The sequence below is a fragment of the Kosakonia sp. S42 genome, from assembly GCF_016624785.1.
GTDB classification, from domain to species: domain Bacteria; phylum Pseudomonadota; class Gammaproteobacteria; order Enterobacterales; family Enterobacteriaceae; genus Kosakonia; species Kosakonia cowanii.
In genome coordinates, this window is record NZ_JACVTW010000011.1 from 1 (window position 1) to 113,765 (window position 113,765).

Below are 113,765 nucleotides of genomic sequence, written 5' to 3' on the forward strand. Positions count from 1 at the left end.
TGCGCGAGCAGCACCGCCGTAGGTCTTAGCCAGTACGGTAGTGATTGCAGCGGTCAGAGTAGTTTTACCATGGTCAACGTGGCCGATTGTGCCGACGTTGACGTGCGGTTTTGTACGTTCAAATTTTTCTTTAGACACGGCTTTATTCCTTACTATAGTGCTCTCCCTCAATGGAGAGAGCACGGGACTTTGGTTTTAACCCTGCGGCTTATTTACCACGGGCTTCAATTACGGCCTGAGCAACGTTGTTCGGCGCATCATCATACTTCAGGAATTCCATGGTATATGATGCACGACCTTTGGTCAGAGAACGCAGCTGAGTTGCATATCCGAACATTTCAGACAGCGGAACTTCAGCGTGGATCTTAACGCCAGTAACTTCAGATTCCTGACCGCGCAGCATGCCGCGACGACGGCTCAAGTCACCGATAACGTCACCGGTGTTCTCTTCCGGAGTCTCTACTTCAACCTTCATGATCGGCTCAAGCAGAACTGGTTTCGCTTTCTTAAAGCCATCTTTAAAGGCAATAGACGCAGCCAGTTTAAACGCCAGTTCAGAGGAGTCAACGTCGTGGTAAGAACCGAAGTGCAGACGCACGCCCAGATCAACTACCGGGTAACCAGCCAGCGGACCAGACTTCAGCTGCTCCTGGATGCCTTTATCAACGGCAGGGATGTATTCGCCAGGAATTACACCACCTTTGATGTCGTTGATGAACTCGTAACCTTTCGGGTTAGAGCCCGGCTCCAGCGGGTACATGTCGATAACAACATGACCGTACTGACCGCGACCACCAGACTGCTTAGCGTGTTTACCTTCGATATCGGTAACTTTCGCGCGAATCGCTTCGCGGTAAGCAACCTGAGGTTTACCCACGTTAGCTTCAACGTTGAACTCACGCTTCATACGGTCAACGATGATGTCGAGGTGCAGTTCGCCCATACCAGCGATGATGGTCTGGTTAGATTCTTCGTCAGTCCATACGCGGAAAGACGGGTCTTCTTTAGCCAGACGGCCCAGAGCCAGACCCATTTTTTCCTGGTCAGCTTTGGTTTTCGGTTCTACAGCGATGGAGATTACCGGCTCCGGGAATTCCATACGCTCCAGAATGATCGGGTTGTCCGGATCACACAGGGTGTCACCGGTGATCACGTCTTTCAGACCGATCGCTGCAGCGATATCGCCCGCGCGAACTTCTTTGATCTCTTCACGTTTGTTAGCGTGCATCTGAACGATACGACCGAAACGCTCACGTGCAGATTTCACGGAGTTCAGTACGGTATCACCAGAGTTAACCACACCGGAGTAAACGCGGAAGAAGGTCAGGTTACCTACGAACGGGTCAGTTGCGATTTTGAACGCCAGTGCAGAGAACGGCTCTTCGTCGCTTGCGTGACGCTCGGCCGGGGTATCTTTACCATCGTCCAGCATACCGTTGATCGCAGGAACGTCAGTCGGGGACGGCAGGTAATCAATTACCGCATCCAGCATCGCCTGAACGCCTTTGTTCTTAAACGCAGAACCACAGGTTACCAGGATGATTTCGTTGTTCAGAACACGCTGACGAAGAGCAGTTTTGATCTCTTCTTCAGTCAGGTCTTCACCACCCAGGTATTTCTCCATCAGCTCTTCTGAAGCTTCTGCCGCAGATTCGATCAGGTTCTGGTGCCATTCGTCAGCCAGGTCCTGCATCTCAGCCGGGATATCTTCGTAAACGAAGGTAACGCCCTGGTCAGCATCGTTCCAGTTGATCGCTTTCATTTTCACCAGGTCAACAACACCGGTGAAACCTTCTTCAGCGCCAATTGCCAGCTGCAGCGGAACCGGGTTCGCGCCCAGACGGGTTTTGATCTGATCAACAACTTTCAGGAAGTTAGCGCCCATGCGGTCCATTTTGTTAACGAACGCGATGCGCGGAACTTTATATTTGTTAGCCTGACGCCATACGGTTTCAGACTGTGGCTGAACACCACCAACGGCACAGTAAACCATTACCGCACCATCCAGTACACGCATGGAACGTTCTACTTCGATGGTGAAGTCAACGTGCCCCGGGGTGTCGATGATGTTTACGCGATGCGGTTCATACTGCTTCGCCATACCAGACCAGAATGCAGTAGTCGCTGCAGAGGTAATGGTGATACCACGCTCCTGCTCCTGCTCCATCCAGTCCATGGTTGCGGCGCCGTCGTGAACTTCACCGATTTTGTGGTTTACACCGGTGTAGAACAGAATACGTTCGGTAGTGGTGGTTTTACCGGCGTCGATGTGCGCACTGATACCAATGTTGCGGTAGCGTGCGATGGGTGTTGTACGAGCCATTTGATTCCTCGTTTGTGTCTTTTAGGCGTTCAGAATTAAGTTGCCAAACGGCGGGCGACTTACTTGAAGCGCCCGCCAGTTGACTAGAACTCCGAAGGGATTACCAACGGTAGTGTGCGAACGCCTTGTTGGCTTCGGCCATACGGTGAACGTCTTCACGTTTCTTAACTGCAGTACCTTTGTTGTCTGCAGCATCGGAAAGTTCGTTCGCCAGGCGCAGAGCCATGGATTTATCACCGCGTTTACGAGCAGCTTCAACGATCCAACGCATTGCCAGAGCATTACGACGAACCGGACGAACTTCAACCGGAACCTGATAAGTAGAACCACCAACGCGGCGAGACTTAACTTCGACAGTCGGGCGCACGTTTTCGAGAGCTACTTCGAAAGCTTCCAGTTCATTTTTACCAGAGCGCTGAGCCAGGGTCTCCAGCGCGCTGTATACGATTGCTTCTGCAGTAGATTTTTTACCGTCTACCATCAGGATATTTACAAATTTAGCCAGCAGTTCTGATCCGAACTTAGGATCCGGCAGAATTTTACGCTGACCAATAACACGACGACGTGGCATGGAAATACTCCGTTGTTAATTCAGGATTGTCCAAAACTCTAAGAGTTTAGTGTGACATTAAGTTAAAACAGTTTGGCCTTACTTAACGGAGAACCATTAAGCCTTAGGACGTTTCACGCCGTACTTGGAGCGAGATTGCTTACGGTCTTTAACACCAGAGCAGTCAAGCGCGCCACGAACGGTATGGTAACGAACACCCGGAAGGTCTTTAACACGACCGCCACGGATCAGGATCACGGAGTGCTCCTGCAGGTTGTGACCTTCACCACCAATGTAGGAAGTCACTTCGAAACCGTTGGTTAAACGAACACGGCAAACTTTACGCAGTGCGGAGTTCGGTTTTTTAGGGGTGGTGGTATATACACGAGTACATACGCCACGTTTTTGCGGGCATGCTTCCAGCGCCGGCACGTTGCTTTTCGCAACTTTGCGGGCGCGTGGTTTGCGTACCAGCTGGTTAACTGTTGCCATTAAATAGCTCCTGGTTTTAGCTTTTGCTTCGTAAACACGTAATAAAACGGCCTCATATAATATGAGGACGCAGAATTTTATGGCTGTGCTTAAAAGGTGTCAAGAAATATACAGCGATCCCTGCATTACCAATTCAGCTGAACGGCGTTTTTCACCGCCAGGCTAACGAAATCAGTATAGCTAACGCTGACGGCGCTGCTCGAAATTTGAGCAGAGAGACCACGCGCGTCAACATCGTCTTTCAGCACATGCAGAGTTATGGGGGCAATAAGCAGTAATTCAATGAACGGCGAACCGTTAAGGGCGGCCAGCACACCGTCAGAGAGCAATAACAGATCGTCACCGGGGCGCAGGACGCGCAGCAGCGCCGTCATATCGCAGTGCCAGGGTGAGCGGGATAGAGTCAGCAGCATAAAGGCCTCAAAAATTGAGCACGACGGTGTACTGCTCAAGCTGCTCACGCAGCGCGTCCGGCTCCAGACGCTGAGCAGGTAAGACAAACGCCGCATCCTCGTCCAGACCTCTTTCACGCAGAGAAGCGGCGCAGAGCCAGACCTCTTCAACATCGTACAGCGGCAATACTTTAAAAGTCGCGATATAGTCGCGCGCCAGGATCTTGCCCGGCTGCTGGTTTGCCAACAGTTGCAGCACGCCATCGCCGATAAAAAAGAGGCCAATCTCTTCTGTTAAGGCGGAGGTGGCCAGTACTGCGTCCAGCCCTTCACGCCCGGCAGAGGAGCCGTGCGGTGCGGAGGAGAAAACAAAGGCGATTCGCTTCATCAGAACTGCACCACTCTGTCACAGGTCAGCGCCGCTTCCGCCAGCGCGCCCAGACCGGTAAGTGCAAACCCCGCCTGCAGATTAGCCCCCGTTAACTCCAGCCGTGCGGCCTCGCTCTCATCAACCACGCCACGGCGCAGCGCCGCGGCCACGCAGATGTGCAACTCAACCTGCTGCTCAGCATGCAAACGCTGCCAGGCGCGCACAAGATCAAACTCATCGCTGGCGGGCGCAGTCAACGCGTTCGCGTTACTCACGCCTTCCCGATAAAAAAAGACGCTCGCAAGCGTATGTCCCGCTTCCAGTAGGGCAAGCGCGAACTGATACGCGCTGCTTGCCTGCTGCGTGCCATAGGCCGGGCCGGTCACCATCAACGCAAAACGCATTAATGCCCTTGCCCTGAGAAATCGCCGCTTTTGAACTGGCGAATGTAGAGGTAGACCGTGTGCTTGGAGATATTCAGGCGGTCGGCCACCTGATTAATGGCGTCTTTGATATCAAAGATGCCCTTCTCGTAGAGGTTGAGGACGATCTGGCGATTTTTGGCGTTGTTAGAGACGTTGCGGTCGGCGTTCACCTCTTCAATGGTGAACTCGAGAGTTTGCATCACCAGGTCTTCAACAGACGAGGCGAAGTTAACCGAGGAGCCAACATCCGGTGTTTCCGGTGGAACAAAAGTACTCATGATCTGCGAGAAGGGTACATCCAGATTCATGTTGATGCAGAGCAGACCAATCACCCGGTGATCGCGGTTGCGGATAGCAATCGTCACCGACTTCATCAGTACGCCGCTTTTCGCACGAGTGAAGTAGCACTTCGACACGCTGCTGTCGGCACCGGTCATATCGTGCAGCATACGCAGCGCGAGATCGGTAATCGGCGAGCCGATTTTACGCCCGGTGTGCTCGCCGTTAGCGATGCGGATGGCCGAGCATTTGAGATCCTGTAAAGAGTGCAACACGATTTCGCAGTGCGAACCAATGAGCATCGCTAACCCGTCCACTACCGCTTCGTAGGATTTGAGGATATCGAAGTCGGTCTGATCGAAAGGACGTTGATCCAGGAGGTCAAGCTCACTGGTTTCGTTGGTTAATAGCGACCTGGACATGAAAAAAAACACTCCTTTTCAGGAGCCTGTCGTTAAGTTTTCAGGGCAGGCTCAGTATTTGCAGGGGGATATAAATTAATACATCGTAGGTTATGCTTTCCAGAATTATATCCGCGATGCAAAAAAAACGCCGCTCTGAGGCGGCGCGTTTCACACTTTTACTTCTTCGCAGCGGGTGCGTCTTTTGCATCATCCGCTTTATCGCCTGCGGCTGGAGCCGCTTCCGGCGCTGCTGCGTCCGCTTTCGGTGCCGGTTTGATATCCAGCAGCTCAACCTCGAACACCAGCGTGGAGTTTGCCGGAATACCCGGTACGCCGGTTTTACCGTAAGCCAGAGCCGGCGGGATCACCAGCTTGATTTTGCCGCCTTTCTTGATGTTTTTCAGGCCTTCGGTCCAGCCCGGGATGACACCATCAAGACGGAAGGAGAGCGGTTCGCCACGGGTGTAAGAGTTGTCGAACTCTTTACCGTCAATCAGCGTACCTTTGTAGTTTACAACCACAGTGTCGCTATCTTTCGGCGCATCGCCGGTACCCGCTTTCTCTACTTTGTAGAGCAGACCGGTGCTGGAGGTTTTCACGCCCTTCTCTTTTGCGAAGGCGTCACGGAAGGCTTTACCTTTGGTTTCGTTTTCAGTCGCGTCTTTTTCCATGCGATCCTGAGCGGCAGTTTTCACGCGAGTTTCAAACGCCTGCAGAGTCTGCTCGATCTCCTGGTCACTCAGCTTGCTCTTATCAGCAAAAGCGTCCTGAACGCCGGCGATCAGCTGGTCTTTATCCAGTTTGATGCCCAGCTTTTCCTGCTCTTTCAGGGAGTTTTCCATGTAACGGCCCAGTGAGGCGCCCAGCGCGTAAGCTGATTTCTGGTCGTCGTTTTTGAATGCCGATTTGCTGTCAGTTGCAGCAGTTTTGTCTTTGGTTGCGGCATCAGCAGCTAAGGTGAGCGGTGCATGAAGGGCTACAGCCATGGTGGTCGCCAGCAGCGTGACTTTAAACAGTGATTTCATCCATTTCTCCAGGGACCGGGGCATCTCGCCCCAGGGTTAAACATAAAGTAAGAAGCGTACTATAAAGTGTTGCGGCGGAAATCAACATAAGGACTCTGCCCGAATTCACCCGATCTGTGACTATTTTTGTTTAAATAAGTTTCTGCATGAAGGCTGTACCTTCGCGCAAAGTTAAGTAAAATCCGCCCGATTACCCCAATCGACCCGGATATTACCCGGAGGTGAAAAGATGCAAGAGTTATCGATAGAAGCGCGACTGGCTGAACTGGAGAGTCGACTGGCTTTTCAGGAGATGACCATTGAAGAGCTAAACCAGACGGTGGTGGCTCATGAGCTGGAAATGGCGAAGCTGCGCGAACATCTGCGTTTGCTGGTGGAGAAAGTGAAAGCCAGCCAGCCTTCACATCTGGCGTCCCCGTCGGAAGAGACACCCCCGCCCCATTATTAAGACGTAAAAAAAGCGGGTCTCCCCGCTTTTTGTGCCCGGTCGGCTGACGCTTACCGGGCTTCTCGATACCTTAGCCAACGCACCTGCGGCGCGAAAGACGACGGGTATGATTAATGGCAGCCGCAACCGCCGTTACCGCAACCACCTTTACCGCCGTGATCGTGACCATGGTCGTGATCGTGGCCGTGACCGCCGCAGCAGCCGTCGTGACCGTGGTCGTGGTCATGATCGTGACCATGCGGGCCATGAACGTGGCCGTGCGCCAGCTCTTCTTCGGTTGCTTCGCGAATCGCGACAACTTCGACGTTGAACTTCAGGTTCTGACCCGCCAGCATGTGGTTACCATCAACCACTACGTGGTCATCTTCCACTTCGGTAATCTCAACCGGCACCGGGCCCTGGTCAGTTTCAGCCAGGAAGCGCATGCCAACCTGCAGTTCGTCAACGCCCATGAAGACGTCTTTCGGAACGCGCTGCACCAGGTTCTCGTCGTACTGACCGTAAGCGTCGTTCGCGCCAACAGCCACATCGAATTTGTCGCCGACTTCATGACCGTCCAGCGCGTTTTCCAGACCGGAGATCAGGGAGCCGTGACCGTGCAGGTAGTCCAGCGGTGCACTCACCGGAGACTCATCAACCAATACACCGTCTTCTGTACGTACCTGATAGGCCAGGCTGACCACCAGGTCTTTTGCTACTTTCATGATATCTCCTGAGCGTGGGAAAATTACTGGCGCAGATTGTAACGGAATTCTGCACCCGTGTACCCTTAAGCTTAAAAAATCCTGCCTGATATCGCTAGTCCGGATGAAAAATCCCGATAACTTGCTCATCTTTGCGAACATGATCGCGCGCTTCTTTATCCGCTTCGCGCATCTGATGCCCGCACTTAACACACTCAACAATATCGACGTTATTTTCGCGCCACATCGCCATTGAGTCTTTCGCCTGGCACGACGGGCAGGTCGCGCCAGCGATAAAACGTTTACGAACAGCCATTCGACTCCCCTTATTCAAACTCATCCCAGCCGTCAAGTTGACGCCGCTCTTGCTGCATCTCACGCTGGAAAATTTCTTCCAGCTCGCGGCGCGCTTCACGTACGCGGGAAATTTGTACCGTATCGGTATGCACCGGCATCAGCTCACGCAGCATGCGCATATCGAGCCGTCTGAAGTGCAACTGCGCTCGCTGCGCCTGATGCGGATGCATACCCAGTGAAATCAGCGCTTTACGCCCCAACTCCAGCGCACTGGAGAAGGTTTCGCGCGAGAACTGTGTTACGCCCGCCTGCAACAGTTCATGGGCTTCGACACGTCCCCGCGCCCGCGCCAGAATCGCCAGGTGGGGGAAGTGCTGCTGGCAAAGCTCCACCAGCTTCATGGTATCGACCGGATCGTTACAGGTAATGACGATCGATTGTGCGGCCTCCGCACCTGCCGAACGCAGCAGCTCAAGCTGCGTCGCATCACCGTAATAGACTTTGTAGCCATATTTACGCATCAGATTCACGGCGCTGATATCGCGCTCCAGCACGGTGATACGCATTTCGTTCGCCATCAGCAAACGGCCAATCACCTGCCCGAAGCGACCAAAGCCGACGACAATCACCTGCGGCTTATCATCATCAACCCACGGCGCTTCATCTTCATCCTCCGGCTTGTTGAAGCGCCGGGAGAGCAGCTTATCAATGGCGCGCATCAGCAGCGGCGTGGTCATCATCGACAGCGTGACGGTTACCAGCAGCAGCGCCATCTGATCGTCTTTAAACAGCCGCTGCGAGGAGGCGGTGGAGAAGAGCACAAAAGCAAACTCGCCGCCCTGGCTCAACACCCCGGCAAACTGCATCCGCTCTGAGCTACGCAAACCGTAAATGCGCGCCAGCCCGTACAGCACCAGCGATTTTACGGCCACCAGCACCGCAACGCTCATCACGACCCACAATAGATGGGTATAGAGCACGCCGAGGTTCAGCGCCATGCCCACCGAAATAAAGAACAGCCCCAACAGCAGCCCTTTAAACGGCTCAATGGCAATCTCAAGCTCGTGGCGGTATTCGCTCTCCGCCAGCAGAATGCCGGCGATAAAGGTGCCGAGCGCCATCGACAGGCCGAGGGCATCCATAAACAGCGCTGACCCGAGCACCAGCAGCAGCGTCGCGGCGGTAAAGACCTCGCGCACGCCGGAAGCGGCGATAAAACGAAACACCGGGCGCAGCAGGTAACGCCCACCAATCAACATCCCGGCAAAGGCCAGCACCTTCATGCCCACCTTCATCCAGTCGAGATGATCGTCGCCGTTGCCCGCCAGTAGCGGTACCAGCGCCAGCGCTGGGATCACCGCCAGATCCTGGAACAGCAGCACTGAGAAACCGAGCTGGCCGGACTCGCTGCGGTTCATCCCTTTGTCGCGCATCAGTTGCAGCGCCATCGCGGTGGATGACATTGCAAGACCAATACCGCCAATTAACGCCGCCTGCCAGGAGAATTGCGTCAGCATTAACAGGCCTGCGAGGATCGCCGCACTTAACAGTACCTGCGCCGCACCGACACCAAAAATAGAGCGACGCAGCTCCCACAATTTCGAGGGGTTAAGTTCGAGCCCAATGATGAACATCAGGAACACCACGCCCAGCTCTGAGAAGTGGAGGATCTCATCAACATCGCTGATAAACCCGAGTCCCCATGGGCCAATGGCGATACCCGCTAACAGGTAGCCGAGCACGGCGCCAATTCCTAAACGTGCGGCCAGCGGCACAGCGACTACCGCCGCGAAGAGGAATAGCACGCCGGCCAGTAAGAGTGCGGAACCTTCCATTAACGGCCTCCCGGCGGCAGCGGCGAAGCCAGCCAGTCACCGTAGGCTTTGGCGTGGTGCGCCAGCTCCTGCGGCGTCTGCCGACGTGCCCAGTAGATGATAATTGGGCTGAGCCAGTGCATGCGACACATCGCGGCGGTCAACTCAAAGGGGCGTAAAACATCGTTGAGGGAGTAGCGGTTGAGACCATCATGGCGATAAGCCGCCTCCGGCTCACCGGTGGTGATCACGCTACGCCAGTACTTTCCCGCCAGTTCATTCCCGCCTGCTCCGCTGGCAAAGCCGCGGCTCAACACACGATCAAGCCACTCTTTCAGCAGTGCCGGACAACTGTAGGTATAAAGGGGATGTTGAAAAACGATAACGTCATGCTCGCGCAATAACGCCTGTTCATAGGGAATATCAATAAAAAAATCGGGGTAACGGGCGTAAAGATCGTGCACCGTTACATTCTCCAGTTGCGTGGCCGGCTTAAGCAAAACCCGGTTCGCCACCGAGTCCTGTGATTCCGGATGGGCATAGATCAGCAACACTTTTGCTGTCTGCGACATCACTCCCCTCCCGGGTCTAAATTCTCTCTTCTCTGCAAACCAGCGCCCTGCGGCGTGGCCAGAATGCTTTTGTCTATCGTCTTCATTTTGGGCTAACATTGCGGCCCCGGTGCGGCATTTCGCCGTGGCCTTACATTACCATAAAGACAAATTAACATAGTCTGAACATACGGCGTCTTATGATTGTTTTCTCCTCGTTACAAATTCGTCGCGGCGTGCGTGTCCTGTTGGACAACGCCACAGCCACCATCAATCCGGGCCAGAAAGTGGGCCTGGTGGGTAAAAACGGCTGCGGCAAATCGACCCTGCTCGCGCTGTTGAAAAACGAGATAAGCGCTGATGGCGGCAGTGCCACTTTTCCCGGCACCTGGCAACTAGCGTGGGTCAACCAGGAAACACCGGCGCTGGACGAAGCGGCGATAGATTATGTGATAGACGGCGATCGTGAATATCGCCAGCTGGAAGCGGCGCTTAATGCTGCCAACGAGCGCAACGACGGCAATGCCATCGCCACGGTACACGGCAAGCTCGACGCTATCGATGCCTGGACGGTGCGCTCCCGCGCTGCCAGCCTGCTGCACGGTTTAGGCTTCTCTAACGAGCAGCTCGACCGCCCGGTCAGCGCCTTCTCCGGTGGCTGGCGTATGCGTTTAAACCTCGCGCAGGCGCTGATTTGCCGCTCCGATTTACTGCTGCTTGATGAACCGACCAACCACCTCGATCTCGATGCCGTTATCTGGCTGGAGAAGTGGCTGAAGAACTATCCGGGCACGCTGATCCTTATCTCGCACGACCGCGATTTTCTCGATCCGGTAGTCGATAAGATCCTGCATATTGAGCAGCAATCAATGTTTGAATACACCGGCAACTACAGCTCGTTTGAGCGCCAGCGCGCTACGCGGCTTGCGCAGCAGCAGGCTACCTATGAAGGCCAGCAGCAGCGCGTTGCTCATCTGCAAAGCTTTATCGATCGCTTTAAAGCGAAAGCGAGTAAAGCGAAGCAGGCACAAAGCCGCATCAAGATGCTGGAGCGCATGGAGCTGATTGCCCCCGCGCACGTTGATAACCCGTTCCACTTCAGCTTCCGCGCGCCGGAAAGCCTGCCCAATCCGATCCTGAAGATGGAGAAGGTGAGCGCCGGTTATGGCGATCGCACCATTCTGAACGCCATCAAACTCAACCTGGTGCCTGGCTCGCGCATCGGTCTGCTGGGGCGTAACGGCGCCGGTAAATCGACGCTGATCAAACTGCTGGCGGGCGAGCTGGCGGCGCAGAGTGGCGAAATCGGCCTGGCGAAGGGGATCAAACTTGGTTACTTCGCCCAGCATCAGCTGGAATTCTTACGCGCTGACGAATCGCCATTGCAGCATCTGGCGCGCCTGGCCCCGCAAGAGCTGGAGCAGAAGCTGCGTGATTACCTGGGCGGCTTCGGCTTCCAGGGCGATAAGGTCACCGAAGCAACAGAGCGCTTCTCCGGCGGCGAAAAAGCGCGGCTGGTGCTGGCGTTAATCGTCTGGCAGCGCCCGAACCTGCTGCTGCTCGATGAACCAACTAACCACCTCGATCTCGATATGCGCCAGGCACTCACCGATGCGCTGATTGAGTTCGAAGGCGCGCTGGTAGTGGTGTCGCACGACCGTCACCTTTTGCGCTCGACCACCGACGATCTCTACCTGGTCCACGATGGCAAAGTGGAGCCGTTCGATGGCGATCTGGATGATTACCAGCAATGGCTGAGTGACGTGCAGAAGCAGGAGAGCCAGCCGACGGATGCGGCAAAAGAGAATGGCAACAGCGCTCAGGCGCGTAAAGATCAGAAGCGTCGAGAAGCGGAGCTGCGCACGCAAACACAGCCGCTGCGTAAAGAGATTGCCCGTCTGGAAAAGGAGATGGAGAAGCTCAATGCGCAACTGGCCAACGCGGAAGAGAAGCTTAGTGACAGCGGCCTGTACGATCAGAGCCGTAAAGCGGAGCTGACCACCTGTCTGCAACAGCAGGCGACGGCGAAAGCGGGACTTGAAGAGTGTGAAATGGCGTGGCTTGACGCGCAGGAACAGCTTGAGGCGATGCTTACAGCGGAGTAACACTCTTCGCCGTAAGCGGTAAAGTTGATGGCGGTACAGCCGTACCGCCATTCAGGGTTTAACGCTGGTTAGCCAGGCGCTGGCGAATGGTCTCAAAGTGCTCGGTGTCGTACAGCTTGCCGTCAAGGAAACGGGTTTTCAGTTCCCCGCCCTGCTCCTGCTCCCAGCTTTGCTCATCGTGCAGTTGCAGTTCGCCCTGCGCATCGCGCTCAACCCGCAACAGACCGCGCGCTGAGCGTTTCAGGCCGTTATCCGTTTTCGGCTCTTTAAAGATCATCCGTCCTTCGCCATTCACCGCGCCCCAGGTCGCCTTCATCGCAAAGCCGAAGGTGTCACGGGTGTTGTACTGGTAGGTAAAAGAGCCGACGCCAAAGACCACGTTGGAGCTGGCGAAACCTTTGGCTTCCAGCCGCGCGAGAATTTGATTGGCGCGGGCCAGCGTAATTGAGTCGCCATAAATCAGGCCGACATGCGGATCCAGCACCTTGTAACCCTTCTCGTTAACGGTGCCGCCGAAAATCTCCCACAGCACTTCAACGGAACCTTTCTCCTCCGGGCTGCGATCGGCGCGCGTGTCGTCATCTGCGCCGGTGCCGCAAAGGATCTCAACCGGGTCGCCGCTGTCCGGGCGGAAAACGACGCGTCCTTCACGTCCCAGAATCAGCGATTTCAGCTCGCGGGTATACTCGGTGATCACGCGCCAGTAATCCCAGGTATCGGAGACGATAGAGACAAAGCCCTGCGGATAGATATCGGCAATCAGGCGTCGGAAGGTCTCAATTTCATGCTCATGCTCGCCCATACACATTACGCTGTGCTCGGTCGCCGGAATGCTTGCGCCGATAAAGTACTCCTCGCCTCCGGTATAGAAATCGCGGGCATAGAGCAGCGAAGGGATGCTGTCGGTGCCTTTAAAGCTCAGCAGGTGACCCGCGCCTGCCTGCGCGGTATCGTGCAGACCCGCCATGCCGCGGAATGAGAAGTCGTGGCACTGGAAATCCAGGTGCGAGAGGTCGCTACAGGTTTTCGCTGCCCACTGCTCACAAATTTTGCGGTAGTGGTGCGCGATGGTGGCGTTAGTCGAGGCTTTCCACAATTCGGCGGAGAGCACCGTTTCCAGGTAGTTCACCAGCCAGAAGAACTCCTCACGGGTGTTGGTGATGGTCAGTACCGGCACCTTCATCGGCACTTTGCTCCCCTCATCCAGCGATTTGATGTGCAGCGGCAAGTAGCCTAAACGGTGCAGGTCACGGATATGATCGACCGCCACGCTATCCTTACCGAGGTAGCTGTCCATCACCTCTTTGTACTCATTCACCACCTCCTCTTCCGGGCGGGCAAAGAAGGCGTCGTTGAAGAGATCGACCATAAACCATTTCAGGAAACCCTGCAGGCCGAAGAAGACCAGCTTGCCGTCGGCAACCGGAGACTGGAAAAAGCGGTCGCTGCGCGGCGTGAAGTTGGAGTAAACCTTTGTTGTGCCCTGCGGATACTGCACGCGGTGCGACACTTTATAGCCGTCGATGGCGAGAATCGGATTCAGTTTCATGGTGTGTTCCCCTTAAGCGCGAAATAACGTGGCGATGTCGATCAATTCAACGCCCGGTGAAGCCAGCGTCGGCGAAGTAAACGAAGTGGTGGTGTAGATAGCGTCAATTCCGTTATTGAGCAGGTTTTCAACGCCTTTCGAGAAGATACCGTGCGTAACATACAAGCTGACGCTGCGCGCACCTGCTTCACGCAGAACCTGCGCCGAGCCGATAAAGGTGCCGCCCGCATCGCAGAGATCGTCGACAATCAGCAGATCTTTCCCCGCCACCTCACCGGCCACCAGCGCAAAGCCGGTCAGATTACCGCTGGCAACATCGCGCTCTTTCGTAAGAATGGCGTAATTTTTCGCGCCGGTGGCTTTCGCCACATTGTGAATTTTTTTCAGCGCGCCCGCGTCCGGAGCCACCAGCATCAGTTCGCCCTGCGCAATGGCGCGGCGCAGCGTCTCGCTCTGCAGCAGGCAGGTTTCCTGAGGAATGGCGACGCAGTTGTTAATCGCGGCTGCGGCGGCATCGCTATGGGGATCGAGAATAAAGACTTTATCGAAGTTCAGGGTGTTGAGCTGGTTGGCAAAGACTTTCAGCGCGAAGCTGTCGCCCGCCACCATATGGCGATCCTGACGTGCCCACGGCAGCCAGGCGAGCTGCAGATGGCTAACCGCAACATCAGTAACGTGGCGTACCGCGTCTACCAGCTGCGCCAGCAGCATAAAATCATTCATATCGCGCATGGCGGCGACACGGATGCGCATCAGCTGGGCGAAAGCAGGCAGTTCGCCCGTCACTTTCAGCCACACTGCACCATCGGGAAATACGCCGTTTTCGATTTCAACGTTTTGATTATCGATAAAGAGTTCGATTCTGCTCGCCATCATTCACCTCACCTGCATTAGTTAATGTCCCTTGGACACATTTAATATTGTCCATAAGACACTATTAAGCAAGCCCCTGTCTGGATTATTTTTATACTGAATATATAAGACACTGAAAATACATAAAATAAAAGTTCGCTTGCCGCACCAGGGTAGGCTGATAAACTTGCTGCGTGTGAAATGAGGTGAGTCAGTGATGATCAGCGAAGCAGAATATCTGGATTCTTACGATCCGAGTCGTTTTCCCTCGCCGCTGGTGACGGTCGATAGCGTGCTGTTTAGCCTGCATCAGCAGACGCTCTGTGTGTTGTTGGTCGAGCGCGCCAGCCAGCCGCAACAAGGGCGCTGGGGATTGCCCGGTGGCTTTATTGATATGGCGCAGGATAGCTCCACCCGGGCCACGGCGCTGCGCAAGCTGACGGAAAAAACCGGCGTCTCGCCATCGTGGCTTGAACAGCTGGATACCTTCTCCGGCCCGGAGCGCGATCCGCGCGGCTGGAGTTTGACCGTTGCCTGGTATGCGCTTATTTCGTGGGTCGCCTGCGCGCCGCATATCACAAGCGTCAGCGATGCCAAATGGGTGCCGGTGGCCGAACTTAATGAGCGCGAACTGGCCTTCGATCACGGCGAGATAATCCACGCTGCGCTGCGCCGCCTTCGGCAGAAAACGATGTATTCGTTACTGCCCGTTTACTGTTTGCCTGAGACCTTTACCCAGAGCCAGTTGCAGGAAGCGACGGAGATAATTCTCGGCCAGCCGATCCAGCGCAAAAGCCTGATCCGCCGTTTTGAAGCCTCCGGCATGTTTGAAGAGACCGGCGAGAGCGTGGCGACCGGCGCGCGAAAAGCGCGCTTGTGGCGACGTAAAGCGGATGTCGATATCCACCTCTTTTCGCGCAACCTGCTGGCTGATTGAAGCAAAGCTAGCTGATTTCCCGTTAAATGAGTAAACGGGGGCCTCGCGTGCGTTTATAGTTGTCCCACTTTTTATCTATTTTCTTGTGCTATGACAGACACTACACCTTCACAACTTGCGGTTTTGAAAGATGATACGCATGGCTTCCAACCGATGCGTGGCGCAAGCAACCCACATCTTCAAACCATGCTGCCGCGTCTTATTCGCCGTCGCGTCGCGTTTGAACCCTGGTGGCAGCGCCTTGAACTGCCGGACGGGGATTTTGTCGATCTCGCGTGGAGCGAAGAGCCGAATCAGGCGCGGGATAAACCGCGGCTGGTGGTGTTTCATGGCCTGGAAGGCAGCCTGCACAGCCCCTATGCGCACGGCCTGATTAATGCGGCGAAAGAGCGCGGCTGGCTGGGCGTGGTGATGCATTTTCGCGGCTGTAGCGGGATCCCGAATCGCCTGAACCGCATCTATCACTCCGGCGAAACAGAGGACGGCACCTGGTTTCTCACCTGGCTGCGTCAGGAGCTTGGCGAGGCGCCGACCGCGGCGGTGGGATATTCGCTCGGCGGGAATATGCTCGGCTGCCTGCTGGCGAAAGCGGATGATGATCTGCCCGTAGATGCGGCGGTGATTGTCTCGGCCCCGCTGGTGCTGGAAGCGTGCAGTTATCATATGGATAAGGGCTTCACGCGCGTTTATCAACGTTATTTGCTCAACCTGCTGAAGGCCAATGCCGCGCGGAAACTGCGCGCCTATCCCGGCTCGCTACCGACGACCATGGAGGTGCTGCGTAAAATGCGGCGCATCCGCGATTTTGATGATGTGATCACCTCGAAAATCCACGGCTTCGACGATGCACTTGATTACTATCGCCGCTGTAGCGCCATGCCGCTGTTGCCGCAGATTCGTAAACCGACGCTTATCATTCACGCCAAGGATGATCCGTTTATGGATCATCACGTCATCCCCGATCTTGCGCAATTACCCGCTAATATTGAGTATCAACTGACGGAACATGGCGGGCACGTCGGCTTTGTCGGCGGCACGCTGCGTCGCCCGGAGATGTGGCTTGAAACGCGCATTCCGGACTGGTTATCCGCTTATCTGGGAGCATCATGATTATTCCGTGGCAAGAACTCGACGCCGACACGCTCGACAATCTGATTGAGAGCTTTGTCTTGCGCGAAGGCACCGATTATGGTGAACATGAGCGTTCGCTTGAACAAAAGGTCGCCGACGTAAAACGGCAATTGCAGCGCGGCGAGGCCGTGCTGGTGTGGTCAGAACTGCACGAAACGGTGAATATTATGCCGCGCGGGCAGTTCCACGAATAACCGGACGCCGGGCGGCCTTGATACTGAACAACAGCTTTTCTTCAGGGAGTTGCTATGTCCGCCAAACATCCGGTCATCGCCGTCACTGGCTCCAGCGGCGCGGGAACCACCACCACCAGCCTCGCCTTCCGTAAGATTTTCGCCCAGCTCAACATGCATGCGGCGGAAGTGGAAGGCGACAGCTTCCATCGTTATACCCGTCCGGAAATGGATATGGCGATCCGCAAAGCCCGCGATCTCGGGCGGCATATCAGCTATTTTGGCCCGGAAGCGAATGACTTCGGCCTGCTGGAGCAGACCTTCAGCGAGTATGGTCAGAGCGGTCAGGGCCAGGCGCGAAAATATCTCCACACCTATGATGAAGCCGTGCCGTGGAATCAGGTGCCAGGAACCTTTACCCCCTGGCAACCACTGCCGGAGCCAACCGATGTGTTGTTCTACGAAGGGCTGCACGGCGGAGTGGTGACGCCGCAACATGATGTGGCGCGCCACGTTGATCTGCTGGTCGGCGTGGTGCCAATCGTAAACCTGGAGTGGATCCAGAAGATGATCCGCGACACCAGCGAGCGCGGCCACTCCCGGGAAGCGGTGATGGATTCGGTAGTGCGCTCAATGGAAGATTACATCAACTACATCACGCCGCAGTTTTCCCGCACCCATCTCAACTTCCAGCGCGTTCCCACTGTCGATACCTCAAACCCCTTCGCCGCCAAAGGCATTCCTTCTCTTGATGAAAGCTTTGTCGTCATTCATTTCCGCAATCTGGAGGGGATCGATTATCCGTGGCTGCTGGCAATGTTGCAGGGATCGTTTATCTCGCATATGGATACGCTGGTGGTGCCGGGCGGCAAAATGGGGCTGGCGATGGAGCTAATTATGACGCCGCTGGTGCAGCGGCTGATGGAAGGCAAAAAGATTAAATAACCCGGCGGGAAGCGCCGCCGGGCAGGCTTATCAGGCCTCGATCACCTCAAAGGAGTGGGTAATCTTGACCGCCTTTTCCAGCATCAGCGCCACGGAGCAGTACTTCTCAGCTGAGAGATCGACCGCGCGGGAGACAGCGGCCTCTTTCAGTGCTTTGCCAGTAACAATGAAGTGCAGGTTGATATGGGTAAAGTAGCGCGGCGCTTCTTCCCGGCGCTCGGAGGTCAGCTTCACTTCGCAGTCGGTCACGTCGTGACGCCCTTTTTGCAGGATCGACACCACGTCGATAGCGCTGCAACCGCCAGCGGCCATTAAGACCATCTCCATCGGGCTGGGAGCTTTATCCCCGGAGTTGCCATCCATCAGGATTTGGTGGCCGGAAGCGGACTCACCAATGAACGTTAACCCTTCAACCCATTTCACTCGTGCCTGCATGTTCATCACTCCGGTATGGCAAATTTTTTCACAGATTACGCGTACATAACAAAACGCGCAACGGAAGGCGACCTGCGTCATGCTGAAGCGAGACACCAGGAGACAGGCGCCAAAAGCTATGCTAAAACAGTCTACATGCTACAGAGAAACATTGACGTTACGAATGTACGCAAGGGATATCATACATTAGAGACCGCAGATGTCGCTGACGGTCCACTTCCCGGGATTTGGGAAGCTTTGATTGCAACCCCAGAAGCTGAATGATTCACGCCGTTTCTGGAGCCAGCTTATAACAGAGGATAATCGCGCATGGTGCTTGGCAAACCGCAAACAGACCCGACTCTCGAATGGTTCTTGTCTCATTGCCATATTCATAAGTACCCGTCGAAGAGCACGCTGATTCACCAGGGTGAAAAAGCGGAAACGCTGTATTACATCGTTAAAGGCTCAGTGGCAGTGCTCATCAAGGATGAAGAGGGTAAAGAGATGATCCTCTCTTACCTCAACCAGGGCGATTTTATTGGTGAACTGGGCCTGTTTGAAGAAGGTCAGGAGCGTAGCGCCTGGGTTCGCGCCAAGACCGCCTGTGAAGTTGCGGAGATCTCGTACAAAAAATTCCGTCAGCTTATCCAGGTGAATCCGGATATTCTGATGCGCCTCTCCTCGCAGATGGCGCGTCGCCTGCAGGTGACCTCGGAGAAAGTCGGTAACCTGGCGTTCCTCGACGTGACCGGCCGTATTGCTCAGACTCTGCTGAACCTGGCGAAACAGCCGGACGCGATGACCCACCCGGACGGTATGCAAATTAAAATTACCCGTCAGGAGATTGGTCAGATCGTCGGTTGCTCCCGCGAAACGGTTGGCCGCATTCTGAAAATGCTCGAAGATCAAAACCTGATCTCTGCCCACGGTAAAACTATCGTCGTCTACGGTACGCGTTAATCTGCAAAATGGCGCATCGCTTATGCGGTGTGCCGTTTTTGTTTTCCCATGTGGCGCAGGCTGATTTATCACCCCGAAATCAACTACGCACTGCGACAAACGCTGGTGTTATGCCTGCCTGTGGCGGTTGGGCTGCTGCTCGGCCATCTGCAACAGGGGCTTCTCTTCTCGCTGGTTCCCGCCTGCTGCAACATTGCTGGCCTCGATACCCCGCATAAACGCTTCTTCAAACGTCTGATTATCGGCGGCTCGCTATTTGCCGGCTGTAGCCTCGCGGTGCAGCTTCTGCTGGCGGAAAATCTTCCCCTGCCGGTGATCATGACAGTGTTAACCCTGCTGCTGGGGGTGACGGGCGAAATCAGCGCGCTGCATGGCCGCCTGCTGCCAGCCTCGCTGATCGCCGCTATCTTTACCCTCAGCCTCGCCGGGAACATGCCGGTGTGGGAGCCGCTGCTGATCTACACCCTCGGCACCTTGTGGTACGGGCTGTTTAACTGGTTCTGGTTCTGGCTGTGGCGCGAACAACCGCTGCGTGAATCCCTCAGCTTGCTCTACCGGCAACTGGCGGACTATTGCGAAGCGAAATATAGCCTGTTAACCCAGCATATCGATCCTGAAACCGCGCTGCCGCCGCTGCTCGACCGCCAGCAGAAAGCGGTGGATCTGATTAGCCAGTGTTACCAGCAGCTGCATATGCTGGCGGCCAATCAGAACAACGATTACAAGCGCCTGCTGCGCGTCTTTCAGGTCGCATTGGATCTGCAGGAGCATATCTCTGTCAGCCTGCATCAGCCGGAAAAGGTGCAGAAGCTGGTCGAGCGAACCCATGCTGAACAGGTGATTCGCTGGAATGCGCAAACCGTCGCGGCTCGCCTGCGCGTGCTGGCGGATGACATCCTCTACCATCGCTATCCGACCCGCTTCACCATGGAGAAGCAGGTCGGCGCACTGGAGAAAATTGCCCGTCAGCATCCTGATAATCCGGTCGGGCAGTTTTGCGCCTGGCACTTCAGCCGCATCGCCCGCGTGCTGCGCACCCAGCGTCCGCTCTATATTCGCGATTTGATGGAGGATAAGCAGGAGCGCCTGCCGCTGATCCCGGCGCTAAAAAGCTATCTGTCGCTGAAATCAACCGCCCTGCGCAATGCGGCGCGCATCAGCGTGATGCTCAGTATCGCCAGCCTGATGGGCAGCGCATTAAATCTGCCGAAACCTTACTGGATCATGATGACGGTGATGGTGGTGACGCAGAACGGTTATGGCGCGACCCGCGTACGCATTGTTAACCGTGCCGCCGGTACGCTGGCGGGGCTGGTGGTGGCGGGTATGACGCTGCACTTTCATGTGCCGCTCGGATTTACGCTGGCAGCGATGCTGATGATCACCCTAAGTAGCTATTTGATTATCCGCAAAAGCTACGGCTGGGCGACGGTCGGTTTCACGATTACAGCGGTCTATACCTTGCAAATCCTCACGCTCAACGGCGACCAGTTTATTCTCGCCCGGCTGGTCGATACGCTGATTGGCTGCCTGATTGCCTTCGGTGGGATGGTGTGGCTGTGGCCGCAGTGGCAGAGCGGCCTGCTGCGCCAGAATGCGCACGATGCGCTGGAGGCCTATCAGGATGCGATTCGCCTGATCCTTAGCAACAACCCGGAAGCGACGCCGCTGGCCTGGCAGCGTATGCAGGTTAACCAGGCGCACAACGCCCTTTTCAACTCCCTTAACCAGGCGATGCAGGAGCCCGGCTTTAACAGCCGCTACCTGAGCGATATGAAACTGTGGGTGACGCACAGCCAGTTTATTGTCGAACATATCAACGCCATGACGACGCTGGCGCGCGAGCACACCATGCTGACACCGGATCTGGCGCAGCGCTATCTTGAGTCGTGCGAAATTGCGCTGCAACGTTGTCAGCAGCGGCTGGAGTATGACGGGCCGGGGGAATCAGGCGAGGTGAATGTTATGGAAGCGCCGGAGGCGCTGACCCACGGCCCAATGAGCACGCTGGAGCAGCATTTGCAGCGCATTATCGGGCATCTGAGCACCATGCACACGATCTCGTCGGTGGCATGGCGTCAGCGCCCGCATCACGGCATCTGGCTACGCCGACGCCTTACGCGTTAACCACGCTTGCGACGGCCTGCGCAAAGCGCTGCATCCCTTCATCAATATCCTGCTCTTCGATAATCAGCGACGGCGCAAAACGCATCACATCCGGACCGGCATTCAGCACCATGACGCCCGCTGCGGCAGCCGCATGCAGGAAGTCGCGCGCGCGGCCTTTGTATTGCGGTTTCAGCTCGGCACCAATCAACAGGCCCATACCGCGAATATCGCTGAACAGGTCGTACTGCTCATTAATCTGCTGCAGACACTGAACAAAGTGCTGACGTTTGGCACTGACGCCATTCAGCACCTCAGGGGTGTTGATGATATCGAAAGCAGTGCCTGCCACCGCGCAAGCCAGCGGGTTGCCGCCGTAGGTGGATCCGTGGGAACCGGCGTGGAAGACGCTGGCGATTTCATGGGTCGTCAACATGGCGCTGACCGGGAAACCGCCGCCGAGGGCTTTGGCGCTGGTCAGAATATCCGGCGTCACGCCGTAGTGCATATAGGCGAACAGCTCACCGCTGCGCCCCATGCCGCACTGCACTTCATCAAACACCAGCAGCGCATTATGCGCATCGCACAGTTCACGAAGGCCTTTGAGGAACTCAGGGGTTGCGGCAGTAACGCCGCCCTCGCCCTGAATCGGCTCTACCACCACGGCGCAGGTGTGATCGTCCATCACCGCTTTAACCGCGTGCAGATCGTTAAACGGAACATGCACGATGTCGGCCGGTTTCGGGCCAAAGCCATCGGAATATTTCGGCTGCCCGCCAACGGTTACGGTAAAGAGCGAGCGCCCGTGAAAAGCGTGGTGGAAAGCGATGATTTTGGTTTTGTGCGGGCTGTGGCGCGTGGTTGCATAAAAACGCGCCAGCTTGAAGGCGGTTTCGTTGGCTTCGGTACCGGAGTTCATAAACACGACGCGCTCGGCAAAGGTGGCGTCTACCAGCTTGCGCGCCAGACGCAGCGCGGGCTCGTTGGTAAAGACGTTACTCAGGTGCCAGAGCGTCTCGCCCTGCGCTTTCAGCGTCTCCACCAGCGCCGGATGGCAGTGGCCTAAGGCAGTGACCGCAATGCCGCCAGCAAAATCAACGTACTCTTTACCCTGCTGATCCCAGACGCGACTGCCCTTCCCCTTTACCGGGATAAACTCGGCCGGTGCGTAAATTGGCAGAATAACGTCATCGAAGTTTGCACGTGTCACCGCGTCTTGCTGAGTTGCCATAGGTTGCCCATCCCGTGTTATGTTTCATTCATAGTGAAAATATAATCACGAAATATGCATAAAAAATCACTAGATGGCAACCACAAATCACCGAGTAAGGAAGTTTTCCAGCAATTGATGGCCCTGCTCGCTGAGAATACTTTCCGGATGGAACTGCACGCCTTCGAGATCCCACACCTTATGGCGAATGCCCATGATCTCGCCGCTTTCACTCCAGGCAGTGACCTCGAAGCAGTCAGGTAAGGTAGGCGGATCGATGACCAAAGAGTGATAGCGCGTAACGGTTAACGGATTATTTAACCCGCTAAACACACCGCTGCCGGAGTGAGTAATGGGGGAAGTTTTGCCGTGCATCACTTTCGCCGCACGCACAATAGTGGCGCCAAATGCCTGGGCAATCGCCTGATGGCCGAGGCAAACGCCGAGGATCGGCAGCTTACCCGCATAGTGCGCAATGACTTCGAGCGAAATGCCGGACTCATCCGGTGTGCAAGGGCCTGGCGAAATAACCATTTTCTGCGGCGCTAACATCTCAATATCCGCTAGCGTCAGCTCATCGTTACGCCTCACTTCCACGTGTGCACCCAGCTCACAAAAATATTGGTAGAGGTTCCAGGTAAAGGAGTCGTAGTTGTCGATAAGCAGGATCATGTCAATTCAACCAATGGATGTGCCGCGTTTCATGCAGTTTGCGCGAAACTATACGGCACTTCGCAAAGATAAAAAACGGGTTTACGGTAGTTGAGATACGCCGGATGGCGCTCACGCTTATCCGGCCTACAACGTTTCGTAGGTCGGATAAGCGTGAGCGCCATCCGACAAAAAAGTTTACTCGCCCTCGCGCGCCTCGCTCACCACCTGGCTGAAGATTGCAGTTAACGGTTCGAGATCGCCCATCGCACCCGCCTGGTTAGCGTTGCGCCAGTCGTCGGGATCGATATCGCGCCAGTCGAGCGAGAAGCCCGCGTGCAGCGCCAGCTGTTCGAAGAAGATACGCTGCGCAATACCATTGCCCAGGCGGAACGGGTGCAGGACGTTGATTTCACAGTAGTAATGCGCAAGGCGTGCGATGAACGCCTCTTTTTCAAGCCCGACGAGCCACTCCTCATCCTCAAGCTGCTGCATCAGGGCATTGCCCTCTTTCTCGATATACTCGAAGTGGCAAAAGCGGGTATCGCCCTCGTAGATATCGACTTCGCGGATCTGCCCGGCCCAGTCGAAGACATCCTGGTAGAGGTGCCGATGAATGGCGCAAAGATGCGGCAGCCCGCGGGCAATCGGCCCCAGCTCGAGAGTTGCTGCGCGCAGCGCGGTGAACTGATACGCCTCCTTCTCCAGCCCCTTAGCATTGCGAATGCCAAGGCGATTGCGCATCACTTTCAGGCCCGGGAAAAGATACGGGTCGCGCCCGTCGCCGAATTTATCGCTCATTTTGCCTCCGCAGCTCTTCAAGACGTAAAGTCGCCTCTTCCGCATTCAGCGTAACAAGCTCGCTATCAACGCCCTCCAGCCGGCGGCTGGCCTGAAAATTGATGTTGCGCTGCTGCTCCCAGAGTCGGGATTTTTGCCTGTCGGTGAGTTTTTTCGGCATAGCGCCTCCCAGTTAAGCGATATACATACCCAAATGATGTACATGCCCAAAAAATTATAAGCAGTAATTCCGGGTTACGCAGGGAAGCGGTAAAACACGGGCCGTAAAGCCCGTGTGGAGGAAACTTATGGCAGCACTTTCGCGGAGAGGATAACAACCGGTTTTGACGGGACATTCTGATACGGGCCAACATCGTGCGTCGGCACCTGGGAGATCTTATCGGCAACGTCCATGCCTTTTACCACTTTGCCAAACACTGCGTAGCCAAAGTCACGCTGGCCATGATCCAGGAAAGCGTTATCCGCAACGTTGATAAAGAACTGGCTGGTGGCGCTGTCTTTATCCGCCGTCCGCGCCATGGCAATGGTGCCGCGCGTGTTGCGCAGGCCGTTATCCGCTTCGTTCTTGATAGGCGGGTTAGGCTGCTTCTGCTGCATCTGCTCGTTAAAGCCGCCGCCCTGAACCATAAAGCCAGGAATAACGCGATGGAAAGTAGTGTTGTTATAAAAACCGTTATTCACGTAATCAAGGAAGTTTTTCACCGACACGGGGGCTTTCTGATTGTTCAGCTCCAGTTCGATATTACCGGCAGAAGTGGTGAGCAGAACATGCGGGTCGCCTTTTGCGGCCAGCGCAGCAGGGGAGATAGCAGAAAGGGCGAGCAGAGCCGCCATAGCCGCCAGAGTCGATTTAACCATAAGGTTTCCTTAACGAAGTGCAGTAACGAAAGCGAGTGGCTTGATTCTAAAGAGCACTCAGCCAGCAGGCCAGCCTTTTACTTAATTTTACGTATTTGGTAACAGATGTAACGCCAGACCGCCAAATTCGTGCGTCTTAACGGCCTGGCACGCCGCTACGCTTGCGGCATCCGGTTAAACTGCACCTCTTCGCACCCCTGCTCCATCCGCACCCAACTCTGCGCCGGTTGTGTGCTGGCAATGATGCGTCCGTGACGAATTGACCAGCGTACCGGGGACTGGCAGCGCACCGCCTCGAAACCGTTTTCAACAGGCAGAATAACCATATTGGCAGGCAAGCCTGGCGCAATGCCGTACTCTTTCAATCCCAGCGTTTTGGCGCTGTTATGGGTAATGAGTTGCAGACCCTGTTCAATCTGCGAATAGCCCATCAGCTGACATACGTGCAGACCCATATGCAGCACCTGCAACATATTGCCAGTGCCGAGCGGATACCAGGGATCGAACACATCATCGTGACCAAAGCAGACATTCATCCCTGCGGCCATCAACTCTTTCACCCGTGTAACGCCCCGCCGTTTCGGGTAGTCATCGAACCGCCCCTGCAGGTGAATATTGACCAGCGGGTTGGCCACGAAATTGATGCCGGAACGTTGCAGCAGGCGGAAAAGACGGGATGTATACGCGCCATTGTAGGAGTGCATGGCGGTGGTGTGGCTGGCGGTGACGCGCGAGCCCATCTCCATTTCAAGTGCCAGCGCGGCGACGGTCTCAACAAAGCGCGACTGCTCATCATCAATCTCATCGCAGTGGATATCCAGCGGGCGCTCATACTCACGCGCCAGATCGAAAGCAATATTGAGTGATTCAATGCCATATTCACGCGTGTACTCAAAATGCGGAATCGCACCGACCACATCGGCACCAAGCTGAAGCGCTTTTTCTAACAGCGCAGCGCCGTTCGGGTAGGAGAGGATCCCCTCCTGCGGAAAGGCGACAATTTGCAGATCGATCCACGGCGCGACCTCCTCTTTGACCTCCAGCATCGCTTTCAGCGCCGTTAACAGCGGATCGGAAACATCAACGTGGGTGCGCACATGCTGTACGCCGTTGGCCATTTGCCATTTCAGCGTCTGCCAGGCGCGCTTTTTCACATCCTGATGGCAGAGCTGCGCTTTACGTTCGGCCCAGCACTCAATCCCCTCGAACAGCGTACCGGACTCGTTCCAGCGGGGATCGCCCGCAGTTTGCGTGGTGTCCAGGTGAATATGCGGTTCGACGAACGGCGGCAGCGCTAAACCGCCACCGGCATCAAGCACATCAAGTGTCTCGCTCTGGGCGTCATCCATCGGCGTAATCTCGCCAAATCGCCCATTCTCAATGGCGATTTGCCACACTCCTTCGCGATCGGGCAAGTGCACATTCTGCACTAGCCATAGTGGTGTTGCTGACATCGCATTATCTCCTCTTTCTCCCTCAGATATGTCGTAGCTAACCTCGTGCTAAAAAACGTCACTTTCAGTATAGAAATTCCTCAACATATAAATATGAATGATATCCAATACTTATAAAAACCATGAAAAATCAGCAATATACTCATTAGGGAGTAGGCTAAGGTGTAATTGATATACATCAATAACCGTGCAAGCTGAATCGTTAAGGTAGGAGGTAGTAAAAAAGAAATCGAGGCAAAAATGAGCAAAGTCAAACTCGCTATCATCGGTAACGGCATGGTCGGCCACCGCTTTATCGAGGACCTTCTCGACAAAGCCGACGCCAGCCAGTTCGACATTACCGTATTCTGTGAAGAGCCGCGTAAAGCCTACGACCGCGTCCACCTGTCATCCTACTTTTCCCACCATACAGCCGAAGAGCTGTCGCTGGTACGCGAAGGCTTCTACGAAAAACATGGCGTCAAAGTGCTGGTCGGCGAACGCGCCATCACCATCAATCGCCAGGAAAAAGTGATCCACTCCAGCGCGGGCCGCACGGTCTATTACGATAAGCTGATCATGGCCACCGGCTCCTACCCGTGGATCCCGCCGATCAAAGGGTCTGAAACCCAGGACTGTTTTGTTTACCGCACTATTGAAGATTTGAATGCCATTGAGTCATGCGCGCGTCGTAGCCGCCGTGGCGCGGTGGTTGGCGGCGGCCTGCTGGGTCTGGAAGCCGCAGGCGCGCTGAAAAACTTAGGCGTCGAAACGCACGTGATTGAATTCGCCCCGATGCTGATGGCAGAACAGCTCGATCAGATGGGCGGCGAGCAGTTAAGACGTAAAATCGAAAGCATGGGCGTGCGCGTGCACACCAGCAAAAATACCAAAGAGATCGTGCAGGAGGGCATTGAGGCACGCAAAACCATGCGCTTCGCCGACGGCAGCGAGCTGGAAGTGGACTTTATCGTCTTCTCCACCGGCATCCGTCCACGCGACAAACTGGCGACCCAGTGCGGGCTTGAAGTTGCCCCGCGCGGCGGCATCATGATCAACGACTGCTGCCAGACCTCCGATCCCAATATTTATGCTATCGGCGAGTGCGCCAGCTGGAACAACCGCGTTTATGGTCTGGTCGCGCCAGGCTACAAAATGGCGCAGGTGACGGTTGACCATATTCTCGGCATGCAAAACGCCTTTGAAGGCGCAGATCTTAGCGCCAAGCTGAAACTGCTCGGCGTGGACGTTGGCGGTATCGGCGATGCACACGGCCGCACAGCGGGCGCGCGCAGCTATGTCTACCTCGACGAGAGCAAAGAAGTTTATAAACGCCTGATTGTCAGCCCGGATAACAAAACCCTGCTTGGTGCCGTGCTGGTGGGCGACACCAGCGATTACGGCAACCTGCTGCAACTGGTGCTCAATGCCATCGAACTGCCGGAAAACCCTGACGCGCTGATCTTGCCGGCACATGCCAGCGGTGGTAAACCCTCAATCGGCGTCGATAAGCTGCCGGACAGCGCGCAAATCTGCTCCTGCTTCGACGTCACCAAAGGCGACCTGATTAGCGCCATCAACAAAGGTTGCCACACCGTAGCCGCACTGAAAGCGGAAACCAAAGCCGGAACCGGCTGCGGCGGCTGTGTTCCGCTGGTTACGCAGGTGCTGAACGCCGAGCTGGCGAAACAGGGTATCGAAATCACCAATAACCTGTGTGAACACTTCGCCTACTCCCGCCAGGAGCTGTTCCACCTCATCCAGGTGGAAGGGATTAAAACCTTTGACGACCTGCTGGCGAAATACGGTACCGGCTACGGCTGCGAAGTGTGTAAACCGACCGTTGGCTCGCTACTCGCCTCCTGCTGGAACGAGTACATCCTGAAACCGCAGCACACGCCGCTGCAGGATACCAACGACAACTTCCTCGCCAATATCCAGAAAGATGGCACCTACTCCGTTATCCCGCGCTCTGCGGGCGGTGAAATCACACCGGAAGGGCTGATGGAAGTGGGCCGCATCGCGCGGGAGTTCAATCTCTATACCAAAATCACCGGCTCACAGCGCATCGGCCTGTTTGGTGCGCAAAAAGACGATCTGCCGGAGATTTGGCGTCAGTTAATCAATGCCGGGTTCGAAACCGGTCACGCCTACGCCAAAGCACTGCGTATGGCGAAAACCTGCGTCGGCTCGACATGGTGCCGCTATGGCGTCGGCGACAGCGTCGGTTTCGGCGTTGAGCTGGAAAACCGTTACAAAGGTATCCGTACTCCGCACAAAATGAAGTTCGGCGTCTCCGGCTGTACCCGTGAATGTGCGGAAGCGCAGGGGAAAGATGTCGGTATTATCGCCACGGAAAAAGGCTGGAACCTCTATGTGTGCGGTAACGGCGGCATGAAACCGCGCCATGCGGATCTGCTGGCAGCGGACCTCGATCGCGAGACCCTGCTGCGTTACCTCGACCGCTTTATGATGTTCTACATTCGCACCGCCGACAAACTGACCCGCACCGCCTCCTGGCTTGAGGGGATGGAAGGCGGCATCAACTATCTGCGCAGCGTTATCATCGACGACAAGCTGGGCTTTGATGCACAGCTGGAAGCGGAGATGACCCGCCTGCGTGAAGCGGTGATTTGCGAGTGGACGGAAACCGTCAACAACCCGGCGGCGCAAACGCGCTTCAAACACTTTATCAACAGCGATCGCCGCGACCCGAACGTACAGGTGGTTCCGGAGCGCGCGCAGCATCGCCCGGCGACACCCTATGAACGTATTCCGGTGATGTTAGTGGAGGAGAACGCATGAGCCAGTGGAACAGCGTCTGCAATATTGATGAGATTGTCCCGGCAACCGGCGTCTGCGCGCTGGTCAATGGCGAGCAGGTAGCGATTTTCCGCCCGCGCCACGATGACCAGGTTTACGCCATCAGCAATATCGATCCCTTTTTCCAGTCGAGCGTGCTCTCTCGCGGCATTATCGCCGAACATCAGGGCGAACTGTGGGTTGCCAGTCCGTTAAAAAAACAGCGCTTCCGTCTGCGCGATGGCCTCTGCATGGAAGATGAAAGCCGTTCAGTTGCCCATTTTGAAGCACGAGTGAAGGATGGTGAGGTGCAGATCAAAGCATAATCCCCTGCCCTCTCAACGGCCGTAGCGACAGCTTGCTGTTATGCTACGGCTCATGCTCAGCGCCCGCGGTTCTCGCCGCGCGGCGCCCGCTTCAGCCTATAACTACAATTCCGGGGTAATGTCGTGGATCACCTGCCAATTTTCTGTCAATTACGGGGACGCGCCTGTCTGCTGGTCGGCGGCGGCGACGTCGCGGAGCGCAAAGCGCGTCTGTTGCTGGATGCGGGCGCGCAGCTCACCGTCAATGCCCTCTCCTTTATTCCTCAATTTACCGCCTGGGCCGCCGAAGGCATGCTGACGCTGGTCGAAGGCGAGTTTAGCGAAACGCTACTCGATGAGTGCTGGCTGGCAATTGCCGCCACCGATAACGACGCGGTAAACCAGCGGGTCAGCGATGCGGCAGAAGCGCGTCGCATCTTCTGCAATGTGGTCGATGCGCCGAAAGAAGCGAGCTTTATCATGCCATCGATTATCGACCGTTCGCCGCTGATGGTGGCGATCTCCTCCGGCGGCACGTCGCCAGTGCTGGCGCGTTTACTGCGCGAGAAGCTGGAGTCGCTGCTGCCGCAACACCTTGGTCACGTAGCGAAGTTTGCCGGGCAGCTGCGCAGCCGTGTGAAGCGCCATTTCGCCACCATGAGCGAGCGCCGTCGTTTCTGGGAGAAGCTGTTCGTTAACGATCGGCTGGCGCAGTCGCTGGCGAATCAGAATATGGCCGCCGTGGAGACTATCACCGAGCAGATGCTGAACGAGCCGCTGGATAACCGCGGTGAAGTGGTGCTGGTGGGTGCCGGGCCTGGCGATGCCGGGCTGCTGACGCTGAAAGGCTTACAACAAATCCAGCAGGCGGATGTGGTGGTGTATGACCGGCTGGTCTCCGATGAGATTATGAATCTGGTGCGCCGCGACGCCGACCGCGTGTTTGTCGGTAAACGGGCGGGCTATCACTGCGTGCCGCAGGAGGAGATAAACCAGATCCTGCTGCGCGAGGCGCAAAGCGGGAAGCGCGTGGTGCGGTTAAAGGGCGGCGATCCCTTTATTTTTGGGCGCGGCGGCGAAGAGCTGGAAACGCTCTGCCATGCGGGCATTCCCTTCTCGGTTGTGCCAGGGATTACAGCGGCTTCGGGCTGTTCGGCTTACTCGGGCATTCCGTTGACTCACCGGGATTACGCCCAGAGCGTGCGGCTGGTCACGGGCCACCTGAAAACCGGCGGCGAACTTGACTGGGCTAACCTGGCGGCAGAGAAGCAGACGCTGGTGTTCTATATGGGGTTAAATCAGGCGGAGGCGATTCAGGAGCAGTTGATCGCGCACGGTATGCAGGCGGATATGCCGGTAGCGCTGGTGGAAAATGGCACATCGGTGCAGCAGCGGGTGGTGAGCGGCGCGTTGTCGCAGCTTGGGGACCTGGCGCAACAGGTGAAAAGCCCGTCGTTGATTATCGTCGGCAGGGTTGTCGCGTTACGCGATAAGTTGAAGTGGTTTTAAAGACGTTGCCTGATGGCACAAGCTTACCTGACCGAGGGCGGAGGTTAATGCCTGATGGCGCTGCGCTTATCAGGCCTACAAAACCATGCTAACCCGTAGGCCGGATAAGGCATTTATGCCGCCATCCGGCAGTCATCGCCGGGCACAATGCCTGATGGCGCTGCGCTTATCAGGCCTACAAAACCGCGCTAAACCGTAGGCCGGATAAGGCATTTATGCCGCCATCCGGCAGTTAGCGCCGGGCACAATGCCTGATGGCGCTGCGCTTATCAGGCCTACGAAATCGTGCTAAACCGTAGGCCTGATAAGGCGTTACGCCGCCATCCGGCAGTCAGCGCCGGGCACAATGCCTGATGGCGCTGCGCTTATCAGGCCTACAAAACCGAGCCTATTCCGCTTACGGCTTCGCAACAAACCCAATCGCTTCGTACACCTTCTTCAGGGTTTCTGAAGCGTGCGCGCTCGCTTTTTCCGCGCCTTCGCGCATGATCTGCTGCAGGAAAGCTTCGTCATTGCGATAACGATGGTAGCGCTCCTGCAACTCGGTCAGCATGCCGGAAACCGCGTCCGCCACTTCGCCTTTCAAATGGCCATACATCTTGCCTTCAAAATGCTGCTCCAGCTCGGCGATGCTCTGGCCGTTCACGGCAGAGAGGATATCGAGCAGGTTAGAGACGCCCGCTTTGTTCGCCACATCGTAACGCACAACCGGCGGCTCGTCGGAGTCGGTCACGGCGCGTTTGATCTTCTTCACTACCGATTTCGGATCTTCCAGCAGGCCAATCACGTTGTTGCGGTTATCGTCCGACTTGGACATCTTTTTCGTCGGCTCCAGCAGCGACATCACGCGCGCACCGGACTTCGGAATAAACGGCTCAGGCACTTTAAACACATCGCCATAGATGGCGTTAAAGCGCTGGGCGATATCGCGGCTCAGCTCCAGATGCTGCTTCTGGTCTTCGCCGACCGGCACCTGGTTAGTCTGGTAAAGCAGAATGTCTGCCGCCATCAGCACCGGGTAGTCAAACAGGCCGGCGTTGATGTTTTCTGAATAGCGTGCGGATTTATCTTTGAACTGCGTCATACGGCTCAGCTCGCCGAAGTAGGTGTAGCAGTTCAGCGCCCAACCCAACTGGGCATGCTCAGGAACGTGGGACTGCACAAAGATCGTGCTTTTCTGCGGGTCGATGCCGCACGCCAGGTAGAGCGCCAGCGTATCCAGCGTCGCCTTACGCAGCTTCTCCGGATCCTGACGCGCGGTAATGGCATGCAGGTCAACGATGCAGTAGATACAGTGATAGTCGTCCTGCATGTTCACCCACTGACGCAGCGCACCCATGTAGTTGCCAATGGTCAATTCACCTGAGGGCTGTGCGCCACTAAAAACGATGGGCTTAGTCATTTTTCATTTCCTGATGTTCACTGAGCGGGAGCCCGAGCGCGGGCAGTAAATCGTTAAAGCGGTCGAAGACGTAGTCCGGCTCGCTTAGGGTAATCGCTTCACCATAGTTATAGCCGTAGGTCAGGCCAACGGAGACGCTGCCGGCCGCCTGCGCGGCGCGGATATCGTTGCGTGAATCGCCAACGAAGAGCAACTCATGGGGTTGAATCGCCAGCTTGTCGCACACCAGCAGCAGCGGCTCCGGGTGCGGTTTCTTATTCACTACATCATCGCCACCGACGACAAAAGTGAAGTAGTGGGCGATCTCCAGCGCGTCCAGCAGCGGCGCGACAAACGGCGTCGGCTTGTTGGTCACCAGCGCCAGCGGCAGCCCTTTTTCGTGCAGCGCCGCGAGAGTCTGCGCCACGTCCGGGAACAGGAAGCTGCCCTCCTCCACGGTCTCTTCGTAGTAGCGGTTGAAGAGCTTGCGCAGCATGGCGATCTGCTCGGCCTGCGGCACATCGCCGGTATCAATATCGGGCTTGCCCTGCGAAGCACGCTGAATAGCGCGCTCCTGGCGAGCCCAGTTGAAGGCGCGCTCCATCAATACATCGGCGCCATTCCCAATCCAGGTAATCACGCGCGCTTCGCCAGCCTGCGGCAGCTCAAGGGCATACAGCGCGCTGTCTACGGCGGCGGTGAGCCCCGGTGCGCTGTCCACTAATGTGCCGTCGAGATCGAACGCGACACCCCGAATCGACTGCAATTTATCCATGACTTACCTTCGCCAGTTCGCTACGCATTTCATCAATAACCTGTTTGTAATCCGGCTGATTGAAGATCGCCGAGCCCGCCACAAACATATCTGCGCCGGCTGCCGCGATCTCGCCGATATTGCTCGCTTTCACGCCGCCATCCACTTCGAGACGGATATCAAGGCCGGAGGCGTCAATACGACGACGCACTTCACGCAGCTTGTCGAGCGTATGGGGAATGAAGGATTGACCGCCAAAACCGGGGTTAACGGACATCAGCAGGATCACATCCAGCTTATCCATAACGTGATCCAGATAGCTCAGCGGCGTCGCCGGGTTAAACACCAGCCCCGCTTTGCAGCCGTGCTCTTTGATCAGCTGCAGCGTGCGGTCGATATGTTCAGAAGCTTCAGGATGAAAGGTGATAATGCTTGCCCCGGCTTCGGCGAAGTCCGGCACCAGGCGGTCGACCGGCTTCACCATCAGGTGCACATCGATAGGCGCGGTGATGCCGTAGTTGCGCAGCGCTTTCAGCACCATCGGGCCGATGGTCAGGTTCGGTACGTAGTGGTTGTCCATCACGTCAAAGTGGACAACGTCGCCGCCCGCGGCCAGTACGCTGGCGGTGTCTTCGCCCAGGCGAGCAAAATCAGCCGACAGAATCGAAGGGGCAATTAAATACTGTTTCATCCGCATCTCCTTGAGAAAGTAGGTTTCGGCAGGCGGCGGCGCGGTGAACGCAGGGTTAGCGAGGCGCGGGAGCCGGGCGATAGAGCGCCAGCAGCTCATCCACTTTTTTACGCGTCCCGCCATTACTGCTGATACTGCGTCGCACTTTCACCACGTGCAATTTCGCCTGACTGTACCATTCACGCGTCAACAGCGTGTCATGGTTGGAAATCAATACCGGGATTCGGTTCTGCACCAGGCTCTCCGCAATCGCGGCAAGATGAGCCTGCTGCTCAAGGGTAAAGCTATTGGTATGGTACGCCGTAAAGTTGGCTGTCGCAGAGAGCGGCGCATAGGGCGGATCGCAATAGACCACCGAGTTCGCATCCGCGCGCGCCATACTCTCGGCGTAAGATTCGCAGTAAAAGAAGGCATTCTGCGCTTTTTCTGCAAAGTGGTACAACTCCGCTTCCGGGAAGTAGGGCTTTTTATAGCGCCCGAACGGCACGTTAAACTCCCCGCGCAGGTTGTAACGACACAGACCATTGTAGCCATGCCGGTTGAGGTATAAAAACAGCAGCGCGCGCCGGAACGGCTCCTGGCACTGGTTAAACTCCTGACGCAGCTGGTAATAGACTTCGGACTGGTTCACCGCGGGCACAAACAGCGCGCGCGCGTGATGAACATACTCATCAGGGCGCTCTTTAACGATGTTATAGAGGCTGATTAAGTCGCTGTTGATATCTGCAAGGATATAGCGGGAGTAGGAGGTGTTGAGAAACACCGAGCCCGCGCCAACGAAAGGCTCGATGAGGCACTCTCCCTTGGGCAAGTGCCTACCGATATCGTCGAGCAGGGGGTATTTTCCCCCTGCCCATTTTAGAAAAGCGCGATTCTTTTTCATGCTGACTGATTACTTACACTCTCTCCGGCTGTGGAGAAAGCTCCGACAGCATCCTGCGCTTTACACATTACTTAAGATCGGCCTGAACCTGATGCAGCGGCTTCGCCCACGGGTTTTTCGCCTGCACATCCGCTGGCAGCGCGGAAACAGCGCGTTTAGCATCATCTTTCGAGGCATAGACACCGCTCACCAGCACGTACCACGGCTGACCGTTACGCGTTGTCTGGTAGACCACGAAGTTTTTCAGGTTCTCTTTCTTCGCCCACGCATTGAGGTTGTTGTAGTTCGATGAACTGCTCAGCTGCAGGGTGTAGTGGTTGCCCGGCGCTGACTTCAGCGCACCAACATTGCCGGTAGAAGCCGTGCCGCTGGCAGCAGGCGCGCTGCTTGCGCTCGCCGCCGGTGCCGTGGTTTTCGTCTGAGCCGGTGTAGTTGCCGCCGTTGACGTTGACGGTGCTGCTGTCGAGGTTGTCGCAGGCGCTTTCACTGGCGCAGAAGCGGTGCTTTCCGTGCGCTTCGGCGGTTGAGCAACCGTGCGGGATTCCGCTTTCGGCTCGCTTTTCGCTACCGGCGTTTTGGCGGCTGGCTTCGGCTCAATCACCATCTGCTTGCGTTCGTTACGCGGCGCCGTAGTGCGGCTTTCACCGGACGCTGGCTGCTGCTGATTACGCGCGGCGTTGGCATTATTGCTGCCATTACCGTTATGAATCGGTGCAACCGTTGCCGGTTCGGTCGGCAGCGTCGAGCTGACCGCGCTATCAAGCTGCGTCTGGCTCTGCGGCTGCGACAGTGCGTTGTTGAGATCGCCCTGCACTTCAACGCGGTTTTGTCCTTCCGGCGTAGCCGACGGCTGGCCTTGCGACGGCGTCGAGGAGATCGGCGGCAGCGTCACATCCTGCTGAGCCGGCGCGGTGCCTGCGTTCTGTGCCTGAGAGGGCGACGCGCCCGGTGCGGGCTGTGCGCCATTTGCCTGATCGGCAGCGTTGCCGCTGTTACCAGCAGTGTTATCCGTCGCGCCGAGATCGATATTTTTCTCGCCCGACGTGTTTTGTTCGTTGTTAGCAGGCGCGGGGGATTTCAGCGCAGAGCCAATGCCGATAATCAGCAGCAGTAACACAAGGATACCGACGCCCATCATCAGATACTGGCGGGAGGCTGGCTTCGCAGCGGCAGCGGCTTTCTTACGCTTACGCGGGCGACGCTCCTGCGGCTCCTCGTCCAGAGCGGCTTCATCTTCTTGATAGCTCTCTTCTTCGCGCTCATCACGCACCCGGCGCGAACGCGCAGGACGGCGATCGTCGGCATCAACATCAACCTCATCAAAGTTGATCTGCGGCTCATCGACACGCTCGGAAGATTGACGAGAACGACCAGTACGACGATCGCTGGGATCGGGTTTCAGCTCGTCTTCTGGTTTGAATTCATCCATTTAACACCCCACACAAAGGCGTATGCCACTGATGCATATCGCCCGAAGTTAAACGCCACGCAGCGCGTGAACAGACCTTTCTTATCGTTACGCCTGCTGGCAATCAGCAATAGCGCTAAGTACTACGTCGTGCGACACTCCGCCGCGAACTTCACTCTTCCCTATGGCCAGCGGAAGCACTAAACGCATCTCTCCCGCTAACACTTTTTTATCGCGCATCATGTGCGGCAGGTAAGCCTGCGCCGCCATTTCACGCGGCCCCTCAACGCGTAAACCGGCGCGTTTTAACAACGCTTTGATGCGCTGCGTATCTGCTGCGCTAAACTGCCCGAGGCGTTCTGACGCGTGTGCCGCCATCACCATCCCGGCAGCAACGGCTTCGCCGTGTAGCCAGTTACCGTAGCCCATCTCCGCCTCAATCGCATGGCCGAAGGTATGACCAAGATTGAGTAAAGCACGTAAGCCGTGTTCGCGCTCATCGGCGGCAACGACCTCCGCTTTCAGTTCGCAGCAGCGGCGAATACAGTAAGCCAGCGCCGCGCCATCAAGGCGCAGCAGAGCGTCCATATTCTCTTCCAGCCAGCTAAAGAACGCGCCGTCGAGAATAATGCCGTATTTGATCACTTCCGCAAGACCGGAGGAGAGTTCACGGGCAGGAAGGGTTGCCAGGCAGTCGAGATCGACCACAACCGACGCGGGCTGATAGAACGCGCCAATCATGTTTTTGCCAAGGGGGTGGTTTACCGCCGTTTTACCGCCAACGGAGGAGTCAACCTGAGAAAGGAGCGTGGTCGGCACCTGGATAAAGCGCACGCCGCGCTGATAGCTGGCCGCAGCAAAACCGGTCAAATCGCCGATTACGCCGCCGCCGAGCGCGACCAGTGTGGTATCGCGCCCATGTGGTTTTTGCAACAGTGCGGTGAACACCGTGTCCATCACCGCCAGGCTTTTGTACTGCTCGCCGTCAGGCAGGATCACGCTATCGACATTAACGCCGGCCTGTTCCAGCACGCTACGTACCTTATCAAGGTAGAGCGGTGCCAGGGTTTCGTTGGTGACCAGCATAACCTGATCACCAGACTTCAGGGGCGCGAAGGAAGCTGGGTCGTTAAACAAACCAGCCGCGATGGTGATAGGGTAACTACGTTCCCCGAGAGTAACGGTGATCCTCTCCATGACGCGACATCCACCTTAGTTGCTTAAACCTACAGGCCGTCTATTAAGCCTGATTTAGTTGCTTTCCAGCATATGAATAATCTGGTTCGCCACCACTTTCGCGCTCTGATCGTCAGTACGGATGGTCACGTCGGCAATCTCTTCGTAGAGCGGATTGCGTTCGTCGGCCAGCGCTTCCAACACTTCACGCGGCGGCGCGTCCACCTGCAGCAGGGGACGTTTTTTATCACGTTGAGTACGTGCCAGTTGCTTCTCGATAGTGGTTTCCAGATACACCACTACACCGCGGGCGGAGAGACGATTACGGGTTTCGCGGGATTTCACAGAGCCGCCGCCGGTCGCCAGAACGATGCCCTGCTTCTCCGTCAGCTCATTGATGATCTTTTCCTCGCGATCGCGGAAACCTTCTTCACCTTCAACATCGAAGACCCAGCCCACATCAGCTCCGGTTCGTTTCTCAATCTCTTGATCAGAATCGTAAAATTCCATATTGAGTTGTTGAGCTAACTGACGCCCAATAGTGCTTTTGCCGGCACCCATAGGCCCAACCAGAAAGATATTGCGTTTCTCTGCCATTTTTTCGGTACTACTAAGACTATTCGTTGATGATAAACCCGCTTCGCAAACGTGCGGCGTAGCAGGACATGAACTGAAACCTCATATGCGATAGTGCGAGAGTCAGATCGAAAATTATCTCAGTACTCCGGCTTGTTTGGCAACTGAATAAACACGTTATCCCTCTTACCGCCCTTTATTATTCGGAGACCGCTGACACTCAAATCGGTACTCCTTGTAAGCTAAATCATCTCCCACGTCAAACACCTGGGCCAAGTTACGGCGAAAAAGGGGCGTTACGGCAGATTTAATGTACCGCTGCCAGCCTGGGGGTAATAAAGACCACCAGTTCGCGGCGATCCCCCTCTTTTGCTTCCTGGCGAAACAGACGACCGAAGCCGGGAATAGCACCAAGGCCCGGAACCTGGGTTCTGCCATTACGCCTCTTTTGCGAGAAGATGCCACCCAATGCCAGCGTTTCACCGCTTTTCACCTCCACCACGGTTTCAATCTCCTGCTTATCAATCGCCAGCGCTTCGCCTCCGGCCTGCTGCAGTACCTGGCCGGGCATATTCTGGCTGATGCGCAGCTTCAGGCGCACCCGCCCGTCCGCCAGCACCGTGGGGGTCACCTCCATGCCCAGCACCGCCTCTTTAAACTCAACCGCCGTGTTGCCGCTCTCCCCATTCGCCACCTGGTAAGGGATTTCACTCCCCTGCTTGATGCTTGCGGGCTGGAGATGGGAAGCCAGCAGGCGCGGGCTGGCGATAATCTCCAGTTGCTGCTTCTGTTCAAGCGCGGAAAGCTCAAGCTCAAGAAGACGCGCATTAATACTGCCGATGTTAAAGCCGATGCGCGTTGTGGCGCTGGCAACGCTGTGATCTGCCGCCAGAGTGCTCACCTGCCCGCGCGTGGCGGCAGGCTCCTGCCCGAGCCCCCACTTCACGCCAAGCTCACGCAGGCTTTTTTCATTAATAGTGACGATCCAGGCCGCCAGTTCGACCTGCTCAACCGGCAGATCCATCTGCGCGATCCACTTTTCCAGCGCGGCGAGGCTCTCTTTATTATCCCGCACCAGTAAGCGGTTAAGGCGCGTATCAACGGTGATGGTCCCCTGGGCACTGATCAGCTTCTCTGCGGCTTTTGCCAGCTCGGCGGCATTCGCATAGTGCAGCACAATGCCGCGCGTCAGCGTCGGCGCGTTCTTTTTACGCCGCGCCTGTGCCGCCTCCCGCTCAGCCAGCTTCTGCTGCTGCCACGAGGCGGTATGCACCTGCCAGATAGCGCCCTGCTGACTCAGAATTAACCCTGCGCTGGCCGCGACGGTCTGCATCGCCTGTAGCCAGGGCACTTCCGTCAGGTTAAGGGAGACGACACCGCTCACCTCTGGCGGGATAACGATATTCTGTTTTTCCAGCGTCGCCAGCGCCTGCAGCACCTGCGCGACAGGCACCTCGTCAACGCTCATCGTCACCAGAGGCATAGCTCTGACAAAGGCCAGCGGCAGACTAAAGAGCATGACGCTCGCTATCCATTTTCTCATCCTGAGTTCCTTTTCGTTTCCAGCGCCATGTTGAGGGGGCGCACGCCTTCCCTGTTGCTATCTCTGTTTCATCTGTGTTGATGGCGGTAACGCGCCAGCCGGGTGAAAGCGTGTCGCCCACGCCTACCCGGTGCCAGCGTCCTGCCGCATCGCGGATGATGGCCAGCCGCTGCCCGCTTTCAATAACGCCGTGCAGTTGCCAGGCGCGGAGCTGTGCAAGCTGGCAGCGATCCGGTGGAGGCTGAAAAGGATCGCGCATACCGCATAGCACTGTAACGATCCCGAAGGTGAAAAGCAGGCGTTTAACCCTCATCGTCATGCTCCAGTTGCAGCGTAAAACGTAGCCCGCTTTCGCTGGCGGAGAGAGAAAATGCCGGGATCTGCATACCGCGCTCCGCCAGCAGTGAAAAGGTCTCCACAGCCTGCGGCCAGCGGCTTTCCAGCACCAGTTCACCGCCGCCCTGCATCGGCTGCCAGCGCAAGAGCTGCCGCGCCTGGCCGTGAAAGTCGAGCGGGCTAAAGCGGCGCACCTCCGTAACAGCGCTTTGCGCTTCCGGCAGCACCAGCGCGCGAAGCTTTCGCCACTCTGCCTGTAACTCCGGCTGGAGGGCGCTCTGCTGGCGGAGCGTAAGGCGTTGCGCATGATTCAGCGGGCGGATGGCGAACCAGCCGATAAGCAGAACACTGCTAAACATCGCGGCCAGCCAGCAGATCGCCCGCATGCGGGGCGAAAGCGCGAGCCAGACTTCAGGGTTTAGCGACATCGACCTGCTCCCGGCTCAGCTGGTAGGTAAATTGCCACAGCCCCTGACCGTCACGCGAAGTGCTCCCCATCGGCTGAAAGTGAAACCCCGCCAGCTTTTGCAATCGCGGCTCGAACTCGCCCAGGGCGTTGACGGCGCGCGCCAGGCCGTGAATTTCAAGCTGGTTCTGCCGCCAGCGCAGCTGCGTCAGCCAGGCGTTTTCCGGCAGCGCAGCCGCGAGCGTGAGTAGCGTTTGCCGCCAGGCGGCTGTTATCTGCCGCCGATGCGCTTTCTCCTGCGCCAGCTGCCACTGCTGTCGCCGCAGGCGAAGCGGCTCTTCTTGTGCATGTAATGCAGCCAGCAATAACCGATCCGCCGCCAGCCAGAGTGAACCGCTACGCCCGGCCTGCACGCGCTGCGTATGCCACAGCGCGCCGCTCAACGACAGGCTCACTACGCTTGCCACCGCGATTGCCGCCCAGAAGCGCAAACAGCGCCGCCGCTGCAGCTGTCGCCACGGCATAAAATTGACCGCAGGGCGCATCAGTACCCCCTGGCGATCGCCAGCCCCAACGCAACGGCATAGCGCTGGCTTGCATCCGGGAGCGGCGGCTGGCGCGACGGTACCGCGCTCCAGCAGTCAAACTCCCCCACACCTTCGCCGCACTGGATAATTTCATCCGGGGGAAGCGCGAGCAGTGCGCCAAGCTGCGCGACATTTCCCGCCTCTTCGCGCGCTCGCCGCCCCCAGCTCTCTTTTGTCGCCCACAACCACTGGCGCTCATCGCACCAGGCGAGACAGCGCACCGGTGCCGCTAGCGAGGGCAGCAAAGGTTGAAGGGCGCAGGCATCGGGTGTGATAGAGGAGAGGTGGAGTGAAAGCTGCTGTGCGATCTCCAGCAGCGCGGCGATATCCCGGTTCTGTGCGGCGGTCACGCCGTAGCTTCTGGCGGGCTCATCCTCGGTGAAGTCGAAGCAGAGATCGCTTTGCGCCATCTCCAGCTCGCGCGCCATCGCTTGTGAAACCCAGCCGGTGAGTGCAGGTTCACGCAGCGTCACCGCCGGGCGCGGCAACCTTCGCTGTAGGGTTTGCCCGGCGGGAAAGGCGATACGCGCGCAGTGGCGCTGCGGCAAAGCATGGCGCCATGGGCGCAGCGCAGCGAGCAACTGATCCGGTGCCTTAATCCGCCCCTGAACCACCGCGCCACTGGGGAGAGGAAGGTGCCACCAGCGGCGCAGCGCCCGCCCATAACGCCCGGCGGAAAGCGCCACGATAAAGACACCATCCTGTTGAATATGCACACCAATTTGCCAATGCCTGAATGTCATAAATTACGATCTCCTTATCGTCTCGCTGGCGGACGCTATATCAATGCTCAAGGCTTGCCTTTATACTACCGCGCGGTTGTTTATAAACTGCCCAAGTGACTCTAAATGGGAAATCTCCAGTGAAGTTCGTAAAGTATTTATTCATCCTTGCAGTCTTTTGCATTCTGTTGGGAGCAGGCTCGATTTACGGTCTGTACAAATATATTGAGCCGCAGCTACCTGACGTCGCCACACTGAAGGATGTCCGGCTGCAGATTCCAATGCAGGTCTATAGCGCCGACGGCGAGCTGATCGCGCAGTACGGTGAAAAGCGCCGTATCCCGTTGACGCTGGATCACATTCCGCCAGTAATGGTGAAAGCCTTTATCGCTACGGAAGATAGCCGCTTTTATGAGCATCACGGCGTTGACCCGGTAGGGATCTTCCGTGCGGCGAGCGTGGCGCTCTTCTCCGGCCACGCCTCGCAGGGCGCAAGTACCATTACGCAGCAGCTGGCGCGTAACTTCTTCTTAAGCCCGGAACGCACAATGATGCGTAAAATCAAAGAGGTGTTCCTGGCGATCCGCATTGAGCAGTTGCTGAGCAAAGACGAAATTCTTGAGCTCTACCTCAATAAAATTTATCTCGGTTACCGCGCTTACGGCGTGGGTGCGGCGGCGCAGGTCTACTTTGGTAAAAGCGTCGACCAGCTCACCTTAAGCGAAATCGCGGTGATTGCCGGGCTGCCGAAAGCACCCTCTACCTTTAACCCGCTCTACTCTCTCGAACGTGCTACCGCGCGCCGTAACGTAGTGCTGGCGCGTATGCAGAGCGAAGGGTATATCAGCGAGCAGCAGGCTGATGAAGCCCGTAGCGAAGCTATCGACGCCAATTACCATGCGCCGGAAATCGCCTTCTCTGCCCCTTATCTCTCCGAGATGGTGCGCCAGGAGATGGTGAGCCGCTACGGTGATAAAGCCTACGAAGATGGCTACCGCGTTTACACCACCGTGACGCGCAAAGTGCAGCAGGCCGCGCAGGATGCGGTGCGCAATAACGTGATGGATTACGACATGCGTCACGGCTATCGCGGGCCGTCGAACGTGCTGTGGAAAGTGGGCGAAGCGGCGTGGGAGAGTAAAAAGATCACGGACTCTCTGAAAACGCTGCCAACTTACGGACCGCTCTCGCCTGCCGTTGTCACCAGCGCAAACCCGCAAGAAGCAACCGCAATGCTGGCGGACGGTTCAACGGTCTCGCTGAAGATGGAAGGTGTGCGCTGGGCGCGCCCTTATCGCTCGGATACGCAGCAGGGCCCAACGCCGCGCAAAGTGACCGATGCCGTGCAGGTAGGTCAGCAGATTTGGGTTCGCCAGGTTGGCGACAGCTGGTGGCTGGGACAAGTCCCGGACGTCAACTCGGCGCTGGTGTCGATTAACCCGCATAACGGCGCGGTAATGGCGCTGGTAGGGGGTTTCGACTTCAACCAGAGCAAGTTCAACCGCGCCACACAAGCGCTGCGCCAGGTGGGCTCGAATATCAAACCGTTCCTGTATACCGCCGCGATGGATAAAGGCCTGACGCTGGCGAGTATCCTTAACGATGCGCCGATTTCGCGCTGGGATGCGGGCGCGGGCTCAGACTGGCGACCGAAGAACTCGCCGGATGAGTATGCCGGGCCGATCCGTCTGCGCCAGGGTCTGGGGCAGTCGAAGAACGTAGTAATGGTGCGCGCGATGCGTGCGATGGGCGTCGATTACGCGGCAGAATATCTCCAGCGTTTCGGTTTCCCGGCGCAGAACATTGTGCATACCGAATCTTTAGCGCTCGGCTCTGCCTCCTTTACTCCGCTGCAGGTCGCACGCGGGTATGCGGTGATGGCCAACGGCGGCTTCCTGGTTGACCCTTATTTCATCAGCAAAATCGAGAATGTTCAGGGCGATAAGCTTTTTGAAGCGCGTCCGAAGGTCGCCTGCGCCAATTGCGATATTCCGGTGATTTACGGCGAAACGCCGAAGTCAAACGTGCTGGAAAACAAAGATATGGAGAACGTCGCGACCTCGCAGGAGCAGCAAAACCCTGCCGTCCCGATGCCGCAGCTGGAGCAGGCAAACCAGGCGCTGGTTGAACGCACCGGCGCGGAGGAGTATGCGCCGCACGTCATCAGTACGCCGCTCTCCTTCCTGATTAAGAGCGCGCTGAACAGTAACGTCTTCGGCGAGCCGGGCTGGCAAGGTACTGGCTGGCGCGCGGGTCGCGATCTCAAGCGCAATGATATCGGCGGCAAAACCGGTACCACCAACAGCTCGAAAGATGCCTGGTTCTCAGGCTACGGTCCGGGCGTGGTGACATCGGTGTGGATTGGCTTTGACGATCATCGCCGCAACCTTGGCCGCACCAGTGCTTCCGGCGCGATTAAGGATCAGATCTCCGGTTATGAAGGCGGCGCGAAGAGCGCGCAGCCGGCGTGGGATGCTTATATGAAAGCGGTGCTGGAAGGCGTGCCGGAAGATCCGCTTACGCCGCCGCCGGGCGTGGTGACGGTCAATATTGACCGCAGCACCGGGCAGTTAGCCAACGGTGGTAGCAGCCGTCAGGAGTACTTTATCGAAGGAACGCAGCCGACTCAGCAGGCGGTTCATGAAGCGGGCACTACGCTTATCGATAATGGCGAGACGCACGAGCTGTTTTAGCGCAGCCACTGCACAGAGATATAAAAAAGGGCGCTTTCGCGCCCTTTTCTTTTTTTATTGCTTGCTGCGGTTAAAGCCGCCCCTGCCCTTTGAGCCACTCACGCACTAAGAAGAGCGCGCTGACATTGCGGGCTTCGTGAAAATCGGGGTCTTCAAGCAGATCCATCAGATGCTTTAACGGCCAGCGCACCTGCGGCAGCGGCTCAGGCTCATCGCCCGGCAGGGATTCCGGATAGAGATTTTCTGCCACCAGGATATTCATCTTGCTGGAGAAGTAGGAGGGTGCCATGCTCAGTTTTTTCAGAAAAGTGAGCTCGTTCGCACCAAATCCAACCTCTTCCTTTAGCTCCCGGTTAGCCGCTTCATATATACTTTCACCCTCGTCGATCAGGCCTTTGGAGAAGCCCAGTTCGTAGGATTCGGTCCCAACCGCATATTCACGGATCAGGATCAGGTGATCGTCGATGATCGGCACAATCATTACCGCTTCACGATTAGAGGGGCGCATGCGTTCATAGACCCGACGCACACCGTTGCTAAATTCCAGATCCACGCTTTCGACGTTAAAAAGCCGCGATGAAGCCACGGTTTTGACGTTGAGAATGGTGGGTTTTTGCAATGATTTGCTCATTATTATCGGTCTTTGCAGAGAAACTTTCGTTATTGTGCGACACTACGCACGCCCTGGGCAATCTCCTTTGCCGCTTATTTACATTCTTGCAACCTATCTGAAATCAATTCGCATTTTCACTAAAAAGTCAATAGCTTGAAATAAAACTAAGAATTTGCTGATATTCCCGCCAGGGGGCTTTTGCTATTCTTCCCAACGATGGTATGCGCTTAAAAATACTCAAGTTAATTTCTTGCTTATCGCGGCCAACCACATTAGATATTTACGGGAAGGGTGCAACTGACTACACCTGTTTGAAAAAGTAAGATGGGGAAAGCATGAGCACCATTTTGATTTTTTTAGCTGCTATGCTGGCCTGCGCATTCCTCGCCGGATGGATTTACAGGTACAGGTCGCAACGTCGATACCGACTGCCTTATTTACCGGCATTCTCCGGCGCGACGGCTCGCAAATTGACTCCAGAAGAGCGCGACGCCGTCGAACGCTACCTGGAATCGCTTTCCCGTACCCAAAATACCCCAGGCCCGACCGGCGCGACCGCCGCTCCTGTCCCGATTAAACTTACCGCACACAGTAATACGGTGCTGTTTGTCGCCCATCCCATTACGCGCTACGGCATCACTACCGACGCGCCGAATAAATGGCGCTACTACCTGGACTCCGTCGAGGTCCATCTCCCGCCATCGTGGGAGCAATACATTAATGATGAGAATAATGTTGAGCTGATTCGCACCGACTCTATGCCGCTAGTGATTGCGCTTAATGGGCACACGCTTAGCGAATATATGTATGAAGAGCGCGGCAGCGAACTGCAGCATATTGGCTCAACCCATTCGGCGATCCGCGGTGAAGAGAGTGAACAGATTGAACTGCTCAATATTCGCCGCGAAAGCCCCTATGAACATACTCTGAACCGCCCGGACGGCATGCGCGAAGCGCTGCTGATCTGTGCCTCATTCCTGATGTTCTTCTTCTGCCTCGCGTCGCCGGAAGTCTTTGTTCCGTGGATGGCGGGCGGCGGCGTGCTGCTGCTGGCCGCCGGATTGTGGGGGCTGTATGCCCCGCCGGCGAAAAACACGCTGCGCGAAATTCATTGCCTGCGCGGGACGCCAAAGCGCTGGGGGCTGTTCGGTGAAAATAATCAGGAGCAGATGAACAACATCTCGCTCGGTATTATCGATCTCATCTATCCAAAACACTGGCAGCCCTTTATTACCCGTGATTTAGGCCAGCAAACCGATATTGATATCTATCTCGATCGTCACGTCGTGCGCCAGGGGCGCTTTTTGTCACTGCATGACGAGGTAAAAAATTTCCCGCTCCAGCACTGGGTGCGCAGCGCGGTGATCGCTCTCGGCTCGCTGGTAGTGCTGGCGATGCTGCTGATCTGGGTGCCGCTGGATATGCCGATCAAATTCACCGTGTCGTGGATTAAAGGCGCGCAAACTGTTGAAGCCAGCAGCGTCAATCAGCTTGAATCCGCCGGTCTGCGTATCGGCGATACGCTGCGCATCAGCGGCACCGGGATGTGTAATATTCACACGCAGAGCAACTGGGCCTCGCGCCAGACGTCGCCGTTCACGCCGTTCGACTGCTCGCAGATTATCTGGAACAACGCCCCTCCCCTGCCGCTGCCGGAATCGGATATTGTGACCAAAGCCACCGCGCTGGCGCAGGCAGTCAGCCAACAGCTGCATCCGACCACGGAAGAGGATTCCCGCGTCAGCCCGGTGTTGCGCTCCGCTATTCAAAAATCCGGCATGGTTCTGCTGGATGATTTCGCTGATATCGTGCTGAAAACTCAGGAACTTTGCTCGGCTGAAGATGAGTGTCTGCGCCTGAAGAATGCGCTGGTAAACCTCGGCAACAGCAAGGATTGGGAGACGCTGACCAAACGCGCCAGCGAAGGCAAGCTTACCGGGGTGAACGTTCTGCTGCGCCCGGTGAGCGCAGAGTCCCTCGACAACCTCGTCACCACTTCGACCGCGCCGTTTATTATGCGTGAAACCACGCGCGCGGCGCAGGCGCTGAACAGCCCGGCTCCGGGCGGCTTCTTAATTGTCAGCGAAGAGGGTAATGAACTGGTCGATCAGCCGTGGCCGCCGATGGCGCTCTATGATTATCCGGCACAGGAGCAGTGGGCCGAGTTCCAGCGCCTGGCGCAGATGCTGATGCAGACGCCGTTCCACGCTGAGGGGATCATCACCAGCCTTGTGACCGATGCCAACGGCACCAAACATATCAGCCTGCACCGCATGCCGGATGCCGCAGGTCTATGGCGCTATGCCGCCACCACCCTGCTGCTGGCAGCAATGCTTTTATCCAGCATCTACAATGGCGTGCTGGCGCTGCGCCGCTATCAGCGTAACCGCACCCGTATCGAAGAGATTCAGCAGTACTACGAAAGCTGCCTGAACCCCCGCCTGATCCCCAGCGAAGATAGCCTCGGCTGATAACGATCTGCTGCGCGAGCTGTGTTAACCTTTCGCGCAGATTTTTCTCAGGCTGGAGCCCTTCTCATGCACATTGATATTGCCTGGCAGGACGTCGATACCGTTCTGCTGGACATGGACGGCACGCTACTCGATCTCGCCTTCGATAACTATTTCTGGCAACAGCTGGTGCCGCAAACCTACGGTGAGAAAGCGGGTTTAACGCCGCAAGAGGCACAAAGCGCTATTAGCCAGGCCTATCACGACGTGCAGCATACGCTAAACTGGTACTGTCTGGACTACTGGAGCGAACGGCTTGGGCTGGATATTTGCGCCATGACTACCCAGCAAGGGGCGCGCGCCGTACTGCGTGAAGATACGGTTCCGTTTCTTGAAGCGTTGAAAGAAAGCGGCAAGCGCCGCATTTTGCTGACTAACGCGCACCCGCATAACCTGGCGGTTAAGCTTGAACACACGGGTCTGGCGGCGCACCTTGATTTATTACTTTCCACCCATACATTTGGTTATCCGAAAGAGGATCAGCGCTTGTGGCAGGCTGTCGCCAGTCATACCGGCCTTGATCCCGCGCGGACGCTGTTCATTGATGACAGCGAGCCGATTCTCGATGCCGCCGCGACATTTGGTATTCGCTACTGTCTCGGCGTCGCCAATCCAGACTCCGGGTTGGCGGATAAGCGCTATTTGCGCCATCCGGCCATGAACGACTACCGCCGCTTACTTCCCTCGCTTCTAAAGGAGATGTAATGAAACAGCAGCCTGCGCAAGAGGTCCGCCTGGATAAATGGCTCTGGGCAGCGCGTTTTTATAAAACCCGCGCCTTTGCCCGCGAGATGATCGACGGCGGAAAGGTGCACTACAACGGGCAACGCAGCAAGCCGAGTAAAATCGTTGAGCTGAACGCTACCCTGACCCTGCGTCAGGGCAATGATGAGCGAACCGTGATCGTAAAAAGGATTACCGATCAGCGCCGTCCGGCAAGCGAAGCCGTTGAACTGTATGAAGAGACGGCAGAGAGCATTGAGAAGCGCGAAAAAATGGCGCAGGCCCGCAAGCTCAATGCGCTGACCATGCCGCACCCCGATCGCCGCCCGGATAAGAAGGAGCGCCGCGATCTGATGAAATTTAAATCCGGTGGCAGCGAGTAACGCGCACCCGCAAGAGAGAAAAACATGGCCAATCAAGACCAATTACACCGCTACCTTTTTGAAAACTATGCCGTGCGTGGCGAGCTGGTAACCGTCTCCAATACCTGGAAAGAGGTGCTGGAAAACCACAACTATCCCCTGCCGGTGAAAAACCTGCTCGGCGAGTTGCTGGTCGCCACCAGCCTGCTGACCGCAACGCTGAAGTTTGCCGGTGATATTACCGTGCAGGTGCAGGGCGATGGCCCGATGAGCCTTGCGGTGATCAACGGCAACAACCGTCAGCAGATGCGCGGCGTCGCACGCGTACAGGGCGAGATTGCAGATGATGCAAGCCTGAAAACGCTGGTGGGTAACGGTTATCTGGTGATTACCATTACGCCGGAAGAGGGCGAGCGCTATCAGGGTGTGGTGGGCCTCGAAGGCGAAACGCTGGCCGAATGCCTGGAAGATTACTTCCAGCGCTCTGAACAGCTGCCGACGCGCTTGTTCATTCGCACCGGTGATGTCGAAGGCCAACCAGCGGCAGGCGGTATGCTGCTGCAGGTGCTGCCAGCGCAGGATACCCAGGCGGAAGACTTTGAGCACCTGGCCGTGCTGACGGAAACCCTCAAAGCGGAAGAGCTCTTTACCCTGCCGGCGAATGAAGTGCTGTGGCGTCTCTATCATGAAGAAGAGGTCACCCTGTACGATCCGCAGGACGTTGAGTTCAAATGCACCTGCTCGCGCGAGCGTTGCGCTGGCGCGCTGAAAACCCTGCCGGATGAAGAAGTGGACAGCATCCTCGCCGAAGAGGGCGAAATCGATATGCACTGCGATTATTGTGGTAACCACTACCTCTTCAATGCGATGGATATTGCAGAGATCCGCAATAACGCCTCCCCTGCTGACCCCCAGGTTCATTGATAGCAGTTATTAATCGCCGCCTCCGGGCGGCGTTTTTGTCTCCCGGATCACGATTCCGTTAAAATCCTGCCTGTAAGTGTTACGTAATTCTCTTTCATGAAAGCGATTACAGTCACAAAGCAAAGGTTAAAAATGCCGTCCCGCGCCGTTTTAAGAACATTTCCCCGATGAATGTAATAAATTTTGGCATAATCCGTGCCGTTAAGTGACCTCAATCACAGCGTTTTCGTCAGACTGGGCTTTGAGCCAGGTAAATCTATGAACCTCGTCCCGGTTGCGGCAAAGAATCACCCCTACACTTTCAGGCAGTACATTTTGGCTAAGGAGCAGTGACATGCGTGTTAAGAGTTTAACCCCGCAAGATCTCAAGGCTTATGGAATCAACGATGTTCAGGATGTCGTTTACAACCCCGATTACGAAACGCTGTATCAAGAGGAACTTCGTCCGGACCTGGAAGGGTATGAGCGCGGCGTATTGACCACCTCCGGCGCGGTTGCCGTCGATACCGGCATCTTTACCGGCCGCTCGCCGAAGGATAAGTACATTGTTCGCGATGACACCACGCGCGACACCGTCTGGTGGTCTGATAAAGGCAAAGGCAAGAACGACAACAAACCGCTCTCGCCACAAGTGTGGCAGCATCTGAAAGGCCTCGTCACCGAACAGCTCTCCGGCAAGCGTCTCTTTATTGTCGATGCCTTCTGCGGCGCCAACCCGGACACCCGCCTCGCGGTGCGCTTTATTACGGAAGTGGCCTGGCAGGCGCATTTCGTCAAAAACATGTTTATTCGCCCGAGCGACGAAGAGCTGGCAGAGTTCACGCCAGACTTTATCGTGATGAACGGCGCGAAGTGCACCAACCCGCAGTGGAAAGAGCAGGGCCTCAACTCAGAGAACTTTGTTGCCTTCAACCTGAGCGAACGTATCCAGCTGATTGGCGGGACGTGGTACGGCGGTGAGATGAAGAAAGGGATGTTCTCAATCATGAACTACCTGCTGCCGCTGCAGGGCATTGCCTCGATGCACTGCTCGGCAAACGTTGGCGAGAAAGGCGATGTTGCCGTCTTCTTTGGCCTCTCCGGCACCGGTAAAACTACCCTCTCTACCGATCCGAAGCGCCGTCTGATTGGCGATGATGAGCACGGCTGGGACGACGACGGCGTCTTCAACTTTGAAGGCGGCTGCTACGCGAAAACCATCCGTCTCTCTGAAGAGGCGGAGCCCGATATTTTCCATGCTATTCGCCGCGATGCGCTGCTGGAAAACGTCAGCGTGCGCGCCGATGGCAGCATCGACTTTGACGATGCGTCGAAAACCGAGAACACCCGCGTCTCCTACCCGATTTACCATATCCAGAATATTGTTAAACCGGTCTCGAAAGCAGGTCACGCCACTAAAGTGATCTTCCTGACGGCGGATGCGTTTGGTGTGCTGCCGCCGGTATCGCGCCTGACCGCCAGCCAGACGCAGTATCACTTCCTCTCCGGCTTTACCGCGAAGCTGGCCGGCACCGAGCGCGGTGTCACCGAGCCGACGCCGACCTTCTCCGCCTGCTTTGGCGCAGCCTTCCTGTCGCTGCACCCGACGCAGTATGCGGAAGTGCTGGTAAAACGCATGCAGGCCTCCGGGGCGCAGGCCTACCTGGTGAATACCGGCTGGAACGGCACCGGCAAACGCATCTCCATTAAGGATACGCGTGCGATCATCGACGCCATTCTTAATGGTTCGCTGGACGATGCCGAAACTTTTACCCTGCCGATGTTTGACCTGGCGATCCCGACCTCGCTGCCGGGCGTTGAGAGCCGTATTCTCGATCCACGCGGAACCTACGCGTCGCCAGAGCAGTGGCAGGAGAAAGCCACACAGCTGGCGAAACTCTTTATTGAGAACTTCGAGAAGTATACCGATACCCCTGCGGGTGCCGCGCTGGTCAGCGCCGGGCCGAAACTGTAATCCGCTTACGCAAGAGAGACAAAACCCGCCGAAAGGCGGGTTTTTTTATGGCAATGAATCGGTTAGCGCAGCATCCACCACTCGCGCGAACAGGCGGCTTTGCCTTCCGGACACGCTTTGCAGCTGCCGGTCAGGCAACCACTCGCCTCCTCTTCAACACGTACCGCGCGCCCCATGGCTTCCAGCCGTGCCAACATGGCGTCAATCAACGCTTTGGGCGTGTGCAGGGCGAGGCTGAGCTGGCTTGCCTCCATCCGCCCCTGCAACGCCAGCAAATCGCGTACCTCAATAAGCGATGCCATTACGCTTCTCCTTAATGACAGTCGCTTGCCGGGCTGTCGCAGCAGCTGGCCACCGTTCTGCGCGTAGCCAGCAGATTCACATTCACGCGGCTGCGCGCTCGGCGCAACACGCCAATCACCAGCACGTTAAACACCACTACCGCCAGGATGCAGGTCAGGCTGTAGAGCGGATGCTGATGGAAGGTGACGGTTTGATAAAAGAGCGTGGAGAGCGAGTAGGCAATATTCAGCCCCCACAGCACCGAGAAGCCCATCCAGCCGCGGCTTGCTTCGCGGGCAATCGCGCCCATCGCCGTAATGCATGGCACGTAGAGCAGGACAAAAATCAGGTAGCTGTAGGCCGCAGCCGCGCTGCCGAATTTCTGGCTCATCACCCCCATGGTGCCGGTCGCCATTTCGCCGTCGCCCTTGCTGGCTTCGATCGGGTTAGCAAGCACGCTCAGGCTGAAGGTCTCTTTGATGGAATTGCCGGTCTCTTCCAGCGCGGCGATCAGTTCATCACTCAGGCTGAACGTCGCCGGATTAAAGGCCTCCTGCTCAATATTTTCCGCGGTGTAGAGCGTGTTGAGCGTGCCGACCACCACCTCTTTTGCCATCGCGCCGGTAACCAGCCCGACAGTTGCCTGCCAGTGATCGCCCTGTACGCCAATCGGCTCTAACAGCGGGGTAAAGACGCGGCTGATGGAGGCCAGCGCCGAGTCGTTGATGTTGTGCACCGTGCGGCCATTCAGCGAGAAGCTGTTCATCGCGCTGAGGAAAATGCTGACGATGATGATCACTTTCCCGGCGCGAATAACAAAACCTTTCAGCCGCTGCCAGGTTTGCAGCAGCAGGCTTTTCAGATGCGGAACATGGTAGACCGGCAGCTCCATCACAAACGGCGACGCTTCACCGCGCAGCAGCGTGTATTTCAGCATCAGCCCGGTAAGGATTGCCATCACCACGCCCAGCAGATAGAGCGAGAAGACCGCCACCGCACCCTGCTGGCCGAAAAAGGCGGCGGCAAAGACAGCAAAAATCGCCAGCCGCGCGCCACAGGACATAAACGGCGCCATCATGATGGTAATCAGCCGTTCACGCGGCGCATCAAGCGTACGCGCGCCCATTACCGACGGCACGTTACAACCGAAGCCGACAATCAGCGGTACAAAGGATTTGCCCGGCAGACCGAGCGACTGCATCAGGCGGTCCATCACAAACGCGGCGCGCGCCATATAACCGGAGTCCTCAAGAAAGGACATAAACAGGTACATCATCCCCAGTTGCGGCACCAGTGGCAGCACAGTATTTACACCGCCGCCCAGCCCCTGCGCGAGAAAGACCGTCAGCCACTCCGGGAAGTGCAGCGTGTAGCCGAGCCACTGAATGCCGTGGATAAAGATCGCCACGGAGCCGGCATCAAAAATGGGTGAGAACGCCCCGCCAATATTGATGGCGAAGAGGAACATCAGGTACATGACAAACAGGAAGATCGGTAAGCCGAGAAAGCGGTTGAGAATGATGCGGTCAACGGCGGCGGTGAAACGGCTTGGCTCGGCGGTCAGCGTATTGCTGACGGTATCGCAAATCGCGGCGATGGCCTGGTAACGCGCATCGGCGATATGCAGCGCCGGATCGTCCATCTCCGCCTGCAAACGCGAAAGCGCGGCGTTAAGCTGGCTGTCGGAAATATCGGCATTGGCGCGGCTATAGATATCTCCTTCCAGCATTTGCAGCCCCATCCAGCGGCGCTGCTGCCAGGGAAGCGCGTCGTGCATCTGCCCGGCCAGCGTATCCGCCTCGCGCGCCAGCGGCAGCGCGTAGTGCACCAGTTCGACATTGTCATTAGCACGGTGGCGATCGATGGCGAGTTTCAGCGCTTCAATACCGCGCCCGCGCGTAGAGACCAGCGGGATCACCGGGCAGCCAAGGCGGCTGGCCAGCGCATCGATATCAATGCGTAGCTTCTGCTTTTCGGCGATATCCAGCATGTTGAGGGCAATAATGCACGGCACGCCAAGCTCCAGCAGCTGCAACGTCAGGTAGAGGTTACGCTCAAGGTTGGAGGCATCCAGTACGTTTATCAGCAGATCGGCATCGCCGTTCAGAATGTAGTGGCAGGCAATCTGCTCATCGAGAGAAGTTTGCGCGGAGATGGTGGTTAGCGAGTAAGTGCCGGGCAGATCAACCAGCGTGACCTGGTGGTCGGTAGTGGTAAAAAGCCCCTCTTTGCGTTCAACGGTGACCCCGGCCCAGTTGCCGACGCGCTGGCGCGCACCGGTTAACTGATTGAATAACGTTGTCTTGCCTGAATTGGGGTTGCCAATTAAGCCAATGGTCATTTTTTTCATTTTATTTCGCACCCCGCGAAAACGTTGCGATTAACGTGAAACCACTTCTAATTTGAGAAAGGCGAGATCTTTTTTTCTTAACACTAAATTAACGCGGCGCGTTTCGATATGCACCGGATCGCCCAGAGGGGCAACGCGAACAACATTAAAAGAGGAGCCGGGCAACATGCCGAGGGATAAAAGTTTCTGCCGCCATGCCGGGCTTATTTCTGGCGAGAAACCGAGAATTTTCCACGCGCTATCAGGAGAGAATTGCATAGAGCCTACTTATCTTTTCTACGAGTCAATATCACTCATGCGTCGTTGAGACGTACCGTTGGTCATCAAAGAGAGAAGGAGTGAACCTATGGCTGCGATGATAATGAGAATGGTTTCTATCAGCAATCCAAAGCGTGCGCTTCCGGCGGGGATAATTAAAAAGTTACGCTCTTTTTGATGTAGAACAATATTTGCCACCTCGGAATTTTCGGGAACTAATAGTGGCAAGAGAGTCAGAATAATAAGAATAAATTTATATTTGGCAGCCAGGTTTAATAACACATCGAAATATAATAAATGACGTCAATATTAGCTCAACACCTAACGGCGCACGGAATAGCTCAAATTCCATCACTATTTTGTACAGAGAAAAATAAAACCCTAAGCGCAACGGGAAAAATAAGCAGCGGGCGAGAAAAAGCCCTCTTCAGGTGAAGAGGGCTTTTCTATTAGCGTTTCTTACCCATCGCCGCTGCCAGCGCATCCATCATTGCGCTGTTGCCAGCAGGCTGCGTCTCGCGACCGCGCGGTGCTTTCGCCGGACGGGCGGCGTTGCGGTTGCCGTTATCACGGTCATTACCGTTGCCACCGCGGCGCGGCGCGCTTTCACCCGGCTGCTCATTGAGACGCATAGTCAGCGCGATACGTTTGCGTGGCAGATCCACTTCCAGCACTTTCACCTTCACGATATCGCCCGCTTTCACCACCGTATGCGGATCTTCAACGAACTTATCCGCCAGCGAAGAGATATGCACCAGCCCATCCTGGTGGACGCCGATATCAACAAACGCGCCGAAGTTGGTGACGTTTGTCACCGCCCCTTCCAGCACCATGCCCGGCTGGAGATCGTTGAGGGTCTCAACGCCTTCCGCAAAGGTCGCGGTTTTAAACTCCGGGCGCGGATCGCGGCCCGGCTTCTCCAGCTCTTTGATGATGTCGGTCACCGTCGGCACGCCGAACTGCTCATCGGTAAACTCGGACGCCTTCAGCTTGCGCAGCTCGCTGCTGTTGCCCATCAGATCGCGCAGAGATTGCTCAGTCGCTGCCAGAATGCGCTCCACCACCGGGTAGGTTTCCGGGTGAACGGTAGAGGCATCAAGTGGGTTATCGCCGTGGTTGATACGCAAAAAGCCCGCACACTGCTCAAAGGCTTTCGGCCCAAGGCGGCTCACTTTTAACAGCTGCTGGCGGTTCTGGAACTGACCGTTTTCATCGCGCCAGGCGACAATATTCTGCGCCATCATGCGGGTTAACCCGGCCACGCGCGTCAGCAGCGGCACGGAGGCGGTATTGAGATCGACACCGACGGCGTTTACGCAATCTTCCACCACCGCATCGAGTTTACGCGCCAGCTGGCTCTGGCTGACGTCATGCTGATACTGGCCGACGCCGATAGATTTCGGGTCGATCTTCACCAGCTCAGCCAGCGGATCCTGTAAGCGACGGGCAATCGATACTGCGCCGCGCAGGGAGACGTCCAGATCCGGGAACTCCAGCGCCGCCAGCTCAGAGGCGGAGTAAACCGACGCCCCCGCTTCGCTGACAATCACCTTCTGCGCCGTCACTTTCGGGAACTGTTTCTGCACATCAAGGAAGAAGCGCTCGGTTTCACGCGAGGCGGTGCCGTTACCAATCGCCACCAGCTCAACGTTATGCTTTTCGCACAGCGCCGCCACGGCCACCGCCGCTTTTGCCGCCTGCCCGGTGTGTGGGTAGATGGTGTCGGTAGCGACCAGTTTGCCGGTGCCATCGACCACCGCCACTTTCACGCCGGTACGTAAACCGGGATCGAGACCCATCGTAGCGCGCAGGCCAGCTGGCGCGGCCATCAGCAGATCGTGCAGGTTGCGGGCGAAGACGTTGATCGCCTCATCTTCCGCACGCTCACGCACGGTGCCCATCAGCTCTGTCTCCAGATGCATCAGCACTTTGATGCGCCAGGTCCAGCTCACCACGCCTTTACGCCAGCTATCCGCCGGAGCGTTATTCAGGCGCAGGCCAAGGTGATCGATAATGATTTGTTCGCCGTGGCTCTCTTTTGGCGGCTCATCGAACTGCGGATCGGCGTTCAGCGAAAGTTGCAGGATGCCTTCGTTACGCCCACGGAACATCGCCAGCGCACGGTGAGAAGGGACAGTGGAGAGCGGTTCATGATGATCGAAATAGTCGCGGAACTTGGCACCCTCCTCCTCTTTCCCGGCGACAACCGTCGAGACGAGATGGGCGTTCTTCCACAAGTAGTTACGCACTTTCGCCAGCAGCGCGGCATCTTCCGCGAAGCGCTCCATCAGGATATAACGCGCGCCGTCGAGGGCCGCTTTGCTGTCGGCAACGCCTTTGTCGGCGTCCACGAAGGTCGCTGCAAGAGTATCAGGATCCTGCGACGGATCGTTCCACAGCGAATCGGCCAGCGGCTCAAGACCGGCTTCAATCGCGATCTGCCCGCGCGTGCGGCGTTTCGGTTTGTAGGGAAGATAGAGATCTTCGAGTTCAGTTTTGCTCAGGGTGCCGTTAATCGCCTGCGCCAGTTCATCGCTCAGTTTGTTCTGCTCGCCGATCGATTTCAGGATCGCCTGGCGGCGCTCTTCCAGCTCGCGCAGGTAGCCAAGACGGGTTTCAAGTTGACGCAGCTGCGTGTCGTCCAGACCGCCGGTCACCTCTTTACGGTAACGCGCGATAAACGGGACAGTGTTGCCTTCATCAAGCAGGCGAACGGCGGATTCCACCTGTTCGGTTCGTGCCTTAAGTTCACCCGCAATAATGCGGCAGAGCGAATCATTCATCATGTCTTTCATCATCTTCTGAACAAAAAATCAGGGGACAGTTATACGGACTGACACAGCAAAATGCCAGCCATCGGCGGGCGCTCTCAGACTCATCCGGGCACTTATTTGACGTAGACAATCTCGTTGACGTACCAGGTCGCTTCACCACCCGGTGTCTGCACCACCGCCACGTCGCCGACCTCTTTCTTCAGCAGCGCGCGGGCCATCGGCGAATCGATGGAGATGTAATCTTTGCGGCCGAAAATTTCGTCGTAGCCGACGATGCGAAAACGCAGAGTGTCGCCATCGTCGTTTTCAATCTCCACCCAGGCACCAAAAAAGACCTTTCCTTCCTGTTGCGGCGAATAATCGACGATTTTTAAATTTTCGAGGCATTTTGTCAGGTAGCGCACGCGACGATCGATTTCGCGCAGGCGCTTTTTGTTGTATTGATAATCAGCGTTTTCGCTGCGGTCGCCGAGGCTTGCCGCCCAGGTGACCTTTTTTGTCACTTCCGGGCGCTCCTGACGCCAGAGAAAATCGAGTTCCTGCTTCAGTTTGTCGTAACCTTCACGGGTAATCAGGGGCGTTTTCATTGATGGGCCTTATTAATGTCTTCGCTGCACTTTACAAACGGAACGCGGTAAGGTGCGGATTAATCATGCTTTATGTGATGCAATATGCATATAAGCTGCTGTTAAATATGCTTTGTAACAATTTCGACTAGAATGTATACCAGATTTCGCTGGTCGTTAACGCGCACTTTTTTAGAATACGGAAACATTATTGTCGGAACCTTTGGGAGTAAAAACAATGCAAGAGAATTATAAGATTCTGGTCGTGGATGACGATATGCGTCTGCGCGCATTGCTCGAGCGTTACCTTACTGAGCAGGGCTTCCAGGTTCGTAGCGTGGCTAACGCGGAACAAATGGATCGTTTGTTAACCCGCGAATCCTTCCATCTGATGGTGCTGGATCTGATGCTGCCGGGCGAAGATGGTCTCTCTATCTGCCGCCGTCTGCGCAGCCAGAGCAACCCGATGCCGATCATTATGGTGACGGCAAAAGGCGAAGAGGTTGACCGCATTGTCGGGCTGGAGATCGGTGCCGACGACTATATTCCCAAACCCTTCAACCCGCGTGAGCTGCTGGCGCGTATCCGTGCGGTGCTGCGTCGCCAGGCCAATGAGCTGCCGGGCGCCCCCTCTCAGGAAGAAGCAGTTATCGCCTTTGGTAAGTTCAAACTAAACCTCGGCACCCGTGAAATGTTCCGCGAAGATGAGCCGATGCCGCTAACCAGCGGTGAGTTTGCGGTGCTGAAAGCGCTGGTCAGCCACCCGCGCGAGCCGCTGTCGCGTGATAAGCTGATGAACCTGGCGCGTGGTCGTGAATACTCAGCGATGGAGCGCTCCATCGATGTGCAGATCTCCCGCCTGCGCCGCATGGTGGAAGAGGATCCGGCGCATCCGCGTTATATTCAGACCGTCTGGGGCCTGGGCTACGTATTTGTGCCGGACGGCGCTAAAGCATGATGCGAGTGCGTTTCTCGCCGCGAAGTTCCTTTGCCCGCACGCTGCTGCTCATCGTCACTTTGCTGTTCGTCAGCCTGGTGACGACGTACCTGGTGGTACTGAATTTCGCCATTTTGCCAAGCCTTCAGCAGTTCAATAAGGTTCTCGCTTACGAAGTTCGTATGCTGATGACCGATAAACTGCAACTGGAGGATGGCACGCAGCTGGTGGTGCCCCCGGCATTTCGCCGCGAGATCTATCGCGAATTAGGCATTTCTCTCTACTCCAACGAGGCGGCGGAAGATGCCGGCCTGCGTTGGGCGCAGCACTATGAGTTTCTGAGCCAGCAGATGGCGCAGCAGCTCGGCGGCCCGACTGAAGTACGCGTTGAGGTGAACAAAAGCTCGCCGGTGGTGTGGCTGAAAACCTGGCTGTCGCCCAATATTTGGGTGCGCGTACCGCTCACGGAAATTCATCAGGGCGATTTCTCCCCGCTCTTTCGCTATACGCTGGCGATTATGCTGTTGGCTATCGGCGGCGCGTGGCTCTTTATCCGTATTCAGAACCGACCCCTTGTTGACCTTGAACATGCCGCCCTGAAAGTGGGGAAAGGGCAGATCCCGCCGCCGCTGCGGGAGTATGGCGCATCGGAGGTGCGCTCGGTGACCCGCGCCTTTAACCAGATGGCAGCGGGCGTCAAGCAGCTGGCGGATGACCGCACGCTGCTGATGGCAGGGGTCAGCCACGATTTGCGCACGCCGCTAACGCGTATTCGTCTGGCGACTGAGATGATGGGTGAAGAGGATGGCTATCTGGCTGAATCCATCAACAAAGATATCGAAGAGTGCAACGCGATTATCGAGCAGTTTATCGACTATCTGCGCACCGGCCAGGAGATGCCGATGGAAGCGGCGGATCTTAACGCCGTGCTCGGGGAAGTGATTGCGGCGGAAAGTGGCTACGAACGTGAAATCGACACCGGTCTGCAAGAAGGTGAAATCATCGTGCGCATGCATCCGCTCTCGATTAAACGCGCGGTCGCCAATATGGTGGTCAACGCAGCGCGCTACGGCAATGGCTGGATCAAAGTCAGCAGCGGCACGGAGCTGAACCGCGCCTGGTTCCAGGTGGAAGATGATGGTCCGGGCATACAGCCTGAGCAGCGCGAGCACCTTTTCCAGCCGTTTGTGCGCGGCGACAGCGCCCGCAGCACCAGCGGCACCGGTTTAGGCCTGGCGATTGTGCAGCGTATTGTTGATAACCATAACGGGCTGCTGGAGCTAGGCACCAGCGAGCGCGGCGGGCTCTGCATTCGCGCCTGGCTGCCGATCCCGGTCGTTCGCCAGAACGGACAGCTCAAAGAGGTGTAAACCTGTAGCGCTTTGCCCGGCAGGCAAAGCGCTTTTCCCCTTCTATAACTTCGCTTTCAACGCCAGTAACGCGTCGCAAAAGGCTTGAGGGTGCGAAACAAACGGTGCATGCGCCGCTTTCGGGAAGATAATCGACTCGCTTGCGGGCCACATCTCATCGAGCAGCGGCACAATCTTACGCGGCACCAGCCCATCAAGATGACCATACAGACGCAAAAAAGGCAGCGACAGGTTTTGTAATTCCTCGCGCAGATCGACCGTCTTCAAAATCTCCAGCCCGCCGTTCAGCACCTCTGTCGACGGCATATCCAGCGATAAGACGGCGCTTTTCAGCAGGCGCGCATCCTGACGCGCGGTGTCGCTGCCCATGGTTTGCAGCGCCAGAAAACGCTCAACAGTGCGCTGAAAATCCTCGCTAAGCTGATGCTGAAAACCGGCCAGCACTTCAGGCTTAATCCCCGGCCACGCGTCACGCGCGCTGAAACAGGGCGAGGAGGCGACGGTGACCAGCGCGCTCACCCGTTCCGGTGCCTGTAGCGCAACCTGGCTTGCCACCAGCCCGCCGAGGCTCCAGCCGAGCCATATCGCCTTTTCCGGCGCCTGCGCTAAAACGCACTGCGCCATCTGCGCCAGGGTCTGCGCGCCAAAACCGCGGCTGCGGCCATACCCCGGAAGATCGACCAGGTGCAGCGTAAAATGCGAACTGAGTTCCGCCGTAATGCAATCCCATACTTGTGCATTCAGTCCCCAGCCGTGCAGCAGCACAAGATGCGCATCTCCTTCGCCTTTGGTTTGCCACCAGATGTCACTCATCAGATATCGTTCTCTTCTTTCACACAAGGAGGTGCCACATGCTAACAGTGCCGGGATTGTGCTGGCTATGCCTGATGCCATTAATGCTCAGCCACTGGGGCATCTGCTCGCGCTGTACGCGAAGCCTGCAACGACGCGAAAAAGTTTGCCCTTTGTGCGGTTTACCCGCCGCCTGCGAACGGCTTCCCTGCGGGCGCTGTTTACACCGTGCGCCGCCCTGGCAGCGGCTGATTGCCGTTAGCCGCTATGCGCCGCCGCTCAGCCTGCTGGTGCATCAGTTTAAATTCCATCCGCGCCCGGAGATGGCCCCCGCGCTGGCGCGCCTGCTGCTGCTGACGGTACACAGTGCGCGGCGCATCAATGCTCTGCCGCCGCCGGATATGCTGGTGAGCGTGCCGCTGCACGGCCGTCGCCAGTGGCGAAGAGGGTTCAATCAGAGCGATCTGCTGTGCAGAAGCCTTTCGCGCTGGCTGCGCTGCCCTTACCCGCGCGCGGCGCTCAGGCGGCGGCGAGCGACGCCGGTTCAGCATCAGTTAGCGGCACGGCTACGTAAAAGGAACGTGAAAAATGCCTTCCGTCTTGAATTGCCGGTGGCGGGTCTCCATATCGTTGTTGTGGATGATGTCGTCACCACAGGCAGCACGGTCGCAGAGATCAGCCAGCTGCTTTTACGCAGCGGCGCAGCCACTGTTCAGGTCTGGTGCCTGTGTCGAACCTTGTAGACCCTCGATGATGGGCGTATTATAACCGAGTAAAATAGTCAACTATTAGGCCATTGCTATGATCCGTATTTCCGACGCTGCCCAAGCGCACTTTGTCAAACTGCTGGCGAATCAGGAAGAAGGGACACAAATCCGCGTATTTGTGATCAACCCAGGCACGCCAAATGCAGAGTGTGGTGTCTCTTACTGTCCGCCGGATGCGGTCGAAGCCACCGATACCGCGCTGAAATTTGAACAACTGGTTGCCTATGTCGATGAGCTGAGCGCGCCGTATCTGGAAGATGCGGAAATCGATTTTGTCACCGACCAGTTGGGTTCTCAGCTGACGCTGAAAGCTCCGAACGCCAAAATGCGTAAAGTCTCCGACGACGCCCCGCTGATGGAGCGCGTGGAGTATTTACTGCAATCGCAGATCAACCCGCAGCTCGCAGGCCATGGCGGTCGCGTTACGCTGATGGAGATCACCGATGAAGGCTACGCCATTCTGCAGTTTGGCGGCGGCTGTAACGGATGTTCCATGGTTGACGTAACCCTGAAAGAAGGCATCGAGAAGCAGCTGCTGAACGAGTTCCCGGAACTCGCCGGCGTGCGCGACCTCACCGAGCACCAGCGCGGCGAGCACTCCTACTACTAAGCCTGTCTGCGCTTTAAGTATATTGCCCGGTGGCGCTTCGCTTACCGGGCCTACTCCTTTATGTAAGCCCTGACGGGTTAACCTCTATCCGGTAAGCTGCTCCACCTATTCCCGTAGGCCGGATAAGGCGCAGCCGCCATCCGGCAATCAAACTGCGCCATACCATGAGCCTTTTCCTCCGACCCCGTAGGCCGGATAAGGCACAGCCGCCATCCGGCAATCAAACCGCTTCAACCCACAAGACTGCTCCCCCGCCCCGTAGGCCGGATAAGGCGCAGCCGCCATCCGGCAAATACCCCCCGCTTTTGCTCAGCTGTTAGTATGACGAAGCTCTCACTTCTTACATTTTGATCCGCCGGGTGATTCTCTTTATCGGGATGTTACCCGTATCATCCCGACCGGCACCGACAAGATAAAAAACATCCGACTACAATTTTCAGCAATGGATGTAAGCCGAAACGGTGCCGCAGCGCGATTTCACCTTTTGAAAGCGGCTGCCCGAAAACACTGACGTTACCCATAACAAATTAAAGGCCAGGTAAATCATGCCATTAGTCATCGTTGCTATCGGTGTTGCTCTCCTACTGTTACTCATGATCCGTTTCAAAATGAACGGATTTATCGCTCTGATCCTCGTCGCGCTTGCCGTGGGGATGATGCAGGGCATGCCGCTGGATGCGGTGATTAAATCGATCAAAGCCGGTGTTGGCGGAACGCTGGGCAGTCTTGCGCTGATCATGGGCTTCGGTGCCATGCTGGGTAAGCTGCTGGCGGACTGCGGCGGCGCGCAGCGCATTGCCACCACGCTGATTGAAAAGTTTGGTCGCAAACATATCCAGTGGGCGATCGTATTAACCGGTTTTACCGTCGGTTTCGCCCTGTTCTACGAAGTAGGTTTTGTACTGCTGCTGCCGCTGGTCTTTACCGTTGCGGCTTCCGCGCGCATTCCCCTGCTCTATGTCGGCGTGCCGATGGCCGCAGCGCTCTCCGTGACGCATGGCTTCCTGCCGCCGCACCCGGGCCCAACCGCTATCGCCACCATTTTCCATGCTGATATGGGTAAAACCCTGCTCTACGGCACGCTGCTCGGCATTCCGACAGTGATCCTCGCCGGCCCGGTTTACGCTCGTTTCCTGAAAAATATCGATAAACCGATCCCGGAAGGGCTCTACAACTCAAAAACCTTTAGCGAAGAAGAGATGCCGGGCTTTGGCGTCAGCGTCTGGACATCGCTGGTGCCGGTGATCCTGATGGCGCTGCGCGCCGTGGCGGAGATGGTGTTGCCAAAAGGCCACGCGCTGCTGCCCTACGCTGAGTTCTTCGGCGATCCGGTGATGGCGACAATGATTGCGGTGCTGATTGCGGTCTTCACCTTTGACCTCAATCGCGGCCGTTCGATGGACGATATCAACGACACGCTGACCAGCTCGATCAAAATCATCGCCATGATGCTGCTGATCATCGGCGGCGGCGGCGCGTTTAAGCAGGTGCTGGTCGACAGCGGCGTGGATAAGTACATCGCCTCAATGATGCATGCCACCAACCTCTCTCCGCTGTTTATGGCCTGGTCGATTGCCGCTGTGCTGCGTATTGCGCTCGGCTCCGCGACCGTTGCAGCGATTACTGCAGGTGGTATTGCGGCACCGCTGATCGCCACAACCGGCGTCAGCCCGGAGCTGATGGTGATTGCCGTTGGCTCAGGGAGCGTGATCTTCTCTCACGTTAACGATCCGGGTTTCTGGCTGTTTAAGGAGTATTTCAACCTGACCATCGGCGAAACCATGCGTTCGTGGTCCGCGCTGGAAACCATTATTTCAGTATGTGGCCTGGTGGGCTGCTTGCTGTTGGGAATGGTGGTCTGAGGCAGGAACTGCCGGATGGCGCTTCGCTTATCCGGCCTACAGGTTCGGGGTTACTGAAACGGCGTAGGCCGGATAAGGCGTAGCCGCCATCCGGCAACATGCCCGGCGCGTCACGCGACCGGGCATTTTTATTACCGTTTTCCGGCGGCCTTACGGCGACGATCGAGATCCTTAATCAGCCTGTTCACCGTCTCATCGGCAAACATCTCCTCCAGCGAAACCGCAAGCTTACGCCGCCAGTTTTGATACTGATCGCTGGTGCCGGGCACGTTAACCGGCGATGCCATATCCAGCCAATCCTCCGGTTGCAGCCCCAGCAGAGCGCTGTTGCTGTCCGCAATATAGCGCTGCAAACCGCGGTTAAGGATCGACGACATCGGCATGCGTAACGCCTTTTTCCCCGCGCGCTGCGGCAAGCAGCCATGCTGATGCAGCGCCGTCAGCAGCCCCTGTTTGGCCTGCTCACGATCGTCATATAAACCGCTCAGCAGCTCCTCATCCGGATAGAGGCCCAACGTTTTGCCAAGGGTTAAATCGCCGCTCTCCCAGTAGCCGCGCAGAGTCGGCAGATCGTGGGTGGTGGCAACCGCCATCGACTGCGCCGGCCACGCTTCGGGAGCATGGAACACCTTATTGTCATTTTCGAAATAGAGCACTTTGTAGGAGTAAACGCCGCTGCGCCGTAGCTTGCCGACGATCTCCTGCGGAACAGTACCGAGATCTTCGCCAATCACCATGCACTGATGACGGTGACTCTCAAGGGCGAGGATCGCCAGCAGATCGTCAACCGGATAGTGAACATAGGCCCCCTGATCCGCCGTTTCGCCATAGGGGATCCACCACAGGCGCAGCATTGACATCACATGATCGATACGCAACGCGCCGCAATTTTTCATATTCGCACGCAGCAGATCGACAAACGGCGCATAGCCGCGCGTCTGCATGACGTGCGGATCCATCGGCGGTAAGCCCCAGTTTTGCCCCAGCGGCCCGAGAATATCCGGCGGTGCGCCAACGGAAGCTTTCAGGCAGTAAAGCTCACGATCGCACCAGGTCTCTGCGCCGCCTTCCGCCACGCCAACCGCCAGGTCGCGATAGAGGCCAATCGGCATCTGGTAGCCCTGGCTGGTTTGCCAGCACTCAGCGAACTGGGTAAACGCCAGCCACTGCAGCCAGAGGTAGAAATTGACCTCATCGGCATGCTGCTGGCAAAAGGCTTTAACTTCCGGGCTGTCGATGGATTGATAGCCCTGCGGCCAGGCTGGCCAGCCCCAGCGAAGCGGATCTTCCTGCACCTGGAACGCGTGCAGCGCATCGAACGCCGCCTGCCAGTAGAGGCTGTCCCCCTCCTGCTCTACGAACGCGCGGAAGGCGGCGAACTGCTCATCCTCCTCGCCGCGCTGGCTGAAGCCTTGCCACGCCATGCGCAGTGCCGTCAGCTTGAGCGCAGTGACCGCCGAATAGTCGACCCACTCGCTCTCGCGGGCAGCGCGCAGCGCCTTCTGGGTGGCGGCTTTTTTCCACCACGCCTGCGCCGCTTTGCTCTGGGCAAAATCCTCTACTGCGTTAACGTCGATATAGATAATGTTCAGCCAGCGGCGAGAAGACGGGCTATAAGGGCTGGCGCTCTCCGGGTAAGCGGGATAGAGCGCATGAATCGGGTTGAGCCCGATAAACGCGCCGCCGCGCTCGCCGACGCCTGTGAGCATCTGTTTCAGATCGCCGAAATCGCCGATCCCCCAGTTGTTTTCGGAGCGCAGCGTGTAGAGCTGCACGCAGGCACCCCACAATTTTTTACCGTCACGCAGCGCCTGCGGCTCATAACAGCGGGCGGGCGCGATAATCACCCGGCACGCCCACTGCTGCTTTTTCTGCGTTAGCGTCAGAGCGTGGTAGCCCAGCGCCAGGCCGCCTGGCAGCGGCAGATCGTCACCGCCGCTTACCTCGCCCTGATAGGTTTTGCCCGCTTCGGTCGTCAGCTGCCACTGGTATTGCCCCTTGCCGGAGACCACCAGCCGCTTCTTTTTACCGTGGATAAACACCTGTACCGCTGGCACAGGCGCAGCATTTACCGTCGCCGGGACAGGGTGCATCGCATCCAGTAACCGCTGTTTGGTCTGCGCACTGATGGACTGCGGTTTACCGTGCGCATTGATGTAATTTGGGCTGATTCCTGCCGTCAGCGCGGCCTGTTCCAGACGTTTACTCTGCATTGCGCTTCCTTAACGTTTTGCCTGCCAGATGCGGGTCTGGTAATCGCGGATCGAGCGGTCAGAGCTAAACATGCCGCAGCGCGCGGTGTTGAGGATCGCCGCATGCGTCCAGGCCTCCTGGTCGCGATAGAGCACATCAACCTGCTTTTGCGCCTCGACATAGGCGGCGAAATCCGCCATCACCAGGTAGGGATCGCCGCCCTGTTTGCCGATGCTGTGCAGCATTTGGTCGAAGGCGTGCTTATCGCCGCCGCTATATTTCCCGCTCTCCAGCTCTTTCAGCACCGCATCCAGCAGCTTATCTTTTTTACGCCACTTGACCGGGTCGTAACCTTTCGCTTTTAACGCCTTCACCTGCTCAACGGTGTGACCGAAGATAAAGATATTCTCTTCGCCCACCTGCTCAGCAATTTCAACGTTAGCGCCATCCAGTGTGCCGACCGTTAATGCGCCGTTGAGCGCCAGCTTCATGTTGCCGGTACCGGAAGCCTCTTTGCCCGCGGTTGAGATCTGCTCGGAGACATCCGCCGCCGGGATCAGTTTTTCCGCCGCCGAGACGCAATAATCCGGCAGGAATACCACTTTCAGCTGGTCGCCAATCGACGCATCGTTGTTAATTACGTCTGCCACTTTGTTGATAGCGTAGATGATATTCTTCGCCAGGTAGTAACCCGGCGCCGCTTTTGCACCAAACAGGAAGACGCGCGGTACGCGGTTCGCCTGCGGGTTTTCGCGGATCTCCTTATAGAGCGCAATGATATGCAGCAGGCCAAGGTGTTGGCGTTTGTACTCATGCAAGCGTTTGATCTGGATATCGAAAATAGCTTCAGGGTTGATCACAATACCGGTGCGCGCTTTAACAAATTCCGCCAGCCGCACTTTGTTTTGCCGCTTAATGTCGCGATAGTGCTGGCGAAACGCCGCATCGTCGGCGTACTTCTCAAGATTGATTAATTGATCGAGATCGTTGGCCCACTCTTTTTTCAGCGTCTTATCAAGCAGCGCGGCCAGCAGCGGGTTGCACTGTTTGATCCAGCGGCGCGGCGTAATGCCGTTGGTGACGTTATGGAATTTGCCCGGCCACAGCTGGTGGTATTCCGGGAAGAGATCTTTCACCACCAGATCCGAGTGCAGCGCCGCCACGCCGTTAACGGCAAAGCCGCCGACCACGCAAAGGTTGGCCATGCGCACCTGTTTGTCATGCACCACTGACAGTTTTGCCCACACCGCTTTATTGCCCGGCCAGGTCTGCTCAACCTGCGCTTTAAAGCGCTCATTGATGAGTTTGATGATCTGCATATGGCGCGGCAGCAGCGCTTTCACCAGCGACTCATCCCAGCGCTCCAGCGCTTCCGGCATCAGCGTATGGTTGGTGTAAGCAAAGGTACGGCTGGTGATCGCCCAGGCGTCATCCCAGCTCAGCTGATGCTCATCAAGCAGCACGCGCAGCAGTTCAGGAATGGCGATGGTTGGGTGGGTATCATTCAACTGGATCACTTCGTAATCCGGCAGTTGCGCCAGCTTGCGTCCGGCCAGGTGATGACGACGCAGAATATCTGCTACCGAGCAGGCGCACTGGAAATATTGCTGCATCAGACGCAGCTTCTTACCGGCCTGATGGTTGTCATTCGGGTAGAGCACTTTAGTGAGCTTTTCAGCGTCGATACCCGTCTGCTCCGCGCGCAGGAAGTCGCCGTCATTGAATTTGGTGAGGTTAAACGGATGCGCGTGAGTTGCCTGCCACAGACGTAGCGGCTGGGTAATGCCGTTGCGGTAGCCAATCACCGGCAGATCCCAGGCTTCGCCCACGAGGGTAAAGGCCGGTTGCCACTGCCCCTCTTTACTCACTTTGCCGCCAATGTTGACCTGCACATCCAGCTGTTCGTTATGGCGGAACCATGGGTAGCTGCGGCGGTGCCAGTCGTCCGGCGCTTCATGTTGCTGGCCGTCGACAAAGGACTGGCGAAACAGCCCGTACTGGTAGTTGAGGCCATACCCGGTGGCGGGCTGACCAACGGTCGCCATTGAGTCGAGGAAACAGGCCGCCAGACGCCCCAAGCCGCCGTTACCGAGCGCCGGATCGATCTCCTCTTCCAGCAGATCGGTCAACTGGATATCGTGCGCCTGTAATACGTCGCCGACCGCCTCATACCAGCCGAGGTTAAGCAGGTTGTTGCCCGTCAGGCGACCGATCAAAAACTCCATCGAGATGTAGTTAACGTGGCGCTGCTCCTTCGCCGCTTTTGGCGCAGGCTGCGCCGCCAACAGTTCCGCCAGCGCGCCGCTCACGGCATGCCACCACTGGCGAGTTGTCATTTCCGTTGCAGAGTGAACCCCAAAACGCTGCCACTGGCGCGTCAGGGCCGCTTCAAATTGCGCTTTATCAAACGTTGGCTTTGTCATAAAAATCCGGGTCCTGTGTGAAGATAATCGACATTAGCGCTAGTGTGCAGATCTACGGGAATCACTTCCTCATCCTGGCGGGGATTAGACAGGGAGGAGTAGCGGGGATGAGCGAAAAAATGTGATCGCCGCCACCTAAAATTTTTATCGCACGGTGAGCCGATAATGAAATGCCGTTTCGGCAATAAATTGTTTTACGCGCGCAGAGAACGCGGCGAAATAATATTTTATGCGCGGCGAGGTTACCGTTTCGCTAATTGCACGTTGCTTTTAGGCGACCCATTAATATGGCCTATTTTTCTGCGGAAAATTTGCCCGTTTTTACGCCGCCGCCCGCCCTGCCTGGGCTGAATTTATTCGGCACATAAATAGAACTGTGACATAGTGCAAATTCACAATCGTCAGATCCGGACATAACTTGCAATATTTCCTCATCTGTTCGAACGTATTGAGATTAATTACGAAGCACAAAAAAAATCGCATCTCAGTTCTCCCTCACAGTGAAGTGATAACTATGTTGATTCCGTCCAAATTAAGTCGCCCGGTTCGACTCGACCATACGGTGGTGCGCGAACGTCTGCTGGCGAAACTTTCCGGCGCCAACAATTATCGGCTTGCGCTGGTAACCAGCCCTGCGGGCTACGGCAAGACTACCCTCGTTTCGCAATGGGCGGCGGGGAAAAGCGATGTCGGCTGGTTCTCGCTCGATGAGGGAGATAATCAGCAGGAGCGCTTCGCCAGCTACTTTATCGCCGCAGTGCAGCAAGCGACCGGCGGGCATTGCGCCAGCAGCGAAGTGATGGCGCAAAAACGCCAGTACGCCAGCCTGCCTTCACTCTTCTCACAGCTGTTTGTTGAACTGACCGAATGGCAGCGCCCGCTCTACCTGGTGATTGATGATTACCATCTGATTACCAACCCGGTGATCCACGATGCGATGCGTTTCTTCCTGCGCCATCAGCCGGAAAACCTGACCCTGATTGTGCTCTCGCGTAACCTGCCGCAGCTGGGGATTGCCAACCTGCGCGTGCGCGAACAGCTGCTCGAAGTGGGCAGCCAACAGCTGGCCTTCACTCACCAGGAGGCGAAGCAGTTTTTTGACTGCCGCCTGAATGCGCCGATCGAAGCGGCTGAGAGCAGCCGGCTTTGTGATGATGTTGCCGGCTGGGCCACGGCGCTCCAGCTGATCGCCCTCTCCGCCCGGCAAAACCACAGCGCACCGCATCACTCCGCGCGCCGCCTCGCGGGCATTAACGCCAGCCATCTCTCCGATTATCTGGTTGATGAGGTGCTGGATAATGTCGATCCCGCCACCCGCCAGTTCCTGCTTAAAAGCGCTCTGCTGCGCTCGATGAACGATGCGCTGATTGTGCGCGTCACCGGCGAAGAGAACGGGCAGATGCGGCTGGAGGAGATTGAGCGTCAGGGGCTTTTTTTACAGCGCATGGATGACTCCGGCGAGTGGTTTAGCTACCACCCGCTGTTCGGCAGTTTCCTGCGCCAGCGCTGCCAGTGGGAGCTGGCGACGGAGCTATCTAATATTCACCGCGCGGCAGCCGAGAGCTGGATGGCGCAAGGCTTCCCGAGCGAAGCGATCCACCACGCGCTGGCAGCGGGCGACGGCGTGATGCTGCGCGATATCCTGCTCAATCACGCGTGGGGTCTGTTTAACCACAGCGAGCTGAGCCTGCTGGAGGAGTCGCTGAAAGCCCTGCCGTGGGAGAGCCTGCTGGAGAACCCGCGGCTGGTGCTGCTGCAGGCGTGGCTGATGCAAAGCCAGCACCGTTATAGCGAAGTAAACACCCTGCTGGCGCGCGCCGAGCAGGAGATGACGACCCAGATGGATGCCTCGCTGCACGGCGATTTCAACGCCCTGCGCGCCCAAGTGGCGATTAACGATGGCGATCCGGTGGAAGCAGAACGGCTGGCGATGGTGGCGCTCGACGAACTGCCGCTGGCTAACTACTACAGCCGGATTGTCGCCACGTCGGTACATGGCGAAGTGCTGCACTGCAAAGGCGAGCTGGCCAATTCGCTGGCGGTGATGCAGCAAACCGAGCAGATGGCGCGCCGTCACGATGTCTGGCATTACGCGCTGTGGAGCCTGATCCAGCAGAGTGAAATCCTCTTTGCGCAGGGCTTTTTGCAGGCCGCGTGGGAGATGCAGGAGAAAGCTTTCACGCTTATCCGCGAGCAGCATCTTGAACAGCTGCCGATGCATGAATTTTTACTCCGCATTCGCGCCCAGCTTTTGTGGGCGTGGGCGCGGCTCGACGAAGCGGAAGCCGCCGCACGTCAGGGGATGGAGGTGCTCTCTGCGCTGCAACCGCAGCAGCAGTTGCAGTGCCTGGCGCTGATTGTGCAGGTCTCGCTGGCGCGTGGCGATCTGGATAACGCCCGCAGCCATCTGCACCGGCTGGAGAACCTGCTCGGCAACGGTCAGTATCACAGCGACTGGGTGTCGAACGCCGATAAAGTGCGAATGATCTACTGGCAAATGACCGGCGATAAAAACGCCGCCGCGCAGTGGCTGCGCCAGACGCCAAAACCAGCCTTTGCCAATAACCACTTCCTGCAGAGCCAGTGGCGCAACATTGCCCGTGCGCAGATCCTGCTGGGGGATTTTGACCCGGCGGAGATGGTGCTTGAGGAGTTAAACGAAAACGCGCGCAGCCTGCGCCTGATGAGCGATATCAACCGCAACCTGCTGCTGCTCAACCAGCTTTACTGGCACGCCGGGCGCAAAAACGATGCCCAGCGCGTGCTGCTTGAAGCGTTGCAACTCGCCAACCGCACCGGGTTTATCAGCCACTTTGTGATTGAGGGTGAACCGATGGCGCAACAGCTGCGCCAGCTCATTCAGCTCAACACGCTGCCGGAGCTGGATCAGCACCGCGCCCAGCGCATTCTGCGCGAAATTAATCAGCATCACCGGCATAAGTTCGCCCACTTTGATGAGAGCTTTGTCGAGCGCTTACTGACGCACCCGGAAGTGCCGGAGCTGATCCGCACCAGCCCGCTGACGCAGCGCGAGTGGCAGGTGCTGGGGCTTATCTATTCGGGGTACAGCAATGAGCAGATCGCCGGCGAGCTGGCTGTCGCCGCGACGACCATCAAAACCCATATCCGCAACCTCTATCAGAAGCTGGGCGTCGCCCACCGTCAGGATGCGGTGCAGCACGCCCAGCGGCTGCTGAAAATTATGGGTTATGGGGTTTAACGGCTAGCAAAGTTCCAGCTGCACATTGTTGTGGCTGATCACCTGCATCACGCCTGCGGGCGGCATCACATCGGTGTAGACCGCATCGACAAGGCTGATGCTGCCCATATTGACCATCGCATTGCGGCCAAACTTCGAGTGATCCACCACCAGCATCACATGGCGCGAGTTCTCAATGATCGCGCGCTTGGTGCGCACTTCATGGTAGTCAAACTCCAGCAGCGAGCCGTCTGCATCGATGCCGCTGATACCCAGGATGCCGAAATCGAGGCGGAACTGGGAGATAAAATCGAGAGTCGCTTCGCCGACAATACCGCCGTCGCGGCTGCGCAGTTCGCCGCCCGCCAGAATGACGCGGAAATCCGACTTCTTCATTAAGGTATTAGCGACGTTAAGGTTGTTGGTGACCACCCGCAGTTCGCTGTGGTCGAGCAGCGCATGGGCGACCGCTTCTGGCGTGGTGCCGATATCGATAAACAGCGTCGCGCCATTGGGGATCTGCTCGGCAACGCGGCGGGCAATACGCTCTTTTTCCGCCGCCAGCGTCGTTTTCCGGTCGTGCCACGAGGTGTTTTCAGAGCTGGAAGGCAGCGCCGCACCGCCGTGGTGACGCAAGATTTTGTTCTGATCGGCCAGATCGTTCAGATCGCGGCGAATGGTCTGCGGACTGACGGAGAACTGTTCGACCAGCTCTTCGGTGCTGACATATCCCTGTTGTTTAACCAGCTCGATAATCGCGTCGTGACGCTGTGTCTGTTTCATCATGTGTCCCTGGATAATTATGTTCGTTTTCGCACATTCTGCGAGTCCACCAGCGCCATCGCCAGGCCAATAACAATCCCTGCCGTATGCGCGCCGCTGGCAATGGCGAAGCCGGTTAAGCCGAACCATTCCGCCACCATCAGTAACACCGTAAAGATAAACAGGCCGTTCGGCAGCGCTACCTTCGGTTGCGGGTCGCGTATGCCGCGCAGCCAGACATAACCGATCAGCGCATAGACCACGCCGGAGAGACCGCCGAACCAGGGGCCGGTAAGCTGGTGCTGCACAAAACCGCTCAATAGCGCGCTAATCAGCGTGATGACTACCAGCTTGCCGCTGCCGAGCCGCTTCTCCACCGCGCCGCCAAGATACCACCACCAGAAGAGGTTAAAGAGGATGTGCAGCAGCGAAAAGTGCATGATCGCGTGGGTGAAGTAGCGCCAGGCTTCAAAGCGCAGGCTCTCATCCCACGGCCAGGCGAGCCACGCCATCACCACTTCATCGCCCATCACGTTCATCAGCAGGAAGACGATAACGCAGAGCACGGAGATAGCGATGGTTAGCGGTCCGCCGCGCTCGCGCAGGGCGGCTGAAAGAGGGAAACGGCGGTAGTGCAAACCGCTATCGGTCTGGCCAGATTGCCAGCTTGCCGCCAGATAGCGCGGATCGGCGGGGTTTTCCAGAAAGCGCGCCAGCTCGCTGCGCACGCGTTCGGCCTGGCTTTCGTCCGCCAGCCAGATGTCGGTCTGCTCATGGTGCTGGATCGTCAGGATAACGCCCTGAGTCTGCATATAGTCGACAAACGCCTGGGCGACGCGGGGGTTAGCAAAAGAGGTAATCATCAACATGACGGGCGTCGCTTAGTCCATACAAAGAGAGACAGTATAGCGGAGAGTCGCGCTTCGCCTAAAGCGTGCCGTGCTCGACTTCTGCCGGGAAGTGGCGATGCCACGCATCGAAACCACCATCGACGCTGTAGACCTCTTCAAAGCCCTGCTGCAACAGATACTGCGCGGCACCTTTACTGCTGTTGCCGTGATAGCACATCACCATCACCGGCGTGTCGAAATCGTTGTCGCGCATAAACGCGCCCAGCGTGTCGTTGGTGAGGTGAAACGCGCCCGGCGTATGGCCCATCGCGAAACTCTGCGGATCGCGGATATCGACCAGCACGGCCTGCTGCTGCTGCAATTTCTGGTGGGTCTCTTCGACATTAATACATTCAAACTGATCCATGGCGTTCTCTTTATTGACACGAATTATGGCTAGGCTGCGACAAGTGTACGTCGTGACCCCGGTGATGCGCCATTATGTTATGCATATCACTCTAAATTGTTTTTTTGATGTTACCAAAAGCGCGTTCCTTTGCTATTATGAGCGATATCGAACATTTTTGAGCTTTTACGAAAGTGCGTGAGGATAGCATGGAAACCAAAGATCTGATTGTGATAGGCGGGGGCATTAACGGTGCCGGTATCGCGGTTGACGCCGCAGGGCGTGGTTTATCCGTGCTCATGCTTGAGGCTCAGGATCTCGCCTGCGCGACCTCCAGCAACAGCTCTAAATTGATTCACGGTGGCCTGCGCTACCTTGAACACTACGAATTCCGCCTGGTGAGCGAAGCGCTTGCCGAACGTGAAGTGCTGCTGAAAATGGCACCGCATATCGCCTTCCCGATGCGTTTCCGCCTGCCGCACCGCCCTCACCTGCGCCCGGCGTGGATGATTCGCATTGGTCTGTTTATGTACGATCACCTCGGTAAACGCACCAGCCTGCCGGCGTCGAAAGGGTTGCGTTTTGGCTCAGAGTCGGTGCTGAAACCGGAAATCGTGCGCGGATTCGAATATTCCGACTGCTGGGTCGATGATGCGCGCATGGTGCTGGCAAACGCGCAGATGGTTGAGCGCAAAGGCGGGAAAGTGATGACCCGTACCCGTGCCACCAGCGCGCGCCGCGAAAACGGACTGTGGGTGGTGGAAGCGGAAGATATCGATACCGGCGAAAAATTTAGCTGGAAAGCACGCGGTCTGGTCAACGCCACCGGTCCGTGGGTGAAAGAGTTCTTTGATGACGGCATGAAACTGCCTTCGCCATACGGCATTCGCCTGATCAAGGGCAGCCACATCGTGGTGCCGCGCGCCCATGCGCAGAAGCAGGCCTACATCCTGCAAAACGAAGATAAACGTATTGTCTTTGTGATCCCGTGGATGGATGAGTTCTCCATTATCGGTACCACCGACGTTGAGTACCACGGCGACCCGAAAAACGTGAAGATCGACGAAGACGAGATCAATTACCTGCTCAATGTCTACAACGATCACTTTAAGAAACAGCTGACGCGTGAGGATATTGCCTGGACCTACTCCGGCGTGCGCCCGCTCTGCGATGACGAATCCGATTCACCGCAGGCGATCACCCGTGATTACACGCTCGATATTCATGACGAGAACGGCAAAGCGCCTCTGCTCTCTGTCTTCGGCGGGAAACTCACCACCTATCGTAAGCTGGCGGAGCATGCGCTGGAAAAACTGACGCCGTACTACAAAGGCATCGGCCCGGCATGGACCAAAGAGTGCGTCTTGCCCGGCGGCGATATCAACGGCGATCGAGATGATTACGCAGCGAAACTGCGCCGTACATACCCCTTTATCAGCGAATCACTGGCGCGCCACTATGCCCGTACCTACGGTAGCAACAGTGAGCTGATTCTGTCGGGTATCACCAGCCTTGATGGCATGGGCGAGCACTTCGGTCATGAACTGTATGAAGCCGAACTGCGTTACCTGGTCGAGCATGAATGGGTACGTCGCCTCGACGATGCCATCTGGCGTCGTACGAAACTTGGCATGTGGCTGAGTGAAGAGGAGCAGGCGCGTGTGGCGCAGTGGCTGACGCGCAATAACAAAGCGGAACTGTCGCTCGCGTCTTAAGCGTTAAGATAAAAACCCGGTGGCCTGAAACCACCGGGTTTTCTTTTGCCTTTAGCTCAGCAGCGTAAAGGCGATCATCCCGATAATCGCACCGGTGGTGCCGAGGATGGTTTCCATCATCGTCCAGGTCTTCAGGGTTTGCGCTTCTGTCGCGCCAGTAAAGCGGCCATAGAGCCAGAAACCGGCATCATTCACATGGCTCACCACAATTGAACCGCCCGCGATACAGATGGAGAGTGCCGCCATCTGCGCGCCGTTGAAGTGCAGCTGTTCAATAACCGGCATTACCAGACCAACTGCGGTCAGACAGGCGACCGTCGCGGAACCCTGGATAATGCGCACCGCCGCCGCCAGCACAAAGCAGGTCAGGGCGATAGGTAAGCCCATGCCGGTTAACGCTTCACCGAGCGCCGGGCCAACGCCGGAGTCCACCAGCACCTGTTTGAACACGCCGCCAGCACCAATTACCAGCAGAATAATCCCCGCTGGCTGTAGCGCCTGGCCGCAAATCTCCATCACCCGATCTTTTTCCATCCCCTGGCGCACCGCCAGACCGTAAATCGCTACCAGACAGGCAACCAGAATGGCGGTAAAGGGGTGACCGATAAACTCCAGCCATTGATAGAGCGTGCTGTCTTGCGCTACGAAACGCGCAGCGATGGTTTTCATTCCCACCAGCACCAGCGGCAGCAGGATCAGCGCGAGGCTGAAGCCAAACGAGGGCATTTTGCCTTCGCCGAGATGCGGCTCGCTAACATCGTCCGGAATATGCAGCTCAACGTGGCGGCTAATAAAGTTGCCCCACAGCGGCCCGGCGACCAGCATGCCCGGGATCGCAGCGCAGAGGCCAATCAGGATCATCCAGCCGAAATCTGCATGCATCTGCGAGGCGAGCAGCATCGGCGCAGGCCCCGGCAGCAGAAATGCCGCCGCTGCCGCAACGCCTGCGAACAACGGGATAACCAGTTTGACCAGGTTAGTGCCGGTGTGGCGCGCCATCGAGAAGGCAACGCTTATCAGCAGGACAATCGCCACTTCGAAGAAGAGCGGCAGGGCGCAAATCAGCCCGGCGAGGCCAATCGCATAGTGCGCGCGGCTGTGCCCGAAGGAGTTAAGCATTTTGACGGCGATTTGATCCACCGCACCGGTCTCATGCAGGATTTTGCCGAACATCGCGCCAAGCGCTACCACAATGGCGAGGAACCCGAGCGTACCGCCCATCCCCTTTTCCATGGTCTGCGCGATTTTTGTCAGCGGCATACCGGAGAAGAGCCCGGCACCAATCGACACCACCATCAGCGCAACGAAAGCGTGCATTCGCGCTTTCATCACTAAAAACAGCAGCAGTAAAACAGAACCGACGGCGGTTAATACCAGCGTTAATGTACTCACTGCTCACGGCCTTTGGTTATCACTTCAATGGTGCTGGCGACCACGCCATCAAGCGGTTGGTCAATGTTCACCACCAGCACATCGCGTTCATCTTCGCCCGGCTCCTGCAGCGTTTCGAACTGGGTGACCAGCATCTGCGTTTTGAAGAAGTGGCCTTTACGCGCTTTCAGGCGGCTTTCGATAACATCGAATTCGCCCTTCAGGTAGATAAAGGAGAGGTTAGGATTACCGGCGCGCAGCTGGTCGCGGTAGTGCTTTTTCAACGCCGAGCAGACGATCAGCGACACTTTGTTGGTGCGCTGCATAGCGAAGGCGGCATCGTTCAGCGCCTGCAACCACGGTTTGCGGTCGTCATCATTCAGCGGCTCGCCGGAGGCCATCTTGTTGATGTTGCTCCGCGGATGGAGAAAGTCGCCGTCGAGAAACGCGGCTTTAAGCTGATACGCGACTTCGCTGGCAACCGCTGATTTGCCGCTGCCTGAAACGCCCATCAGAACGAAAACATGGTGATCAAGGTTTGTTGTGCTCAAAGGGAAGCCCCCACGGGTGCAAGAGTGATTGTTACGGGTAACTGTTATCGGTAACATTGTCCTGCCGCGATCCCAGAGAAGCAATATCCACAGCGGTCAGAGATAAATAAGTGTGAGCTACTTCAAATTTGTCAGACTAAATAGATCCACCCGGTGACAAAGTGAAACCTAAATCTAACATCTTTGGCGTAACTGCTTCACCACGGATACGCGCCAGCAGCCGTTCCGCACCAATGCGCCCCATGCGCTCACGCGGCGTCAGCACGCTTGCCAGACGCGGCTCCATCACCTGACCAATGTCATGCCCGTGGAACCCGGCAATCGCCATATCTTGTGGGATCTTCAGCCCCAGACGCTGGCACTCAAACGCGGCGCCGACGGCAAGGTCATCGTTAGTACAGAAAATCCCATCAAGCTGCGGATACTCGCGGCGCGCCTGGCGCATTAACTCAATGCCGGCGGTATAAGAGGAGGATTGTTCCACCATCACACTGTACGGCGTCAGCCCCGCATCCAGCATCGCCTGCTCGTACCCCTTCTGTTTGATGATAGTACGTTCATCCAGACGTGCACCGAGATAGGCAACGCGACGATGGCCGCGCGCAAGAATGGCGGCGGTAATTTGCCTGGCGGCCTCAAAGTTATCAAAGCCAACGGCGATATCGAGGCAGGGAGATTTGCTGTCCATCAATTCCACAACCGGAATGCCCGCCACTTCGATCATTTTCAGCGTGCGCGGCGTGTGGGTGCGTTCGGTGAGGATCAGTCCATCGATGTTCCAGGAGAGCATCGACTCCAGCCGCTCCTCCTCCATTTCCGCTTTGTAGCCATAGTGCGCCAGCATGGTTTGATAACCGTGCGCATCGGTGACGCTTTCAATGCCGCGAAGCACTTCGGCGAAGACCTGGTTCGTCAAAGAGGGGAGAAGCACGCCAATGGCGCGGCTGGTGGCGTTGGAGAGAATATCGGGTGCGCGGTTGGGGATATAACCCAGTTCATCAAGGACAGCGGCGATTTTGCCCCGTAAAGCGACGGAAACCTGTTCCGGGTTACGCAAAAAACGGCTGACCGTCATTTTGGTCACGCCTACGCGATCGGCCACATCCTGTAGTACGGGTCTTTTCTTTTTCATCGCCCTGATAATTTACGCAAAAGAGAGGGGTGCGCAGTTTATCACGGACAATGCGCAATCCTGCGGTCAAAAACCCCAGGATTGCGCGATTTATTTACGCCACATCACACCGGCGGCAGATCGAAGAGCAGGATTTCGCTATCGCTGTCGGCATGCACAGAGATCGCCTGCTCATCCCAGATAGCGAGGCCATCGCTGGTGGTCGCTTTGGTGCCATTAATGGTGACTTCACCTTTCACGACCTGAATCCAGACGCGGCGTTCGGCGGCGATCTGATGTACAGACTGCTCATCTTTCAGCAGCGCCCAGCGGTAAAGCTCCATATCCTGATGCACTTTCAGCGAACCGTCGCGGGCGTCCGGCGAAAGCACCAGCTGTTTGCCCTGCGTAGCGTCAAAGCGGCGCTGCTCGTAGCGCGGCTCGATGCCGTTAGTTTCCGGAATGATCCAGATTTGATACAGGCGCAGACGATCGGTTTTGCTCGGGTTGTACTCAGAGTGGCGTACCCCGGTACCGGCGCTCATGATCTGGAATTCGCCCGCCGGAACCTGCTCTTTGTTACCCATGCTGTCCTGATGCTCTACCGCCCCTTCCAGTACATAAGTCAGGATTTCCATATCTTTATGCGGATGGGTCCCGAAGCCCTGCCCCGCATCGATAACATCATCGTTAATCACGCGCAGCGCTGAAAAACCCATGAAGTTCGGATCGTAATAGTTAGCAAACGAGAAGGTGTGCCGGGAGTCCAGCCAGCCATGGTTAGCGTGTCCGCGGTCATTTGCTTTGCGTAAGAAAATCATCTTGTTTACCCCGTCTGTTTTCGATGAGGTAAGTGTGGACGCAATCATTGCCCAATCATAGAGGGTGAAAATTGACTCCTCTGTTCAAAAAAAGTGAACAAGCGCAGAGGAGCCATTCAGCCTTATTTGGCGAGGGTTATCGTGGCAGGTGACGCCTGCTCAAACGCGCGTTCCAGCAGCTCGAGGTTGGTAAGAACGTCAGTTTCCTTGACGTAATTTTCCGCGCCGTTCGTCAGCGTTTCATAGAGCGCATCGTAGACGCGCCCGTAGTCGCCTGGCTCAGGCGCAATCTCTTCACGCACCGTTTCACCCGCCTCGTTGACGTACTCCAGAATGCCCACGCTGTCATCTGCGGCAAAGCCCGCATCGCCCGGCATGATATTCGCCTTCAGGCTGGTCTCCTGCTGATCGACGCCATATTTAACGAATGAGCCTTTACGGCCATGGACGATAAATTTCGGGTAATCGATTTTGACCAGATGGCTGGTTTTCACAATCGCTTTCAGATCGCCATAGAAGAGTTGTGCTTCAAACGTATCGTCAGGATTGGCTTTGTTGCGCAGGCTGCGAATGTCGTACGCGGCATGATCCGGGCGGCCAAACAGCGAGATAATCTGATCCATGGTGTGCACGCCGAGGCCATAAAACGAGCCATCCTGCGGCAGACCCGGCTTGCTTTCCGCTTGTGGGCGGTAGTAGTCAAAATGGCTTTCGATCTCGACGATTTCACCCAGTTTGCCGCTCTCAATCACCTTTTTGGTGGTGAGGAAGCAGGAGTCAAAACGGCGGTTCTGATACGGCGTCACCGTCAGGCCTTTACTTTTCGCCAGCTCAAATAGCGTGATCGCTTCAGCCATGGTCGGCGTGAAAGGCTTCTCGACCAGCACGTTTTTACCCGCTTCCAGCGCGCGTTTCGCATAGTCGAAATGGCTATCAGCATGGGTACAGACGATCACCAGTTTGACCTGCGGATCGTTAAGCACTTCGTCCAGATCGCTGGTGAAGTGGATGTGCTGATAGTCGGGATGTTGCTCCTCTGGCTTCGGATGGCGGCGGAAGATGTGCGCCACGTGCCAGCTGGCTTTACGGTTGAGAACATAAGGCAGGTGATAACGGGTGGTGCTTTTACCAAATCCAATAAATGCGCAATGTAGGGTCATTGTGTCGTCCTTTGCAGAATATCTCTCTTTACCTTAGACCAGGCGCGGCGAGAGCTAAAACCAGAAGCTTCTATTTATCGATTATTGTTATGTTTTTAAGCCATTTATAAATTCCGATTTTTCCTCCGCGCTCTTGATCGCCACCCCTAATTCCCGCATAAAACACGCGGCAATATCCTTTTGCCCCTTTCATAAGTCAGAAGCACCCACCACGCAGGGAGTTGCGCGCAATACAGCATGGATAAGCACTACTGGTATTTAAATCTCGCTCTTGCTTTTTGGGCCTTCGCGCTGGGGAGCTGGTGCATTGACGCACGGCTCTGGGCACTGGTTGCGGCATCGCTAACGCTTCTCGGCTTCTTCTTACACTTTGTACAACATCAGGTTAACGCTATGTTTGGTAAAGAGAAAACCCCAAAAACGCCCCCACTACAACCGATTGCAGCCTCACTGATTAACGAAAAAGAGGCACTGCGCGATGAGAAGCAGAACACGGTTGTTGCCAGCGGCACCAACTTTGTCGGCAACATTACCTCGAACGGGCAAGTGCATATTTACGGCACGCTTACCGGCAATATCGAAGCAAAAGACAACATTATCCGCATCATGCGCAACGGCGTGGTTGAAGGTAACCTCTCCTGTCGTGAACTCTTTATCGATGGCACGGTGAACGGCGAATGCAGCAGTGACACGCTGAATATCGAAGAGAATGGCAACATCAATGGCACGCTGACCTACAGCGCGTTGACCATCAAGAAAGGTGGCACCTTCTCAGGCCAGGCAAAGCTCACCGCGCCGATCGCAAAATTAAGCGTTGAGAAAGAGAAGAAGCGAGCCGCTGAATAGCAGGTAAAAAAAAGCCAGCACCCGGCTGGCTAAGAAATACTGGAAGCAATGTGAGCAATGTCGTGCTTTCAGGATTACCGTACGGTTTCCCTGAACGCATGGCAATAATAATCATTATCATTCGCACTTGTCTACCCCCTGTGACAAAAAATGGCAGTTGACGCTTCGCCTGAAAGACAGGAATGTGAAAGCTAACCCAACCAACAGGAGAAGCAGGATGAGCGAGATAGTGATACGCCACGCTGAAATGCACGATGTCGAACCGTTACGACAGATTTACGCGCAGCCCGAGGTGTATCAAAACCTACTCCAGCTACCTCATCCCTCTTCCGATCACTGGCATAAACGCTTAACGCCGCAGCCGGGACGCCGGGATCTAATTGCCACGCTTGATGAGCGAGTGGCAGGCCATCTTGGTTTAATGGTCGAGCAGAACCCGCGTCGCAGCCACGTCGCCAGCTTTGGCATTATGGTTGCGCCTCATTTTCAAAACCGCGGTGTCGCCAGCGCGTTAATCAACGAGATGGTGCAGTTGTGTGATAACTGGCTGCGCATCGACCGCATTGAGCTGTCGGTGTATGCCGATAACGCACCCGCGCTGGCGGTCTACCGCAAATTTGGTTTTGAAGTGGAAGGCACGGCGAAACGCCACGCGCTGCGCAACGGCGAGTATGTCGATTCGTACTATATGGCGCGTATGAAGGGCTAAAAGATCCCTCTCCCGGCCGGGAGAGGGAAATTGCTTTAATATCCTGCGGTTAAATCATCTACCGAACGCGGATCGGACGCACCATACAGCGTGCCATCCGGCCCAACCATAATGCTCTGCGTACTCCCCATTGAGGCTTTCACGGCGACTTTCTGCCCCTTCTGCTCCAGCAGTTTCAGAGTGTCAGGGCTAAAACCCTTCTCCACGCGCAGTTCGTCCGGCAACCACTGATGATGGAACCGTGGCGCATTGGTCGCTTCGGCAACGTTCATTCCATAATCGATGGTGTTCACTACCATTTGCAGCACAGTAGTGATAATCCGGCTGCCGCCAGGGCTACCGGTGACCAGCCAGGTTTTGCCATCTTTCAACACAATGGTTGGCGACATGGATGAGAGCGGACGTTTGCCCGGCCCGATAGCATTCGCATCGCCGCCCACCAGGCCATAAACATTTGGCACGCCCGGTTTGGCGGAGAAGTCATCCATCTCGTTGTTCATCAGAATACCGGTATTACCGGCCACAATGCCGCTGCCAAACACGGTATTCAGCGTATAGGTCACCGCAACGGCATTCCCCTCTTTATCCACCACCGAGAAGTGCGTGGTCTGGTTACTCTCATAAGGTTCCAGCTTGCCGGGGCGGATCTGGCTGGAGGGGCGCGCTTTATTGACATCAATCTGTTCAGCAATCGACTTGGCGTACGCTTTGTTGGTTAGCGCCTGCCACGGCACTTTCACAAAATCGGGGTCGCCGAGGTATTCAGAGCGGTCGGCGTAGGCATATTTTTCCGCTTCCGCCATTACCTGCATCGCATCGGCGCTGCCGAAGCCATATTTCGCCAGGTCGAAATTCTCCAGGATGTTGAGGATCTGAATGATATGGATCCCGCCAGAGGATGGCGGCGGCATGGAGTAGACCTGATAACCGCGGTAGTCGCCGCTCACCGGCGTACGCTCAACGGCTTTATAATTTGCCAGATCCTCTTTGGTGATCAGCCCGCCGTTTTTGCTCATCTCCTGGGCGATCTGCTCTGCCGTTGTGCCTTTATAGAAACCATCCGGCCCCTTTTCAGCAATCAGCTCAAGGCTCTTCGCGAGATTCGTTTGAACCAGCTTGTCACCCTTCTTCAGCGGCTGGCCCTCTTTCCAGAAGATCGCCTTGCTGGTGTCGTGATTTGGCAGCACTTCACTGCCGTAGGTTTTGAGATCGTCTGCCAGCGCATCGTTAACCGTGAAGCCCTGCTTCGCCAGTTTGATGGCAGGCTGCACCACCTTTTTCAGCGGCAGCGAGCCGTACTTCTCCAGAGCCAGCGAGAAACCAGCGACCGTGCCGGGCGTGCCGGAAGCGAGATGGGAGGTCAGGGATTTTTTGCTGTCCGGGTTGCCCTGCTCATCAAGGAACATATCGCGCGTGGCGGCTGCGGGCGCCATTTCGCGGAAATCGATCGCCGTGACCTTGCCCTCTTTGGTGCGGATCATCATAAACCCGCCACCGCCCAGGTTGCCCGCCTGCGGATGGGTCACCGCCAGCGCATAACCTACCGCGACCGCCGCATCGACCGCATTACCGCCCTCTTTGAGGATCTCCACACCCACGCGGGTCGCGGCTTCATCTACCGAGGCCACCATCCCCTGATGGGCTACTACCGGATGAAAGACATCGGCTTCTACCCCATATGAAACGGGGGCTGGCGCGGGTGCCTGAGCAGGCGGCGGCGCAGCGCCGACACTGAAACATGCTCCCGCCGTCAGCGCGGCGATTGCCGCCCAACGCGCAAACTGCTGTTTGATCATCGTCGTTCTCCACAAAGAAGGGCTACAGTTCCCGCTTAAGTCTGGTTCACAATGCGCAAAAAATCATGGTCATGCAGGAATGCGACTAAACTTAGGGGCAGGCCTCAACGGGAGGAGATGAGAATGAAACGCCTTGTAATTGTGGCAGCACTGCTGCCGTTTACCGCTTTCGCACAGCCGCTTAACCCGACAAATAACCCGAATCAACCGGGGTATGTCGTGCCAAGCCAGCAGCGGATGCAGACGCAAATGCTCAATCAGCAACAGCAGCAGCAAGGGTTACTGAAACAGCAGCAGCAGACGCAGAGCCGCCAGCAGCAGCAGAACCTACAAATGCAGATGAACGATAACTCACAGCGAATAAGGCAGGCTCAGCCGGGGGAGCTCGACCCCGCCCACCAGCAAGTGCTCCCCAACAGCAACGGCGGGATGTTAAGCCAGGGCAGCAGTAGCGGTGGCGGGATGCTCAGCCAGCAGAGCAGTAACAACGCAGGAGCGTTGAACCAGAGCAGCAGTAACGGTGGCGAAATGCTAAAGCAGGGAAGCAGTAACGGCGGCGGGATGCTTCATCCGCAAAACAGCGCCAGCGGTTCGACCCTGCAGCAGCCGCATATGCTGCCGCAGACCCAAACGCAAAGTGGCGGCATGCTGCACAGCACACCGCAAACCACTACGCCTTAAGCGCCAAAGTGGGGCCCGATAGCGTCGATATTGTCCGTGCAGATGCAATCGACGCCCCACGCCAGCAACTCCGCCGCACGCGCCGGTTGATTCACTGTATAAACCAAAATGCGCAGACCGGCGTCGCGCAGCATGCGAACGCGCGCTTCATCAAGCAATTTGTGGTTGAGATGAATAGAGGTGCAGGCCAGGCGATCGGTCACCTCCTGCCAGTCATCGCGCCAGGCATCCAGCAGCAGACCGCGCGGCAGTTCCGGTGCGGCCTGTTGCGCCGCTTCCAGCGCATCGATCTCAAACGACGAGAGCAGCGGCGGGGTCATCTCTGACCACAACTCGCGGGCAGCAAGCGCAACAGCTTTGCCCGTCAGCGGGCCGGTTCCGGTCGTCGGTTTGATTTCAATATTCGCCATCATGCCATGCTGCTGGCAGCGCTGCGCCACCTCCGACAGCAATGGCAACGTCTCGCCTTTAAACTCGCCGCTGTACCAGCTCCCGGCATCAACTTTCAGCAGATCGCTCCACGCCAGCTCGCCCGCCACGCCCCAGCCATTGCTGGTGCGCTCCAGGTTGTCATCATGCAGCAGGAAGATCTGCCCATCTTTTGATAATTTGGCGTCAAATTCGATCATTGTATGGCCATATCTGGCGCCGACATCGATCGCTGCCAGGGTGTTTTCCGGAGCCAGTTTTCCACCGCCGCGATGGGCGACGATGCGGGGATAGGGCCAGTTATTCATACGCGTTGTCCTGTTTCACCATCGAATAAGTGCAGGTGATGTTCCGCCAGATGCAGCCACAGCGTGCTGCCGGGTGCGGGGCGCTCCTGATGCGACAGACGCGCCACCAGTTTCTGCTCACCCCAGCGGCCATGGGCCAGATTATCCGCGCCGAGCATCTCCAGCGTATCCATCACCAGCGGTACGCCGCCTGCGGCTTGTGAGCTTAACGCAATATGTTCCGGGCGGATACCCAGCGTCATTTTCCGCCCGGCATAACCGCGATAGTTCCAGTTAATCGGCAATGCCATGCCGCTTGCCAGCTCAAAGTGCGTACCAGTCTGGCTGATGTGCCCATCGAGTAAATTCATCGCCGGGCTGCCGATAAAGCTCGCGACAAAACGGCTGGCGGGCTTTTCATACACCTCAACTGGCGTACCGATCTGCTCGGCGACGCCTTTATTCATCACCATCACGCGCTGCGCCAGCGTCATCGCTTCCACCTGATCGTGGGTGACATAGAGCGAGGTGGTGTTAAGGCGTCGGTGCAACTGCTGCAACTCAAGGCGCATCTGCACGCGCAGCTTGGCATCAAGGTTAGAGAGTGGCTCATCAAACAGAAAAACCGCCGGATCGCGCACAATCGCGCGGCCCATCGCCACGCGCTGGCGCTGACCGCCCGAAAGCTCGCGCGGTCGACGCTTCAGCAGGCCTTCAAGCTCCAGAATACGCGCCGCTTCCGCCACGCGTCCGGCAATATGCGCTTTGCCCATACCGCGGATTTTCAGCCCCCAGGCCATGTTCTCCTCCACGCTCATGTGCGGATAAAGGGCATAGTTCTGGAACACCATCGCGATACCGCGATCTTTCGGCTCCTTCTCCGTGACGCGCTGGCGATCAATCCAGATATCGCCGCCGGAGACGCGCTCCAGCCCGGCAACCATGCGCAGCAGCGTCGACTTTCCGCAGCCCGATGGGCCAACCATGACAATAAATTCGCCGTCGGCCACATCCAGCGTCAGCGGCTCAATCACCTGGGTTTTACCGCCGTCCCAACTTTTTGTCACTGCCTGTAATTTTAGAGATGACATCTTATTTCTCACTGTCGACCAGACCGCGCACAAAGGCGCGCTGCATGGTTAAAACGATAACAACCGGGGGGATCAGCGTCAGCAGCATCGCGGCCATCACCTGGTTCCACTGCGTCGTGCCCTCGCCGCTCGACATCATCCCTTTAACGCCCGCCACGGCGGTGCCAAGGTTGACGTCGCTGATGATCAACAACGGCCATAGATACTGGTTCCAGCCGTAGATAAAGGTGATGACGAACAGCGCCGCAAGATTGGTGCGCGACAGCGGCAGCACAATGTCGCGGAAAAAGCGCATTGGCGAGGCGCCATCAATGCGCGCGGCTTCGATTAATTCATCCGGCAGCGTCATAAAGAACTGACGGAAGAGAAAAGTCGCGGTAGCAGAGGCCATCAGTGGCAAGGTCAGGCCGGTATAGCTGTCGAGCATCTTAAGATTGGCGATCACTTCCACCGTCGGGAAGATGCGCACCTCTACTGGCAGCATCAAGGTACTGAAGATCATCCAGAAGAAGAGGTTTCGCAGCGGAAAACGAAACCAGACGATGGCGAAGGCCGAGAGGATCGAAACTGAGATTTTCCCTACGGTTATCACCAGCGCCATGATGAAACTGTTAGTCAGCATCAGCCAGAAGGGCGCGCTGTGAGGACCGACGCCGTTAATCCAAATCGCGTGCAGGTTCTCCCACAGATGGCCGCCGGGGATCAGCGTCATCGGCGTGTCGTACACCGCGTTGTTATCAAGCGTGGCAGTGACAAACGCGACGTAGAGCGGAAACAGCACCACCGCAACGCCTAAGATAAGCATGATATGGCTGAACAGCGTCAGCCCTGGGCGATTCTCAATCATTGGTAGCGCACCTTACTTTCGACATAACGGAACTGCACCACCGTCAGCACAATCACCAGCACCATCAGGATCACCGACTGCGCCGCAGAGGTGGAGAGATCCAGCCCGGCAAACCCTTCGCGGTAAATCTTATAGATAAGCGTAGTGGTCGCCTGCACCGGGCCACCGGCGGTCGCCGCATCGATAACCGGGAACGTATCGAAAAAGGCGTAGACGAGGTTGACCACCAGCAGAAAGAAGCTCACGGGTGCGATAAGCGGCAGTGAAAGCTTGAAGAAACGGCGAATGGGTCCTGCGCCATCAATGGCAGCGGCTTCCACCAGCGAGCGGGGAATGGACTGCAACGCGGCGAAGAAGAAGAGGAAGTTGTAGCTGATCTGCTTCCATACTGAGGCGAACACTACCAGAAACATCGCCTGACCACTGTTCTGCGCATGGTTCCAGTCATAGCCGAACTGCTCCAGAAAGTGCGTAATCAAGCCGCGTCCGGGATTAAACAGAAAGATCCACAATACGGCGGCAACGGCAGGTGCCACGGCATAGGGCAGCAGCATCAACGTCTGGTAGATGCGGCTGCCGCGCACTACGTTATCCACCAGCGCGGCAAAGAACAGCGAGACAAACAGGCCGCTGAAGGTGACCATCGCGCTAAAACGGATCGTCGTCCAGAAGGCGTCGAGGTAGTAGCTGTCGTGGAACAGCGCGGTAAAGTTATCCAGCCCGACAAACTGACTGGAGAGACCAAAGGGATCGACGCTCTGCACGGAGTACCACAGCGCTTCGCCCGCAGGCCAGAGAAAGAAAATCACCGTGATCGCCAGCTGCGGCGCGACGAGCAGATAGGGTAGCCAGCGTGAACGAAACACCGGACGGGATGCGGACATAGCAAGACTCTTTTTGAAAATGCCGGGGGGCGGCGACGCGATAGATTGACCGATTTACAGGCCGGACAAGCGCTGCGCTTATCCGGCCCTTAACTGATTAAGACTTGGTCGACTGCTGGAAGCGGCGCAGCAACTGGTTACCGCGCTCAACCGCAGAGTCCAGCGCCTGTTGCGGGGTCTTCTTACCGGTCCACACGCTCTCCAGCTCTTCATCAAGCACGGTGCGGATCTGCGGCATATTGCCCAGACGCAGCCCTTTGGTGAAGGCCAACGGCGGCTTGTTCAGCATCTGGCGCGTGGCGATATCCGCCCCCGGGTTTTTATCATAGAAACCCTGCTGGCGCGTCAGATCGTACGCGGCCTTGGTGACAGGCAGATAACCGGTTTTCTGATGCCACTCGGCAGCGATTTCCGGCTTGGTCAGGAAGTCGAGGAACTGCGCCACGCCTTTGTAAGTCGCGTCATCTTTGCCCTTCATTACCCACAGGCTGGCACCGCCGATAATGGCGTTTTGTGGCGCGCCCTTCACGTCGGCGTCGTACGGCATCATGCCGACACCGTAGTTAAATTTCGCATAGTGGCGAATATCCGCCAGCGAACCGGATGAGGCGGTGGTGATGGCGCAGTCGCCGTTATAGAACTTCTCGGTGGATTCATCTTTACGGCCGAAGTAGCTGAATTCGCCCTTCTTATTCAGCTCTTCCAGCATGGCGATATGTTTCACCTGCTCCGGCTTGTTGAACTCCAGTACCGCATCGGTACCGTCGAAACCATTGTTTTTAGTGGCGACCGGCAGACCGTGCCAGGCGCTAAAGTTCTCGATCTGGATCCAGCCCTGCCAGCCGCTGGCGTAACCGCACTTCATGCCCGCCGCTTTTAGCTTCGCGGTGTAGGCCGCCAGATCCTGCCAGGTCTTTGGCGGTTGATCCGGGTTCAGGCCTGCTTTTTTGAAGGCATCTTTATTGTAATAAAGCACCGGTGTGGAGCTGTTAAACGGTTGAGAGAGCAGATGCCCGGTTTTTGAATCGGTGTAGTAACCCGCAACGGTCGGCACAAACTGGCTTTCGTCAAAGGTGATATCCGCATCTTTAAAGACCTCGTAAACCGGCTTGATCGCTTTAGAGGCCATCATCGTTGCGGTGCCAACCTCGTAAACCTGCAGCAGCGCTGGCGCATTGCCGGTGCGGAAGGCGGCAATGCCCGCGCTCAGGTTCTGCTCGTAGTTGCCTTTATAGACCGGAACGATTTTGTAGTCGGGGTGGGTATCATTAAAACGTTGCGCCAAGGAGTCGACCTCTTTGCCTAACTCGCCCTCCATGGAGTGCCAGAACGGGATAGTGGTTACGGCCATGGCATTGCCAGCAAAAACAAATCCCAGCGCCAGACCCAAAGCTGTATGTCGTAACGTCGTCATTGTGCTCTCTCTTGTTATACGGGATGCGCGATATCACGCGTTTTGTGCTCGCGAGGTAACATGACACGCTCGAATGACAGAAAAATAACTTTTTAATTACAAAAGCATGACAGCCAGGCGTCAGGCAGATGTCGTGCAAGTGATGGAAAGATGAAGGAAAAATGGCGGTTCAGACAAAGGGCTTCCCGGCGAACCAGGAAGCCCTTTAAGCGGCGCTCGAAGGCAACGCTGCAACAACATCATCGCACCTGAAAGGCAGGGATTGCTCCCTGCCCCAGGTCGCTACTTACCGGATTCGTAAGCCATCAAAGCCGCCACCTCTCTCTCCTTATCCCGGTAGCGAAGCTCGCACAGGGATTTGCGGGTCAGATAGGTGAATATCAACAGCGTGAAGCAGAGAATAAACACGCAGCAGATAAAAGTTTGCGGGATTTTCATCGCCTATAACTCCTTGCCTTTCAGCAGGTAAGAGGCTACGCTGACGTTGTCTGAGCGTTAGTGTAGCCTCGGGTTAATTGAAAAATTGACTCGGGGCTTTCATCTTTCTGCCTCACAACATTTCTGCATAACTTCCTAAAGCACAGCCATGAGGCAAAAAGCCTCAAGCGCCGCCCGCATCATATCCCGGCCATACGCCATACTTCATGGCTGAAATATATTTTTCAGATTTAAACCCGATCGCTGATGTTACTGTTTTCGCTAATAAAAAAGGGCTTCCCGGCGAACCAGAAAGCCCCTTATTTGCGCAGCTTCACTTCCTTGCCTTTCAGCAGGTAAGAGGCTACGCTGACGTTGTCTGAGCGTCGGTGTAGCCTCGGGTTAATTGAAAAATTGACTCGGGGCTTTCATCTTTCTGCCTCACAACATTTCTGCATAACGTCTTAAAGCGCAGCCATGAGGCAAAAAGCCTCAAGCGCGGCCCGTATCCTGTTTCGACCCCTCTCGCTGCGTATGGCTGAAGTGCATTTTTCAGAAAAAAACCGGTCCTTGCGAGGCCGGTTTTTATGTTTTTACTTCAACAGGTTAGCCGCCGAGGTAAGCGCTTCTCACCGCTTCATTCGCCAGTAGCGCATCGCCGGTATCTTCGAGCACCACATGCCCGTTCTCCAGCACATAGCCGCGATCGGCGAGCTTCAGCGCCTGGTTAGCGTTTTGCTCCACGAGGAAGATGGTCATCCCCTCTTTACGCAGCTGCTCAATGGTGTCGAAGATCTGTTGAATGATAATCGGTGCCAGCCCGAGGGACGGCTCATCCAGCAGCAGCAGGCGCGGCTGGCTCATCAGCGCGCGGCCTATCGCCAGCATCTGCTGTTCACCACCGGACATGGTCCCGGCGCGCTGTATACGGCGTTCATGCAGGCGCGGGAAGAGTTCATACACCCATTTAATACGCGTCTGATATTGATCGCGGTGGGCAAAGAAGCCGCCCATTGCCAGGTTCTCTTCCACGGTCATCCGCGAGAAGACGCGGCGGCCTTCTGGCACGATCGCGACCGCTTCACGCATAATCTTCGCCGTTTGCCAGTCGGTAATATCTTTACCATCAAACACCACGCGGCCGCTGGTGGCGCGTGGATCGCCGCACAGCGTGCCGAGCAAGGTGGTTTTCCCCGCACCGTTGGCACCAATCAGGGTCACGATCTCTCCCTGATTAATATGCAGACTGACCTCGTGCAGCGCCTGGATTTTGCCGTAGTGGGCGCTAACTTTGTCGAAAGATAACATTACGTTGTCCATCTTATGCCTCACCCAGATAAGCGCGGATCACGTCCGGGTTGTTACGAATCTCTTCCGGCGTCCCGTTGGCCAGCGGTGTCCCCTGGTTAACGACGTAGATCCGGTCGGAAATACCCATCACCAGTTTCATATCATGCTCAATCAGCAGGATGGTGGTGTTGTGATGGTTACGCAGCTCGACGATCAGCTCATCCAGCTCTTTGGTCTCTTTCGGGTTTAACCCTGCCGCCGGCTCATCCAGCATCAGGATCTCCGGCTGCGTCACCATGCAGCGGATAATCTCCAGACGGCGCTGATCGCCGTACGCCAGGTTGCTGGCCTGGCGGTTAGCGTGGGCTAACAAACCTATCCTCTCAAGCCAGGTCGCGGCGCGATCGAGCGCTTCGCTCTGCGTGCGGCGAAACGCGGGCGTCTTCAACAGGCCAGAGAAGAGGCCGGTTTTTAACTGCTGATGCTGAGCGACCAGTAAGTTCTCAATCACCGTCATTTCACGGAACAGACGCACATGCTGAAAGGTGCGCACAACGCCCATACGCGCGATTTGCTGGCCCGGCAGCCCTTCGAGATGCTGGTCACGCAGCATAATGGTGCCGCCGGTGGGTTTATAAAACCCGGTCAGGCAGTTGAAGACGGTGGTTTTCCCCGCGCCGTTCGGACCAATCAGCGAGACAATCTCCTGCGGTCGCAGCTCCAGCGAGACGTTATTGACCGCCAGCAAACCGCCGAAGCGCATCATCAGGCCATTTACCGATAACAGTGGCTGACTCATGCCTGCTCTCCTTTCGCCTGGCCGTTTTTCAATTTCAGCTGCGGACGCGTCATCGGCAGCAGGCCCTGCGGACGCCAGATCATCATCAGCACCATCAAACCACCCAGCATTAACATGCTGTATTCATTGAAATCACGCATCAGTTCGCGCGAGACCACCAGCAGAATAGCGGCGAGGATCACCGCGAACTGCGAGCCCATCCCGCCCAGTACGACAATCGCCAGTACAAAGGCCGATTCGGCAAAGGTGAATGACTCCGGGCTGACAAAGCCCTGGCGCGCGGCAAACAGCGTGCCAGCGAAACCGGCAAACGCGGCGCTGATGGTAAATGCCGTCAGCTTGATACGTGTCGGGTTGAGACCCAGCGAGCGGCAGGCGATCTCATCTTCACGCAGTGCTTCCCAGGCACGGCCCAGCGGCATCCGCAGCAGGCGGTTGATAACGAACAGCGTCAGCACCACCAGCAGCAGCGCCACCAGATAGAGGAACACCACGCGGTCGCTCGGATCATATTTCACATTGAAGAAGTTGCTGAAGGTATCCCAGCCGCCTTCGCGCGGTGTGCGGCTGAACTCAAGGCCAAACAGCGTCGGTTTCGGGATCTGGCTGATGCCGTTTGGCCCGCCGGTCACTTCGGTGTTGTTAAGCAGCAGAATGCGCACAATCTCCCCGAAGCCCAGCGTCACAATCGCCAGATAGTCACCGCGCAGGCGCAGCACCGGGAAGCCGAGCAGGAAACCGGCAGCGGCAGAGACCAGCCCCGCCAGCGGCAGGCAGGTCCAGAAGCCAAGCCCGTAATAGTGGTTCAGCAGCGCAAAGGTGTAGGCACCGATCGCATAAAAACCGCCATAACCCAGCACCAGCAGGCCAGAAAGGCCAACCACCACGTTCAGCCCCAGACCCAGGATGATATAGATCATCGTCATGGTGGCGATATCAATGGTGCCGCGCGACACCATAAACGGCCACACCACGGCAATCACCAACAGCGCCAGCAGGAAAAGCTTCTGCTTAACGGTAGATCCATCGATAGCGGGCAGAACAAATTTCGGCCCGGAAACGCCTTTCAGGCTCTTCTGGAAAACAGGGCGCAGTAACTGGAAGAAAAAGACCACGGCGGTGCCGATGAAGATCCACTGCCAGCGGATATCCGCCGCGTTATCGACTACCAGTTTGGTGCCATTCAGCTCCAGTTGAACGCCCATAAAGACGCCCGCGAGGATGAAGAACATGGCGGCAGAGAGCAGCGCCATCGCAAAATGCATCGGTTTCATACTTTCTCTACCTCCGGGCGACCAAGGATACCGGTCGGCATTACCAGCAGGACGCCAATCAGCAGCGCGAAGGAGACTACATCTTTATACTCAGTGCTCAGGTAGGCTGAAGAGAGCGCTTCCGCTACCCCGAGTATCAACCCTCCAATCATCGCGCCAGGAATGCTGCCGATACCGCCCAGCACCGCGGCGGTAAATGCCTTCATACCCGCCATAAAGCCGATATAGGGGTTGATCACGCCATAGAACTGGCCGAGCAGCACGCCGGCAACCGCCGCCATCGCCGCGCCAATCACAAAGGTCAACGCGATAACCCGATCGGTGTTGATGCCCAGCAAGCTCGCCATTTTGAGGTCTTCAGCACAGGCGCGGCAGGCGCGTCCCATGCGCGAATAGCGGATAAAGAGCGTTAATGCGAGCATGGCGACAAAGGTGACGATCCAGATAACCAGCTGCATCGTGGTGATAGAGGCGGCGAAGTTTTCACTGCTGCCAATAGTCCACTGGCCGTTGAAGAGGCTTGGCAAAGCCACGTCGCGCGAGCCTTCCGTCAGGCTGACGTAGTTTTGCAGGAAGATGGACATGCCGATGGCGGAGATAAGCGCAATCAGGCGCTTGGAGCTGCGCACCGGGCGGTAAGCAACACGCTCGATACTCCAGCCGTAGGCACTGGCGATAATAATCGCGCCGACAAAACCGGCCCCAACCAGCAGCCAGCTTGAGTCGATGCCCATCATCATCAGCGCGGCGATAATCATAAAGGAGACGTAGCTGCCGATCATGTAGACCTCGCCATGGGCGAAGTTAATCATGCCGATAATGCCGTACACCATGGTGTAACCAATGGCGATCAGGGCGTAGGTGCTGCCCAGCGTGACGCCGTTGAACATCTGCTGCAAGAAATAGAGAAACTGCTCAGACATAACTTAACCTTCTTAAATCTCTCAAGATTTTCGTCCAAAGAGAGGGATGACTGTGACTTCGCCACACAAGACGAACCATCGGCGTGTCACTGGAAGACACTCAACTCAAATCCCTTCAGATCGCCTTTTTCATCCCAGTTCAGCGGCCCTGTTTCGGTTTTAGCCCCGTTGGCTTTTAACGCGTTAATCAGGTCAGCGGCTCGTTTCAGCGCGCCCGGCGCAGCATCTCTCCACTATCCGGTTAATAACCACCGTAGTAGACAAAGACGATATTTTCTTTTTTTAGATGAGCGTTAGGCGCAGAAAAAACTACTTCCCCGACGGTAATACCTTTAAACAAGACCGCGTTGTCATGACCGGCTTTCAATCATTCCCGCGACAAATGCTTGCGCGTGCCTTTTCATGCCTGCTACCCCGTTCGTGATGTTGTGTGAAAATTTTGTTTTTATATGGTTAAAAAGCATTCTGTACTTTTAATGCACAATGCTATTTTTACCAGCGCCTTTAATGGCTTAGCGTGGTTTTTATAGATAAACCATACTAAATACTCTATTTTTCAGGCGATTAAGCAGAGATAATATTCTGTATTCAGCGCGAGATAAACATCTAAAAACGCGGCTTCCAGCATAAAATAACGGCAGTATACGCGGAAGAAAGCGCCATCAGTCAGGTTAAAATCCTGTGTCTTTTTCGATCTCTGATGTTTCCGGCTATACCAGTCGCTGCGCTAAAACTATTCACCTGTTGTATTAAAATTAAAAAAGTCTCCAGCCCCGGCGAGTGAAATTGTTTACACTCACACCCTGTTTCACGTTTTGGACAAACGGTAGATGAAATTAACCATTATCCGGCTGACCAGTTTCAGCGAGCAGGATCAGATTGATTTAGCGAAAATCTGGCCGGAATACTCCCCCGCCTCTCTCGATATTGACGATACGCACAGTATTTATGCCGCGCGGTTTAATGACCGCCTGCTGGCCGCCGTACGTGTGACGCTGCGCGGCACTGAAGGTGCGCTGGATTCGCTGCGTGTACGGGATGTCACTCGCCGTCGCGGCGTCGGGCAATACCTGGTGGAAGAGGTGATGCGCGATAACCCGGCGATGACCAGCTGGTGGATCGCAGATATCGGCGTTGAAGATCGCGCCGTGATGGCCGCCTTTGCACAAGCGCTCGGCTTTACCGCGCAGCAAGATGGCTGGGAAAAGCGCTAAAGATAACGGGCAAGGTAAGCCATGCCTGAGCGCAATTTCATGTCGCAGGAAGTCATTAATCCCCGGAAGCTTACAGGCGTAAGCGACCGGGGCGAATGCAGCCAACGCACCTGCGGCGCGAAAGGCGACTAGCAAATATTCATCACTTCGCGTCGGTCGCGGTACCGTTCGCATGCCAGGTAAAGACGCCGAACTCAAAGCCCTTCAGATCGCCCTTCTCATCCCACGTCAGCGGCCCCATCACGGTTTCAACGGAGTGACCTTTCAGATAGGTGGCGATTTCGGCCGGATCGTCAGACTGGTTCAGGCCCGCAGCCAGCGACTGCAGCGCGGCGTAGGTGGTCCAGACAAACGCGCCGCTCGGATCCTGTTTCTTGCCTTTGATGGCATCCACAATCGGTTTGTTGGCAGGTACCTGATCGTAGTTCTTCGGCTTGGTGACTAACATCCCTTCGGCAGACTCACCGGCGATGTTAGAGAGTGAGACGTTCGCCACGCCTTCCGGTCCCATAAACTGGGTTTTCAGACCGGCCGCACGTGCCTGGCGCAGGATCTGCCCCATTTCCGGGTGGTAACCGCCGTAGTAAACAAAGTCGATATTCTCTTTCTTCAAACGCGCCACCAGCGTGGAGAAATCTTTTTCACCGGCGGTGATGCCGTCAAAGAAGACCACGTTGGCATTGCCTTTTTTCAGGCCATCCTGCACGGCGCGCGCCAGGCCTTCGCCATACTGCTGCTTATCATGAATGATAGCGATGCGTTTCGGCTTCACCTTATCGAGAATGTATTTCGCCGCAGTAGGGCCCTGGTCAGAGTCGAGACCAGTGGTACGCAGCGTCAGTTTATAACCGCGCGCGGTCAGCTCAGGGGCAGTGGCCGCAGGCGTGATCATCAGGATGCCTTCGTCTTCATAAATGTCGGACGCTGGTTGAGTAGAAGAGGAGCAGAGGTGGCCGATAACATATTTGATGCCGTCGTTAACCACTTTGTTGGCTACCGCTACCGCTTGTTTCGGGTCGCAGGCATCGTCATATTTCACCACGACCAGTTTGTCGCCTTTGACGCCGCCTTTTGCGTTGATATCGGCAACAGCCTGCTCAGCACCGGTAAATTCCTGATCGCCATACTGCGCAACCGGACCGGACATCGCACCGACAACGGCAACTTTGATATCTTTGGCGAATGCCACGTTGCTCATTGCTAACGCAATACATCCTGCCAGTAACGCTTTGCCCTTCATTTTCATCCTGAGTTTCCCCATTGTTATGGTTTTTGCAATTGTTGTGTTGTTGTTATCTGGAATATTGCTTCGCTTATTACCCTAAGCAAAGAATATGATATTTGTTATTGTGCAGAATAGTGCCCTGTAAGCAGCATACTCTGCTAAAACATACCCCATTTTATGGAATAAGGAATAGCAATTTTGCAGGTTATGCCGCAGAGCGATGCGAGAACGTGACCAAGCCGCCCATAAGGCGGCTGAATAATGACTACATTAGCGACCGCTGGATAATATCCAGCGCTTTTCGGAACTGCTCATCAGGAATGGTTAGCGGATAGAGGAAGCGGATAACGTTGCCATAGACGCCGCAGCTCAGCAGCAGCAAACCGGCCTGAAGCGCTTTATCCTGCACCTGTTTGGTAAATTCCGGCGACGGCGCGCCGGTTTGCGGGTCCTGAAACTCGACCGCCACCATCGAGCCCTGTGCACGGATATCGGCAATATGCGGGCAGTGCGCTTTCGCATGGGTCAGCACTTCGACCAGATCTTTGCCCAGCTGGTTCGCGCGTTCGCACAGCTTCTCCTCTTCAATCACATCCAGCACCGCATGCGCTGCCGCCACCGCCAGCGGGTTGCCGGCATAGGTTCCGCCCAGGCCGCCAGGCGCAGGAGCATCCATCACTTCGGCACGTCCGGCAACTGCCGAGAGCGGTAAACCGCCCGCCAGGCTTTTCGCCATAGTGATGAGATCGGGTTTGATAGCGTAATGCTCGCTGGCGAAGAGTTTGCCGGTGCGGGCAAAACCGCTCTGCACCTCGTCGATGATCAGCAGAATACCGTGGCTGTCGCCCAGGGCGCGCAGCGCCTGCATAAACTCTGGCGGAGCAATATTAAAGCCCCCTTCGCCCTGCACCGGCTCTAACAGGATCGCGGCAACCTGATCGGGCGCGATATCGGCTTTGAAGAGATGCGTCAGGCTTTGCAGCGCCTGTTCAGTGCTGACGCCGTGCAATTCATTTGGATAGTGGGCGTGATAAACCGAACCGGGAAACGGCCCGAAGCCGATTTTATAAGGCGCAACTTTTCCCGTCAGCGCCATGGTCATAAAGGTGCGACCGTGAAAGCCGCCGCCGAAGGCGATAATGCCCGGACGTTTAGTATAAGCGCGGGCGATTTTCACCGCGTTTTCAACCGCTTCGGCGCCGGTAGAGAAGAAGGCGGTTTTCGCCGGGCCATCAATGGGAACCAGCCCGTTGATGCGCTCGGCAAGCGAGACATAGCTTTCGTAAGGAACGATTTGGTACGCGGTGTGCGTAAAGGCCTGGAGCTGTTTTTCGACTGCGGCCATTACTTTTGGATGTCGATGGCCGGTGTTTAGCACCGCGATCCCGGCGGCAAAATCAATCACCTCGTTGCCTTCCACATCCCACAGCGTGGCGTTTTCTGCTTTCTCGGCGTAGAAGCCGCACATCACGCCAACCCCGCGCGGCGTCGCGGCTACACGCCGCTGATGTAATTCACTATTCTTCACCTTTTTCCCCTCTCTGTGCCAACCCACAGAGTAAGTATATAGCGCCTTCGTTAAGACGACGTTTTAACCAGCGCCGGGAGTGAGAGGAAATTCAGATAATAAAAAACCGGGTGAGCTTTCGCTGACCCGGTCTGTTTGCGGCTGGCGCTTACGCTTCGATAGCGGCGCGCAGTTTTTTCATCGCGTTCTTTTCAAGCTGGCGTACGCGTTCGGCGGAAACGCCGTAACGGTCGGCCAGCTCCTGCAGCGTGGACTTGTTATCTTCGTCCAGCCAGCGGGCGCGGATGATCTGCTGACTACGTTCGTCGAGACCCTGCATCGCATCGGTCAGCTTGTTGGCTGCCTGCTCTTCCCAGTTATCATCTTCAATGCCGTCAGCAAAGTTAGATGTTTTGTCCTGTAAGTAGAGCACCGGTGCCATCGGCTGGCCGTCCTGCGCATCGTCATCGGAAGACATATCAAACGTCATGTCCTGGGCCGCCATACGCGACTCCATTTCACGCACGTCTTTGCTGGTCACACCCAGTTCGCGGGCGACCATTTCGACTTCGTCCTGGTTAAACCAGCCGAGACGCTGTTTAGCCTTACGCAGGTTAAAGAACAGCTTACGCTGTGCTTTGGTGGTCGCGACTTTCACGATACGCCAGTTGCGCAGCACATACTCGTGGATCTCAGCTTTGATCCAGTGCACGGCGAAAGAGACCAGACGCACACCGACTTCAGGGTTGAAGCGGCGTACCGCTTTCATCAGGCCGATATTTCCTTCCTGGATCAGATCCGCCTGCGGCAGACCATAGCCCGAGTAATTACGAGCAATATGAACAACAAAGCGCAGGTGAGACAGGATCAGCTTTTTCGCTGCTTCCAGATCGCCCTGGTAATGCAGCTTTTCAGCCAGCGCCCGCTCTTCATCAGCCGTCAACATCGGCCATGCGTTAGCGGCCCGGACGTAAGATTCCAGGTTGCCAACAGGGGCTAAAGCTAAAGTTTGCATTTCTTTGGTCATTCAAATCCTCTCAATTCACTATCAACTGGCGGCGGTCTGTCCCCATCAGGCAACAAACATGCCAGCATTTTTGAGCAACGAGAATAGCATTCACTTTTTTATCAGACAGTGATTTTATCCACAAGTTCCTTGTAGGCGTGTGAATAAATTACGCACATATTGTGACATCCGGATGAACAGCCGATGCGGGGAACAGCAAGATAGTTGGATACGCTCTCCCTGCAACGGTATTCGTCATTGCAGGGGAGGAGTATACCAGAGAATCGTTAGTCCGGAGTAAAGTGACGTAAATGTTGCACCGTCGCCAGCCAGGCAGCAATCCAGCCAATCATCGAGCAGACCAGCAATAGCAGCAAACATTCATCGAAAGATAAGCCACTTAACTCAAACTGCGTGCCGAAGACCTTCGCCACATCCGTCACCGCCGACGAGAGTCGCATCACCAAAATTTCAGACAAAATGAGTGATAAAAACGCGCCGGAGAAGCCAAGCAACGCGCCGCCATAAAGGAACGGACGCAGAATAAATCCATCGGTTGCGCCAATCAACTTCTGCACATTAATAGTGTCACGGCGGGCAAAGATGCTGAGACGCACGCTGTTGCCGATCACCAGGAAGACGGCAGCGATCATCAACACGCCAATCATGGCCGAAACGCGCCCGACCAGCCCGGTCAGCGCCGACAGACGCGCAAACCAGCTATCGTCCATACGCACTTCGTCAATGCCCTGCACGCGCGTAATGCGATCGCGAAGCGTATTCAGCGCCTCGGTGCTCTGGAAATCGATTTTCGGCACCACCACCGCCACTGCCGGCAGCGGGTTCTCTTCCAGCATATCTAACGCGCCGCCAAAGCCAGACCAGTTACGAAACTCGCCAAGCGCATCTTCGCGGGAGAGATAGTTCACCTTCTCAACGCCCGGTTCGGACTGAAGCTGCCCGACCACCTGCTGCGCGGCGTTATCATCCAGCGCTTTATCGAAGTAGACGGTGATTTGCGGCGAAGGATAGTACTGCGACGCCGCATGGCTGACGTTTTTGTAGACCATATAGCAGACGCTCGGCAGCGTCAGCGAGATGGCAATCACCATCACTGTCAGGAACGTTGCCAGCGGTTTACTCTTCAGATCCTGCAGCGCACCGTGCCAGGCGTAGCGCATCTGCTCGTTGAAGACATTGGTTTTACGCGAAGTCGGTCGGGGGGCCTGCTTGCTGCGTCTCGGCGCGCTGCGGCTCCCTTCGCCCGCCGACGAGGCAGATTTGCGAAAACGGTCAAGCTTGCTGCCGAATTGCCGAATATGATTGATTGCGTCGCGCTTATTCACCCGCCAGGCCTCCATGCAAATGGCCGTCGCTCAGGCTCAGCATGCGGTACGAACGCCGGGAAATGAGCCCCATGTCGTGCGTCGCCATCAGTACCGTCACCCCAACGCGGTTAAACTCTTCAAACAGACGTAAAATCCCTTCAGACAGAGCTTCATCCAGGTTCCCGGTCGGTTCATCCGCCAGCAGTACGGCAGGTTTATTCACCACCGCGCGGGCGATGCCCACACGCTGCTGTTCACCGCCGGAGAGCTGGATCGGGAAGCTTTTCGCTTTGTCGAGCAGCCCGACTTTATCCAGCGCCGCCGACACGCGACGGCGAATATCATCCCCGCTTGCACCGGCGATAATCAGCGGGATCGCGACGTTATCAAACACCGTGCGATCCATCAGCAGATGGTGATCCTGGAAAATCATGCCGATCTGGCGGCGCAAAAACGGCACTTCGCGGCTTTTCAGCCGGGAAATATCGTGGCCGCTGAAGAAGATTTTCCCGGCGCTTGGCCGTTCAATCCCGCAGATCAGCTTCAGCAGGGTACTTTTCCCCGCGCCGGAGTGCCCGGTCAGAAACGCCATCTCGCCCTGCTGCAGGTGAAAAGTCACCCCCTGCAGCGCTTGTCTCCCACCGAGATAGGCTTTGCTGACATGTTCAAAGCGAATCATTGTTAATCCTCTCGGGCAAAAAGCGCCTCAATAAAATCGCCCGCATTAAACGGACGCAAATCTTCAATACGTTCGCCAACACCGATATAGCGAATTGGGATACCGAACTGATCCGCGACCGAGAAGATCACCCCGCCTTTCGCGGTGCCGTCAAGCTTGGTCAGCGTGATACCGGTTAAACCGACCGCTTCGTGGAACAGTTTGGCCTGGCTTACCGCATTTTGCCCGGTGCTGGCATCAATCGTGAGCATCACTTCGTGCGGCGCGTTTTCATCAAGCTTCTTCATCACGCGCACAATCTTTTTCAGCTCTTCCATCAGGTGCGATTTATTCTGCAGACGGCCGGCGGTATCCGCAATCAGCACATCGACATTACGCGCCTTCGCTGCCTGTATAGCATCAAAGATAACCGAAGCGGAATCCGCGCCGGTATGCTGGGCAATCACCGGAATATCATTGCGCTGGCCCCACACCTGCAACTGTTCAACCGCCGCTGCGCGGAAGGTATCGCCCGCCGCCAGCATCACCGATTTACCCTGCTGCTCAAACTGGCGCGCCAGCTTGCCGATGGTGGTGGTTTTACCGACGCCGTTAACGCCGACCATCAGAATAACGAACGGCGTTTTGCCTTCGACATTCAGCGGCTCGTCCACCTTCGCGAGGATCTCGCTCATCTCCTCTTTCAGCAGGCCATACAGCGCTTCCGCGTCGCGCAACTGCTTGCGGCTGGCCCCTTCCGTCAGGTTAGTGATGATTTTCCGCGTGGTCTCAACGCCGACATCGGCAATCAACAGCTGCTCTTCCAGCTCTTCGAAGAGATCATCATCGATTTTTTTACCGCGGAACAGACTGATAAATCCGGAACCGAGATTCTCTTTAGTTTTCAGCAGGCTGCGCTTCAAACGCGCGAAGAAACCCTCTTTGGTTGGCTTCTCCTGCTCCTGAACCGGCTCGTCGACCGGCACAACCATCACCGCTTCTTCCGCCGCTTCGGCCGCCAGCGCATCCAGCTCTTCCTCGCTCGGCAGCGTCTCGTCTTCTATCTCTTCAACTTCTGGCTCGTCGACTTCAACGTCCGCCGTAACCAGCGGCTCGGCTTCGGCCTGCCACTCTTCGGCGTCAATGCTCTGTTCGCTAAGCTCTTCCGGCAGCGGCAGCGCTTCATGCTCAACGGCGGCAACAGGTGCTACTTCGATAATCTCTTCGACGGGTTCTTCAACCGCCGCTTCTTCTATAATCTGTTCTTCGGCAACCGGTTCCTCAGCAACGATCTCTTCAGCGACCGGCTGCGGTGCCTCTTCATGCACCAGCTGCTCGCTAACCTCGACAACCTCTTCGGCGAACTTTTCACTGACGGCGGCAGGCTCGGCAATCGGCGTCTCTTCTACCGGTTGTTCTGCCGTTTTCTGCTCTTCAGCTTGCGCCTCATCGGCCCGCTCTTTCTGCCCAAAACCCAGCCAGGAAAAAAAGCCACGTTTCTTTTCATTTGCCATTGGCGACTACACTCCTCGCTGTTGATTCTATAGCGCAGCCTGTCTGCTCGACCAGGACTGAAATCATTGGTGAATTAGTCGAATAGTCTAACACTTTCCTTATCTCTCATCACGGCCTGAGGATTAGGGTTTAACGCAATTCATCCGCCCGCTAGAATAGCAGGCCGAAATGATGAGCAAAGCGAAGACCATGAAGAAACCCAACCGTGCCGCCAGCGGACAAATTCGTATTATTGGCGGGCAGTGGCGGGGCCGTAAATTACCGGTTCCCGACAGCCCAGGCCTGCGCCCGACCACCGATCGCGTGCGCGAAACCCTCTTTAACTGGCTGGCACCGTCAATGGTTGACGCCCGCTGTCTCGACTGCTTCGCGGGCAGCGGCGCGCTCGGGCTGGAAGCGCTCTCCCGCTACGCCGCCAGCGCGACGTTAGTTGAGATGGAGCGCAGCGTCGCCCAGCAGCTCCAGCAAAACCTCGCTACGCTTAAAGCCACCAACGCGAAAGTCGTTAACAGCAACACGCTGAACTTTTTAGCCGCAGCGGGCACCCCGCACACCATCGTGTTTATCGATCCACCGTTTCGCAAAGGGATGCTGGACGACACCGTGCGTTTGCTGGAGAACAACGGCTGGCTGGCGGATGACGCGCTCATTTATATCGAGAGCGAAGTGGAAAATGGTTTACCGTCAGTGCCTGCGCACTGGCATTTACACCGGGAAAAAGTCGCGGGCCAGGTGGCTTACCGTTTGTATCACCGCGAAGCACAAGGAGAGAAGCATGCCGTTGCTGATTAATCTGGGCCGTCTGATGATGCTCTGCATCTGGGCCTTTCTGATCTTCAATCTGATCCACCCCTTTCCGCGCCCGTTGAATATTTTCGTCAACGTCGCGCTGGTTTTTACCTTCTTTATGCATGCCTTGCAGGCGACGATGATGAAAACCGCGCTGCCGAAAGAGGGGCCGCAAATGACCAAAGTCGAGCAGCTGCGCATTTTTCTTTTCGGCGTCTTTGAACTGCTGGTCTGGCAGAAGAAGCTGAAAGCAAAGAGATAACTCTGTCAGATTAAGCGGAATTGCAGGGCATTGGGGGAAGTTCGCATTGTCATCCCCCTTTTTACGCCACTACACTTGAGGGGAGAGTTTTACGCAACAATAACAGTTACAGGGACTTAATTATGCTGTGGTCATTTATTGCTGTCTGCTTTTCCGGCTGGTTATACGTCGACGCTTCCTATCGTGGCCCGGTGTGGCAACGCTGGGTGTTCAAACCCGTAACCCTTCTGCTGTTACTCCTGCTCGCCTGGCAAGCGCCCATGTTCGACGCCATCAGCTATCTGGTGCTGGCAGGTCTGTGCGCCTCGCTGGTGGGCGATGCCCTGACGCTGCTGCCGCGCCAAAAGTTACTTTACGCCATCGGCGCTTTCTTCCTGGCCCATCTGCTCTATACCATCTACTTCGCCAGCCAGATGACGCTCACCTTCTTCTGGCCGCTGCCGCTGGTGCTGCTGGTGATTGGTGCCCTGCTGCTGGCGGTGATCTGGACGCGTCTTGAAGAGCTGCGCATGGCCGTCTCCACCTTTGTCGCCATGACGCTGGTAATGGTGTGGCTGGCCGGTGAGCTGTGGTTCTTCCGTCCGACCAGCCAGGCGCTGTCGGCATTTATCGGCGCGTCGCTGCTGCTTATCGGCAATATTGTCTGGCTCGGCAGCCACTACCGTAAACGCTTTAGCGCGGATAACGCCATCTCCTCTGCCTGCTACTTCGCAGGCCACTTCCTGATCGTTCGTTCGCTCTATATCTAAAGCGCTTGACTCTGGAGTCGACTCCAGAGTGTATCCTCCGGTTAATGAGAAAATTATCATTCACCGGAGGATGCGATGGCTGCTCCCGAACTCAAGAAAACGCCGCACTTTGCCGCGCTCAAACTGCGTCCCGTTAGTGAAAGCAATGCCCCCTGTTGCAGCGATACAAGCTGTGAAACTCGTTCCGCGCCGGAAATAAACGCCGCAGGCGATCGCTTTAGCTGGCAAGTGAGCGGCATGGATTGCGCCGCCTGCGCCCGTAAAGTGGAAAACGCGGTGCGCCAGATCGAGGGCATCACCCAGGTGCAGGTCGCCTTTGCCACCGAAAAGCTGATTGTCATCGCGCAGAGTGATGTGCGCGAGCGCGTCGAAAAAGCCGTTCAAAACGCGGGCTACCAGCTTCGCAGCGAAAACAGTGCTCCCGCGCCTGCGCCTTCATCCCTGCGCGAAAACCTGCCGCTGATCCTGCTCATCGTCATGATGGCGCTAAGCTGGGGGCTGGAGCAGTTCAATCACCCCTTCGGCCAGGCAGCCTTTATTCTCACCACGCTGGTCGGTTTGTGGCCGATTGCCCGCCAGGCCGTGCGCCTGATGAGAAGCGGCAGCTGGTTCGCCATTGAAACGTTGATGAGCGTGGCGGCGATTGGCGCGCTGTTTATCGGCGCGACCGCCGAAGCGGCGATGGTGCTACTGCTGTTTTTAATTGGCGAACGGCTTGAAGGCTGGGCCGCCAGCCGCGCGCGCAAAGGCGTAAGCGCACTGATGGCGTTAAAACCCGACAGCGCCATTCGCGTGCGTAACGGCGTGCGTGAAACCATCCCAGCCAGCCAGCTGCAACCCGGCGATACTATTGAAGTCCCGGCGGGCGGGCGCTTACCGGCAGATGGCCGCCTTATCTCGCCGTTCGCCAGTTTTGATGAGAGTGCCTTAACCGGCGAGTCACTGCCCGTCGAGCGCAGCGCGGGCGAAAGCGTACCCGCAGGCGCTACCAGCGTCGATCGGCTGATTACCCTCGAAGTCATGTCAAAAGCGGGCGAAAGCGCCATCGACCGCATCCTGAAACTGATTGAAGAGGCGGAAGAGCGCCGCGCGCCCATTGAGCGCTTTACCGATCGCTTCAGCCGTATTTATACGCCGACAATTATGGCCGTGGCGCTTCTGGTGGCGGTGGTTCCCCCCCTGCTCTTTTCCGCTCCGTGGCTGGAGTGGGTCTACAAAGGGCTGGCGCTGCTGCTGATTGGCTGCCCCTGCGCGCTGGTAATCTCTACTCCCGCGGCCATCACCTCCGGGCTGGCAGCCGCCGCACGTCGCGGGGCGCTGATCAAAGGGGGCGCGGCGCTGGAGCAGCTCGGCACTCTGCGTCAGGTGGCGTTTGATAAGACCGGTACCCTGACCCTCGGCAAACCGCAGCTGGTCGCCATTCAGGCATTTCCGGCTACAGAGGAGCAGGAGCTGCTGGCGCTCAGCGCCGGGGTTGAGCAGGGCTCGACGCACCCGCTGGCGCTGGCGATTGTGCAGGAGGCGCAGCGTCGTGGCATCGCTATTCCGCAGGCCGACGGGCAGCGCGCGCTGGCCGGGAAGGGTATTGAAGCGCGTATCGGCGCGCATGACATTCACATCTGCGCACCGGAAAAGGTGCCAGCGGGCCTGCTTAATGACGCCGGGCGTAAGCAGATTGAGCAGCAGGAAGCACAAGGGCAAACGGTGGTAGTGGTTCTGCGCGATAACGCCGTAATCGGTACGCTGGCGCTACAGGACACCCTGCGCGACGATGCAAAAGCCGCGGTGGCGGAACTGCATGCCCTTGGCATCACGGGGGTGATCCTCACCGGCGATAACCCGCGGGCAGCGGCAGCGATTGCCGGAGAACTGGGGCTGGAGTTTCGCGCCGGACTGTTGCCGGAGGATAAAGTTAACGCCGTGCGCGCGCTAAATGAAGAGGCTCCGCTGGCGATGGTCGGCGACGGCATCAACGACGCCCCGGCGATGAAGGCGGCAACAATTGGTATTGCGATGGGCAGCGGTACCGATGTCGCGCTGGAGAGCGCCGATGCGGCGTTAACCCATAACCGGCTCTCCGGACTTGGGCAGATGATCCGCCTGGCGCGCGCCACGCACCGTAATATTCGTCAGAACATCGCCATTGCGCTGGGGCTGAAGGGGATCTTCCTGGTCACCACGCTTTTGGGGATCACCGGATTATGGCTGGCGGTGCTGGCGGATACCGGCGCAACGGTACTGGTGACATCCAACGCGCTGCGCCTGTTACGTCGCAAAGATTAGTGGCTTTTACGCACTAAATAGCGGTAAGGCAGCGTGTCGGTTTGATCGGCAACCAGCTCATGTTCCATAAAACGGCAGAAGCCAGGAATATCGCGGGTGGTTGCCGGATCGTCGGCGATAATCAGTACAGTTTCGCCAACTTGCATGTTACGCACGGTTTTGCGCACCATCATTACCGGCTCCGGACAGCGCAGGCCAAGGGCATCAAGAGTGTGGTCGGCGGTAGAAAACGGATCGCTCATCTTCATCTCACAAGTGAAAAAACCGCCCTAGTTTACGCTGCCATTTTCAGGGCGCAAGGGAGGTTAACGATTGCGTTAAAATTAGCCGTTGCATCGCGCGATGATTGCAGTATCATGCGGCGGCTTCTGCCTGGCAGAGCATAAATTGAACTGGGTTCCCTCACCCCATTTACCAAAAAGGTCACAATATGACGCACTTTTCCAACGCACAGCGCATGAAGGCGCTGGTCTGGCTATCGCTTTTCCACCTGCTGGTGATTATCTCCAGTAACTATCTGGTGCAGCTCCCGGTCGCCATTTTCGGCTTCCACACCACCTGGGGTGCATTCAGTTTTCCGTTTATCTTTCTGGCAACGGATCTCACCGTGCGCATCTTCGGCGCGCCTTTAGCACGGCGGATTATTTTTGCCGTGATGGTGCCCGCCCTGCTCGCCTCTTACGTTATCTCATCGCTCTTTTATATGGGCAGTTGGCAAGGTTTCGGCGCGCTCGCCCACTTTAACCTGTTTGTGGCGCGTATCGCCGCCGCCAGCTTTATGGCTTATGCGCTGGGGCAGATCCTTGATGTACACGTCTTTAACCGCCTGCGCCAAAGCCGCCGCTGGTGGCTTGCGCCAACGGCCTCGACCATTTTTGGTAACGCCAGCGATACGGTGGCCTTCTTCTTTATCGCCTTCTGGCGCAGCCCGGATCCCTTTATGGCGCAGCACTGGACCGAAATCGCGCTGGTGGATTACAGCTTCAAGGTGCTTATCAGCATCGCCTTCTTCCTGCCGATGTATGGTGTGCTGTTGAATATATTGCTGAAAAGACTGGCAGACAAATCTGAAATCTCGGCATTACAGGCGGGTTAAAGGTACGACTTATCAGTTGTGATAATATGGAACAACAAGCCATTATGGCTGTTTATTGAAAGGATGAAGTCAATGCGCAATCTGGTGAAATATGTCGGTATTGGCCTGCTGGTGATGGGACTGGCTGCCTGTGATAACAGCGACAGCAAGAAGCCCGTACAGGGTGCCGCCGCAGAGAGTAACGCCTCCGGCCAGCCGGTGACCCTGCTCGACGGTAAACTCAGCTTCTCGCTGCCTGCGGATATGACCGATCAGAGCGGCAAGCTCGGCACGCAATCCAACAACATGCACGTCTACTCTGACGCCACCGGCCAGAAAGCGGTGATTGTGATTGTTGGTGATAACACGCAGGAAGATCTGAGCGTGCTGGCAAAACGTCTGGAAGATCAGCAGCGCAGCCGCGACCCGCAGTTGCAGGTTGTGACCAACCGTTCGATTGAGCTGAAAGGGCAGACTTTGCAGCAGCTCGACAGCGTGATCTCTGCCAAAGGCCAGACCGCATGGTCCTCCGTGGTGCTGGGGAAAATTGATAACCACCTGGTTACCCTTCAGGTGACGCTGCCAGCGGAAAATCAGCAGCAGGCGCAGACCGCTGCCGAGAACATTATCAACACCATCGTGGTGAAATAACGCCGCAACAATCGAAAAGAGAAAGGGAACCTGCGGGTTCCCTTTTTTATGCCAGGCCAGATAAGCGTTTACGCGCTATCCGATACTCTCTGCTTTAACCGCCACGCCAACAGCAGCGCAACTGCCACCAGCCCGGCGGCAGCAAGGTAAATGGAAGAGACGCCCGCCCATGCCATCAGCAGCCCTGCCAGCGGGCCAGTCACGCCTAGCGAGAGATCCATAAACACCGTATAGGTCGCCAGCGCCGAGCCCTGATTGTGCTGCGGCACCGCTTTTACCGCCACCACGCCCAGCGCCGGGAAGACCAGCGAGAAACCGGCCCCGGTCAGGAAAACGCCCAGTTTCACCATCCACGGATCGACCGCCAGGCCCACCAGCAGCAGCCCGCAGGTCTCCACCGCAAAGCAGATCAGCGCCACATTGAGGCCACCAAAACGGTTGATACCATTGGGAAACAGCAGCCGTGCGCCAACAAACGCCACGCTGAAGAGCGTCAGAGCGAACGCCGCCCCATCCCAGCCTCTGGCATCGTAATAGAGGGTAATAAAGGTGGCGATGACGCCAAAACCGGCCGAACCGAGGGCCAGCGCCATCCCGTAGAGCCAGACGCGGCCGAGCACGGCGCGAAACGGCAGCGGTTTGCCTTTGCTGGCTTTCACCGCCGCGCGCGGCAGCGCAAGCACCACCGCCAGCAGCGCGACGGCCATAATCGTCAGCGCCAGCCCGTGCAGGCCGCCATAGTGATAACAGAGCACGCCGAGCGGTGCGCCAAGCGCCATCGCCCCGTAGGTGGCAATACCATTCCACGAGATCACGCGTCCAATATGAACATTACCGACCACACCGACGCCCCACAGCGTCGCACCGGTACCGGCAAAACTCTGGCCAATGCCTAAAATCACCCGCCCAAGGCAGAGCAGCACCAGGCTCATCACGCCAGACTGCATTCCCGCCAGCAGATAACACAGCCCGCTGAGAAACGCGCCGCAGAGGCCGAAAATCACCACTTTTTTTGGCCCCAGCAGATCGGCATAGCGCCCGGCATGCGGGCGGCTGAGCAACGTGGCGAAGTACTGGAGGCTTATCACCAGCCCGGCCCAAAAGGCGCTGTAGCCCATCACGTCATGGACAAAGCCGGGCAGCACCGCCAGCGGTAAACCAATGGTGAGATAGCTGGCGAAGTTAAAAATTACGACGGACAAAATCCGCAGATTGAGGCGCAATCCGCTCGGCGCCGGTTCAGCGCGGTGTTCAGGCATCAGGATTTACTCAGATTTTTTACAACAGTATTTCACTATTACCACGACACAAGGTAGAAAGCAGCACGACTTTAAGATTATCTCTGTCAGGCGAAGGTGGCGCGGCGCACTACACTTACTGGCAATAAGAAAAAAAAGGAATTAATCATGATGCAACCTCAGCCAGACCGGGCGGGCCTCCACATTCTTCTCAAACTGGCGTCACTGGTGGTAATACTCGCCGGTATCCACGCCGCAGCCGATATTATTGTGCAACTCCTGCTGGCGCTCTTCTTCGCCATTGTTCTCAACCCGCTAGTGACCTGGTTTCTGCGCCGCGGCATCAAGCGCCCGGCCGCCATTGCCATTGTGGTAGTAGTGATGCTGGTCTTTCTGACCGCGTTACTCGCCGTGCTTGCCGCGTCGATGAACGACTTTATGACCCTGCTGCCGAAGTACAACCGCGAGCTGACACGCAAGTTTTTGCAGCTTCAGGATGCGCTGCCGTTCCTGCATCTGCATCTCTCCCCGGAGCGCATGCTGCAACGCATGGACTCGGACCGCATGATGTCTTTCGCCACTACCATGGCGACGCAGTTATCAAATGCGATGGCAAGCGTTGTGCTGCTGGTGATGACAGTGGTGTTTATGCTGTTTGAAGTGCGCCACGTGCCGTACAAAATGCGCTTCGCCCTGAATAATCCACAGATCCACATTGCTGGCCTGCACCGCGCGCTGAAAGGGGTGTCGCACTACCTGGCGCTGAAAACGCTGCTCAGCGTCTGGACCGGGCTGATTGTCTGGGTCGGGCTGGTGGCGCTGGATGTGCAGTTTGCGCTGATGTGGGGCGTGCTCGCCTTCTTGCTGAACTACGTGCCGAATATCGGGTCGGTGATCTCCGCCATTCCGCCAATGATCCAGGCCCTGCTGTTCAACGGCACTTATGAATGCCTGTTAGTCGGTGCCCTCTTCCTGGTGGTGCACATGCTGATTGGCAACATCCTTGAACCGCGCATGATGGGCCACCGCCTCGGCATGTCGACGCTGGTGGTGTTCCTCTCATTATTAATCTGGGGATGGCTGCTCGGCCCGGTGGGGATGCTGCTCTCGGTGCCACTCACCAGCGTGTGCAAAATCTGGATGGAGACCACCACCGGCGGCAGCAAGCTGGCGATTATGCTTGGCCCAGGCCGACCGAAGTCGCGATTACCCGGTTAAGCTCTACTGCGGGCGGGCAGGAAGATAACCAGCACGCCCGCCACAATCAGCGCCACGCCAAATGCACCGCGCAGCGTGAAGGGTTCATGCCAGCCAGGCAGCCAGATGGCGGCGGCCCATACCAGAATGTAACTCAGGCTGAGCAGGGCATACGCTTTGCTCAGCGCCATCCGGTGCAGGGCCAGATACCAACAGCCCATCGATGCCACGTAGCCCATCAACCCCAACAGCAGCGCCAGCGTGCCAGCCTGTGCGTGCAGCAGCGCCAGCAAAAAGGCGCGCAGATCGGTTAACGGCGGCAGCGACAGCATGCCATCACGCAGTAATAGTTGCGCCCCGCTCACCAGCAGCACGCTGAGAAGCGCCCAGTGTAGCCCCTTCATAATGAACTCCCGAGCAGCGCCACGCCGGCAATAATCAACGCCAGGCCACAGGCATGGCGCAACGTAATGCGCTCATGCCAGATCGCCCTCGCCGCCAGTGTCACCCAGACAAAATTGAGGCTCAGCATCGGGTAGGCGACGCCGACCGGAATGCGCTGCAACACCAGCAGCCACAGCACCATCCCCGCCCCCAGCGCCAGCAGTGCCAGCACCAGCCACACGCCAACGTGCCTACCGCGCGATGCCCCGCTCGCCGGGCGCGTCGCCTGCTTCTGGCACAGCTGCCCAAGGCAGCTCAACAGGCTGGCCGCGCCGAGCCAGATCCAGCTACTCATTGCGGAAAGTACTGCAATAACACCATTCGCCCCTGCTGATAGACGTTATCCGGCTTTGGAATGGGTAGACGCATAAACTCATCGGCCTGCGACTGATGCAGCACCAGGGAAACAATTCCCTGCTGGCGATGCCCGGCCAGCCAGTCGGTGAAATCACGCTCGGCGACAAAGCGCCCTTTCGCATCAGGATAATCCAGGCCATAAGCCAGCTCACCGCGCGAACCGAACAGCAGAATATCGCTGCGCTTCAGCTCCCAGGCGAGACCGGAGGCGACGCCGGGATTATCCGACAGCACATAGCGGCTCTCCGCCAGCGCATCATCAATACAGGCGATCAGGAACTGCGGCTGTTTGGAATCCATCACTTTATCCGGAATGGCAAACCCCACCAGCAGCGCCAGCGTCAAGGGCGAAAGTGCGGCGAAGAACCAACGCTCGGCGCTGGCCCTGAAGGTAAACAGCCCGACCAGCGCCCACATCAGGAAGATAAAGGCAGCAAGCGCGGCTTTATAATCTTCGATCGGCAGCCAGACGGGATGCTTCAACATCCCCCACGGCGACACCACCAGCGCGGCGATCGCGCCAGTGATCCCGAAAGCGATATTGATTCCGGCATTGATACGCAGCACTTTTACGCTCGCGGCGGTACGCGCGTAACGCGCCATCAATATCGCCAGCGGCGCAAAGCAGGGCAGAATATAGGTCAGCAATTTCCCCTGGGCGATGCTGAAGAAGATCAGCGGCATTACCACCCAGCCGAGCAGGTAGAAAGCATCACTGCGCGCGCGCCAGCCGGTTTTCAGCGCCCCGGGCAGCAGGCCAAGCCACGGCAGCGAACCGGCAAGCAAACAGGGAATGTAGTACCAGAACGGCGCTTTATGCTGCGCGTCCTCCTGGGCAAAGCGCTGAATATGCTCCACCCAGAAGAAGTAGCGCCAGAAATCCGGCTCGCGCGCCGCAATGGTCAGCCCCCACGGCAGCACCGTCAGCACACATGCCAGCACGGCCAGCCAGCCCCAGATCAGCACCTCTTTCCAGCGCCGCTGCGCAATCACCCATGGCAACACGCCGATAACCGGCAGCGCCAGTGCCAGGAACCCTTTGGTCATCACCCCCATGCCGCAGGCGATGCCGAGCAGCAGATAGCCGCCCGCTTTCCCGCGTCGGCTGCTGGCCTGCGCCGCCAGCCAGAAGCTGAACATCGCCAGCGTCATCCATAAGGCGATCATCGGATCCAGCACGGCATAGGTTCCGACACCGTAGACCAGCAGCACGGTCAGGTAGATGACGCCCGAAAGCAGCGCCGTCGCTTTGTCGCGCCACATTTTCCACGCTAACGCACCAACCAGAAGAGCGGAAACGGTGGTGGAGAAGACCGCGCCAAAGCGTACCGCGAAGTTGTTATGACCAAACACCCACTGCGCGAGGGTGTTGATCCAGTACCCGGCGATCGGTTTTTCAAAATAGCGCAGCCCGAGGAAATGGGGCACTATCCAGTCGCCGCTTTGCAACATCTCGCGGCTGATCTCCGCATAGCGAGTCTCGTCCGGTTGCCAGAGCAGGCGATACTCCAGCGGCGCAAGGTAATAAAGGGCAAACAGCGCCAGCAGCGCTAAACCATAATGAACAGGTTTCATCGTTGTGCACTCAACAGTTTTTGGCATCCCAGCCACCCTTCGCGGCCAACCACTTCGCCGCGTACCACTTTGCCGGGCGGCAGTGTCGTGACATCGTCCGGTAGCAACTGCCCCAGCGGGCAAAAGGTAATCTCCTCCTGCGCCGCCAGCGTCAGCAGTTGATCAAACGCATCGGCGCCGATAATCCCCTCCACTTCGGCATGGATGGTGTAGACCGGCGTACCGTGGGCGCGATGCATGCGATCGAGGATAAAGCGGTTGAAGCCCTCGGCGCTTACCGAGGAGCCAACCACCTCATCCCAGGTGGGTAACGAAACGGGGATTTGCGGCGCGGCGTAGACGTTTTCCGCCAGTTGCGGGCGAAAAGGCTGGCTACCGCGACAGTCGCTGTTATAGCGGAACGGGAAAACCGATTTCGCCTTGACTACCCGCTGATCCGCCCGCCAGCCCGCCGCCGCCGAGCAGGTGACCGGCTGGCCGATAATCCGCTCCAGCGCCGAAAGGCCACGTGCGATCTCCGTCTCCAGCCGCGCCTGATCCCAGACGCCGCTCCAGCTTTGCCAGGCGTGGTGATCCCAGGCGTGCAGCCCCACTTCATGCATACGCGCCGTCTGGCGAATGATCTCTGCGTTGGCATCGCCAATAATGCGCCCCGGCCAGGCAGTTCCGGCCAGCAGAATATCCCAGCCATATAGCGACGCCGCGCGCGAGCGCAGCATCTTCCAGAAAAATTTCGGCTTCAGCAGACGCCAGATATGCCGCCCCATATTGTCCGGGCCGACGCTAAAAAAGACGCTCGCCTGAATCTGGTGCTTCTCCAGCAGCTGTAGCAGACGCGGCATGCCTTGCTGCGTGC

General features: G+C 56.7%; 109 protein-coding genes and 1 pseudogene (1 of these 110 running past the window's edge). 35 read left to right on the top strand and 75 right to left on the bottom strand.

Translation table 11 applies throughout. The features are described 5' to 3' along the window. From IAE50_RS14055 to fkpA, 9 genes are all read right to left on the bottom strand, one after another. On the bottom strand, window positions 1–138 hold a 138-nt coding region (locus IAE50_RS14055; protein WP_023204020.1), incomplete at its 3' end, for a GTP-binding protein. A gap of 70 nt (window positions 139–208) precedes the next feature. Continuing rightward, window positions 209–2,323, bottom strand: a complete 2,115-nt coding sequence (fusA, locus tag IAE50_RS14060) for an elongation factor G (RefSeq protein WP_023481958.1) — start codon at window positions 2,321–2,323, stop codon at window positions 209–211. A gap of 100 nt (window positions 2,324–2,423) precedes the next feature. Then, window positions 2,424–2,894, bottom strand: coding sequence for a 30S ribosomal protein S7 (gene rpsG, locus IAE50_RS14065; RefSeq protein ID WP_007369802.1), 471 nt, complete (start codon window positions 2,892–2,894; stop codon window positions 2,424–2,426). Between the two features lie 96 nt (window positions 2,895–2,990). Beyond that, the gene (rpsL, locus tag IAE50_RS14070) at window positions 2,991–3,365 is read right to left on the bottom strand and encodes a 30S ribosomal protein S12 (protein WP_003023654.1); all 375 of its coding nucleotides are present in this window, start codon (window positions 3,363–3,365) and stop codon (window positions 2,991–2,993) included. A 125-nt stretch (window positions 3,366–3,490) separates the two neighbouring features. After that, window positions 3,491–3,778, bottom strand: coding sequence for a sulfurtransferase complex subunit TusB (gene tusB / locus IAE50_RS14075; protein WP_200580519.1), 288 nt, complete (start codon window positions 3,776–3,778; stop codon window positions 3,491–3,493). Between the two features lie 7 nt (window positions 3,779–3,785). Continuing rightward, window positions 3,786–4,145 carry a sulfurtransferase complex subunit TusC gene (gene tusC / locus IAE50_RS14080; protein ID WP_200580520.1) on the bottom strand — a complete coding sequence of 120 codons (360 nt, stop codon included), beginning with the start codon at window positions 4,143–4,145 and terminating at the stop codon, window positions 3,786–3,788. Further along, on the bottom strand, window positions 4,145–4,531 hold the full coding sequence (gene tusD / locus IAE50_RS14085; RefSeq protein ID WP_200580521.1) for a sulfurtransferase complex subunit TusD: 387 nt from the start codon (window positions 4,529–4,531) through the stop codon (window positions 4,145–4,147). The genes tusC and tusD overlap by 1 nt, the downstream gene beginning before the upstream one ends. Then, window positions 4,531–5,253, bottom strand: coding sequence for a transcriptional regulator (locus tag IAE50_RS14090; RefSeq protein ID WP_023482043.1), 723 nt, complete (start codon window positions 5,251–5,253; stop codon window positions 4,531–4,533). Before IAE50_RS14090 ends, tusD begins: the two co-directional genes overlap by 1 nt. Before the next feature lie 158 nt (window positions 5,254–5,411). Continuing rightward, window positions 5,412–6,260, bottom strand: a complete 849-nt coding sequence (fkpA, locus tag IAE50_RS14095) for an FKBP-type peptidyl-prolyl cis-trans isomerase (protein ID WP_200580522.1) — start codon at window positions 6,258–6,260, stop codon at window positions 5,412–5,414. A gap of 229 nt (window positions 6,261–6,489) precedes the next feature. On the opposite strand from fkpA, the gene IAE50_RS14100 reads away from it, so the two are divergent. Continuing rightward, a complete protein-coding gene (locus tag IAE50_RS14100) occupies window positions 6,490–6,708 on the top strand; it encodes a protein SlyX (RefSeq protein WP_023482131.1) in 219 nt (72 codons plus the stop codon). Window positions 6,709–6,818: 110 nt separating this feature from the next. On the opposite strand, the gene slyD is transcribed toward IAE50_RS14100, so the two are convergent. The 4 genes from slyD to kefG all read right to left on the bottom strand — a co-directional run bounded on the left by slyD (window position 6,819) and on the right by kefG (window position 10,074). Then, on the bottom strand, window positions 6,819–7,412 hold the full coding sequence (slyD, locus tag IAE50_RS14105; RefSeq protein WP_023482004.1) for a peptidylprolyl isomerase: 594 nt from the start codon (window positions 7,410–7,412) through the stop codon (window positions 6,819–6,821). Window positions 7,413–7,506: 94 nt separating this feature from the next. Then, window positions 7,507–7,707, bottom strand: a complete 201-nt coding sequence (locus tag IAE50_RS14110) for a YheV family putative zinc ribbon protein (protein ID WP_023482007.1) — start codon at window positions 7,705–7,707, stop codon at window positions 7,507–7,509. Between the two features lie 10 nt (window positions 7,708–7,717). Further along, a complete protein-coding gene (gene kefB, locus IAE50_RS14115) occupies window positions 7,718–9,523 on the bottom strand; it encodes a glutathione-regulated potassium-efflux system protein KefB (RefSeq protein ID WP_054804337.1) in 1,806 nt (601 codons plus the stop codon). Next, on the bottom strand, window positions 9,523–10,074 hold the full coding sequence (gene kefG / locus IAE50_RS14120) for a glutathione-regulated potassium-efflux system ancillary protein KefG (protein WP_042716144.1): 552 nt from the start codon (window positions 10,072–10,074) through the stop codon (window positions 9,523–9,525). Before kefG ends, kefB begins: the two co-directional genes overlap by 1 nt. A 179-nt stretch (window positions 10,075–10,253) precedes the next feature. Here kefG and IAE50_RS14125 point away from each other — a divergent pair, with 179 nt between their 5' ends. After that, entirely contained in the window at window positions 10,254–12,158 is a 1,905-nt protein-coding gene (locus tag IAE50_RS14125) for an ABC transporter ATP-binding protein (RefSeq protein WP_042716145.1), read from the top strand. Between the two features lie 58 nt (window positions 12,159–12,216). Here the strand turns inward: IAE50_RS14125 and IAE50_RS14130 are convergent, their stop codons facing one another. Together IAE50_RS14130 and prs are read right to left on the bottom strand one after the other, a co-directional pair. After that, a complete protein-coding gene (locus tag IAE50_RS14130; protein ID WP_023482005.1) occupies window positions 12,217–13,707 on the bottom strand; it encodes a nicotinate phosphoribosyltransferase in 1,491 nt (496 codons plus the stop codon). Window positions 13,708–13,719: 12 nt separating this feature from the next. Continuing rightward, the gene (gene prs / locus IAE50_RS14135) at window positions 13,720–14,580 is read right to left on the bottom strand and encodes a ribose-phosphate diphosphokinase (protein WP_042716156.1); all 861 of its coding nucleotides are present in this window, start codon (window positions 14,578–14,580) and stop codon (window positions 13,720–13,722) included. Window positions 14,581–14,776: 196 nt separating this feature from the next. Here prs and IAE50_RS14140 point away from each other — a divergent pair, with 196 nt between their 5' ends. From IAE50_RS14140 to IAE50_RS14155, 4 genes are all read left to right on the top strand, one after another. Next, window positions 14,777–15,496 (top strand): NUDIX domain-containing protein, encoded by a 720-nt coding sequence (locus tag IAE50_RS14140; RefSeq protein ID WP_200135388.1) that lies wholly within the window; start codon window positions 14,777–14,779, stop codon window positions 15,494–15,496. A 90-nt stretch (window positions 15,497–15,586) separates the two neighbouring features. Further along, window positions 15,587–16,606, top strand: coding sequence for a hydrolase (locus tag IAE50_RS14145; protein ID WP_200580523.1), 1,020 nt, complete (start codon window positions 15,587–15,589; stop codon window positions 16,604–16,606). Further along, complete coding sequence (locus IAE50_RS14150; RefSeq protein WP_023481955.1) at window positions 16,603–16,821, top strand: YheU family protein; 219 nt, start codon at window positions 16,603–16,605, stop codon at window positions 16,819–16,821. Before IAE50_RS14145 ends, IAE50_RS14150 begins: the two co-directional genes overlap by 4 nt. A 54-nt stretch (window positions 16,822–16,875) precedes the next feature. Next, window positions 16,876–17,745 carry a phosphoribulokinase gene (locus tag IAE50_RS14155; RefSeq protein WP_023482098.1) on the top strand — a complete coding sequence of 290 codons (870 nt, stop codon included), beginning with the start codon at window positions 16,876–16,878 and terminating at the stop codon, window positions 17,743–17,745. Between the two features lie 30 nt (window positions 17,746–17,775). On the opposite strand, the gene IAE50_RS14160 is transcribed toward IAE50_RS14155, so the two are convergent. Continuing rightward, entirely contained in the window at window positions 17,776–18,180 is a 405-nt protein-coding gene (locus tag IAE50_RS14160) for an OsmC family protein (RefSeq protein ID WP_200580524.1), read from the bottom strand. Between the two features lie 309 nt (window positions 18,181–18,489). On the opposite strand from IAE50_RS14160, the gene crp reads away from it, so the two are divergent. Beyond that, complete coding sequence (gene crp, locus IAE50_RS14165; RefSeq protein WP_000242758.1) at window positions 18,490–19,122, top strand: cAMP-activated global transcriptional regulator CRP; 633 nt, start codon at window positions 18,490–18,492, stop codon at window positions 19,120–19,122. A gap of 48 nt (window positions 19,123–19,170) precedes the next feature. Then, window positions 19,171–21,249: a YccS/YhfK family putative transporter gene (locus IAE50_RS14170; RefSeq protein ID WP_200580525.1), complete on the top strand. Its 2,079-nt coding sequence runs from the start codon at window positions 19,171–19,173 to the stop codon at window positions 21,247–21,249. On the opposite strand, the gene IAE50_RS14175 is transcribed toward IAE50_RS14170, so the two are convergent. The 6 genes from IAE50_RS14175 to IAE50_RS14200 all read right to left on the bottom strand — a co-directional run bounded on the left by IAE50_RS14175 (window position 21,239) and on the right by IAE50_RS14200 (window position 26,202). After that, a complete protein-coding gene (locus IAE50_RS14175; protein ID WP_094422347.1) occupies window positions 21,239–22,459 on the bottom strand; it encodes an aspartate aminotransferase family protein in 1,221 nt (406 codons plus the stop codon). The two genes, IAE50_RS14170 and IAE50_RS14175, sit on opposite strands and share 11 nt — an antisense overlap. Before the next feature lie 87 nt (window positions 22,460–22,546). Continuing rightward, on the bottom strand, window positions 22,547–23,110 hold the full coding sequence (gene pabA, locus IAE50_RS14180) for an aminodeoxychorismate synthase component 2 (protein WP_200135384.1): 564 nt from the start codon (window positions 23,108–23,110) through the stop codon (window positions 22,547–22,549). 177 nt (window positions 23,111–23,287) lie between these two features. Beyond that, entirely contained in the window at window positions 23,288–23,890 is a 603-nt protein-coding gene (locus tag IAE50_RS14185) for a putative adenosine monophosphate-protein transferase Fic (protein ID WP_094422351.1), read from the bottom strand. After that, complete coding sequence (locus IAE50_RS14190; RefSeq protein WP_023482040.1) at window positions 23,880–24,050, bottom strand: YhfG family protein; 171 nt, start codon at window positions 24,048–24,050, stop codon at window positions 23,880–23,882. Before IAE50_RS14190 ends, IAE50_RS14185 begins: the two co-directional genes overlap by 11 nt. Window positions 24,051–24,175: 125 nt before the next feature. Beyond that, window positions 24,176–24,748 (bottom strand): peptidylprolyl isomerase A, encoded by a 573-nt coding sequence (ppiA, locus tag IAE50_RS14195; protein WP_042717446.1) that lies wholly within the window; start codon window positions 24,746–24,748, stop codon window positions 24,176–24,178. A 155-nt stretch (window positions 24,749–24,903) separates the two neighbouring features. Further along, entirely contained in the window at window positions 24,904–26,202 is a 1,299-nt protein-coding gene (locus tag IAE50_RS14200) for a cytosine deaminase (protein ID WP_200580526.1), read from the bottom strand. Window positions 26,203–26,442: 240 nt separating this feature from the next. On the opposite strand from IAE50_RS14200, the gene nirB reads away from it, so the two are divergent. From nirB to cysG, 3 genes are all read left to right on the top strand, one after another. Next, window positions 26,443–28,986 (top strand): nitrite reductase large subunit NirB, encoded by a 2,544-nt coding sequence (nirB, locus tag IAE50_RS14205; protein WP_200580527.1) that lies wholly within the window; start codon window positions 26,443–26,445, stop codon window positions 28,984–28,986. Then, window positions 28,983–29,309: a nitrite reductase small subunit NirD gene (gene nirD, locus IAE50_RS14210; RefSeq protein WP_054804348.1), complete on the top strand. Its 327-nt coding sequence runs from the start codon at window positions 28,983–28,985 to the stop codon at window positions 29,307–29,309. The genes nirB and nirD overlap by 4 nt, the downstream gene beginning before the upstream one ends. A 123-nt stretch (window positions 29,310–29,432) precedes the next feature. Then, the gene (cysG, locus tag IAE50_RS14215; protein WP_200580528.1) at window positions 29,433–30,797 is read left to right on the top strand and encodes a siroheme synthase CysG; all 1,365 of its coding nucleotides are present in this window, start codon (window positions 29,433–29,435) and stop codon (window positions 30,795–30,797) included. A 397-nt stretch (window positions 30,798–31,194) separates the two neighbouring features. Here the strand turns inward: cysG and trpS are convergent, their stop codons facing one another. From trpS to IAE50_RS14275, 12 genes are all read right to left on the bottom strand, one after another. Then, on the bottom strand, window positions 31,195–32,199 hold the full coding sequence (trpS, locus tag IAE50_RS14220; RefSeq protein ID WP_042717438.1) for a tryptophan--tRNA ligase: 1,005 nt from the start codon (window positions 32,197–32,199) through the stop codon (window positions 31,195–31,197). Further along, window positions 32,192–32,953, bottom strand: a complete 762-nt coding sequence (gene gph / locus IAE50_RS14225; RefSeq protein ID WP_076769397.1) for a phosphoglycolate phosphatase — start codon at window positions 32,951–32,953, stop codon at window positions 32,192–32,194. Before gph ends, trpS begins: the two co-directional genes overlap by 8 nt. Then, window positions 32,946–33,623 carry a ribulose-phosphate 3-epimerase gene (rpe, locus tag IAE50_RS14230; RefSeq protein WP_023482084.1) on the bottom strand — a complete coding sequence of 226 codons (678 nt, stop codon included), beginning with the start codon at window positions 33,621–33,623 and terminating at the stop codon, window positions 32,946–32,948. The genes gph and rpe overlap by 8 nt, the downstream gene beginning before the upstream one ends. Before the next feature lie 55 nt (window positions 33,624–33,678). Then, a complete protein-coding gene (dam, locus tag IAE50_RS14235) occupies window positions 33,679–34,506 on the bottom strand; it encodes an adenine-specific DNA-methyltransferase (protein WP_023482009.1) in 828 nt (275 codons plus the stop codon). 67 nt (window positions 34,507–34,573) lie between these two features. After that, window positions 34,574–35,935, bottom strand: a complete 1,362-nt coding sequence (gene damX / locus IAE50_RS14240) for a cell division protein DamX (protein ID WP_200580529.1) — start codon at window positions 35,933–35,935, stop codon at window positions 34,574–34,576. A gap of 87 nt (window positions 35,936–36,022) precedes the next feature. After that, window positions 36,023–37,111: a 3-dehydroquinate synthase gene (gene aroB, locus IAE50_RS14245; protein ID WP_200580530.1), complete on the bottom strand. Its 1,089-nt coding sequence runs from the start codon at window positions 37,109–37,111 to the stop codon at window positions 36,023–36,025. A gap of 54 nt (window positions 37,112–37,165) precedes the next feature. Then, entirely contained in the window at window positions 37,166–37,687 is a 522-nt protein-coding gene (aroK, locus tag IAE50_RS14250) for a shikimate kinase AroK (protein ID WP_002920267.1), read from the bottom strand. A 286-nt stretch (window positions 37,688–37,973) separates the two neighbouring features. Next, window positions 37,974–39,209, bottom strand: a complete 1,236-nt coding sequence (gene hofQ / locus IAE50_RS14255) for a DNA uptake porin HofQ (RefSeq protein ID WP_200135378.1) — start codon at window positions 39,207–39,209, stop codon at window positions 37,974–37,976. Then, entirely contained in the window at window positions 39,175–39,522 is a 348-nt protein-coding gene (locus IAE50_RS14260) for a HofP DNA utilization family protein (protein WP_200135377.1), read from the bottom strand. The genes hofQ and IAE50_RS14260 overlap by 35 nt, the downstream gene beginning before the upstream one ends. Next, window positions 39,512–39,973 carry a hypothetical protein gene (locus IAE50_RS14265; RefSeq protein WP_232045150.1) on the bottom strand — a complete coding sequence of 154 codons (462 nt, stop codon included), beginning with the start codon at window positions 39,971–39,973 and terminating at the stop codon, window positions 39,512–39,514. Before IAE50_RS14265 ends, IAE50_RS14260 begins: the two co-directional genes overlap by 11 nt. Then, window positions 39,957–40,496, bottom strand: coding sequence for a PilN domain-containing protein (locus IAE50_RS14270; protein WP_200135376.1), 540 nt, complete (start codon window positions 40,494–40,496; stop codon window positions 39,957–39,959). The genes IAE50_RS14265 and IAE50_RS14270 overlap by 17 nt, the downstream gene beginning before the upstream one ends. Then, on the bottom strand, window positions 40,496–41,281 hold the full coding sequence (locus tag IAE50_RS14275; protein WP_200135375.1) for a DNA utilization protein HofM: 786 nt from the start codon (window positions 41,279–41,281) through the stop codon (window positions 40,496–40,498). Before IAE50_RS14275 ends, IAE50_RS14270 begins: the two co-directional genes overlap by 1 nt. A gap of 119 nt (window positions 41,282–41,400) precedes the next feature. On the opposite strand from IAE50_RS14275, the gene mrcA reads away from it, so the two are divergent. Beyond that, window positions 41,401–43,953: a peptidoglycan glycosyltransferase/peptidoglycan DD-transpeptidase MrcA gene (mrcA, locus tag IAE50_RS14280; protein WP_200135374.1), complete on the top strand. Its 2,553-nt coding sequence runs from the start codon at window positions 41,401–41,403 to the stop codon at window positions 43,951–43,953. Window positions 43,954–44,023: 70 nt separating this feature from the next. Here the strand turns inward: mrcA and nudE are convergent, their stop codons facing one another. Continuing rightward, window positions 44,024–44,584, bottom strand: coding sequence for an ADP compounds hydrolase NudE (gene nudE, locus IAE50_RS14285; protein WP_042717419.1), 561 nt, complete (start codon window positions 44,582–44,584; stop codon window positions 44,024–44,026). 317 nt (window positions 44,585–44,901) lie between these two features. Between nudE and IAE50_RS14290 the strand changes: the two genes are divergently transcribed. The 5 genes from IAE50_RS14290 (at window position 44,902) to pckA (ending at window position 51,039) form a co-directional block, all read left to right on the top strand. Next, window positions 44,902–47,037, top strand: coding sequence for an intracellular growth attenuator family protein (locus IAE50_RS14290; RefSeq protein WP_042717418.1), 2,136 nt, complete (start codon window positions 44,902–44,904; stop codon window positions 47,035–47,037). A gap of 66 nt (window positions 47,038–47,103) precedes the next feature. Then, complete coding sequence (yrfG, locus tag IAE50_RS14295) at window positions 47,104–47,781, top strand: GMP/IMP nucleotidase (protein WP_200135373.1); 678 nt, start codon at window positions 47,104–47,106, stop codon at window positions 47,779–47,781. Then, a complete protein-coding gene (gene hslR, locus IAE50_RS14300) occupies window positions 47,781–48,182 on the top strand; it encodes a ribosome-associated heat shock protein Hsp15 (protein WP_023481974.1) in 402 nt (133 codons plus the stop codon). The genes yrfG and hslR overlap by 1 nt, the downstream gene beginning before the upstream one ends. A 24-nt stretch (window positions 48,183–48,206) precedes the next feature. Further along, a complete protein-coding gene (gene hslO, locus IAE50_RS14305; RefSeq protein WP_200135372.1) occupies window positions 48,207–49,085 on the top strand; it encodes an Hsp33 family molecular chaperone HslO in 879 nt (292 codons plus the stop codon). Between the two features lie 334 nt (window positions 49,086–49,419). After that, window positions 49,420–51,039, top strand: coding sequence for a phosphoenolpyruvate carboxykinase (ATP) (gene pckA / locus IAE50_RS14310; protein WP_200580531.1), 1,620 nt, complete (start codon window positions 49,420–49,422; stop codon window positions 51,037–51,039). Window positions 51,040–51,101: 62 nt separating this feature from the next. Here the strand turns inward: pckA and feoC are convergent, their stop codons facing one another. From feoC to greB, 5 genes are all read right to left on the bottom strand, one after another. After that, a complete protein-coding gene (gene feoC / locus IAE50_RS14315; RefSeq protein WP_042717405.1) occupies window positions 51,102–51,341 on the bottom strand; it encodes a [Fe-S]-dependent transcriptional repressor FeoC in 240 nt (79 codons plus the stop codon). An 11-nt stretch (window positions 51,342–51,352) separates the two neighbouring features. Then, window positions 51,353–53,671 carry a Fe(2+) transporter permease subunit FeoB gene (feoB, locus tag IAE50_RS14320; RefSeq protein ID WP_200580532.1) on the bottom strand — a complete coding sequence of 773 codons (2,319 nt, stop codon included), beginning with the start codon at window positions 53,669–53,671 and terminating at the stop codon, window positions 51,353–51,355. Window positions 53,672–53,701: 30 nt separating this feature from the next. Further along, window positions 53,702–53,929 (bottom strand): ferrous iron transporter A, encoded by a 228-nt coding sequence (gene feoA / locus IAE50_RS14325; RefSeq protein ID WP_023482091.1) that lies wholly within the window; start codon window positions 53,927–53,929, stop codon window positions 53,702–53,704. Window positions 53,930–54,378: 449 nt separating this feature from the next. After that, on the bottom strand, window positions 54,379–56,715 hold the full coding sequence (locus IAE50_RS14330; RefSeq protein WP_200580577.1) for a Tex family protein: 2,337 nt from the start codon (window positions 56,713–56,715) through the stop codon (window positions 54,379–54,381). 101 nt (window positions 56,716–56,816) lie between these two features. Then, entirely contained in the window at window positions 56,817–57,290 is a 474-nt protein-coding gene (greB, locus tag IAE50_RS14335; RefSeq protein WP_023482054.1) for a transcription elongation factor GreB, read from the bottom strand. A gap of 217 nt (window positions 57,291–57,507) precedes the next feature. Here greB and ompR point away from each other — a divergent pair, with 217 nt between their 5' ends. Further along, entirely contained in the window at window positions 57,508–58,227 is a 720-nt protein-coding gene (gene ompR, locus IAE50_RS14340; RefSeq protein ID WP_006177890.1) for a two-component system response regulator OmpR, read from the top strand. Next, window positions 58,224–59,576 (top strand): two-component system sensor histidine kinase EnvZ, encoded by a 1,353-nt coding sequence (envZ, locus tag IAE50_RS14345; RefSeq protein ID WP_054802631.1) that lies wholly within the window; start codon window positions 58,224–58,226, stop codon window positions 59,574–59,576. The genes ompR and envZ overlap by 4 nt, the downstream gene beginning before the upstream one ends. Before the next feature lie 42 nt (window positions 59,577–59,618). On the opposite strand, the gene bioH is transcribed toward envZ, so the two are convergent. Then, window positions 59,619–60,389, bottom strand: a complete 771-nt coding sequence (gene bioH / locus IAE50_RS14350; RefSeq protein ID WP_200135369.1) for a pimeloyl-ACP methyl ester esterase BioH — start codon at window positions 60,387–60,389, stop codon at window positions 59,619–59,621. 38 nt (window positions 60,390–60,427) lie between these two features. Between bioH and gntX the strand changes: the two genes are divergently transcribed. From gntX to gntT, 3 genes are all read left to right on the top strand, one after another. Further along, complete coding sequence (gene gntX / locus IAE50_RS14355; protein WP_200580533.1) at window positions 60,428–61,111, top strand: DNA utilization protein GntX; 684 nt, start codon at window positions 60,428–60,430, stop codon at window positions 61,109–61,111. Window positions 61,112–61,169: 58 nt separating this feature from the next. Continuing rightward, window positions 61,170–61,745: a Fe-S biogenesis protein NfuA gene (gene nfuA, locus IAE50_RS14360; protein ID WP_023481993.1), complete on the top strand. Its 576-nt coding sequence runs from the start codon at window positions 61,170–61,172 to the stop codon at window positions 61,743–61,745. 545 nt (window positions 61,746–62,290) lie between these two features. Further along, complete coding sequence (gntT, locus tag IAE50_RS14365; RefSeq protein ID WP_200580534.1) at window positions 62,291–63,607, top strand: gluconate transporter; 1,317 nt, start codon at window positions 62,291–62,293, stop codon at window positions 63,605–63,607. Window positions 63,608–63,738: 131 nt separating this feature from the next. Here gntT and malQ read toward each other — a convergent pair whose 3' ends face one another. Together malQ and malP are read right to left on the bottom strand one after the other, a co-directional pair. After that, entirely contained in the window at window positions 63,739–65,820 is a 2,082-nt protein-coding gene (malQ, locus tag IAE50_RS14370) for a 4-alpha-glucanotransferase (RefSeq protein WP_200580535.1), read from the bottom strand. A 9-nt stretch (window positions 65,821–65,829) separates the two neighbouring features. Next, the gene (malP, locus tag IAE50_RS14375) at window positions 65,830–68,223 is read right to left on the bottom strand and encodes a maltodextrin phosphorylase (RefSeq protein ID WP_200580536.1); all 2,394 of its coding nucleotides are present in this window, start codon (window positions 68,221–68,223) and stop codon (window positions 65,830–65,832) included. Between the two features lie 514 nt (window positions 68,224–68,737). Here malP and malT point away from each other — a divergent pair. After that, window positions 68,738–71,443 (top strand): HTH-type transcriptional regulator MalT, encoded by a 2,706-nt coding sequence (gene malT, locus IAE50_RS14380; RefSeq protein ID WP_200580537.1) that lies wholly within the window; start codon window positions 68,738–68,740, stop codon window positions 71,441–71,443. 3 nt (window positions 71,444–71,446) lie between these two features. On the opposite strand, the gene IAE50_RS14385 is transcribed toward malT, so the two are convergent. From IAE50_RS14385 to glpE, 3 genes are read right to left on the bottom strand one after another with little or no spacing between them, the layout of a single operon-like run. Further along, window positions 71,447–72,205: a DeoR/GlpR family transcriptional regulator gene (locus IAE50_RS14385; protein ID WP_023482097.1), complete on the bottom strand. Its 759-nt coding sequence runs from the start codon at window positions 72,203–72,205 to the stop codon at window positions 71,447–71,449. 17 nt (window positions 72,206–72,222) lie between these two features. Beyond that, on the bottom strand, window positions 72,223–73,053 hold the full coding sequence (gene glpG, locus IAE50_RS14390; protein ID WP_200580538.1) for a rhomboid family intramembrane serine protease GlpG: 831 nt from the start codon (window positions 73,051–73,053) through the stop codon (window positions 72,223–72,225). Between the two features lie 58 nt (window positions 73,054–73,111). Then, window positions 73,112–73,441, bottom strand: a complete 330-nt coding sequence (gene glpE / locus IAE50_RS14395; RefSeq protein ID WP_023482002.1) for a thiosulfate sulfurtransferase GlpE — start codon at window positions 73,439–73,441, stop codon at window positions 73,112–73,114. A gap of 188 nt (window positions 73,442–73,629) precedes the next feature. On the opposite strand from glpE, the gene glpD reads away from it, so the two are divergent. Then, on the top strand, window positions 73,630–75,135 hold the full coding sequence (glpD, locus tag IAE50_RS14400; protein WP_200580539.1) for a glycerol-3-phosphate dehydrogenase: 1,506 nt from the start codon (window positions 73,630–73,632) through the stop codon (window positions 75,133–75,135). 51 nt (window positions 75,136–75,186) lie between these two features. On the opposite strand, the gene gntU is transcribed toward glpD, so the two are convergent. The 5 genes from gntU to IAE50_RS14425 form a co-directional block, all read right to left on the bottom strand. Continuing rightward, entirely contained in the window at window positions 75,187–76,527 is a 1,341-nt protein-coding gene (gene gntU / locus IAE50_RS14405; protein WP_200580540.1) for a gluconate transporter, read from the bottom strand. Beyond that, window positions 76,524–77,057: a gluconokinase gene (gene gntK / locus IAE50_RS14410; protein ID WP_054802636.1), complete on the bottom strand. Its 534-nt coding sequence runs from the start codon at window positions 77,055–77,057 to the stop codon at window positions 76,524–76,526. Before gntK ends, gntU begins: the two co-directional genes overlap by 4 nt. 136 nt (window positions 77,058–77,193) lie before the next feature. Next, window positions 77,194–78,189 carry a gluconate operon transcriptional repressor GntR gene (gntR, locus tag IAE50_RS14415; protein ID WP_042712859.1) on the bottom strand — a complete coding sequence of 332 codons (996 nt, stop codon included), beginning with the start codon at window positions 78,187–78,189 and terminating at the stop codon, window positions 77,194–77,196. A gap of 104 nt (window positions 78,190–78,293) precedes the next feature. After that, a complete protein-coding gene (locus tag IAE50_RS14420; protein ID WP_200580541.1) occupies window positions 78,294–78,989 on the bottom strand; it encodes a pirin family protein in 696 nt (231 codons plus the stop codon). 122 nt (window positions 78,990–79,111) lie between these two features. Next, window positions 79,112–80,149: an oxidoreductase gene (locus IAE50_RS14425; protein WP_124967105.1), complete on the bottom strand. Its 1,038-nt coding sequence runs from the start codon at window positions 80,147–80,149 to the stop codon at window positions 79,112–79,114. A gap of 237 nt (window positions 80,150–80,386) precedes the next feature. On the opposite strand from IAE50_RS14425, the gene IAE50_RS14430 reads away from it, so the two are divergent. Beyond that, entirely contained in the window at window positions 80,387–80,995 is a 609-nt protein-coding gene (locus IAE50_RS14430) for a polymer-forming cytoskeletal protein (RefSeq protein ID WP_200580542.1), read from the top strand. A gap of 217 nt (window positions 80,996–81,212) precedes the next feature. Then, window positions 81,213–81,704, top strand: a complete 492-nt coding sequence (yhhY, locus tag IAE50_RS14435) for an N-acetyltransferase (RefSeq protein WP_200580543.1) — start codon at window positions 81,213–81,215, stop codon at window positions 81,702–81,704. A gap of 35 nt (window positions 81,705–81,739) precedes the next feature. On the opposite strand, the gene ggt is transcribed toward yhhY, so the two are convergent. Next, the gene (ggt, locus tag IAE50_RS14440; protein ID WP_200580544.1) at window positions 81,740–83,500 is read right to left on the bottom strand and encodes a gamma-glutamyltransferase; all 1,761 of its coding nucleotides are present in this window, start codon (window positions 83,498–83,500) and stop codon (window positions 81,740–81,742) included. A 123-nt stretch (window positions 83,501–83,623) separates the two neighbouring features. Here ggt and IAE50_RS14445 point away from each other — a divergent pair, with 123 nt between their 5' ends. Continuing rightward, window positions 83,624–84,181, top strand: coding sequence for a DUF2756 family protein (locus IAE50_RS14445; RefSeq protein WP_200580545.1), 558 nt, complete (start codon window positions 83,624–83,626; stop codon window positions 84,179–84,181). Here IAE50_RS14445 and ugpQ read toward each other — a convergent pair. The 11 genes and pseudogenes from ugpQ to IAE50_RS26010 form a co-directional block, all read right to left on the bottom strand. Continuing rightward, window positions 84,178–84,918 (bottom strand): glycerophosphodiester phosphodiesterase, encoded by a 741-nt coding sequence (ugpQ, locus tag IAE50_RS14450; RefSeq protein ID WP_200580546.1) that lies wholly within the window; start codon window positions 84,916–84,918, stop codon window positions 84,178–84,180. The genes IAE50_RS14445 and ugpQ overlap by 4 nt on opposite strands. After that, window positions 84,915–85,988 carry a sn-glycerol-3-phosphate import ATP-binding protein UgpC gene (locus IAE50_RS14455; RefSeq protein ID WP_200580547.1) on the bottom strand — a complete coding sequence of 358 codons (1,074 nt, stop codon included), beginning with the start codon at window positions 85,986–85,988 and terminating at the stop codon, window positions 84,915–84,917. Before IAE50_RS14455 ends, ugpQ begins: the two co-directional genes overlap by 4 nt. Window position 85,989: 1 nt before the next feature. Further along, a complete protein-coding gene (gene ugpE, locus IAE50_RS14460; RefSeq protein ID WP_200580548.1) occupies window positions 85,990–86,835 on the bottom strand; it encodes a sn-glycerol-3-phosphate ABC transporter permease UgpE in 846 nt (281 codons plus the stop codon). After that, window positions 86,832–87,719, bottom strand: coding sequence for a sn-glycerol-3-phosphate ABC transporter permease UgpA (gene ugpA / locus IAE50_RS14465; protein ID WP_094422415.1), 888 nt, complete (start codon window positions 87,717–87,719; stop codon window positions 86,832–86,834). The genes ugpE and ugpA overlap by 4 nt, the downstream gene beginning before the upstream one ends. Before the next feature lie 97 nt (window positions 87,720–87,816). Further along, entirely contained in the window at window positions 87,817–89,133 is a 1,317-nt protein-coding gene (ugpB, locus tag IAE50_RS14470) for a sn-glycerol-3-phosphate ABC transporter substrate-binding protein UgpB (protein WP_200580549.1), read from the bottom strand. 282 nt (window positions 89,134–89,415) lie between these two features. Further along, window positions 89,416–89,571 carry a type I toxin-antitoxin system Hok family toxin gene (locus IAE50_RS14475; RefSeq protein ID WP_023482078.1) on the bottom strand — a complete coding sequence of 52 codons (156 nt, stop codon included), beginning with the start codon at window positions 89,569–89,571 and terminating at the stop codon, window positions 89,416–89,418. 585 nt (window positions 89,572–90,156) lie between these two features. Then, window positions 90,157–90,870 (bottom strand): high-affinity branched-chain amino acid ABC transporter ATP-binding protein LivF, encoded by a 714-nt coding sequence (gene livF / locus IAE50_RS14480; RefSeq protein WP_200135061.1) that lies wholly within the window; start codon window positions 90,868–90,870, stop codon window positions 90,157–90,159. A gap of 1 nt (window position 90,871) precedes the next feature. After that, window positions 90,872–91,639, bottom strand: a complete 768-nt coding sequence (gene livG, locus IAE50_RS14485; RefSeq protein ID WP_023482112.1) for a high-affinity branched-chain amino acid ABC transporter ATP-binding protein LivG — start codon at window positions 91,637–91,639, stop codon at window positions 90,872–90,874. Next, window positions 91,636–92,913 (bottom strand): high-affinity branched-chain amino acid ABC transporter permease LivM, encoded by a 1,278-nt coding sequence (locus tag IAE50_RS14490; RefSeq protein ID WP_200580550.1) that lies wholly within the window; start codon window positions 92,911–92,913, stop codon window positions 91,636–91,638. Before IAE50_RS14490 ends, livG begins: the two co-directional genes overlap by 4 nt. Continuing rightward, on the bottom strand, window positions 92,910–93,836 hold the full coding sequence (livH, locus tag IAE50_RS14495; protein ID WP_023482039.1) for a high-affinity branched-chain amino acid ABC transporter permease LivH: 927 nt from the start codon (window positions 93,834–93,836) through the stop codon (window positions 92,910–92,912). Before livH ends, IAE50_RS14490 begins: the two co-directional genes overlap by 4 nt. Window positions 93,837–93,922: 86 nt before the next feature. Continuing rightward, window positions 93,923–94,203, bottom strand: a pseudogene (locus IAE50_RS26010) (hypothetical protein); the annotation flags it as partial. Between the two features lie 463 nt (window positions 94,204–94,666). On the opposite strand from IAE50_RS26010, the gene panM reads away from it, so the two are divergent. After that, complete coding sequence (gene panM / locus IAE50_RS14500; protein WP_200580551.1) at window positions 94,667–95,050, top strand: aspartate 1-decarboxylase autocleavage activator PanM; 384 nt, start codon at window positions 94,667–94,669, stop codon at window positions 95,048–95,050. Window positions 95,051–95,192: 142 nt separating this feature from the next. Here the strand turns inward: panM and IAE50_RS14505 are convergent, their stop codons facing one another. The 6 genes from IAE50_RS14505 to ftsY form a co-directional block, all read right to left on the bottom strand. Beyond that, a complete protein-coding gene (locus IAE50_RS14505; protein ID WP_139569052.1) occupies window positions 95,193–96,296 on the bottom strand; it encodes a branched-chain amino acid ABC transporter substrate-binding protein in 1,104 nt (367 codons plus the stop codon). A gap of 244 nt (window positions 96,297–96,540) precedes the next feature. After that, window positions 96,541–97,803 (bottom strand): 4-aminobutyrate--2-oxoglutarate transaminase, encoded by a 1,263-nt coding sequence (locus tag IAE50_RS14510; RefSeq protein ID WP_200580552.1) that lies wholly within the window; start codon window positions 97,801–97,803, stop codon window positions 96,541–96,543. A 148-nt stretch (window positions 97,804–97,951) separates the two neighbouring features. Then, window positions 97,952–98,809, bottom strand: a complete 858-nt coding sequence (gene rpoH / locus IAE50_RS14515) for an RNA polymerase sigma factor RpoH (protein ID WP_023482062.1) — start codon at window positions 98,807–98,809, stop codon at window positions 97,952–97,954. Between the two features lie 266 nt (window positions 98,810–99,075). Then, window positions 99,076–100,134, bottom strand: coding sequence for a permease-like cell division protein FtsX (gene ftsX, locus IAE50_RS14520; RefSeq protein WP_200580553.1), 1,059 nt, complete (start codon window positions 100,132–100,134; stop codon window positions 99,076–99,078). Next, window positions 100,127–100,795, bottom strand: coding sequence for a cell division ATP-binding protein FtsE (gene ftsE, locus IAE50_RS14525; protein ID WP_023482101.1), 669 nt, complete (start codon window positions 100,793–100,795; stop codon window positions 100,127–100,129). The genes ftsX and ftsE overlap by 8 nt, the downstream gene beginning before the upstream one ends. A gap of 2 nt (window positions 100,796–100,797) precedes the next feature. Continuing rightward, window positions 100,798–102,288 (bottom strand): signal recognition particle-docking protein FtsY, encoded by a 1,491-nt coding sequence (gene ftsY, locus IAE50_RS14530; RefSeq protein ID WP_200580554.1) that lies wholly within the window; start codon window positions 102,286–102,288, stop codon window positions 100,798–100,800. Window positions 102,289–102,478: 190 nt separating this feature from the next. Here ftsY and rsmD point away from each other — a divergent pair, with 190 nt between their 5' ends. From rsmD to zntA, 4 genes are all read left to right on the top strand, one after another. After that, window positions 102,479–103,081, top strand: a complete 603-nt coding sequence (gene rsmD / locus IAE50_RS14535; RefSeq protein ID WP_094423010.1) for a 16S rRNA (guanine(966)-N(2))-methyltransferase — start codon at window positions 102,479–102,481, stop codon at window positions 103,079–103,081. Next, window positions 103,071–103,340: a DUF1145 family protein gene (locus IAE50_RS14540; RefSeq protein ID WP_223284346.1), complete on the top strand. Its 270-nt coding sequence runs from the start codon at window positions 103,071–103,073 to the stop codon at window positions 103,338–103,340. Before rsmD ends, IAE50_RS14540 begins: the two co-directional genes overlap by 11 nt. Before the next feature lie 122 nt (window positions 103,341–103,462). After that, the gene (locus IAE50_RS14545; protein WP_023482129.1) at window positions 103,463–104,089 is read left to right on the top strand and encodes a lysoplasmalogenase; all 627 of its coding nucleotides are present in this window, start codon (window positions 103,463–103,465) and stop codon (window positions 104,087–104,089) included. Between the two features lie 75 nt (window positions 104,090–104,164). Next, window positions 104,165–106,372, top strand: a complete 2,208-nt coding sequence (gene zntA / locus IAE50_RS14550) for a Zn(II)/Cd(II)/Pb(II) translocating P-type ATPase ZntA (RefSeq protein WP_200580555.1) — start codon at window positions 104,165–104,167, stop codon at window positions 106,370–106,372. Here the strand turns inward: zntA and tusA are convergent. Then, a complete protein-coding gene (gene tusA, locus IAE50_RS14555) occupies window positions 106,369–106,614 on the bottom strand; it encodes a sulfurtransferase TusA (protein WP_042713262.1) in 246 nt (81 codons plus the stop codon). The two genes, zntA and tusA, sit on opposite strands and share 4 nt — an antisense overlap. 188 nt (window positions 106,615–106,802) lie before the next feature. Here tusA and IAE50_RS14560 point away from each other — a divergent pair, with 188 nt between their 5' ends. Both IAE50_RS14560 and IAE50_RS14565 read left to right on the top strand, forming a co-directional pair. Further along, window positions 106,803–107,468 (top strand): 7-cyano-7-deazaguanine/7-aminomethyl-7-deazaguanine transporter, encoded by a 666-nt coding sequence (locus tag IAE50_RS14560; RefSeq protein WP_200580556.1) that lies wholly within the window; start codon window positions 106,803–106,805, stop codon window positions 107,466–107,468. Between the two features lie 72 nt (window positions 107,469–107,540). Then, on the top strand, window positions 107,541–108,098 hold the full coding sequence (locus IAE50_RS14565; RefSeq protein WP_200580557.1) for a DcrB family lipoprotein: 558 nt from the start codon (window positions 107,541–107,543) through the stop codon (window positions 108,096–108,098). 68 nt (window positions 108,099–108,166) lie between these two features. On the opposite strand, the gene IAE50_RS14570 is transcribed toward IAE50_RS14565, so the two are convergent. Further along, window positions 108,167–109,357: an MFS transporter gene (locus IAE50_RS14570; RefSeq protein ID WP_200580558.1), complete on the bottom strand. Its 1,191-nt coding sequence runs from the start codon at window positions 109,355–109,357 to the stop codon at window positions 108,167–108,169. A gap of 147 nt (window positions 109,358–109,504) precedes the next feature. Between IAE50_RS14570 and IAE50_RS14575 the strand changes: the two genes are divergently transcribed. Then, window positions 109,505–110,554, top strand: coding sequence for an AI-2E family transporter (locus IAE50_RS14575; RefSeq protein WP_200580559.1), 1,050 nt, complete (start codon window positions 109,505–109,507; stop codon window positions 110,552–110,554). On the opposite strand, the gene arnF is transcribed toward IAE50_RS14575, so the two are convergent. The 4 genes in view from arnF to arnD are tightly spaced (each overlapping or abutting the next) and all read right to left on the bottom strand, a layout consistent with a single transcriptional unit that may run on beyond the window. Beyond that, the gene (gene arnF, locus IAE50_RS14580; protein ID WP_042713189.1) at window positions 110,551–110,937 is read right to left on the bottom strand and encodes a 4-amino-4-deoxy-L-arabinose-phosphoundecaprenol flippase subunit ArnF; all 387 of its coding nucleotides are present in this window, start codon (window positions 110,935–110,937) and stop codon (window positions 110,551–110,553) included. The two genes, IAE50_RS14575 and arnF, sit on opposite strands and share 4 nt — an antisense overlap. After that, window positions 110,934–111,272, bottom strand: coding sequence for a 4-amino-4-deoxy-L-arabinose-phosphoundecaprenol flippase subunit ArnE (gene arnE, locus IAE50_RS14585; RefSeq protein WP_200580560.1), 339 nt, complete (start codon window positions 111,270–111,272; stop codon window positions 110,934–110,936). The genes arnF and arnE overlap by 4 nt, the downstream gene beginning before the upstream one ends. Continuing rightward, complete coding sequence (gene arnT / locus IAE50_RS14590; RefSeq protein ID WP_200580561.1) at window positions 111,269–112,909, bottom strand: lipid IV(A) 4-amino-4-deoxy-L-arabinosyltransferase; 1,641 nt, start codon at window positions 112,907–112,909, stop codon at window positions 111,269–111,271. The genes arnE and arnT overlap by 4 nt, the downstream gene beginning before the upstream one ends. Beyond that, window positions 112,906–113,765: the 3' portion of a 4-deoxy-4-formamido-L-arabinose-phosphoundecaprenol deformylase gene (arnD, locus tag IAE50_RS14595; RefSeq protein WP_200580562.1), read on the bottom strand. The gene runs 43 nt beyond the window's last position; 860 of the gene's 903 nt are visible here — the last part of the coding sequence; its start codon lies off the right edge, out of view — the gene reads right to left on this strand; it ends in the stop codon at window positions 112,906–112,908. Before arnD ends, arnT begins: the two co-directional genes overlap by 4 nt.

What these genes read in the sequence shown, in the direction of transcription:
- fusA (WP_023481958.1), bottom strand. Translation starts at nt 2,323, where the DNA reads ATGGCTCGTACAACACCCATCGCACGCTACCGCAACATTGGTATCAGT.
- rpsG (WP_007369802.1), bottom strand. Translation starts at nt 2,894, where the DNA reads ATGCCACGTCGTCGTGTTATTGGTCAGCGTAAAATTCTGCCGGATCCT.
- rpsL (WP_003023654.1), bottom strand. Translation starts at nt 3,365, where the DNA reads ATGGCAACAGTTAACCAGCTGGTACGCAAACCACGCGCCCGCAAAGTT.
- tusB (WP_200580519.1), bottom strand. Translation starts at nt 3,778, where the DNA reads ATGCTGCTGACTCTATCCCGCTCACCCTGGCACTGCGATATGACGGCG.
- tusC (WP_200580520.1), bottom strand. Translation starts at nt 4,145, where the DNA reads ATGAAGCGAATCGCCTTTGTTTTCTCCTCCGCACCGCACGGCTCCTCT.
- tusD (WP_200580521.1), bottom strand. Translation starts at nt 4,531, where the DNA reads ATGCGTTTTGCGTTGATGGTGACCGGCCCGGCCTATGGCACGCAGCAG.
- IAE50_RS14090 (WP_023482043.1), bottom strand. Translation starts at nt 5,253, where the DNA reads ATGTCCAGGTCGCTATTAACCAACGAAACCAGTGAGCTTGACCTCCTG.
- fkpA (WP_200580522.1), bottom strand. Translation starts at nt 6,260, where the DNA reads ATGAAATCACTGTTTAAAGTCACGCTGCTGGCGACCACCATGGCTGTA.
- IAE50_RS14100 (WP_023482131.1), top strand. Translation starts at nt 6,490, where the DNA reads ATGCAAGAGTTATCGATAGAAGCGCGACTGGCTGAACTGGAGAGTCGA.
- slyD (WP_023482004.1), bottom strand. Translation starts at nt 7,412, where the DNA reads ATGAAAGTAGCAAAAGACCTGGTGGTCAGCCTGGCCTATCAGGTACGT.
- IAE50_RS14110 (WP_023482007.1), bottom strand. Translation starts at nt 7,707, where the DNA reads ATGGCTGTTCGTAAACGTTTTATCGCTGGCGCGACCTGCCCGTCGTGC.
- kefB (WP_054804337.1), bottom strand. Translation starts at nt 9,523, where the DNA reads ATGGAAGGTTCCGCACTCTTACTGGCCGGCGTGCTATTCCTCTTCGCG.
- kefG (WP_042716144.1), bottom strand. Translation starts at nt 10,074, where the DNA reads ATGTCGCAGACAGCAAAAGTGTTGCTGATCTATGCCCATCCGGAATCA.
- IAE50_RS14125 (WP_042716145.1), top strand. Translation starts at nt 10,254, where the DNA reads ATGATTGTTTTCTCCTCGTTACAAATTCGTCGCGGCGTGCGTGTCCTG.
- IAE50_RS14130 (WP_023482005.1), bottom strand. Translation starts at nt 13,707, where the DNA reads ATGAAACTGAATCCGATTCTCGCCATCGACGGCTATAAAGTGTCGCAC.
- prs (WP_042716156.1), bottom strand. Translation starts at nt 14,580, where the DNA reads ATGGCGAGCAGAATCGAACTCTTTATCGATAATCAAAACGTTGAAATC.
- IAE50_RS14140 (WP_200135388.1), top strand. Translation starts at nt 14,777, where the DNA reads ATGATCAGCGAAGCAGAATATCTGGATTCTTACGATCCGAGTCGTTTT.
- IAE50_RS14145 (WP_200580523.1), top strand. Translation starts at nt 15,587, where the DNA reads ATGACAGACACTACACCTTCACAACTTGCGGTTTTGAAAGATGATACG.
- IAE50_RS14150 (WP_023481955.1), top strand. Translation starts at nt 16,603, where the DNA reads ATGATTATTCCGTGGCAAGAACTCGACGCCGACACGCTCGACAATCTG.
- IAE50_RS14155 (WP_023482098.1), top strand. Translation starts at nt 16,876, where the DNA reads ATGTCCGCCAAACATCCGGTCATCGCCGTCACTGGCTCCAGCGGCGCG.
- IAE50_RS14160 (WP_200580524.1), bottom strand. Translation starts at nt 18,180, where the DNA reads ATGCAGGCACGAGTGAAATGGGTTGAAGGGTTAACGTTCATTGGTGAG.
- crp (WP_000242758.1), top strand. Translation starts at nt 18,490, where the DNA reads ATGGTGCTTGGCAAACCGCAAACAGACCCGACTCTCGAATGGTTCTTG.
- IAE50_RS14170 (WP_200580525.1), top strand. Translation starts at nt 19,171, where the DNA reads ATGTGGCGCAGGCTGATTTATCACCCCGAAATCAACTACGCACTGCGA.
- IAE50_RS14175 (WP_094422347.1), bottom strand. Translation starts at nt 22,459, where the DNA reads ATGGCAACTCAGCAAGACGCGGTGACACGTGCAAACTTCGATGACGTT.
- pabA (WP_200135384.1), bottom strand. Translation starts at nt 23,110, where the DNA reads ATGATCCTGCTTATCGACAACTACGACTCCTTTACCTGGAACCTCTAC.
- IAE50_RS14185 (WP_094422351.1), bottom strand. Translation starts at nt 23,890, where the DNA reads ATGAGCGATAAATTCGGCGACGGGCGCGACCCGTATCTTTTCCCGGGC.
- IAE50_RS14190 (WP_023482040.1), bottom strand. Translation starts at nt 24,050, where the DNA reads ATGCCGAAAAAACTCACCGACAGGCAAAAATCCCGACTCTGGGAGCAG.
- ppiA (WP_042717446.1), bottom strand. Translation starts at nt 24,748, where the DNA reads ATGGTTAAATCGACTCTGGCGGCTATGGCGGCTCTGCTCGCCCTTTCT.
- IAE50_RS14200 (WP_200580526.1), bottom strand. Translation starts at nt 26,202, where the DNA reads ATGTCAGCAACACCACTATGGCTAGTGCAGAATGTGCACTTGCCCGAT.
- nirB (WP_200580527.1), top strand. Translation starts at nt 26,443, where the DNA reads ATGAGCAAAGTCAAACTCGCTATCATCGGTAACGGCATGGTCGGCCAC.
- nirD (WP_054804348.1), top strand. Translation starts at nt 28,983, where the DNA reads ATGAGCCAGTGGAACAGCGTCTGCAATATTGATGAGATTGTCCCGGCA.
- trpS (WP_042717438.1), bottom strand. Translation starts at nt 32,199, where the DNA reads ATGACTAAGCCCATCGTTTTTAGTGGCGCACAGCCCTCAGGTGAATTG.
- gph (WP_076769397.1), bottom strand. Translation starts at nt 32,953, where the DNA reads ATGGATAAATTGCAGTCGATTCGGGGTGTCGCGTTCGATCTCGACGGC.
- rpe (WP_023482084.1), bottom strand. Translation starts at nt 33,623, where the DNA reads ATGAAACAGTATTTAATTGCCCCTTCGATTCTGTCGGCTGATTTTGCT.
- dam (WP_023482009.1), bottom strand. Translation starts at nt 34,506, where the DNA reads ATGAAAAAGAATCGCGCTTTTCTAAAATGGGCAGGGGGAAAATACCCC.
- damX (WP_200580529.1), bottom strand. Translation starts at nt 35,935, where the DNA reads ATGGATGAATTCAAACCAGAAGACGAGCTGAAACCCGATCCCAGCGAT.
- aroB (WP_200580530.1), bottom strand. Translation starts at nt 37,111, where the DNA reads ATGGAGAGGATCACCGTTACTCTCGGGGAACGTAGTTACCCTATCACC.
- aroK (WP_002920267.1), bottom strand. Translation starts at nt 37,687, where the DNA reads ATGGCAGAGAAACGCAATATCTTTCTGGTTGGGCCTATGGGTGCCGGC.
- hofQ (WP_200135378.1), bottom strand. Translation starts at nt 39,209, where the DNA reads ATGAGAAAATGGATAGCGAGCGTCATGCTCTTTAGTCTGCCGCTGGCC.
- IAE50_RS14260 (WP_200135377.1), bottom strand. Translation starts at nt 39,522, where the DNA reads ATGAGGGTTAAACGCCTGCTTTTCACCTTCGGGATCGTTACAGTGCTA.
- IAE50_RS14265 (WP_232045150.1), bottom strand. Translation starts at nt 39,973, where the DNA reads ATGTCGCTAAACCCTGAAGTCTGGCTCGCGCTTTCGCCCCGCATGCGG.
- IAE50_RS14270 (WP_200135376.1), bottom strand. Translation starts at nt 40,496, where the DNA reads ATGCGCCCTGCGGTCAATTTTATGCCGTGGCGACAGCTGCAGCGGCGG.
- IAE50_RS14275 (WP_200135375.1), bottom strand. Translation starts at nt 41,281, where the DNA reads ATGACATTCAGGCATTGGCAAATTGGTGTGCATATTCAACAGGATGGT.
- nudE (WP_042717419.1), bottom strand. Translation starts at nt 44,584, where the DNA reads ATGAGCAAATCATTGCAAAAACCCACCATTCTCAACGTCAAAACCGTG.
- IAE50_RS14290 (WP_042717418.1), top strand. Translation starts at nt 44,902, where the DNA reads ATGAGCACCATTTTGATTTTTTTAGCTGCTATGCTGGCCTGCGCATTC.
- yrfG (WP_200135373.1), top strand. Translation starts at nt 47,104, where the DNA reads ATGCACATTGATATTGCCTGGCAGGACGTCGATACCGTTCTGCTGGAC.
- hslR (WP_023481974.1), top strand. Translation starts at nt 47,781, where the DNA reads ATGAAACAGCAGCCTGCGCAAGAGGTCCGCCTGGATAAATGGCTCTGG.
- hslO (WP_200135372.1), top strand. Translation starts at nt 48,207, where the DNA reads ATGGCCAATCAAGACCAATTACACCGCTACCTTTTTGAAAACTATGCC.
- pckA (WP_200580531.1), top strand. Translation starts at nt 49,420, where the DNA reads ATGCGTGTTAAGAGTTTAACCCCGCAAGATCTCAAGGCTTATGGAATC.
- feoC (WP_042717405.1), bottom strand. Translation starts at nt 51,341, where the DNA reads ATGGCATCGCTTATTGAGGTACGCGATTTGCTGGCGTTGCAGGGGCGG.
- feoB (WP_200580532.1), bottom strand. Translation starts at nt 53,671, where the DNA reads ATGAAAAAAATGACCATTGGCTTAATTGGCAACCCCAATTCAGGCAAG.
- feoA (WP_023482091.1), bottom strand. Translation starts at nt 53,929, where the DNA reads ATGCAATTCTCTCCTGATAGCGCGTGGAAAATTCTCGGTTTCTCGCCA.
- IAE50_RS14330 (WP_200580577.1), bottom strand. Translation starts at nt 56,715, where the DNA reads ATGATGAATGATTCGCTCTGCCGCATTATTGCGGGTGAACTTAAGGCA.
- greB (WP_023482054.1), bottom strand. Translation starts at nt 57,290, where the DNA reads ATGAAAACGCCCCTGATTACCCGTGAAGGTTACGACAAACTGAAGCAG.
- ompR (WP_006177890.1), top strand. Translation starts at nt 57,508, where the DNA reads ATGCAAGAGAATTATAAGATTCTGGTCGTGGATGACGATATGCGTCTG.
- envZ (WP_054802631.1), top strand. Translation starts at nt 58,224, where the DNA reads ATGATGCGAGTGCGTTTCTCGCCGCGAAGTTCCTTTGCCCGCACGCTG.
- bioH (WP_200135369.1), bottom strand. Translation starts at nt 60,389, where the DNA reads ATGAGTGACATCTGGTGGCAAACCAAAGGCGAAGGAGATGCGCATCTT.
- gntX (WP_200580533.1), top strand. Translation starts at nt 60,428, where the DNA reads ATGCTAACAGTGCCGGGATTGTGCTGGCTATGCCTGATGCCATTAATG.
- nfuA (WP_023481993.1), top strand. Translation starts at nt 61,170, where the DNA reads ATGATCCGTATTTCCGACGCTGCCCAAGCGCACTTTGTCAAACTGCTG.
- gntT (WP_200580534.1), top strand. Translation starts at nt 62,291, where the DNA reads ATGCCATTAGTCATCGTTGCTATCGGTGTTGCTCTCCTACTGTTACTC.
- malQ (WP_200580535.1), bottom strand. Translation starts at nt 65,820, where the DNA reads ATGCAGAGTAAACGTCTGGAACAGGCCGCGCTGACGGCAGGAATCAGC.
- malP (WP_200580536.1), bottom strand. Translation starts at nt 68,223, where the DNA reads ATGACAAAGCCAACGTTTGATAAAGCGCAATTTGAAGCGGCCCTGACG.
- malT (WP_200580537.1), top strand. Translation starts at nt 68,738, where the DNA reads ATGTTGATTCCGTCCAAATTAAGTCGCCCGGTTCGACTCGACCATACG.
- IAE50_RS14385 (WP_023482097.1), bottom strand. Translation starts at nt 72,205, where the DNA reads ATGAAACAGACACAGCGTCACGACGCGATTATCGAGCTGGTTAAACAA.
- glpG (WP_200580538.1), bottom strand. Translation starts at nt 73,053, where the DNA reads ATGTTGATGATTACCTCTTTTGCTAACCCCCGCGTCGCCCAGGCGTTT.
- glpE (WP_023482002.1), bottom strand. Translation starts at nt 73,441, where the DNA reads ATGGATCAGTTTGAATGTATTAATGTCGAAGAGACCCACCAGAAATTG.
- glpD (WP_200580539.1), top strand. Translation starts at nt 73,630, where the DNA reads ATGGAAACCAAAGATCTGATTGTGATAGGCGGGGGCATTAACGGTGCC.
- gntR (WP_042712859.1), bottom strand. Translation starts at nt 78,189, where the DNA reads ATGAAAAAGAAAAGACCCGTACTACAGGATGTGGCCGATCGCGTAGGC.
- IAE50_RS14420 (WP_200580541.1), bottom strand. Translation starts at nt 78,989, where the DNA reads ATGATTTTCTTACGCAAAGCAAATGACCGCGGACACGCTAACCATGGC.
- IAE50_RS14425 (WP_124967105.1), bottom strand. Translation starts at nt 80,149, where the DNA reads ATGACCCTACATTGCGCATTTATTGGATTTGGTAAAAGCACCACCCGT.
- IAE50_RS14430 (WP_200580542.1), top strand. Translation starts at nt 80,387, where the DNA reads ATGGATAAGCACTACTGGTATTTAAATCTCGCTCTTGCTTTTTGGGCC.
- yhhY (WP_200580543.1), top strand. Translation starts at nt 81,213, where the DNA reads ATGAGCGAGATAGTGATACGCCACGCTGAAATGCACGATGTCGAACCG.
- ggt (WP_200580544.1), bottom strand. Translation starts at nt 83,500, where the DNA reads ATGATCAAACAGCAGTTTGCGCGTTGGGCGGCAATCGCCGCGCTGACG.
- IAE50_RS14445 (WP_200580545.1), top strand. Translation starts at nt 83,624, where the DNA reads ATGAAACGCCTTGTAATTGTGGCAGCACTGCTGCCGTTTACCGCTTTC.
- ugpQ (WP_200580546.1), bottom strand. Translation starts at nt 84,918, where the DNA reads ATGAATAACTGGCCCTATCCCCGCATCGTCGCCCATCGCGGCGGTGGA.
- IAE50_RS14455 (WP_200580547.1), bottom strand. Translation starts at nt 85,988, where the DNA reads ATGTCATCTCTAAAATTACAGGCAGTGACAAAAAGTTGGGACGGCGGT.
- ugpE (WP_200580548.1), bottom strand. Translation starts at nt 86,835, where the DNA reads ATGATTGAGAATCGCCCAGGGCTGACGCTGTTCAGCCATATCATGCTT.
- ugpA (WP_094422415.1), bottom strand. Translation starts at nt 87,719, where the DNA reads ATGTCCGCATCCCGTCCGGTGTTTCGTTCACGCTGGCTACCCTATCTG.
- ugpB (WP_200580549.1), bottom strand. Translation starts at nt 89,133, where the DNA reads ATGACGACGTTACGACATACAGCTTTGGGTCTGGCGCTGGGATTTGTT.
- IAE50_RS14475 (WP_023482078.1), bottom strand. Translation starts at nt 89,571, where the DNA reads ATGAAAATCCCGCAAACTTTTATCTGCTGCGTGTTTATTCTCTGCTTC.
- livF (WP_200135061.1), bottom strand. Translation starts at nt 90,870, where the DNA reads ATGGACAACGTAATGTTATCTTTCGACAAAGTTAGCGCCCACTACGGC.
- livG (WP_023482112.1), bottom strand. Translation starts at nt 91,639, where the DNA reads ATGAGTCAGCCACTGTTATCGGTAAATGGCCTGATGATGCGCTTCGGC.
- IAE50_RS14490 (WP_200580550.1), bottom strand. Translation starts at nt 92,913, where the DNA reads ATGAAACCGATGCATTTTGCGATGGCGCTGCTCTCTGCCGCCATGTTC.
- livH (WP_023482039.1), bottom strand. Translation starts at nt 93,836, where the DNA reads ATGTCTGAGCAGTTTCTCTATTTCTTGCAGCAGATGTTCAACGGCGTC.
- panM (WP_200580551.1), top strand. Translation starts at nt 94,667, where the DNA reads ATGAAATTAACCATTATCCGGCTGACCAGTTTCAGCGAGCAGGATCAG.
- IAE50_RS14505 (WP_139569052.1), bottom strand. Translation starts at nt 96,296, where the DNA reads ATGAAAATGAAGGGCAAAGCGTTACTGGCAGGATGTATTGCGTTAGCA.
- rpoH (WP_023482062.1), bottom strand. Translation starts at nt 98,809, where the DNA reads ATGACCAAAGAAATGCAAACTTTAGCTTTAGCCCCTGTTGGCAACCTG.
- ftsE (WP_023482101.1), bottom strand. Translation starts at nt 100,795, where the DNA reads ATGATTCGCTTTGAACATGTCAGCAAAGCCTATCTCGGTGGGAGACAA.
- ftsY (WP_200580554.1), bottom strand. Translation starts at nt 102,288, where the DNA reads ATGGCAAATGAAAAGAAACGTGGCTTTTTTTCCTGGCTGGGTTTTGGG.
- rsmD (WP_094423010.1), top strand. Translation starts at nt 102,479, where the DNA reads ATGAAGAAACCCAACCGTGCCGCCAGCGGACAAATTCGTATTATTGGC.
- IAE50_RS14545 (WP_023482129.1), top strand. Translation starts at nt 103,463, where the DNA reads ATGCTGTGGTCATTTATTGCTGTCTGCTTTTCCGGCTGGTTATACGTC.
- zntA (WP_200580555.1), top strand. Translation starts at nt 104,165, where the DNA reads ATGGCTGCTCCCGAACTCAAGAAAACGCCGCACTTTGCCGCGCTCAAA.
- tusA (WP_042713262.1), bottom strand. Translation starts at nt 106,614, where the DNA reads ATGAGCGATCCGTTTTCTACCGCCGACCACACTCTTGATGCCCTTGGC.
- IAE50_RS14560 (WP_200580556.1), top strand. Translation starts at nt 106,803, where the DNA reads ATGACGCACTTTTCCAACGCACAGCGCATGAAGGCGCTGGTCTGGCTA.
- IAE50_RS14565 (WP_200580557.1), top strand. Translation starts at nt 107,541, where the DNA reads ATGCGCAATCTGGTGAAATATGTCGGTATTGGCCTGCTGGTGATGGGA.
- IAE50_RS14570 (WP_200580558.1), bottom strand. Translation starts at nt 109,357, where the DNA reads ATGCCTGAACACCGCGCTGAACCGGCGCCGAGCGGATTGCGCCTCAAT.
- IAE50_RS14575 (WP_200580559.1), top strand. Translation starts at nt 109,505, where the DNA reads ATGATGCAACCTCAGCCAGACCGGGCGGGCCTCCACATTCTTCTCAAA.
- arnF (WP_042713189.1), bottom strand. Translation starts at nt 110,937, where the DNA reads ATGAAGGGGCTACACTGGGCGCTTCTCAGCGTGCTGCTGGTGAGCGGG.
- arnE (WP_200580560.1), bottom strand. Translation starts at nt 111,272, where the DNA reads ATGAGTAGCTGGATCTGGCTCGGCGCGGCCAGCCTGTTGAGCTGCCTT.
- arnT (WP_200580561.1), bottom strand. Translation starts at nt 112,909, where the DNA reads ATGAAACCTGTTCATTATGGTTTAGCGCTGCTGGCGCTGTTTGCCCTT.